The 111,119-nt window shown below is 67.7% G+C and carries 118 protein-coding genes, 1 tRNA gene and 3 pseudogenes (1 of these 122 running past the window's edge); 87 read left to right on the top strand and 35 right to left on the bottom strand.

Annotated elements, in window-relative coordinates:
* A protein-coding gene (locus EV651_RS34515) for an FAD-dependent oxidoreductase (RefSeq protein WP_133789453.1) crosses the window boundary here: on the top strand, positions 1-2,003 show its 3' portion. It extends 220 nt beyond the left edge of the window; the window shows 2,003 of its 2,223 coding nt (coding positions 221-2,223); the start codon falls outside the window, past its left edge; it ends in the stop codon at positions 2,001-2,003.
* Here EV651_RS34515 and EV651_RS34510 read toward each other — a convergent pair.
* The 3 genes from EV651_RS34510 to EV651_RS34500 are packed head-to-tail and all read right to left on the bottom strand — an operon-like array spanning position 1,997 to position 4,622.
* A complete protein-coding gene (locus tag EV651_RS34510; RefSeq protein ID WP_133789452.1) occupies positions 1,997-2,644 on the bottom strand; it encodes a helix-turn-helix domain-containing protein in 648 nt (215 codons plus the stop codon). The two genes, EV651_RS34515 and EV651_RS34510, sit on opposite strands and share 7 nt — an antisense overlap.
* Positions 2,641-3,279, bottom strand: coding sequence for a 2'-5' RNA ligase family protein (locus EV651_RS34505; RefSeq protein WP_133789451.1), 639 nt, complete (start codon positions 3,277-3,279; stop codon positions 2,641-2,643). The genes EV651_RS34510 and EV651_RS34505 overlap by 4 nt, the downstream gene beginning before the upstream one ends.
* A complete protein-coding gene (locus tag EV651_RS34500; RefSeq protein ID WP_133789450.1) occupies positions 3,276-4,622 on the bottom strand; it encodes a hypothetical protein in 1,347 nt (448 codons plus the stop codon). The genes EV651_RS34505 and EV651_RS34500 overlap by 4 nt, the downstream gene beginning before the upstream one ends.
* 267 nt (positions 4,623-4,889) lie before the next feature.
* On the opposite strand from EV651_RS34500, the gene EV651_RS34495 reads away from it, so the two are divergent.
* The gene (locus EV651_RS34495) at positions 4,890-5,393 is read left to right on the top strand and encodes a hypothetical protein (RefSeq protein WP_133789449.1); all 504 of its coding nucleotides are present in this window, start codon (positions 4,890-4,892) and stop codon (positions 5,391-5,393) included.
* 3 nt (positions 5,394-5,396) lie between these two features.
* Here EV651_RS34495 and EV651_RS34490 read toward each other — a convergent pair whose 3' ends face one another.
* The 4 genes from EV651_RS34490 to EV651_RS34475 all read right to left on the bottom strand — a co-directional run bounded on the left by EV651_RS34490 (position 5,397) and on the right by EV651_RS34475 (position 9,662).
* Positions 5,397-6,767 carry a TrpB-like pyridoxal phosphate-dependent enzyme gene (locus EV651_RS34490; RefSeq protein ID WP_133789448.1) on the bottom strand — a complete coding sequence of 457 codons (1,371 nt, stop codon included), beginning with the start codon at positions 6,765-6,767 and terminating at the stop codon, positions 5,397-5,399.
* Positions 6,768-6,830: 63 nt separating this feature from the next.
* The gene (locus EV651_RS34485; protein WP_133789447.1) at positions 6,831-7,430 is read right to left on the bottom strand and encodes a histidine phosphatase family protein; all 600 of its coding nucleotides are present in this window, start codon (positions 7,428-7,430) and stop codon (positions 6,831-6,833) included.
* Positions 7,397-8,431: an adenosine deaminase gene (locus EV651_RS34480; RefSeq protein WP_133789446.1), complete on the bottom strand. Its 1,035-nt coding sequence runs from the start codon at positions 8,429-8,431 to the stop codon at positions 7,397-7,399. The genes EV651_RS34485 and EV651_RS34480 overlap by 34 nt, the downstream gene beginning before the upstream one ends.
* A gap of 37 nt (positions 8,432-8,468) precedes the next feature.
* Complete coding sequence (locus tag EV651_RS34475) at positions 8,469-9,662, bottom strand: pyridoxal phosphate-dependent aminotransferase (RefSeq protein ID WP_133789445.1); 1,194 nt, start codon at positions 9,660-9,662, stop codon at positions 8,469-8,471.
* Between the two features lie 290 nt (positions 9,663-9,952).
* On the opposite strand from EV651_RS34475, the gene EV651_RS34470 reads away from it, so the two are divergent.
* From EV651_RS34470 to rplA, 5 genes are all read left to right on the top strand, one after another.
* Positions 9,953-10,025 (top strand) — tRNA-Trp (locus tag EV651_RS34470).
* A gap of 55 nt (positions 10,026-10,080) precedes the next feature.
* Positions 10,081-10,323 carry a preprotein translocase subunit SecE gene (gene secE / locus EV651_RS34465; RefSeq protein WP_133789444.1) on the top strand — a complete coding sequence of 81 codons (243 nt, stop codon included), beginning with the start codon at positions 10,081-10,083 and terminating at the stop codon, positions 10,321-10,323.
* 358 nt (positions 10,324-10,681) lie between these two features.
* Positions 10,682-11,602, top strand: coding sequence for a transcription termination/antitermination protein NusG (gene nusG, locus EV651_RS42695; protein ID WP_370353868.1), 921 nt, complete (start codon positions 10,682-10,684; stop codon positions 11,600-11,602).
* 12 nt (positions 11,603-11,614) lie between these two features.
* Positions 11,615-12,046, top strand: coding sequence for a 50S ribosomal protein L11 (gene rplK, locus EV651_RS34455; protein ID WP_132319511.1), 432 nt, complete (start codon positions 11,615-11,617; stop codon positions 12,044-12,046).
* A gap of 74 nt (positions 12,047-12,120) precedes the next feature.
* On the top strand, positions 12,121-12,843 hold the full coding sequence (gene rplA / locus EV651_RS34450; RefSeq protein WP_131286424.1) for a 50S ribosomal protein L1: 723 nt from the start codon (positions 12,121-12,123) through the stop codon (positions 12,841-12,843).
* An 87-nt stretch (positions 12,844-12,930) separates the two neighbouring features.
* On the opposite strand, the gene EV651_RS34445 is transcribed toward rplA, so the two are convergent.
* The 4 genes from EV651_RS34445 to EV651_RS34435 all read right to left on the bottom strand — a co-directional run bounded on the left by EV651_RS34445 (position 12,931) and on the right by EV651_RS34435 (position 16,451).
* Entirely contained in the window at positions 12,931-13,782 is an 852-nt protein-coding gene (locus EV651_RS34445) for an IS3 family transposase (protein WP_238157377.1), read from the bottom strand.
* Between the two features lie 11 nt (positions 13,783-13,793).
* Positions 13,794-14,291 (bottom strand): helix-turn-helix domain-containing protein, encoded by a 498-nt coding sequence (locus EV651_RS42690; RefSeq protein WP_238157376.1) that lies wholly within the window; start codon positions 14,289-14,291, stop codon positions 13,794-13,796.
* A gap of 274 nt (positions 14,292-14,565) precedes the next feature.
* Positions 14,566-15,405 (bottom strand): methionyl-tRNA formyltransferase, encoded by an 840-nt coding sequence (locus EV651_RS34440; RefSeq protein WP_133789443.1) that lies wholly within the window; start codon positions 15,403-15,405, stop codon positions 14,566-14,568.
* A gap of 14 nt (positions 15,406-15,419) precedes the next feature.
* Positions 15,420-16,451 (bottom strand): alpha-hydroxy acid oxidase, encoded by a 1,032-nt coding sequence (locus tag EV651_RS34435; RefSeq protein ID WP_133789442.1) that lies wholly within the window; start codon positions 16,449-16,451, stop codon positions 15,420-15,422.
* A gap of 226 nt (positions 16,452-16,677) precedes the next feature.
* On the opposite strand from EV651_RS34435, the gene EV651_RS34430 reads away from it, so the two are divergent.
* Positions 16,678-17,796, top strand: a complete 1,119-nt coding sequence (locus tag EV651_RS34430; RefSeq protein ID WP_133789441.1) for a hypothetical protein — start codon at positions 16,678-16,680, stop codon at positions 17,794-17,796.
* On the opposite strand, the gene EV651_RS34425 is transcribed toward EV651_RS34430, so the two are convergent.
* Positions 17,751-18,305 carry a hypothetical protein gene (locus tag EV651_RS34425; RefSeq protein ID WP_133789440.1) on the bottom strand — a complete coding sequence of 185 codons (555 nt, stop codon included), beginning with the start codon at positions 18,303-18,305 and terminating at the stop codon, positions 17,751-17,753. The two genes, EV651_RS34430 and EV651_RS34425, sit on opposite strands and share 46 nt — an antisense overlap.
* Positions 18,306-18,471: 166 nt before the next feature.
* Here EV651_RS34425 and EV651_RS34420 point away from each other — a divergent pair, with 166 nt between their 5' ends.
* Genes EV651_RS34420 through EV651_RS34410 form a run of 3 tightly spaced genes read left to right on the top strand, consistent with a single transcriptional unit; the run spans position 18,472 to position 21,144 of the window.
* Complete coding sequence (locus EV651_RS34420) at positions 18,472-19,749, top strand: sensor histidine kinase (protein ID WP_133789439.1); 1,278 nt, start codon at positions 18,472-18,474, stop codon at positions 19,747-19,749.
* A gap of 58 nt (positions 19,750-19,807) precedes the next feature.
* Positions 19,808-20,452 (top strand): response regulator transcription factor, encoded by a 645-nt coding sequence (locus EV651_RS34415; RefSeq protein ID WP_133789438.1) that lies wholly within the window; start codon positions 19,808-19,810, stop codon positions 20,450-20,452.
* Complete coding sequence (locus EV651_RS34410) at positions 20,452-21,144, top strand: DUF4097 family beta strand repeat-containing protein (protein ID WP_133789437.1); 693 nt, start codon at positions 20,452-20,454, stop codon at positions 21,142-21,144. The genes EV651_RS34415 and EV651_RS34410 overlap by 1 nt, the downstream gene beginning before the upstream one ends.
* Here EV651_RS34410 and EV651_RS34405 read toward each other — a convergent pair.
* From EV651_RS34405 to EV651_RS34395, 3 genes are read right to left on the bottom strand one after another with little or no spacing between them, the layout of a single operon-like run.
* Positions 21,131-21,769, bottom strand: a complete 639-nt coding sequence (locus EV651_RS34405) for a bifunctional 4-hydroxy-2-oxoglutarate aldolase/2-dehydro-3-deoxy-phosphogluconate aldolase (protein WP_133789436.1) — start codon at positions 21,767-21,769, stop codon at positions 21,131-21,133. The genes EV651_RS34410 and EV651_RS34405 overlap by 14 nt on opposite strands.
* Positions 21,766-23,370, bottom strand: a complete 1,605-nt coding sequence (locus EV651_RS34400) for an amidohydrolase family protein (RefSeq protein WP_133789435.1) — start codon at positions 23,368-23,370, stop codon at positions 21,766-21,768. Before EV651_RS34400 ends, EV651_RS34405 begins: the two co-directional genes overlap by 4 nt.
* A gap of 1 nt (position 23,371) precedes the next feature.
* Complete coding sequence (locus EV651_RS34395) at positions 23,372-24,676, bottom strand: amino acid deaminase (RefSeq protein ID WP_133789434.1); 1,305 nt, start codon at positions 24,674-24,676, stop codon at positions 23,372-23,374.
* A 145-nt stretch (positions 24,677-24,821) separates the two neighbouring features.
* On the opposite strand from EV651_RS34395, the gene EV651_RS34390 reads away from it, so the two are divergent.
* The 20 genes from EV651_RS34390 to EV651_RS34290 all read left to right on the top strand — a co-directional run bounded on the left by EV651_RS34390 (position 24,822) and on the right by EV651_RS34290 (position 49,259).
* On the top strand, positions 24,822-25,796 hold the full coding sequence (locus EV651_RS34390) for a sugar kinase (RefSeq protein WP_133789433.1): 975 nt from the start codon (positions 24,822-24,824) through the stop codon (positions 25,794-25,796).
* A complete protein-coding gene (locus tag EV651_RS34385; RefSeq protein ID WP_133789432.1) occupies positions 25,793-26,527 on the top strand; it encodes an IclR family transcriptional regulator in 735 nt (244 codons plus the stop codon). Before EV651_RS34390 ends, EV651_RS34385 begins: the two co-directional genes overlap by 4 nt.
* Positions 26,528-26,540: 13 nt before the next feature.
* The gene (locus EV651_RS34380) at positions 26,541-26,945 is read left to right on the top strand and encodes a RidA family protein (RefSeq protein WP_133789431.1); all 405 of its coding nucleotides are present in this window, start codon (positions 26,541-26,543) and stop codon (positions 26,943-26,945) included.
* Positions 26,946-27,101: 156 nt separating this feature from the next.
* Positions 27,102-27,911 (top strand): IclR family transcriptional regulator, encoded by an 810-nt coding sequence (locus tag EV651_RS34375; protein ID WP_133789430.1) that lies wholly within the window; start codon positions 27,102-27,104, stop codon positions 27,909-27,911.
* Positions 27,911-29,095, top strand: a complete 1,185-nt coding sequence (locus EV651_RS34370) for an MFS transporter (RefSeq protein WP_133789429.1) — start codon at positions 27,911-27,913, stop codon at positions 29,093-29,095. Before EV651_RS34375 ends, EV651_RS34370 begins: the two co-directional genes overlap by 1 nt.
* A 214-nt stretch (positions 29,096-29,309) precedes the next feature.
* Positions 29,310-29,930 (top strand): 50S ribosomal protein L10, encoded by a 621-nt coding sequence (gene rplJ, locus EV651_RS34365; protein ID WP_133789428.1) that lies wholly within the window; start codon positions 29,310-29,312, stop codon positions 29,928-29,930.
* Between the two features lie 64 nt (positions 29,931-29,994).
* Positions 29,995-30,381 carry a 50S ribosomal protein L7/L12 gene (gene rplL / locus EV651_RS34360; RefSeq protein WP_133789427.1) on the top strand — a complete coding sequence of 129 codons (387 nt, stop codon included), beginning with the start codon at positions 29,995-29,997 and terminating at the stop codon, positions 30,379-30,381.
* Positions 30,382-30,604: 223 nt separating this feature from the next.
* Positions 30,605-31,552 (top strand): ABC transporter ATP-binding protein, encoded by a 948-nt coding sequence (locus tag EV651_RS34355; RefSeq protein WP_133789426.1) that lies wholly within the window; start codon positions 30,605-30,607, stop codon positions 31,550-31,552.
* A 115-nt stretch (positions 31,553-31,667) separates the two neighbouring features.
* Entirely contained in the window at positions 31,668-32,441 is a 774-nt protein-coding gene (locus EV651_RS34350) for an ABC transporter permease (protein ID WP_133789425.1), read from the top strand.
* Positions 32,442-32,454: 13 nt separating this feature from the next.
* Complete coding sequence (locus EV651_RS34345; protein WP_133789521.1) at positions 32,455-33,273, top strand: ABC transporter permease; 819 nt, start codon at positions 32,455-32,457, stop codon at positions 33,271-33,273.
* Entirely contained in the window at positions 33,270-34,598 is a 1,329-nt protein-coding gene (locus EV651_RS34340; RefSeq protein WP_238157375.1) for an MCE family protein, read from the top strand. The genes EV651_RS34345 and EV651_RS34340 overlap by 4 nt, the downstream gene beginning before the upstream one ends.
* Positions 34,595-35,626 (top strand): MCE family protein, encoded by a 1,032-nt coding sequence (locus EV651_RS34335; RefSeq protein WP_133789424.1) that lies wholly within the window; start codon positions 34,595-34,597, stop codon positions 35,624-35,626. Before EV651_RS34340 ends, EV651_RS34335 begins: the two co-directional genes overlap by 4 nt.
* Positions 35,623-36,636 carry an MCE family protein gene (locus EV651_RS34330; protein ID WP_133789423.1) on the top strand — a complete coding sequence of 338 codons (1,014 nt, stop codon included), beginning with the start codon at positions 35,623-35,625 and terminating at the stop codon, positions 36,634-36,636. Before EV651_RS34335 ends, EV651_RS34330 begins: the two co-directional genes overlap by 4 nt.
* Positions 36,636-37,823 carry an MCE family protein gene (locus tag EV651_RS34325; RefSeq protein ID WP_133789422.1) on the top strand — a complete coding sequence of 396 codons (1,188 nt, stop codon included), beginning with the start codon at positions 36,636-36,638 and terminating at the stop codon, positions 37,821-37,823. Before EV651_RS34330 ends, EV651_RS34325 begins: the two co-directional genes overlap by 1 nt.
* The gene (locus tag EV651_RS34320) at positions 37,820-39,058 is read left to right on the top strand and encodes an MCE family protein (protein ID WP_133789421.1); all 1,239 of its coding nucleotides are present in this window, start codon (positions 37,820-37,822) and stop codon (positions 39,056-39,058) included. Before EV651_RS34325 ends, EV651_RS34320 begins: the two co-directional genes overlap by 4 nt.
* Positions 39,055-40,344 (top strand): MCE family protein, encoded by a 1,290-nt coding sequence (locus EV651_RS34315; RefSeq protein ID WP_133789420.1) that lies wholly within the window; start codon positions 39,055-39,057, stop codon positions 40,342-40,344. Before EV651_RS34320 ends, EV651_RS34315 begins: the two co-directional genes overlap by 4 nt.
* Entirely contained in the window at positions 40,341-40,832 is a 492-nt protein-coding gene (locus EV651_RS34310) for a hypothetical protein (RefSeq protein WP_133789419.1), read from the top strand. Before EV651_RS34315 ends, EV651_RS34310 begins: the two co-directional genes overlap by 4 nt.
* Positions 40,832-41,584, top strand: a complete 753-nt coding sequence (locus tag EV651_RS34300; protein ID WP_202870646.1) for a hypothetical protein — start codon at positions 40,832-40,834, stop codon at positions 41,582-41,584. Before EV651_RS34310 ends, EV651_RS34300 begins: the two co-directional genes overlap by 1 nt.
* A 263-nt stretch (positions 41,585-41,847) precedes the next feature.
* The gene (rpoB, locus tag EV651_RS34295; RefSeq protein ID WP_133789418.1) at positions 41,848-45,330 is read left to right on the top strand and encodes a DNA-directed RNA polymerase subunit beta; all 3,483 of its coding nucleotides are present in this window, start codon (positions 41,848-41,850) and stop codon (positions 45,328-45,330) included.
* Positions 45,331-45,398: 68 nt separating this feature from the next.
* Positions 45,399-49,259, top strand: coding sequence for a DNA-directed RNA polymerase subunit beta' (locus EV651_RS34290; RefSeq protein ID WP_133789417.1), 3,861 nt, complete (start codon positions 45,399-45,401; stop codon positions 49,257-49,259).
* A gap of 172 nt (positions 49,260-49,431) precedes the next feature.
* On the opposite strand, the gene EV651_RS34285 is transcribed toward EV651_RS34290, so the two are convergent.
* Positions 49,432-50,457, bottom strand: coding sequence for a hypothetical protein (locus EV651_RS34285; RefSeq protein WP_133789416.1), 1,026 nt, complete (start codon positions 50,455-50,457; stop codon positions 49,432-49,434).
* Between the two features lie 502 nt (positions 50,458-50,959).
* Between EV651_RS34285 and EV651_RS34280 the strand changes: the two genes are divergently transcribed.
* The 32 genes and pseudogenes from EV651_RS34280 (at position 50,960) to EV651_RS34125 (ending at position 72,325) form a co-directional block, all read left to right on the top strand.
* Positions 50,960-52,291, top strand: a complete 1,332-nt coding sequence (locus EV651_RS34280; protein ID WP_133789415.1) for a nuclear transport factor 2 family protein — start codon at positions 50,960-50,962, stop codon at positions 52,289-52,291.
* A complete protein-coding gene (locus tag EV651_RS34275) occupies positions 52,284-53,042 on the top strand; it encodes a maleylpyruvate isomerase N-terminal domain-containing protein (protein ID WP_133789414.1) in 759 nt (252 codons plus the stop codon). Before EV651_RS34280 ends, EV651_RS34275 begins: the two co-directional genes overlap by 8 nt.
* Before the next feature lie 278 nt (positions 53,043-53,320).
* Positions 53,321-53,695, top strand: coding sequence for a 30S ribosomal protein S12 (rpsL, locus tag EV651_RS34270; RefSeq protein WP_130384649.1), 375 nt, complete (start codon positions 53,321-53,323; stop codon positions 53,693-53,695).
* The gene (gene rpsG / locus EV651_RS34265; RefSeq protein WP_131286359.1) at positions 53,695-54,165 is read left to right on the top strand and encodes a 30S ribosomal protein S7; all 471 of its coding nucleotides are present in this window, start codon (positions 53,695-53,697) and stop codon (positions 54,163-54,165) included. The genes rpsL and rpsG overlap by 1 nt, the downstream gene beginning before the upstream one ends.
* A 122-nt stretch (positions 54,166-54,287) precedes the next feature.
* Positions 54,288-56,348, top strand: coding sequence for an elongation factor G (gene fusA / locus EV651_RS34260; RefSeq protein WP_238157386.1), 2,061 nt, complete (start codon positions 54,288-54,290; stop codon positions 56,346-56,348).
* Between the two features lie 74 nt (positions 56,349-56,422).
* Entirely contained in the window at positions 56,423-57,616 is a 1,194-nt protein-coding gene (tuf, locus tag EV651_RS34255) for an elongation factor Tu (protein ID WP_131465688.1), read from the top strand.
* Between the two features lie 361 nt (positions 57,617-57,977).
* Positions 57,978-58,286, top strand: coding sequence for a 30S ribosomal protein S10 (gene rpsJ, locus EV651_RS34250; protein ID WP_012923688.1), 309 nt, complete (start codon positions 57,978-57,980; stop codon positions 58,284-58,286).
* A 16-nt stretch (positions 58,287-58,302) separates the two neighbouring features.
* The gene (gene rplC, locus EV651_RS34245) at positions 58,303-58,959 is read left to right on the top strand and encodes a 50S ribosomal protein L3 (RefSeq protein ID WP_133789412.1); all 657 of its coding nucleotides are present in this window, start codon (positions 58,303-58,305) and stop codon (positions 58,957-58,959) included.
* On the top strand, positions 58,956-59,648 hold the full coding sequence (rplD, locus tag EV651_RS34240; RefSeq protein ID WP_133789411.1) for a 50S ribosomal protein L4: 693 nt from the start codon (positions 58,956-58,958) through the stop codon (positions 59,646-59,648). Before rplC ends, rplD begins: the two co-directional genes overlap by 4 nt.
* Positions 59,645-59,950, top strand: a complete 306-nt coding sequence (gene rplW / locus EV651_RS34235; RefSeq protein ID WP_130384643.1) for a 50S ribosomal protein L23 — start codon at positions 59,645-59,647, stop codon at positions 59,948-59,950. The genes rplD and rplW overlap by 4 nt, the downstream gene beginning before the upstream one ends.
* Entirely contained in the window at positions 59,950-60,783 is an 834-nt protein-coding gene (gene rplB, locus EV651_RS34230; protein ID WP_130384642.1) for a 50S ribosomal protein L2, read from the top strand. The genes rplW and rplB overlap by 1 nt, the downstream gene beginning before the upstream one ends.
* 15 nt (positions 60,784-60,798) lie before the next feature.
* Positions 60,799-61,080 carry a 30S ribosomal protein S19 gene (gene rpsS / locus EV651_RS34225; protein WP_130384641.1) on the top strand — a complete coding sequence of 94 codons (282 nt, stop codon included), beginning with the start codon at positions 60,799-60,801 and terminating at the stop codon, positions 61,078-61,080.
* Positions 61,081-61,132: 52 nt separating this feature from the next.
* Positions 61,133-61,564 (top strand): annotated as a pseudogene (gene rplV / locus EV651_RS34220) (50S ribosomal protein L22); the annotation flags it as partial.
* Positions 61,565-61,736: 172 nt separating this feature from the next.
* Positions 61,737-62,597, top strand: coding sequence for a 30S ribosomal protein S3 (gene rpsC / locus EV651_RS34215; RefSeq protein WP_133789409.1), 861 nt, complete (start codon positions 61,737-61,739; stop codon positions 62,595-62,597).
* 3 nt (positions 62,598-62,600) lie between these two features.
* Positions 62,601-63,020, top strand: coding sequence for a 50S ribosomal protein L16 (gene rplP, locus EV651_RS34210; protein WP_130384638.1), 420 nt, complete (start codon positions 62,601-62,603; stop codon positions 63,018-63,020).
* On the top strand, positions 63,020-63,298 hold the full coding sequence (rpmC, locus tag EV651_RS34205) for a 50S ribosomal protein L29 (RefSeq protein ID WP_133789408.1): 279 nt from the start codon (positions 63,020-63,022) through the stop codon (positions 63,296-63,298). Before rplP ends, rpmC begins: the two co-directional genes overlap by 1 nt.
* Entirely contained in the window at positions 63,295-63,591 is a 297-nt protein-coding gene (rpsQ, locus tag EV651_RS34200) for a 30S ribosomal protein S17 (protein ID WP_133789407.1), read from the top strand. Before rpmC ends, rpsQ begins: the two co-directional genes overlap by 4 nt.
* Positions 63,592-63,686: 95 nt before the next feature.
* Positions 63,687-64,055 (top strand): 50S ribosomal protein L14, encoded by a 369-nt coding sequence (gene rplN / locus EV651_RS34195; protein ID WP_012923677.1) that lies wholly within the window; start codon positions 63,687-63,689, stop codon positions 64,053-64,055.
* Position 64,056: 1 nt separating this feature from the next.
* Complete coding sequence (gene rplX / locus EV651_RS34190; RefSeq protein ID WP_131335175.1) at positions 64,057-64,446, top strand: 50S ribosomal protein L24; 390 nt, start codon at positions 64,057-64,059, stop codon at positions 64,444-64,446.
* The gene (rplE, locus tag EV651_RS34185) at positions 64,446-65,018 is read left to right on the top strand and encodes a 50S ribosomal protein L5 (protein ID WP_133789406.1); all 573 of its coding nucleotides are present in this window, start codon (positions 64,446-64,448) and stop codon (positions 65,016-65,018) included. Before rplX ends, rplE begins: the two co-directional genes overlap by 1 nt.
* Before the next feature lies 1 nt (position 65,019).
* Complete coding sequence (locus EV651_RS34180) at positions 65,020-65,205, top strand: type Z 30S ribosomal protein S14 (RefSeq protein WP_012923674.1); 186 nt, start codon at positions 65,020-65,022, stop codon at positions 65,203-65,205.
* A gap of 94 nt (positions 65,206-65,299) precedes the next feature.
* Positions 65,300-65,707: a 30S ribosomal protein S8 gene (gene rpsH / locus EV651_RS34175; protein ID WP_131335173.1), complete on the top strand. Its 408-nt coding sequence runs from the start codon at positions 65,300-65,302 to the stop codon at positions 65,705-65,707.
* 27 nt (positions 65,708-65,734) lie between these two features.
* Positions 65,735-66,277, top strand: coding sequence for a 50S ribosomal protein L6 (rplF, locus tag EV651_RS34170; RefSeq protein WP_133789405.1), 543 nt, complete (start codon positions 65,735-65,737; stop codon positions 66,275-66,277).
* 2 nt (positions 66,278-66,279) lie between these two features.
* Positions 66,280-66,663, top strand: coding sequence for a 50S ribosomal protein L18 (gene rplR / locus EV651_RS34165; protein WP_133789404.1), 384 nt, complete (start codon positions 66,280-66,282; stop codon positions 66,661-66,663).
* A 106-nt stretch (positions 66,664-66,769) separates the two neighbouring features.
* On the top strand, positions 66,770-67,369 hold the full coding sequence (rpsE, locus tag EV651_RS34160; RefSeq protein WP_133789403.1) for a 30S ribosomal protein S5: 600 nt from the start codon (positions 66,770-66,772) through the stop codon (positions 67,367-67,369).
* Positions 67,369-67,551: a 50S ribosomal protein L30 gene (gene rpmD / locus EV651_RS34155; protein ID WP_131286341.1), complete on the top strand. Its 183-nt coding sequence runs from the start codon at positions 67,369-67,371 to the stop codon at positions 67,549-67,551. Before rpsE ends, rpmD begins: the two co-directional genes overlap by 1 nt.
* Before the next feature lies 1 nt (position 67,552).
* On the top strand, positions 67,553-67,993 hold the full coding sequence (gene rplO, locus EV651_RS34150) for a 50S ribosomal protein L15 (RefSeq protein WP_133789402.1): 441 nt from the start codon (positions 67,553-67,555) through the stop codon (positions 67,991-67,993).
* 134 nt (positions 67,994-68,127) lie between these two features.
* On the top strand, positions 68,128-69,429 hold the full coding sequence (gene secY / locus EV651_RS34145; RefSeq protein WP_133789401.1) for a preprotein translocase subunit SecY: 1,302 nt from the start codon (positions 68,128-68,130) through the stop codon (positions 69,427-69,429).
* Positions 69,429-70,001: an adenylate kinase gene (locus EV651_RS34140; RefSeq protein ID WP_202870645.1), complete on the top strand. Its 573-nt coding sequence runs from the start codon at positions 69,429-69,431 to the stop codon at positions 69,999-70,001. The genes secY and EV651_RS34140 overlap by 1 nt, the downstream gene beginning before the upstream one ends.
* 17 nt (positions 70,002-70,018) lie before the next feature.
* Positions 70,019-70,840 (top strand): type I methionyl aminopeptidase, encoded by an 822-nt coding sequence (gene map, locus EV651_RS34135; protein ID WP_370353832.1) that lies wholly within the window; start codon positions 70,019-70,021, stop codon positions 70,838-70,840.
* Positions 70,841-71,066: 226 nt separating this feature from the next.
* Complete coding sequence (locus tag EV651_RS34130) at positions 71,067-71,513, top strand: DUF1707 domain-containing protein (RefSeq protein ID WP_133789399.1); 447 nt, start codon at positions 71,067-71,069, stop codon at positions 71,511-71,513.
* A gap of 23 nt (positions 71,514-71,536) precedes the next feature.
* Entirely contained in the window at positions 71,537-72,325 is a 789-nt protein-coding gene (locus EV651_RS34125) for a hypothetical protein (protein ID WP_133789398.1), read from the top strand.
* Here EV651_RS34125 and EV651_RS34120 read toward each other — a convergent pair.
* A complete protein-coding gene (locus tag EV651_RS34120; protein ID WP_133789397.1) occupies positions 72,306-73,163 on the bottom strand; it encodes an NAD(P)-dependent oxidoreductase in 858 nt (285 codons plus the stop codon). The genes EV651_RS34125 and EV651_RS34120 overlap by 20 nt on opposite strands.
* 76 nt (positions 73,164-73,239) lie before the next feature.
* Between EV651_RS34120 and EV651_RS34115 the strand changes: the two genes are divergently transcribed.
* The 15 genes and pseudogenes from EV651_RS34115 to EV651_RS34050 all read left to right on the top strand — a co-directional run bounded on the left by EV651_RS34115 (position 73,240) and on the right by EV651_RS34050 (position 82,079).
* Positions 73,240-73,569 (top strand): helix-turn-helix domain-containing protein, encoded by a 330-nt coding sequence (locus tag EV651_RS34115; RefSeq protein WP_133789396.1) that lies wholly within the window; start codon positions 73,240-73,242, stop codon positions 73,567-73,569.
* Positions 73,570-73,666: 97 nt separating this feature from the next.
* Positions 73,667-73,888 (top strand): translation initiation factor IF-1, encoded by a 222-nt coding sequence (gene infA / locus EV651_RS34110; RefSeq protein WP_012923661.1) that lies wholly within the window; start codon positions 73,667-73,669, stop codon positions 73,886-73,888.
* 33 nt (positions 73,889-73,921) lie between these two features.
* A complete protein-coding gene (gene rpmJ, locus EV651_RS34105; protein ID WP_008361054.1) occupies positions 73,922-74,035 on the top strand; it encodes a 50S ribosomal protein L36 in 114 nt (37 codons plus the stop codon).
* Between the two features lie 182 nt (positions 74,036-74,217).
* Positions 74,218-74,589, top strand: a complete 372-nt coding sequence (rpsM, locus tag EV651_RS34100; RefSeq protein ID WP_133789395.1) for a 30S ribosomal protein S13 — start codon at positions 74,218-74,220, stop codon at positions 74,587-74,589.
* 38 nt (positions 74,590-74,627) lie between these two features.
* Positions 74,628-75,035 (top strand): 30S ribosomal protein S11, encoded by a 408-nt coding sequence (gene rpsK / locus EV651_RS34095; protein ID WP_130384622.1) that lies wholly within the window; start codon positions 74,628-74,630, stop codon positions 75,033-75,035.
* Positions 75,036-75,061: 26 nt separating this feature from the next.
* Entirely contained in the window at positions 75,062-75,670 is a 609-nt protein-coding gene (gene rpsD, locus EV651_RS34090; protein WP_131335164.1) for a 30S ribosomal protein S4, read from the top strand.
* A gap of 100 nt (positions 75,671-75,770) precedes the next feature.
* A complete protein-coding gene (locus EV651_RS34085) occupies positions 75,771-76,796 on the top strand; it encodes a DNA-directed RNA polymerase subunit alpha (RefSeq protein WP_130384620.1) in 1,026 nt (341 codons plus the stop codon).
* A 68-nt stretch (positions 76,797-76,864) separates the two neighbouring features.
* Positions 76,865-77,203, top strand: a pseudogene (rplQ, locus tag EV651_RS43455) (50S ribosomal protein L17); the annotation flags it as partial.
* Between the two features lie 183 nt (positions 77,204-77,386).
* Positions 77,387-77,548, top strand: a pseudogene (locus EV651_RS43450) (50S ribosomal protein L17); the annotation flags it as partial.
* 63 nt (positions 77,549-77,611) lie between these two features.
* Positions 77,612-78,439 carry a tRNA pseudouridine(38-40) synthase TruA gene (gene truA / locus EV651_RS34075; protein ID WP_133789393.1) on the top strand — a complete coding sequence of 276 codons (828 nt, stop codon included), beginning with the start codon at positions 77,612-77,614 and terminating at the stop codon, positions 78,437-78,439.
* Positions 78,432-79,031 (top strand): class I SAM-dependent methyltransferase, encoded by a 600-nt coding sequence (locus EV651_RS34070; RefSeq protein WP_133789392.1) that lies wholly within the window; start codon positions 78,432-78,434, stop codon positions 79,029-79,031. The genes truA and EV651_RS34070 overlap by 8 nt, the downstream gene beginning before the upstream one ends.
* A gap of 39 nt (positions 79,032-79,070) precedes the next feature.
* On the top strand, positions 79,071-79,358 hold the full coding sequence (locus EV651_RS34065) for a hypothetical protein (protein WP_133789391.1): 288 nt from the start codon (positions 79,071-79,073) through the stop codon (positions 79,356-79,358).
* A gap of 5 nt (positions 79,359-79,363) precedes the next feature.
* Positions 79,364-80,728 (top strand): zeta toxin family protein, encoded by a 1,365-nt coding sequence (locus EV651_RS34060; protein ID WP_166658883.1) that lies wholly within the window; start codon positions 79,364-79,366, stop codon positions 80,726-80,728.
* Between the two features lie 57 nt (positions 80,729-80,785).
* Positions 80,786-81,319 carry a SigE family RNA polymerase sigma factor gene (locus EV651_RS34055; protein ID WP_133789389.1) on the top strand — a complete coding sequence of 178 codons (534 nt, stop codon included), beginning with the start codon at positions 80,786-80,788 and terminating at the stop codon, positions 81,317-81,319.
* The gene (locus EV651_RS34050) at positions 81,312-82,079 is read left to right on the top strand and encodes a hypothetical protein (RefSeq protein ID WP_133789388.1); all 768 of its coding nucleotides are present in this window, start codon (positions 81,312-81,314) and stop codon (positions 82,077-82,079) included. The genes EV651_RS34055 and EV651_RS34050 overlap by 8 nt, the downstream gene beginning before the upstream one ends.
* 1 nt (position 82,080) lies before the next feature.
* On the opposite strand, the gene EV651_RS34045 is transcribed toward EV651_RS34050, so the two are convergent.
* Positions 82,081-83,241 (bottom strand): hypothetical protein, encoded by a 1,161-nt coding sequence (locus EV651_RS34045; protein ID WP_133789387.1) that lies wholly within the window; start codon positions 83,239-83,241, stop codon positions 82,081-82,083.
* Positions 83,238-83,447: a hypothetical protein gene (locus EV651_RS34040; RefSeq protein ID WP_133789386.1), complete on the bottom strand. Its 210-nt coding sequence runs from the start codon at positions 83,445-83,447 to the stop codon at positions 83,238-83,240. Before EV651_RS34040 ends, EV651_RS34045 begins: the two co-directional genes overlap by 4 nt.
* Positions 83,448-83,534: 87 nt before the next feature.
* Here EV651_RS34040 and EV651_RS34035 point away from each other — a divergent pair, with 87 nt between their 5' ends.
* Both EV651_RS34035 and EV651_RS34030 read left to right on the top strand, forming a co-directional pair.
* Positions 83,535-85,217, top strand: a complete 1,683-nt coding sequence (locus EV651_RS34035; protein WP_133789385.1) for an ABC-F family ATP-binding cassette domain-containing protein — start codon at positions 83,535-83,537, stop codon at positions 85,215-85,217.
* Between the two features lie 15 nt (positions 85,218-85,232).
* The gene (locus EV651_RS34030) at positions 85,233-86,993 is read left to right on the top strand and encodes a hypothetical protein (protein ID WP_133789384.1); all 1,761 of its coding nucleotides are present in this window, start codon (positions 85,233-85,235) and stop codon (positions 86,991-86,993) included.
* On the opposite strand, the gene EV651_RS34025 is transcribed toward EV651_RS34030, so the two are convergent.
* Together EV651_RS34025 and EV651_RS34020 are read right to left on the bottom strand one after the other, a co-directional pair.
* Positions 86,990-87,958 (bottom strand): hypothetical protein, encoded by a 969-nt coding sequence (locus EV651_RS34025; RefSeq protein ID WP_133789383.1) that lies wholly within the window; start codon positions 87,956-87,958, stop codon positions 86,990-86,992. The two genes, EV651_RS34030 and EV651_RS34025, sit on opposite strands and share 4 nt — an antisense overlap.
* Entirely contained in the window at positions 87,955-88,503 is a 549-nt protein-coding gene (locus tag EV651_RS34020) for a TetR/AcrR family transcriptional regulator (RefSeq protein WP_238157374.1), read from the bottom strand. Before EV651_RS34020 ends, EV651_RS34025 begins: the two co-directional genes overlap by 4 nt.
* Positions 88,504-88,625: 122 nt before the next feature.
* Here EV651_RS34020 and EV651_RS34015 point away from each other — a divergent pair, with 122 nt between their 5' ends.
* Complete coding sequence (locus EV651_RS34015; protein ID WP_133789382.1) at positions 88,626-89,081, top strand: nuclear transport factor 2 family protein; 456 nt, start codon at positions 88,626-88,628, stop codon at positions 89,079-89,081.
* Between the two features lie 105 nt (positions 89,082-89,186).
* On the opposite strand, the gene EV651_RS34010 is transcribed toward EV651_RS34015, so the two are convergent.
* From EV651_RS34010 to EV651_RS33975, 8 genes are all read right to left on the bottom strand, one after another.
* Entirely contained in the window at positions 89,187-90,527 is a 1,341-nt protein-coding gene (locus EV651_RS34010) for a sulfatase-like hydrolase/transferase (protein ID WP_133789381.1), read from the bottom strand.
* A gap of 9 nt (positions 90,528-90,536) precedes the next feature.
* Positions 90,537-91,364, bottom strand: coding sequence for a carbohydrate ABC transporter permease (locus EV651_RS34005; RefSeq protein WP_133789380.1), 828 nt, complete (start codon positions 91,362-91,364; stop codon positions 90,537-90,539).
* A complete protein-coding gene (locus EV651_RS34000) occupies positions 91,357-92,208 on the bottom strand; it encodes a carbohydrate ABC transporter permease (protein ID WP_202870644.1) in 852 nt (283 codons plus the stop codon). The genes EV651_RS34005 and EV651_RS34000 overlap by 8 nt, the downstream gene beginning before the upstream one ends.
* A complete protein-coding gene (locus EV651_RS33995) occupies positions 92,205-93,482 on the bottom strand; it encodes an extracellular solute-binding protein (protein ID WP_166658882.1) in 1,278 nt (425 codons plus the stop codon). Before EV651_RS33995 ends, EV651_RS34000 begins: the two co-directional genes overlap by 4 nt.
* A gap of 69 nt (positions 93,483-93,551) precedes the next feature.
* On the bottom strand, positions 93,552-94,553 hold the full coding sequence (locus EV651_RS33990; RefSeq protein ID WP_133789378.1) for a LacI family DNA-binding transcriptional regulator: 1,002 nt from the start codon (positions 94,551-94,553) through the stop codon (positions 93,552-93,554).
* A 76-nt stretch (positions 94,554-94,629) separates the two neighbouring features.
* Positions 94,630-95,463, bottom strand: a complete 834-nt coding sequence (locus EV651_RS33985) for a hypothetical protein (protein WP_133789377.1) — start codon at positions 95,461-95,463, stop codon at positions 94,630-94,632.
* Positions 95,460-96,038 (bottom strand): RNA polymerase sigma factor, encoded by a 579-nt coding sequence (locus tag EV651_RS33980; protein ID WP_238157373.1) that lies wholly within the window; start codon positions 96,036-96,038, stop codon positions 95,460-95,462. Before EV651_RS33980 ends, EV651_RS33985 begins: the two co-directional genes overlap by 4 nt.
* A 985-nt stretch (positions 96,039-97,023) precedes the next feature.
* Positions 97,024-98,310 carry a citrate synthase gene (locus EV651_RS33975; protein ID WP_238157372.1) on the bottom strand — a complete coding sequence of 429 codons (1,287 nt, stop codon included), beginning with the start codon at positions 98,308-98,310 and terminating at the stop codon, positions 97,024-97,026.
* Between the two features lie 285 nt (positions 98,311-98,595).
* On the opposite strand from EV651_RS33975, the gene rplM reads away from it, so the two are divergent.
* The 3 genes from rplM to glmM are packed head-to-tail and all read left to right on the top strand — an operon-like array spanning position 98,596 to position 100,950.
* The gene (gene rplM / locus EV651_RS33970) at positions 98,596-99,039 is read left to right on the top strand and encodes a 50S ribosomal protein L13 (protein ID WP_131286311.1); all 444 of its coding nucleotides are present in this window, start codon (positions 98,596-98,598) and stop codon (positions 99,037-99,039) included.
* Between the two features lie 35 nt (positions 99,040-99,074).
* Positions 99,075-99,596, top strand: coding sequence for a 30S ribosomal protein S9 (gene rpsI, locus EV651_RS33965; RefSeq protein ID WP_131286310.1), 522 nt, complete (start codon positions 99,075-99,077; stop codon positions 99,594-99,596).
* A gap of 7 nt (positions 99,597-99,603) precedes the next feature.
* Entirely contained in the window at positions 99,604-100,950 is a 1,347-nt protein-coding gene (glmM, locus tag EV651_RS33960) for a phosphoglucosamine mutase (protein ID WP_133789375.1), read from the top strand.
* A 49-nt stretch (positions 100,951-100,999) separates the two neighbouring features.
* Here the strand turns inward: glmM and EV651_RS33955 are convergent, their stop codons facing one another.
* From EV651_RS33955 to EV651_RS33930, 6 genes are all read right to left on the bottom strand, one after another.
* Positions 101,000-101,800, bottom strand: a complete 801-nt coding sequence (locus tag EV651_RS33955; protein WP_133789374.1) for an ABC transporter ATP-binding protein — start codon at positions 101,798-101,800, stop codon at positions 101,000-101,002.
* A gap of 76 nt (positions 101,801-101,876) precedes the next feature.
* Positions 101,877-102,752 carry an ABC transporter ATP-binding protein gene (locus EV651_RS33950; RefSeq protein WP_166658881.1) on the bottom strand — a complete coding sequence of 292 codons (876 nt, stop codon included), beginning with the start codon at positions 102,750-102,752 and terminating at the stop codon, positions 101,877-101,879.
* Entirely contained in the window at positions 102,749-103,666 is a 918-nt protein-coding gene (locus EV651_RS33945) for an ABC transporter permease (protein ID WP_133789373.1), read from the bottom strand. The genes EV651_RS33950 and EV651_RS33945 overlap by 4 nt, the downstream gene beginning before the upstream one ends.
* A gap of 16 nt (positions 103,667-103,682) precedes the next feature.
* Positions 103,683-104,672 (bottom strand): ABC transporter permease, encoded by a 990-nt coding sequence (locus EV651_RS33940; RefSeq protein ID WP_133789372.1) that lies wholly within the window; start codon positions 104,670-104,672, stop codon positions 103,683-103,685.
* 13 nt (positions 104,673-104,685) lie between these two features.
* Positions 104,686-106,380, bottom strand: coding sequence for an ABC transporter substrate-binding protein (locus EV651_RS33935; protein WP_133789371.1), 1,695 nt, complete (start codon positions 106,378-106,380; stop codon positions 104,686-104,688).
* 148 nt (positions 106,381-106,528) lie between these two features.
* Positions 106,529-107,737 carry an ROK family transcriptional regulator gene (locus EV651_RS33930; RefSeq protein WP_133789370.1) on the bottom strand — a complete coding sequence of 403 codons (1,209 nt, stop codon included), beginning with the start codon at positions 107,735-107,737 and terminating at the stop codon, positions 106,529-106,531.
* Between the two features lie 73 nt (positions 107,738-107,810).
* Between EV651_RS33930 and EV651_RS33925 the strand changes: the two genes are divergently transcribed.
* The 3 genes from EV651_RS33925 to EV651_RS33915 all read left to right on the top strand — a co-directional run bounded on the left by EV651_RS33925 (position 107,811) and on the right by EV651_RS33915 (position 110,911).
* On the top strand, positions 107,811-108,680 hold the full coding sequence (locus tag EV651_RS33925; RefSeq protein ID WP_133789369.1) for a LacI family DNA-binding transcriptional regulator: 870 nt from the start codon (positions 107,811-107,813) through the stop codon (positions 108,678-108,680).
* A 315-nt stretch (positions 108,681-108,995) separates the two neighbouring features.
* Positions 108,996-110,309, top strand: a complete 1,314-nt coding sequence (locus EV651_RS33920; protein WP_133789368.1) for a hypothetical protein — start codon at positions 108,996-108,998, stop codon at positions 110,307-110,309.
* Positions 110,306-110,911, top strand: coding sequence for a hypothetical protein (locus EV651_RS33915; protein ID WP_133789367.1), 606 nt, complete (start codon positions 110,306-110,308; stop codon positions 110,909-110,911). The genes EV651_RS33920 and EV651_RS33915 overlap by 4 nt, the downstream gene beginning before the upstream one ends.
* Positions 110,912-111,119: the final 208 nt, after the last annotated feature.

Below are 111,119 nucleotides of genomic sequence, written 5' to 3'. Positions count from 1 at the left end.
AGCTGTTCGTCGAGAACCAGTTCCGGAATCCGCTCGGAAACCCGTACTACTGGGATCTCGTGCTGCTGGAGGCGGTCCGCGCCGAGCCACGGATAACGCTGTACCTGAACACCGACGTCCGGACCGTGGAGGCCGCGGACGGCGAGATCCGGTCGGTGACCGGGTGGCAGATGGGGTCCGAGAAGGAGATCCGGTTCGTCAGCCCGGCGTTCGTGGACTGCTCGGGCGACGGCCTGGTCGGGATGCTCGCGGGAGCGGAGTACCGGACCGGTCGGGAGCCGCGCTCGGAGTACGACGAGTCGTGGGCGCCCGACGTACCGGACTCGAACACACTCGGCAGCACGATCCTCTTCTACAGCAAGGACGCCGGGGAACCGGTGCGGTTCGTGCCGCCGTCGTTCGCCCGGGACGTCACGGAAACCGCGATTCCGGAACGTCGCGTGATCCGGACCGACATGAACGGGTGCGCGTTCTGGTGGATCGAGTGGGGCGGGGAGCTGGACGTCGTCGACGACAACGAGGCGATCCGCGACGAACTGCAGGCGGTGGTGTACGGGATCTGGGACCACATCAAGAACTCGGGGCAGTTCGACGCGGACAACCTGACCCTGGAGTGGATCGGGTCGGTACCCGGAAAACGTGAGTACCGCCGTTTCCTCGGCGACCACGTGCTGACCCAGCACGACGTGCTCGACCAGACGGAATTCGACGACCGCGTGGCCTTCGGCGGCTGGTCGATCGACCTGCATCCGCCCGGCGGCGTGTACGCGGCCGAGCGCGGATCGAAGCACTGGCATCCGGACGGCAACTACCACATTCCGCTGCGTTCCCTGTACTCACGGAACGTCCGGAATCTGTGGATGGCGGGACGGAACATCAGTGCCAGCCACGTCGCGTTCGGAACGACGCGAGTGATGGCGACCTGTGCCTTGCTGGGTGAAGCGGCCGGCATCGGCGCAGCTGTTGCCCTGCGCAACAGGTTGACGCCACGCGAGCTGGCGCACGACCGGTTCGGCCTGATGAAGCACGCGCTGACCCGCGCCGACTCGTCGGTTCTCGGCGTCATCGACGACGATCCGGAAAACGTCGCATTGTCGGCGACCGTCACGGCGTCCTCCACTCTGACCCGCCCGGCGCTCGAGGTCTCGTCCGGAACGCTGCCGCTGACCACCGACCTCGGAATGGTCATCCCGATCGACCCCGCTCTCGACGGTTTCGAGCTACTCGTCGACTCGACCGGAGGTTCCCTGACCGTCGAGCTCCACGACCCGGTCAAGGCACAGAACTACCTCCCGGCCAAGCTCGTCGACTCCTGCACCGTCGAGGTGCCGCCCGGCGAGAAGCGCTGGATCCACGTCCCGTTGGCCTGGCGTCCGTCCGCTCCGTCCAACGCGTTCGTCGTACTGCGGAGCACACCGGACATCTCCGTACACACTGCTGCGACGGGACTCCCCGGCACGGTTCACTTCGCCCATCGCGATCCCGCGCCCGACGAGCAGTGGACGGAGCAGTTCCGTGCCTGGAAACACATCCTGCCCCGCGGCGGCCTGTGCATCCGCCTCGGCGAGACAGCGGCGTACGCACCCGAGAAGGTGATCGGTGGCTACTCCCGCCCGTACGGCGGCCCGAACCTCTGGTCGTCCGAAGACCTCGCCTGGGACTCCGAGCCCTGGCTCGAGCTCACCTGGCCCGAGCCGGTCGATCTGTCCGAGATCGTCGTCATCCTGGACGCGGACGTTCAAGAGGACCTCATCAACCTCCACCATCACCGCACGCCGTTCGAGTCGCTCCCCACGCTCGTGGCGGACTACAGCGTGGAGGTCCGCGACGGCGACGGCCCGTGGCAGGAGATCGCCCACGTCACCGACAACCACCACCGCACCCAGCACCACCGTTTGGAGACCCCCACCCGAGCTATCCACCTCCGCCTCACGACCCGACGCACCAACGGTGCCCCACGAGCGCACGTGGTCTCCATTCGCGCCTACTCGTCGGCTCAGTAACGCCACTCGAGCTCGTGCTGCAGCATCCAGTGCGTCAGAGGTTCAGCCGCACCGGCCGACGCTGCACCCGTCAGTAGGTCTGCGAGGACCTGTGCGGGTGCGGCGAGCCGGATGCCGCTATCGGTCTTTCGAGAGCGGGTGTACACCACATCCCCGGAAGGCTCGGCCAGGATGATGGCCCTGCCCCTGGCCGGCACGAGCTCCCACACCGTAGCCGCGGCCCGCGCGTCCGGGGTGTAGATCACGGTCGGGCCGGCCGGTGTCTCCGGCGCCCACACCCGAGCCGCATGCGCGCCGCTGACCGCATGACGAACTGGTGTGGCCGCGACGCGGTCCAGGAGCGGCTGTGCGCCGTGCTTGCTGCGCCAGTACGTAACACGGACGTCGCGGCTGAAGCGGACCTCCTCGTTCCAGCGGCGAAGCAGACTGAGCCAGCTCGGTACGGCGATGACTCCAGGCGCCTGACGCTCTACGAGCTCTTCACGTTCGAGCCGGTTGACCACTCGCCGGATGGTCTGTGCGGGAACGCCAGTGGTCGTCACGAGGTCATGGGTGGTCCAGAGGCTGCGGAAGTCCAGGAGCGCGCGGATGATCAGCGAGGCAGCGTCACCGGCCAACGGGCTGGTTGTGGTCGCGCTCATGGGTTCGCTCCGCTCGGCCGGGCTCCGAGCTGGAGGGTTGCGTAGGTGGTCCACTCGTACTGGTGGTGATCGCGGTTGAGGTTGATGAGGCTTACGCGGCTGATCTCGGTTCTGGCGACGCCACCGGCGAGGGCGTTGACACGTTGGCGGAGCGGCTCGGCAGGGGCAGGCTGGTTCCAGTAGCCGAGTGAGACGTGTGGGTCGAGCTCGGGCAGTGCGGGCACGGAGTCACTGCCCCAGACGTCGGTGATCGCGGCACGGAGCTGTGCGCGCAGACGGCGCAGCCGGTCGACGGGGGAGACCGGGAGTTGCAGACTCTCGACGTCGACGACGGCAGGGCCGAGCTTGATCTCGAACGGCCGGAAGTACTCGAGCCGGCGTTGCGCCGCATCGATGATCGGGTCGAGGTCCGACTGCGGGACCTTGTCGGCGAAACCGATGCCCTGCAGCGTGAGGTGCAGCCACTGGACCGGCACCGGCGTGATCCCGGGCAGCGAACCGATCAGCCGTTGGTACGTCGCGTGCATGTCGGTCAGCACGGCGTCGTTCGGGAAGACGACGTGCCACGTGTAGAACGATCGCCCGGGCCGCCAGTTCGGGCGCCAGTACCAGTGATCGCGGACTTCCTTGATCATGTGTGCTCCTCGATCACGCGTCGTCGGTTCGGGGTGGTCAGGCGCGTCGGCAGTCCCGGCTGCTGGGTGAACTCGGCGATCCGGTCCCGCAGCATCCGGCCTTTGGGGCTGCGCGCGTACGGCGCTGTCAGGGCGGCGACCTCCGCGACGCGCTGGATCAACGGGCGCACGCGGTACTCCGGCTGGAGCTCCAGCACCGGGTCGACCGCCTCGATCGCGCCGTCGAGGTGTCCGAGGAGCAGCCGCGCCTTCGCCTGCTGGAGGCGGGCCATCCGTTCGGAGCCGGCGTTCCGGAGTGCGTACGGGACGGCCTCGAACAGGGCGATGCTGTGGTCGGCGTGATCCGCGGTGCGCTGGGCGTCACCGAAGGCCAGGTGCGTGTCCGCCCACAGTCCTTCGGCGCGTTCCGGCGTACAGAGCAGGACGCCGCCTGGTTCGGAATCGGCGGGGCGGACGGCGAGGGTTCGGGCAACGTCGAGGAGGTCACGGGCCTTGTCCGTGCGTCCGGCGCGGGCGTGGTCGACGGAGGCGGCGCTGGCGAGGAAGAGTCTGGCTGTGCCGGCGTTGTATCGCAGGCCGTCCTCGGCGTACGACGCTGCGCGGGCGAAGTCCTCCTGCCAGAACGCGGCGGTGTGCTGGGTGGCGCGGATCCAGCCCCGCAGTACGTCGTGATCCGCGGCCTCGGCGCAGGCCCACGCCGTGCGGGTATGGCTCTCGGCGATGTCCGGCCGGCCGAGGTCGACCGACATCCAGGCGAGCAGGGTGATCGCCCAGCCGGCGGACGCGTACAGATCACGGGACTGGCGCGGCGACTGATTGCCAGCCAGCAACCCGAAGGCGCGGTCGCGGATCGCGCGGCTCTTCGCGAACAGCGGCCGGATCGGCGTCCGCAGGTAGGACTGCGCGATCCGCTCGATGTCGGCCTGCAACTGTTCGACGGTGAGCTCGCCGACGTTCGACTCCTCGGCGAACGACAGCAAGCCGATCGACTCGTCGCCCGCGTTGACCAGGTCGTCCTCGTGGCCGGCCATCGACGCCGGCGGCGCCAGCTCCGGCTCGGTCAGGGAGACGCCGGAGGGCGGGAAGAAGCCGAGGTCGTTGTCGGAGGCAACGCCGAGCACGTGGCGCAGACCGGAGCGGTACGCCGCGCCGGGCCAGCGGACCGCGCCGCGTTCCAGCTTGGCGATGTAGTGGCCGTCGAGCTCGTACTTGATCTCGGTCGTGTCCCAGAGCCACGCGCAGATGGTGTCGGCCAGCTCGCTCCGGGACATGTGTTCACCCGGCGCGCGCCGTGAGGGGGTGCGTTCCCGCGCCTCGCGGAGAAACTCGTTCGGCCCTGACATGGCGGTAACTGTAAGACGCTGAACACCCTCTGCGACGGCAAAATCGGGTCCTGTGGACGATCTGCCCCAGGCTGCCCCGATCTGCCCCGAATCCCTGTGGAAAAAGGGGTTCTCGCCCGCCGTGGATAGTCTGCGGCAACGAATCGACGGCGATTCCGGCGCGCGTTGACGGTTGCTGAGCGTGAGGATGGCGGGGCATCCCGGGGCAGATAGGGGCAGCCCCTCGACCTTGGCCCTCTAAGAGGTCCCGCGATCTAAAGTTGTGGGATGCCTGAGGAAGCCGTGACGACGTTGCACGCCGAGTTGGAGCGGTTCGGGCGCGCGGAGGAAGGGTTCGCGCTGCTCGAGGTGTTCCTGGAGGTGGCGCGGCCGCGGTTGGGTGCCGTGGTGCTGGATCCGGTGGGACTACAGCTGCCGACGGAGCTCACCGACGATCGCCTTCTTGTGCAGAAACTGATCGACGAGATCGAGCAGGAGCCACAGGGCAAGGCGCGTGTGGTCGAGCGCGCCTTCGACATGGACGACGAGCAGGCGCGCTGGGATTACGTACGCCTCGCCTACAGCTCGAACCAGGCGACGGTGTGGAGCCGTCGCCAACGTACGACGTACTTCGAGGCGTCCGGCCGCCACAAGGCGACGTACTGGCTGCCGGACAGTGTGAAGGTGCAGTACTTCGACGCGCTGACCTCCCGCGGGTGGGCCATCCCGGAGGAATGGCTCACCGCGGTGGCGAAGCGGCCCAAGCCGTGGTGGAAGCGCGGCGGCCGCTGACTGTCAGCCGAGCGCCGGCAGATGGGTCAGGGCTTCGGCGACTGCTGACTGGATCTCGGAGTCCTCCCAGGTGCGGTCGGTGATGGCGTTGGACAGGTAGGCGTCGTACGCGGCGAGATCGAGGTGACCGTGGCCGCAGAGGGCGGTGAGGATGACCTTCTCCTCGCCGGACTCCTTGCAGCGTTGGGCTTCCTCGACGGTTGCCGCCAGGGCGTGGGTGGGCTCGGGCGCGGGGACGATGCCCTCGGTCCGGGCGAACTGGACGCCGGCGGCGAAGCACTCGGACTGTGGTTTGGCGACGGCCTCGATCTCGCCGGTCTCGTAGAGATGGCTGATCAGCGGGCTCATCCCGTGGTACCGCAGGCCGCCCGCGTGGATCGGGTCGGGGATGAAGTCGTGGCCCAGCGTGTGCATCTTCATCAAGGGCGTCATCCCGATGGTGTCGCCGAAGTCGTACGCATACGTCCCCTGGGTGAGTGATGGGCACGCCGCCGGCTCGACCGCACGCAGGACCGGTGACATCCGGCCGGCCCATTTCTCCCGCAGGAACGGGAACGCCAGGCCGCCGAAGTTCGACCCGCCGCCGGTGCAGCCGACGATGAGGTCGGGCGTCTCGCCCACCATCGCGAGCTGCATCAGCGCCTCCTCGCCGATGATGGTCTGGTGCATCAGCACGTGGTTGAGCACCGAGCCGAGCGCGTAGTGCACCTCGGGATCCCGCACGGCGGCCTCGACCGCCTCGCTGATCGCGATGCCGAGCGAGCCGGTGGAATCGGGGTCACCGGCGAGGATCTTCCGCCCGGCCTCGGTCAGGTCGGACGGACTCGGGTGCACGGTCGCCCCGAACACCTGCATCATCGTCCGCCGGTACGGCTTCTGGTCGTACGACGCCCGCACCTGCCAGACCTCGCACTCCAGGCCGTACTGCGCGCAGGCGAAGGCGAGCGCCGTCCCCCACTGGCCGGCGCCGGTCTCGGTGGTGAGCTTCCGGACGCCGGACTTCGCGTTGTAGTACGCCTGGGGGACTGCCGTGTTCGGCTTGTGTGATCCCGCCGGGGAGACGCCTTCGTACTTGTAGTAGATCCGGGCCGGCGTATCGAGCGCCTTCTCGAGCCGGTGCGCGCGATACAACGGGCTGGGCCGCCACAGCCGGTAGACGTCGAGCACCTCACCCGGAATGTCGACGTACTGCTCCTGTGAGACCTCCTGCAGGATCAGGTCCATCGGGAACAGCGGCGTGAGATCGTCCGGCCCGATCGGTTGCCCTGTGCCCGGATGCAGCACCGGCGGCGGAGGCGTCGGCAGGTCGTGGAGCACGTTGTACCAACGGGTCGGCAGCTCTTCCTCTGGCAGCAGGATCTTCGTCGGCGTCATGCACGCAAAGTTAGGCCCGCACCGACCGCCGGACAATGACCTGAACCGGAACGCAACCAGCACTTATCCGGAACTCGACAACCCCTCCAACACCCCGTCGGCGCGCACGCGGTAGACCACATCGGACGGCTGCCGCGTACCGAGCGCATCCGGTACTCCGAGCTGCCGCAGCAGCATCCGCCCGATCATCTCGTGCGACACCAGCAAAGGCCGCCGTACGCCGGTCCGGCCGACCTCCTCCAACACCCGTCCGGCGCGTACCTCGGCGTCCGCGTAGCTCTCACCCTCCGGGAACCGATAGGTGTACTTCTCCCGCTCCCGCGCATCCCGCTGCCCCGGCCACCGCGCGTCGATCTGTCCCGACTCGAGGCCCGACCACAACCCGTGGTCGATCTCGGCCAGGTCGTCGACGACTTCGACGATCAGACCGAGGTCTGAAGCGATGATCGAGGCCGTACGCCGTGCTCGCTCGAGTGGGCTGGCGAAGATCGCGTCGATGCCTTCGCCGGCCAGCAACTGGGCGTTCCGGTGGGCCTGTTCGAGGCCGAGCGGAGTGAGCGGTGAGTCGAGACGCCCTTGCCGGCGGCCTGCGACGTTCCACTCGGTTTGGCCGTGGCGGGCCAGGTAGGTCAGGCCGGGACTGTGGCGGGGGTTCCTAGCCATTCGTCGATTTCGGTGAGAAGGGTCTTTTGGATCTCGGGTGGGGCGGTGGAGGCTAGGACTGAGCTGCGGGCGAGGTCGGCGAGTTCGGGGTCGGTGAAGCCGTGGACCGAGCGGGCGGTTTCGTACTGTTCGGCGAGGCGGGAGCCGAAGAGCAGCGGGTCGTCGGCGCCGAGCGCGATCCGGGCGCCTGCCTCGTAGAGCTTGCGGAGCGGGACGTCCTCAGCGCGCCGGTAGACGCCGAGCGACACGTTGGACGCGGGGCAGACCTCCAACGCGATCTGCGCGTCGACGACGCGCTTCAGGAGGTCAGGGTCCTCGACGGAGCGGACGCCGTGGCCGATGCGGCCCGCGCCCAGCTCGTCCAGACAGGTCCGGACAGTCGCCGGACCACACAGCTCGCCACCGTGCGGCGCCGCGAGCAGCCCGGCGTGGCGGGCGATCCGGAAGGCTGGTTCGAACTCGGACGTCGTACCACGCCGTTCGTCGTTCGACAGGCCGAACCCGACCACGCCACGTCCGACGTACTGCGAGGCCAGCCGTGCCAAGGTGCGGGCGTCGAGCGGATGCCGGGTCCGGTTGGCGGCGATGATGACCTGGACGGCGATCCCCGTCGATGCCGACGCGTCGCGGGCGGCGTCCAGCACCAGGTCGGTGAACTCGGTGATCCCGTGGAAGCGGTTCGCATACCCGGACGGGTCCACCTGGATCTCCAGCCAGCGCGAGCCGTCCGCCCGGTCGTCCTCGGCCGCCTCGCGGACCAGACGCCGTACGTCGTCCTCTGTCCGCAGCACCGAGCGGGCGATGTCGTACAGCCGCTGGAACCGGAACCAGCCGCGCTCGTCGGCCGCCGACAGTTCCGGAGGCCAATCGGTCCGCAGCGCGTCCGGCAGCCGTACGCCGTGCGTGTCCGCCAGCTCGACCAGCGTCAGGTGCCGCATCGACCCGGAGAAGTGCAGATGCAGGTGTGTTTTCGGCAGCACCCGCAGATCCCGCTGCGTCATTACCGAAGGTTACTGATCCCGTACCCGCCCCGCGAAATCAGCTCAGCAACTTGGCAATCCGGCCGAGGCCCTCGGCCAGGTCGTCGTCTCCCAGCGCGTACGACAGCCGCAGGTACCCGGGCGCGCCGAACGCCTCACCCGGCACGACCGCCACCTCGACCTCGTCCAGGATCAGATCGGCCAGCTCGGCGGACGTGGTCGCCGTACGCCCGTTGATCTGCTTGCCGAAGACGCCCTTGACCGACGGGTACGCGTAGAACGCGCCGGTCGGCTCCGGGCACTCGACGCCGGGGATCTCGTTGAGCATCCGGACCATGGTCCGCCGGCGCCGGTCGAACGCGACCTTCATCTCGTCGACCGCGCTCAGGTCGCCGGACACCGCGGCGAGCGCGGCCCGCTGGGCGATGTTGCAGACGTTCGAGGTCTGGTGCGACTGCAGGTTCGTCGCGGCCTTGATGACGTCCTTCGGCCCGATCATCCAGCCGACCCGCCAGCCGGTCATCGCATACGTCTTGGCGACACCGTTCAGTACGACGGTCTTGTCGGCCAGCTCCGGTACGGCGACCGGGATCGAGGTCGCCCGTACGTCGCCGTACGTCAGGTGCTCGTAGATCTCGTCCGTGATCACCCACAGGTCGTGCTCGAGTGCCCACCGGCCGATCGCCTCGATTGCCTCCGGGCTGTCGACCGCACCGGTCGGGTTCGACGGTGAACAGAACAGAAGAGCCTTGGTCTTCGAGGTCCGGGCCGCCTCCAGCTGCTCGACGGTGACGCAGTAGTTCTGCGACTCGTCGGCCAGCACCTCGACCGGTACACCGCCGGCCAGCCGGATCGTCTCCGGGTACGTCGTCCAGTACGGCGCGGGCAACAGCACCTCGTCACCCGGGTCGAGCAGCGTCGCGAACGCGTTGTACACCGCGTGCTTGCCGCCGTTCGTGACCAGCACCTGCGAGGCCTCGATCTCGTACCCGGAGTCCCGCTTGGTCTTGTCCGCGATCGCCTGCTTGAGCTCCGGCAGGCCGCCCGCGGGGCTGTACCGGTGATTCTTCGGATCCCGCGCGGCCGCGACCGCCGCCTCGACGATGTAGTCCGGCGTCGGGAAGTCCGGCTCGCCGGCGCCGAATCCGATCACCGGGCGCCCGGCTGCCTTGAGTGCTTTCGCCTTGGCGTCGACCGCCAACGTCGCCGATTCACTGATGGCGCCGATCCGCGCCGAGATCCTGGAACCCATGCGGCCCATCCTGGCACCACGCCGTACGGCGGTGCTCCCGGGTTTCACGGGGTGGGCGGGGAACGCGCCGGGGGCACTGTCCGTTCAGACCTACTGGAGGCTGTATGGTTCTGTCCGCGGTGCGGCGCCCAACCAGGGGTCGTGCGGGCAGGGTCAGGCCGAACTGTTGCCGAGAGGCTGAGTTCGACCAGGTGGCTCGAACCCCGTACACTTCTCTAGGTCCGGGCGTTGGTGGCCCTGATCCGGCATGCCCGAGATCAGGTCCGACGCGGCGTCCGGATGGATTGCAGAGGGCACTAGCTCAACTGGCAGAGCATCGGTCTCCAAAACCGAAGGTTGGGGGTTCAAGTCCCTCGTGCCCTGCAAATCCTGACCGGCGCAGGGCCGGTCAGGCCGCCGCTAGCGAAAGAGGTAGGTCGTGACGGAGACGCGCACCCCGGCACCGTCCGGCGCCGGCAAGCCTGCGGAAGGCAAGCAGCGCCGCAGCCTGCTGCGCTTCTACCGCGAGGTGGTCGCCGAGCTCCGCAAGGTCGTCTGGCCGACTCGCAAGCAGCTCTCCACCTACTTCGCGGTCGTTCTGACCTTCGTGGTGTTCGTCATCGCGATCGTCTCGGTCCTCGACCTCGCCTTCGGCTGGGCGATGTTCAAGATCTTCGGCTGAGGCTGCCCACCACGATCCGACCGTAGGTCCCGGGCTCCTGACCCGACCCGAAGCAGAACAAGACCCCGATCCACAGATGACGGAGTACGACGTGTCCGAGCGCGACGACGAGGTCCTCGACCACGAGGACGAGTTCGACGTATCCGACGCCGACCTCGATCTCGACTTCGACGAGACCGCCACCGATGACGATCTGTTCGCTGACGACGACGATGACGACGACCCGTTCGCGGGCCTCGACGACGACGACGCCGCGGGCGAGGACGAGGACGATGTGGACGACGACGAGTACTCCGCCGACGACGAGGCGGAGACGCCGCGGGCGGACACCGACACGTCCGACGACGAGCCGGTGGTAGTGGTCCCGGCGGCCGACGATTCCGAGGCCGCCGAGTTCGTGACCGAGGACGACGTCGAGGACGCCGTCGAGGAGCTGGCCGACGAGACCGCCGAGACCGCGCCGCCGACCACCGCCGAGGTGCCTGCCGCGGCCGACGAGGTGGTCTTCTCCAGCGGTGACGACGAGTCCGACGACGAGTTCGACGATGCCGAGTCCGGCGACGCCGACGTGGACGCGCCGGCCGCGGCCGCCGCCGCGACGGGCGACGGCGAGGACGAGGACGACGCGGAGGCCGAGGAGGCGGAGCCCGAAGAGCCGGGCGACCCGCTCGAGGAGCTGCGCAGCCGGCTGCGTTCGCAGATCGGCGACTGGTACGTCGTGCACACGTACTCAGGGATGGAGAACCGGGTCAAGGGCAACCTGGAGAACCGGATCAACTCCCTGAACATGGAGGACTACATCTTCGAGATCATCGTGCCGACCGAAGAGGTCGCCGAGATCAAGAACGGTCAGCGCCGGATGGTGAAGCGCACCGTCCTCCCCGGCTACGTGCTGGTCCGGATGGACCTGACCGACGAGTCCTGGTCGACCGTGCGGCACACGCCGTCGGTGACCGGCTTCGTCGGGAACAGCCAGAAGCCGGTCCCGCTCAGCCTCGAAGAGGTCGAGAAGATGCTCGCTCCGGCTGTCGTGGCGGCAGCCGAGGCGGCGGCAGCCGAAGCCGGCGCCGCACCCGCCAAGACCGCGGCGAAGAAGAAGGTCGAGGTTGCCGACTTCGGTGTGGGCGACTCGGTCATGGTGGTCGACGGGCCGTTCGCGACCCTGCACGCCACAGTCACGGAGATCAATGCCGAGGCCCAGCGGATCAAGGCCCTGGTGGAGATCTTCGGCCGGGAGACCCCGGTGGAACTCAGCTTCAACCAGATCCAGAAAGTCTAAGGACCCGACAGAATGCCTCCCAAGAAGAAGATCGCTGCCCTGGTCAAGGTGCAGCTCCAGGCCGGTGCAGCGACGCCGGCCCCGCCGGTCGGTACCGCGCTCGGTCCGCACGGCGTCAACATCATGGAGTTCTGCAAGGCGTACAACGCCCAGACGGAATCCATGCGTGGCAACGTGGTGCCGGTCGAGATCACCATCTACGAGGACCGTTCCTTCACCTTCATCACCAAGACGCCGCCGGCGCCGGAGATGATCAAGAAGGCCGCCGGTCTGCAGAAGGGCTCGGCCGTCCCGCAGCGCGACAAGGTCGGCAAGATCACCAAGGACCAGGTCCGCGAGATCGCCACCACCAAGATGCCGGATCTGAACGCGCGTGACATCGACGCGGCGATGAAGATCATCGAGGGTACGGCGCGCTCCATGGGCGTCACCGTCGACGGCTGATCAGTACCACTTCACACGTAGTAGTGGCAGGGCGAAGCGCCGCCCGGAGACCACACCCCAGAGAGGAACCAGTCATGGCACAGCGCAGCAAGGCTTACCGCGCCGCCGCAGAGAAGATCGACTTCGATCACCTGTACACGCCGCTCGAGGCGATCAAGCTCGCCAAGGAAGCGGCCGGCAGCAAGAAGTTCAACTCCACCGTGGACGTCGCGATGCGTCTCGGGGTCGACCCTCGTAAGGCCGACCAGATGGTGCGTGGCACCGTCAACCTTCCGCACGGTACCGGCAAGACGGCACGGGTCCTCGTCTTCGCCACCGGTGAGAAGGCCGAGGCCGCGAAGGCCGCCGGCGCCGACTTCGTGGGCGACGACGACCTGATCAAGAAGGTGACCGACGGCTGGCTCGACTTCGACGCGGTCGTCGCCACCCCTGACCTGATGGGCAAGGTCGGCCGCCTCGGCCGGGTTCTCGGCCCGCGTGGTCTGATGCCGAACCCGAAGACCGGCACGGTGACCCCGGACGTGGTCAAGGCCGTGAACGACATCAAGGGCGGCAAGATCGAGTTCCGGGTCGACCGGCACGCGAACCTGCACTTCATCATCGGCAAGGCGTCGTTCGACGAGACCCAGCTGGTGGAGAACTACAGCGCCGCGCTCGAGGAGATCCTCCGGTTGAAGCCGGCCAGCTCGAAGGGCCGCTACATCAAGAAGACGGTCTTCTCGACCACGATGGGGCCGGGCGTCCAGGTTGACCCCAACCTGAGCCGCAACCTCACCGAGGAGCCGGCCGAGGCCTGATCCGCACCTCTTCAGTCAGCAAGCCCCCGGGCACCTGAACTGGTCCCGGAAAGTTGGACTGGTTAAGTAAGAGGTTATAGAGGGTTTCTAGGCTGCGAGGGTCTGGGTCCGGTAGTGCACCGGGCTCAGGCCCTCGAGTTGTGTGGAGATGCGGTGGTTGTTGTACCAGCCGACGTACTCGTGCAGTGCTTCGGCCAGCGCGTCGACGGAGGCGTATCGGGTGTGGTTGAAGAGTTCTTCTTTGAGGTGCCCGAACCAGTTCTCGATGACGGCGTTGTCGTAGCAGTTGGCTTTGCGGGACATGGACTGGGTCGCGCCGGCGGAGGCGAGCAGACGCTGCCAGGAGGGGTGCTGGTACTGGAATCCTTGGTCGGAGTGCACCAGCGGCGCCTGGCCGGGCTCGAGGCTGGGGTCGAGGGTGGCCAGGGCGTCGCGCAACGAGTTGTTGGTCAGGTCCAGGTTCGGTGAGTTGCCGATCGTGTAGGCGATGATCTGGTGGTCGAACAGGTCCATCACCGGCGACAGGTAGAGCTTGTGGTCCCCGACGCGGAACTCGGTGACGTCGGTGACCCATTTCTGATTCGGGGCGGTGGCAGTGAAGTCCCGGTTGAGCAGGTTCGGCGCGGTCCGGCCGGCCTCGCCGCGGTAGGAGTTGTAGCGCTTCTTGCGCCGTACTGGGCAGTCGAGTCCGAGCCGGCGCATGAGCTTCAGGACGGTCTTCTTCGCCACCTGCCAGCCCTGCCCGGTCAGTACGGCGTGGACGCGCCGGTGCCCGTAACGGCGATGGTTGTTCTCGAATACGTCGCGGATCGCGGCCTTCAACTCCGCTCGCGGATCCGGTTGAGCCAGGCGGTTCTGGTGGTAGAAGAACGTGGAGCGGGCCAGCCCGGAGACCTCCAGCAACACGTCCAGACGATGTTCAGCCTTGAGGGCGATCACAGCGGCCACCTTCACCGCCGTTCTTGATCCCTCAAGGCCCGTACTTTTCCCAGGTACGCGTTCTCCGCCCGCAACCGCTCAACCTCGCGGCGAAGCAGTTCCAGCTCCGACTCCGGCCGGACCGGCGCGTCCGGATCCCTCGGAGCCTTCCGCGGCCGGCCCTTCGGTTTCGGCCGCAACCCGTCAGCGCCCTCGCGCCGATATACCCGCACCCACGCCTTCACCAGCTGCGGCGACGACAACTCGTACTCGGCCGCCAGCGCTGTGATCGGCTCACCCGCCAGGAACCGCTCCACCACAGCCAGCTTGAACTCGAACGAGTACGACCGCTTCGTCAGCCTGGTCAACAACGCTCCTCTGCCCCAGATCCGCCACCGCTGATACAGCATCTTCACCGGGTCACGAGCCACCACCAACCGCCGCGCAACAGCCCCCGGACCCAGCCCCCGCTCGAACAAACCTACCGCCAGCCCCCGCTGCGCCTCGCTCAGCGAACTACGTCCATCCATACAAAACACTCCCCAGAAGTCAGAACTGAATTTCTCAGTCCAACTTCTGGGGAGCGGTTCAACCTCCCGGGGGCTTGCTGCTTCTTGGGAACTGATGTCTGCGGCGGGGCGTGGCACCTGAAGCAGTGGCGTTGAACAGGAAATAGCAGGTCTCCACCCACCGCGTCCTGTCTCCACCCACCGCGTCCTGTCTCCACCCACCGCGTCCTGTCTCCACCCACCACGGACGTCGGCTCAGTTTCACGAGCTCGCTTGGGCGCGCTCAGTCGGCCGATCAGCTGTGGGTCAGGCGGAGGGGGTGGTCTGCGGTTTGGACGGTCCAGCCGTTGGGGTGGTTTTCGAGGATGGTGCCTGGGGCGGCGGTGCTGTGGTGGGTGGCCGGGTCGGATCGGGTGATGAGGTGGGTGGTGCCGTCCAGTTCGACCTGGGCGGTGGGTGCGGTGACGTTGAGGGCGGCGGCCTTGCGGCGGATCACCCGGGACGGTTCGGTGAGGTCGAGGAGTCGTTCGTCCTCGGTGAAGAGCGGCGCGTCGGAGGCGTACGCCGGGTCCTGCGGCTGACCGGGATCGCCGGCGACGAGCTTGGGAACCGCCTCGTCCAGGCATTCGCTCAGCAGCGTCCGCCAGCACTGCATGAGCCCGGAGCCGTTCAGGTCCTCAGGCAGTGGCGCGATCCGCTGGGCGAGGATCGCGCCGGTGTCGAACTCCGCCGCGGTCCGGTGCACGGTCGCTCCGACGCGCTCGTCACCTTCGTAGATCAGCCGCTGCGGTGTCGGCCCGCGCCCGGCCGGCAGCGGTGACGGGTGGCAGTTGATCGCGCCGTACGTCGGGATCTCGAGGATCTCCTCCGGGATCAGGCGGGGGAACGCGGCCGAGATGATCACGTCCGGCCGGAGCGCGGCGATCACGGGCGCGGCGACAGTCCGGAGCTTGCGGGTGATCAGCACGTTCAGGTCGTCCGGCAGACCCGCGACCATCGGGTCGGAGGCGCCGTACCTGCTGGTTTCCGGCAGCGTCGCGACCAGCACCAGTTCGTGACCGTTCCGTGCGGCGAACTCGTGCACGAGCCGGAATCCCGGCAGGAACGCGTTCAGGCCGACGATCCGCAAGCTCATGTTTCCCCAGGTGGTCAGTTCGCGACGAGGTCCGGTGTCAGCGACGACGGCGTGGAGACGCCGACCAGCCGCAGGGTGTGGTCGAGTTCGGTGCCGAGATCGGTCAGCAGCCGGGTGACGCCCTCGGACGAGCCGACGGTCAGAGCCCACAGGGCGGGACGGCCGACGAAGACCGCCCGGGCGCCGAGGGCCAGAGCGGCGAGGACATGCTCGCCACGGCGGATGCCGCCGTCGACGTACACCTCGAGGTTGCTTCCGGCGACGGCTTCGGCAACCTCGGGCAGCGCCTGCGCCGTAGCGATCGAGCCGTCGAGCTGACGGCCGCCGTGGTTCGAGACGATGATGGCGGCGGCGCCCGCGTCCGCGCAGCGCTTGGCGTCGTCGCCGCGGAGGACGCCCTTCACCACCACGGGCAGACCGGTGCGTTCGGCGAGCCAGCCGATCACGTCGGGGGTCAGGTCGTCGGCCTTCGCGAGGTCGTCGTCGGTCCACTCGCCGACGGGCAGGTTGGTCAGGAACTGTCCGGGTTGCGCCACGTCCCAGACCGTCTCGCCATCGTCTTCCTTCCGGCCGACCACGGGCGTGTCGACGGTGAGCACGACCGCCCGCGCCCCGGCCTCGACGGCAGCGTCGAGCATTCGGACGGTGATCTCGCGGTTCCGGACGATGTAGATCTGCAGCCACCACGGAACGCCGGTCGCCCCGAGGTCGGCGAACGCCGTACCGGCGTTGCTGGAGACACCGACGACGGACTTCGCCGCGCCGACGCCGCGCGCCATCGCGAGCTCGCCGTCCGGGTCGGCCATTCGTTGCATCGTCGACGGCGCGACCAGGATGGGCGCGCCGACGGGTGTGCCGAGCACCGTCGTACTGAGGTCGACGGTGGACACGTCGTTCAGCACGTGCGGACGGAACCGGTACGCCGACCACGCCGAGGTCGCCTCGGTGACGCTGACCCCACCGGCCGAGCCCTGCCGGAAGTAGCGATGCACGGCCTCCGGCAGCTTCTCGGCGGCCGCGCCTTCCAGGGTGTCGATCCATCGCATGCGGCCCATCGTCGCACCCGGTGGTTCCGCAGCGGACCGAATTTCGCGGCGGAGGGTGGCGGCCGGACGGTACAGTGGACGACATGACGCAGTACGGGCAGCGATTTCTGCGCCCCGGCCGGCACGACGGTGCCGACGGGGTGAGCTGCTGCTGCGCTCTCTCCTGAGGTGACCGCGGCCGACCGGGGTGGACCCCTGTCGAGACCGTCATCCTGGAGAGAAACTCATGTCTGTCCTCACTGCTGAAGAACTGCACTCTGCCCTCGCGCTGCGCGATCTCACCGACCCGGCCCAGGGCCCGCATGCCGTCCAGCTCGTCGTCGATTCGATCCGTACGGCGCTCGCCGCCGCGTGGCCGTACACCGAGATCTGGACCCGTCGCGACCATCCCGTCGTGCCGATGGCCGACAACTACGACAACCTCGGGTACGCCGCCGACGCGGTGACCCGGGAGGCCCGCTACACGCGCTACGTCTCCGAGACCGAGGTGTTGCGAAGTCACACGTCGGCGATGATTCCGCCCGCGCTCCGTGAGCTCGCGGAGTCGGAGTCGTCCGATGTGCTGATGATCTGCGCCGGCATCTGTTATCGCCGGGACTCGGTCGACTGGCAGCACACCGGTACGCCGCATCAGCTCGACCTGTGGCGGGTCAGCCGCAACGTGCCCCTGGGCGAGCCGGAGCTGGAGGACATGATCGCCCGTCTGGTCGACACCGTCCTGCCCGGCCAGACCTATCGCACCGTGCCGGCCGTTCACCCGTACACGATCCACGGCCGGCAGATCGATGTCCTGCTGGACGATCAGTGGATCGAGATCGGGGAATGCGGGGTCGCAGCGCCGCATGTGCTCCGCATGGCCGGCCTGGACGACGGCTGGACCGGTCTCGCGATGGGTCCCGGCCTTGATCGGCTGATGATGCTCCGCAAGGGGATCCGTGACATCCGCCTGCTCCGCTCGACGGATCCGCGGGTGGCGGGTCAGATGCTGGATCTCGCGCCGTACAAGGCGGTCTCGTCGATGCCGCCGGTCCGTCGTGACCTGTCGGTCGTGGTCGACGAGTCGGCGGACGTGTCGGCGGAGGTTCTCGGTGACAAGGTGCGCGCCGCGCTCGGCCCGGACGGCGATGCCGCGGAGTCGCTGGAGGTGCTGGGCGAGACGTCGTACGACGACTTGCCGACGAGGGCCCGTGAGCGTCTCCAGATGACTCCCGGTCAACGGAACCTCCTGGTCAGGCTGGTCCTGCGGCCGGTGGACCGCACGCTCACCGACGCGGAGGCGAATGCCTTGCGTGACAAGGTCTACCGCGCGCTGCATGAGGGTCCTGTGCTCGAGCTCATCGGATAGACCCGTCGGAGCTCGCGGGCGGCGACCACGAAGGCGCACACCGCGAGCGGCAGCTCCAGCAGGAGCGCCTCCGTCATCGAGAGGGTGCGGTCGAACCCGGCCGTCGCCGTACTCACGTCGAACCAGGCGTCGGCCGCGAGCAGCGTCCCGGCGGCCATCGCGGTCAGAGTGGCGTATCTGTTGCGTGTGTGCAGCAGGTACGCCGTGAGACCGGCGGCGATCGCGGTGCCGCAGTCGAGGCCGACCCAGGTGAGCTTCCAGTGACCCGCCTGATAGGTGCTCGGCAGCGTGGCCGCGAGGATCAGGCACCAAGGAAGCAGCACGGCCGCGACCCCGGCGGCGACCAGCGCGGCCAGACCTCCGGGCGAGCGGCGGGCGCGGATCCTGCCGTCCAGCCGGTCCTCGGCTATGTAGTCGTCGAGCGCGTCCGCCACGCGGTCGTCGATCGCGTCGCCGAGTTTCCCGTCGATTGCCCGGCTGAGATCGCCGTTGATCGCTGTCGTCGTCATGCCTTCGAGGATTCCGGCGGCGGGCGCTCGGCGCAGTCCGGCAAGCCCACGAACAGGGGTGGGGATAACCCCCGGCCGGGTCCGTGGGTTGTCCTCATGCCGCCAGCTCGGGGCGAGGACGTAAGTTGTGACGGCAAGCAGGCGCCGACACAGGGAGGTGGTCCGGATGACGGTTGCTGCGAATCCGGTTCCCCGGATGCCCTGGCGGCTCTGGCGCTCGCCGTACTTGTGGTTGGCAACCATCCACATCCTGGGCGACACGGTCGTGGTGCTCACCTCCGGGCTGCTGGTGCTGGCCGCGGTCCTGGTCGCCTTGCTGGCTTGGCCCCTCGGGCACGTCGGGATTCCGCTGAGCGCCGGCGCGAACCGGTTCGTGTACCGGGTGGCGGGATGGGAACGAGCGCGGGCACGGATCACTCGCGGGCAGGTCATCCCGCCGTTGATCCCACCACCGCCCGGCGGATCACGGGTCGCCGACGCGCGCCTCGCGGTGACCGACCGCGGGATGTGGCAGCAGTTCCTGTACTACCTGCTGCTGTTGCCGCTGGCAATCGTTTGGCTGGGGCTCATCCTGGCTGCGTGCTCGGTGCCGCCGGTGCTGATCGCGTTACCGCTGTACTTCGACCGGTTCGCCGCCGCGCAAGCCCAGGTCGGGCCGTTCGTGATCGACTCGGGCAAGACCGCTTCGATGGTGGCGATCGTCGCGGCCGTGTTCCTGCTCGTGGTGTCGCCATGGCTGATGCGGTTGGCGTCGGCGCTGGACGCGGAACTCGCGCGGAGGTTGCTCGGCCGGTCCGAGAGCGGTGCCCTGGCGGAGCGCGTCACGCAGCTGGTGACGAGCCGGCAGCAGGTGGTGGACTCCGTCGAGGCCGAGCGGCGGCGGATGGAGCGCGACCTGCACGACGGCGCCCAGCAGCGGCTCGTCTCGCTGGCGATGACGCTGGGCCGGGCCAAGAACCGGCTGGGGAGCAAGGAGCCCGCGGTGCGCGCGTTGATCGAGGAGGCGCATTCGGAGGCGATGCAGGCGATCGCCGAGCTCCGTGACCTGACTCGAGGACTGCACCCCCCGGTGCTGACCGATCGGGGTCTGGACGCGGCGCTGTCGGCGGTGGCGGTCCGATCACCGGTGCCGGTCCACCTGAGGCTCGGCATACATTCCCGCCCGTCGCTGACGATCGAGTCGATCGCGTACTTCGTGGTGACGGAGGCGCTGACCAACGTGGCCAAACATGCTGAGGCGGCGCACGTGAGGGTCTCGGTGCTGCGGAGAGGCGATGTACTGCGGATCGAGGTCCGGGATGACGGGCAAGGCGGCGCCGATCCGTCCAAGGGCACCGGGCTGCGAGGGCTGACCGACCGGGTGGCCGGGGTAGACGGATGGCTCACGGTGGACAGTCCACCGGGTGGCGGGACCACGCTGATCGCGGAGGTGCCCTGTGGTTGAAAACACGGTGCCCGAAAACACCCTGCCCGAAAACACGGCGGCTGAGGAGACTGAGCGGATGCGGGTGGTGATCGCCGAGGACTCGGTGCTGCTGCGTGAGGGCATCGTGCGATTGCTGGAGGAGCAGGACTGCGCGGTGGTCGCGGCAGTCGCGGACGGGGACGCGCTGCTCAAGGCCGTCGCGGCGCATCGTCCGGACGTGTGCGTGGTCGACGTACGGATGCCGCCGACGTTCACCGATGAGGGACTGCGGGCGGCGTTGGTCATCCGCGAGCAGTACGCCGAGGTCGGCGTACTGGTGCTGTCGCAGTACGTCGAGGAGCGCTACGCGAGTGAACTGATCGGTGGGAACCCGGGCGGTGTCGGGTACCTGCTCAAGGACCGTGTGGCGGACGTGGATCAGTTCATCGAGGGGTTGCGCCGGGTCGCGGGCGGTGGCGCGGCGCTGGATCCGGAGGTGATCTCGCAACTCCTGGTGCGATCGCGGAAGGAGGATCCGCTCGCGGTGCTCAGCCCGCGGGAACAGGACGTTCTCCGGGCGATGGCGGAAGGAAAGTCGAACGCCGGGATCGCCCAGGCGCTCGTCGTCGGTGAAGGCGCCGTGGAGAAGCACATCAGCAACATCTTCCTGAAGCTCCGGTTGTCCCCGACCGACGGCGAGCACCGGCGGGTGCTCGCCGTGCTCAAGTACCTGGACACGTGATGACGACCGCGCAGCGGAGGATGCTGATCATCGGTCTGGTGCCGGTGCTGGTGCTCGTGATCACGGGCGCCGCGCTGACCGTGTCGTTGATCCGGGGCAAGCTGCCGTACGACTACTCGGCCTCGTTCACGCCCGGACCGCAAGGGGTGAAGGTGGTGTCGGGCGTCCAGATGCAGTTGCTGGCGAGCACCGACGGACAGGTGCATGTGACGGTCGACGGGACGTACGCCGCCGCGCAGCCCGCCGTGAACGTGTCGACGGCCAGCGGGGTGGTGGATATCGAGACGACCTGTCCGGACGTGCATTGCGACGTCGAGCTGACAGTGGAGGTGCCGAGTTCGGCTGCCGTGCACGCCAAGGCCGAGGGGTCGTCAATGGCTGCGGTCGGCGTTGCGTCGCCGCTGACGGTGGAAGCTACCGATGCTTCGGTCGCCCTGACCCGGGTGCGGAGCCGGCGGGTCTCGGTGGACGCAGTGCACGGCTCGATCGACATGCTCTTCGACAGTGCGCCGGATCAGGTCAACGCCACGACCAGCGACGGTTCCCTCACGGTGCAGCTTCCACGTACGGCGACGTACGCGATCGATGCGCTCGCGGCCCAAGGATCGACCCAGGTCGACGTACCGAACGACTCCAGTTCCTCGAACCGTCTCTATCTCCGTACCAGCTACGGCAGCATCACCGTTCAATAGCTGCGCAGAAGTTCTTGGCCTTCGCGGTGATGGACTCCCAGTTGGAGGCGGCGACGTCGGCGGGGGAGACGACGTCGGTGCCGGCGCTGACGGCCAGGGCGCCGGCGGCCAGGAAGTCGGGAGCGTTGGTGGCGTTGACGCCGCCGGACGGGATCAGCGGTACGCCGGGGAACGGGCCGTTGAGGTCCTTGAAGTACTTCGGGCCCAGTTGATGTGCCGGGAAGATCTTCACCGCGGCCGAGCCGAGGGCGAGCGCGGTCATCACCTCGGACGGCGTGAAGGCGCCGAGTACGAGGGGGATGCCGGCGGTCCGCGCGGCCTCCGCGATCGCGGCCGCCTCGGGGCCTTGGCCGGGGGTGACGAGGAACTGGGCGCCGGCGTTGATCGCCTGGGCGGCCTGGTCGCCGGTCTGAACGGTGCCGGCGCCGACGACCGCGCCGGTCTCGGCAGCGGTGGAGGCCGCGCGTTCCAGGTGCCGGGGGAGATCCGGGGTGGTGTAGGTGAGCTCGACGACGTGGATGCCGCCGGCAACCAACGCGGTACAGAGATCGCGGGCGTCCGAGATCTCCGGGGCGCGGACGACAGTCAGAACCCGATCGGCTCGGAGCAGCTCCAGGGTGTTCACGACAAGTTCCTTTCAACTGAGGTACGGCGAATGGCGCGGCCGGGGCGGGTGGGCGTTCGCTGCGAGTCGTCGATGACGGGGATGCCGTTGACGAAGACGTACGGGATGCCGGTGGCTTGCCGGCGAGGTTCGGGGAACGTAGCGGTGTCCTGGACCTTCGCGGGGTCGAAGAGGACCAGGTCGGCGGCGTACCCCTCGCGGATCAGCCCGCGGTCCGGGAGCCGGAGACGACGGGCAGGGCGGCCGGTGAGGTGGTGGATGCAATCGGCGAGATCCAGTACGCCGAGCTCGCGGACGTAGCGGGCGAGGTACCGCGGGAACGTGCCCCACGACCGCGGGTGCGGTTTGCCGCCGACCAGGATCCCGTCCGAGCCGCCCGTGTGCGACGGGTGCTGCATGATCGCGCGCACGTTCTCCTCGTGGCCGACGTGCTGCAGGATCGAGGTCGCGAGGTCATCGGCGAGCAGGATCTCGAAGAAGACCTCCGAGGCCGGCTTTCCGGTGCCTGCCGCGAGGGACGCAACGGTGTTGCCGACCGCGTCGGACAGGGCAGGGTTGCGCACGCCGCCGATCTCGATCGTGTCCCACTCCACCACGCAACCGTGGCAGCCGTCGGACCCGACCTGCTCCAGCTCGTAGGTGATGCGCTCCCGCGCGGACGGATCGCGCAGCCGCGCGAGCAGCGCGTCCGGCCCGCCTTCGGCGGTCCAGCTCGGCAGGATCGCCGCCAGGGTCGTGGCGCCCGGCAGGTACGGATAAGTGTCGGTGGTGACGTCGACACCAGACGCGAGCGCCTTGTCGATCATGTCGACCAGCTCGGAGCCTCGGCCTGCGTTCGGGGCGAAGTTCATCACCGCATGGGTCAGGTGCAGCGCGCACCCGGAGCGGCGGGCCACGTCGACCATCTCGGCGTACGCCTCGAGGGCGCCCTTGCCGTACGAGCGCTGATGCGGGGCGTAGTACCCGCCGTACGATGCGACGACCTGGCACAGCTCGACCAGCTCGTCGGTGTCGGCGAACATGCCGGGCGTGTACGTGAGCCCGCTGCTCATCCCGACCGCGCCGTCGCGCAGTCCGTCGGCGAGCAGCTGCTTCATCCGGGCGAGCTCGTCGACGGTCGCGGGACGGTTGGAGGTGCCAACGACCATCAGCCGGAGCGTGCCCTGCGGGACCAGATACGCCGCGTTGCAGGCGATCCCTTGGTCGAGGCGGTCGAGGTACCCGGCGACCGTCGACCAGGAGAAGTCGAAGTCGTCCGGTTCGCCGTTCCAGCCGGCGATCTGACGGCGTACGACGGCCCGCGTCGGATCGTCGATCGGGGTGAACGACAGGCCGTCCTGACCGAGCACCTCGAGCGTGACGCCCTGGCTGACCTTGGCGGTGTGGTCGGGATTGACCAGGATCTGCAGGTCCGAGTGCGAGTGCATGTCGATGAACCCGGGCGACAGCACCAGCCCGTCCGCGTCGATCCTCCGGTGCGCGGCCGGAAGGTCGTTGCCGATAGCCACGATCCGCCCGGCGTCGACCGCGACGTCGGCGTGGTAGCCCGGCGCGCCGGACCCGTCGACGACCAGCGCCCCGGTGATCAGGACATCTCTCATGTCAGAAGAACGTCCGGATCAGGTCGACGATCACGGGATCCGCGGCGTCTGGATCGTCGACGACGGGGATCAGGCCCCATTTGTCGAAGGCCGTGCAGGGGTGCGACAGGCCGACGCGCAGCTCGTCCCCGATCACCACGTCCTGGTCGTCGCCGAACTGCAGGTAGCCGTGCTGGTCGTTGAGGTTCGTCACCTTCATCCCGGCGGCCGGCAGGATCGGCGAACCGTCCGACCGCGGCCGGATCAGCTGCGGCTCGGGATAGTCCTGGTCGAACGGGAAGTCGCGGCGCCCGCCGTCGAAGATTGCCAGTCCCGGCTCGGGCTGCGACGTGATCCGCATCCACCCGTGCATCGCCGGCACGAGCTGTTCGCCGTCCGTCCGCGGGTGCTCGCCGAGCGGCGACACCCGCCGGTAGAGGCCGTCGTCGTGGGTGATGTACGCGCCGGACCGCAGTACCACCCGAGCGCCTTCGCCTGCCTCGGAGGCGAGCACCTTCGCGACCTGCTCGAAGTACTGGCTCCCGCCCGCGCTGACCACCGGTACGACGTCTTCGTCGCACAAAGACCGCAGCCGGTGATGAACGGTCGCCAGCTCCCGCAGGTACGCGCGGACCTCCTCGAGGTTGGCCTCGTCGACGCCGTGCCCGATCGCGCCCTCGTACCCGGCCACGCCGACGAGGCGCAGGGTCGACGCTTCGGCAATGGCGTTCCCTACGGCGAGGGCGGTCTCGAGATCCCGGGCGCCGGTCCGGCCGCCGATGCCGCCGACCTCGACCATCACGTCGAGCGGTCGCGCGTCCGCGCCGACGTACGCCGAACGCGCCGCCTCCATCAGCTCGACCGTGCGGATCGAATCGGCCCACACCATCACCTCGAACGTCCGGTCGGCCGCGAGCTCGTCGGCGATCCAGCGCAACTGCAGGGGTGAGATCACCGCGTTGGCGACGAGGACGCGCTGTACGCCGTACGCCCGAGCGACTCCGAGCTGGAACACGTTGGCCAGCGTGATCGCCCAGGCGCCGGCATCCAACTGCATCGCCCAAAGGGCCGGCGCCATCGTGGTCTTGCCGTGCGGTGCGAGCTCCACGCCGTGCCGGGTGCACCAGGTGGCGAGGGTGTCGACGTTGTGTCGCAGTCCGGGGGCCGACAGCGTCATCAGCGGAGTCGGAAGCTGGGACAGCCGAGGCCGGTCGGCCAGCACCTCCGCGACGGTGCGGCCCCAGAAGGCGGGTGGCAACGCCTTGTCCTGCCAGCTCACCTGCTGATCGGCGAGCGCGGCGACGGTGTCGGCATCGTAAGCAGGCATCTGACCCCCTGGGGTTGGGATTGCAAAATACGCAACGCTCATTGCGCATTCTGACTCGTCGGTTGTAGCATCGCGCCCGAAGTCGCGTCAACGCACGCCGGTCCGACGCACGCCTATCCCATCACCCCGCCGCCAAGGAGTGCCGATGCCCGAACCGCTCCCTGAGACGGACGCGATCTGCCTGGGTGAGGCGATGATCATGCTGGCGGGCGGGCCGGGACCCCTCAAAGACGTGGAGACGTTCCGTCGGTCGGTCGGCGGGGCGGAGTGCAACGTGGCCGGTGGGCTGGCGGCGCTCGGCGTGCCCACCGGATGGATCTCGCGGCTCGGTGACGATGGCTTCGGCCAGCACGTACTGCGGGATCTGCAGGCGCGTGGTGTCGACATCGGGGGTGTCGAGCTGGACCCGGTCCGGCCGACCGCGCTCTATGTGAAGGAGTCGGAGGACGGGCGCTCCCGGATGTACTACTACCGGACCGGCTCCGCGGCTGCTGCCATGGACCCGGAGTTCCTGGACCGGCCGGAGGTCAGCAAGCGACTCAAGCAGGCCAAGCTCGTGCACACCACCGGGATCACTGCGGCGATCTCCACGACCAGTGCGGAGATGCTGGAGCGGCTGGCGACCGAGCCGCGTGAGTTCCTGCTCAGCGTCGACCTGAACTGGCGGCCGGCGTTGTGGCGGGACAGGGATCCCGAGGCGTTGTGGCGGTTGCTGAAGGCGGCCGACATCGTGTTGATCGGTGCTGACGAGGCGGAGGTCTTTGCCGGCACTGGGGACCCGGACGAGCTGTACGAGCGACTCCAAACGCCTGTCCTGGTTGTGAAGGATGACGCGCACCGGGCGATGGTGTTGGAGCCAGGCGGTCGCACTGAGGTTCCGGCGCTCACCGTGGACGTAGTGGAGACAGTCGGAGCGGGTGATGCGTTTGCCGCGGGCTTCTTGGCTGCGACGCTGCAGGACCTTCCGATGACGCAGCGACTCCGGTTGGGGCACCTGAACGCCGCAGCAGTCCTGACCGCTCCGGAAGACCACGCCCCGCCGCCGGCGCGAGAGGTGCGCGAGCGACTTCTCAAGGCATCAGATGAGGAGTGGGCGGCGACGAAGATCGGCGTCGCATGAGTCAGAGCCTCGGTAGGGCGTTGCAGATCCTCAAGAGCCTCGGCGAGGGGGAGCGGTCGCTGGACCAGCTGGCGACCGAGCTGGACGTGCACAAGACGACAGTGCTGCGTCTCCTGCGCACCATGGAGGCAGAGCGGTTCGTACGGCGTGACTCGGCGCACCGCTACCGCCTGGGCTCGCGGCTGTTCGCGCTCGCGGACGTGGCGCGCGAGCAACACGTCGTACGGCAGGTTGCCGCACCGCATCTGCGTGAGCTGAACCAGAAGACCGGCCAGACGGTTCACCTGGCGGCCTGGGAGAACGGTGAGGTCATCTACGTCGACAAGCTCGACAGTGTGCGCTCGGTGCGGATGTACTCGCAGGTCGGCGTACCGGCGGCTCTGCACTGCACAGCGGTCGGCAAGGTGCTGCTGGCTGCGCAGCCGAAGCGGCAGCGGGAGGCGGTGCTGGCGACGCTGGACTACAAGGTCTACACGCCGAACACCATCACTGACGCGGACCGGTTGCGGGACGAGCTGCAGCTGACCAAAGAGCGTGGCTGGGCTCAGGACAAGGCAGAGCATGAGTCGTTCATCAACTGCATCGGTGCGCCGCTGAGCGACAGCACTGGGCGCGTTGTCGGGGCCGTGTCGTTGTCGGTGCCCGACGTACTGCTGAACTATGACCAGGTGCTCGAGCTGCTGCCTGAGTTGCTCGCCACCGCGAATGCGATCAGTGCCGACTACAACTGAGAGGTCAGACCTGATGTCCGACAAGACCGCAGTCTCCACCACCGACGCGCCGCCGCCGATGCCGGTGTTCTCGCAGGGCGTCCGCAAGGGCAACATCCTGCAGGTGTCCGGCCAGGGCTCGGTCGACCCGGCCAGCGGCGACTTCGTGTTCAAGGGTGACGTGAAGGGCCAGACCACCCGGGTGCTGCAGAACATCGAGGCGATCCTCAAGGCCGGCGGTGCGAGCATCGACGACGTTGTGATGCTGCGCGTCTACCTCACCCAGCGCGAGGACTTCGCCGCGATGAACGAGGCGTACGCCGAGTTCGTGTCGACCCGTACGCCGAGCGGCGTCCTGCCCTCGCGGACCACCGTCTTCACCGGCCTGCCGCTGCCGGACATGCTCGTCGAGATCGACGCGCTCGCTGTCCTGAGCTGATTCCTGGGCTGGTACAGCTGGTTCTGAACCCGGCACCCGGATCAGTGGCTCGTCGTTGACGGCCTGCTGACCCGGGCCGCGGTCGGTCCAGCGGTGATGCTCACCGGCTGGACGCCGCCTCGACAGCTTTCCCGTATCGCGGGATATGGTTTCACCATGCAGGAAGCGCGTGGTTCGGTGCAGTCGATCGACCGCGCGGTGGCGATCCTCCGGTGCTTCGACGCGCGGACGCCGGACCTCGGCATCAGTGACCTGGCGCGGGCGACCGGCCTGTCCACGAGCACCGTGCACCGGCTGCTGCTCGCCATGCAGGAGAACGGGCTCGTCCGGCAGACCGCCCACCGGCGGTACGCGATCGGCCCGCTGGTCGTGCAGTTGGCGCACAGCGGCGGGATTCCGGCCGGTTTGCGCGACGCTGCCCTGCCGGTGCTGCGTGCACTCCGCGATGCCACAGGGGAGACCGCGGCCGTGCACGAGCTGCTCCCGTCGGGGCAGCGCGTCGTCCTCGACCAGGTCGAGAGCCATCACCAGTTGCGCCGTACCTACACGGAGTTCGGTCTGCCGGTCGCGCTGCCACTGGGTGCGCCGGGGAAGGCGCTGCTGGCTTTCCTGCCGTTCGAGCGGCAGCAGGAGGTCCTGAAAGGCCCGCTCGAACAGGTGCAGCCCGCGACCATCACCGACCCGGAGGTGCTCGCCGAGCAGTTCGCGGCGATCCGCCGGCGCGGGTACGCGATGTCGCGGACCGAGCGGACGGCCGGGATCTGCAGCGTCGCGGCGCCGGTATTCGGCTATTCCGGCGAGGTCGCCGGTTGTCTGAGTGTCTCCGGCCCCGAGATGCGGATGCCGGTCGAGCGGATGGAGGAGTTCGGGATGAGGGTCGCCCAAGGTGCCTGGTCGGTGTCCGAGCTGCTGGGCGCCACCCCGGCCGCCCGAGACCGCAGTACGGCGCTGGCCGGCGGCCGGTGATGTCCCAGGCCCGGACCCTCTGGAAAATCGCACCTGCGGTCTATCTGCCCGCTCTGCTCTACGGAATCGGCCAAGGCGCGATCGCACCCGTCGTAGCGCTGTCGGCCACGCACCTGGGCGCTTCGGTCGCTGTAGCCGGGCTGGTCGTTGGTGCAGCCGGCCTGGGCCAGGTGATCGGTGACATCCCAGCTGGTGCCCTCACAAACCGCATTGGCGAGCGCAGCGCGATGCTGTCCGCCACCGTCCTGGTAGCGCTTGCACTGGCGGCCTGTCTGGTGGTTCCAACGGTCTGGGGTCTGGCCATCGCTATCGGCTGTACCGGACTCGCCGGAGCGGTCTGGGGCCTCGCCCGACAGGCCTACCTGAGTGAAGCCGTACCGATCGAGCTACGGGCCCGCGCGCTGTCCACACTGGGCGGCGTACAACGGATCGGCTCGTTCATCGGCCCGTTCCTCGGTGCGGGCGCGATGAGGTTCCTCGGCACGGACGGCGCGTACTGGGTGCACCTGGTGGCCGCCGTACTCGCCTGTGCAGTCCTGGTGAGCCTGCCGGACGTTGCCAACCGGCGCGGGAGGGGGCCGATCGCGGCACAGTCGACCTGGGGTGTCATCCGCGACCACTTCCCCGTACTGCGGACTCTCGGTGTCGGAGCGTTGCTCGTCGGGGCGGTGCGGGCCTCGCGGCAGGTGGTGATCCCGCTCTGGGCGCTGCACATCGGACTGGACCCGCAGACGATCAGCATCATCTTCGGACTGTCCGGTGCGGTGGACATGTTGCTGTTCTATCCGGCCGGTTCGGTGATGGACCGGCTCGGTCGCAAGTGGGTCGCCGTACCGTCGATGATCGTGCTGGGGCTGGCGCATCTGCTGCTGCCGCTGACGCACACCATGGCGACACTGACCGCGGTCGCACTACTGATGGGGATCGGGAACGGACTGGGGGCCGGGGTCATCATGACCCTCGGCGCGGACGCCTCACCGCCCGTCGGACGGGCCCAGTTCCTCGGCGCCTTCCGCCTCTTCGCGGACACCGGCAACGGCGCCGGACCGCTCCTGCTCGCGGGCGCGACCGCGACCCTCGGACTGGCTCCGGCGATCATGATCATGGCCGGAACCGGCTGGGCGGCGGCCACGGCGATGCACCGCTGGATCCCACCGCATCCGAGAGCAGAACAACCTGCTTGAACAACCGATTTGGTCGCCAAGCTAGACGTTGATACTGTTATCGAGCCGAAGACCGCTGGTTGCTGCCCTAGGTAGCTGAAGGTCCCACTCAGGTGGGCGGCCCGCGCAGGTGACTTGGACAGTGACATCAGTATGTTCACGCCCTTGCGCCTGCGCAGGGGCGATTTCCTTTTTCAGGGGTCTCAGGCAAGGAAGCCGAAAGAAGGAGACCCCCATGGCGAGGCCGGACAAGGCAGCCGCTGTCGCGGAGCTGACGGACGAGTTCCGTAGCTCCAACGGCGCCGTGCTGACCGAGTACCGCGGTCTCACCGTTGCGCAGCTCAAGCAATTGCGAGTTTCGCTCGGTGACGACGTGAACTACGCCGTGGTGAAGAACACGCTGACCAAGATCGCGGCCAAGGATGCGGGAGTCGACTCGTTCGACTCGCTGCTCGAAGGCCCCTCGGCAATCGCCTTCATCAAGGGCGACCCGGTGGTTGCGGCCAAGGGTCTGCGTGACTTCGCCAAGGCGAACCCCCTGCTCGTCATCAAGGGTGGAGTGCTGGACGGTAAGGCACTCGGCTCTGACGAGATCAACAAGCTCGCTGACCTGGAGTCGCGTGAGGTCCTCCTCGCGAAGCTCGCAGGTGCGATGAAGGCGGCCCCGCAGCAAGCGGTGTCGCTGTTCGCTGCTCCGCTGTCGCAGGCCGCGCGCCTGTTCGCGGCGCTGCAGGACAAGTTGCCGGCCGAGGCCCCTGCGCAGGACGCAGCGGCCGACGTCCAGGACACCGTCCAGGACACGGTCGAGGCACCTGCCGAGGCGAGCACCGAGGAGACCGCCGCAGCTGACAGCTGAGGCATCTCACCGCAACACCCCATCAGTGATCACCAAGCACCATTTGTCAGGAAGGACCGCCACCATGGCGAAGCTCAGCACCGAAGAGCTCCTCGGCCAGTTCAAGGAACTGACCCTGCTGGAGCTGTCGGAGTTCGTTAAGGCTTTCGAGGAGGAGTTCGGCGTCACCGCCGCCGCCCCGGTTGCCGTTGCCGCTGCTCCGGGCGCCCCGGCTGCCGCTGCCGAAGAGGCCGCGGAGCAGGACGAGTTCGACGTCGTCCTCGAGTCGGCCGGCGACAAGAAGATCCAGGTCATCAAGGAGGTGCGCGGTCTCACGAGCCTCGGCCTGAAGGAGGCCAAGGACCTCGTCGAGTCGGCCCCCAAGGCGATCCTGGAGAAGGTCGACAAGGCTGCCGCGGAGAAGGCCAAGGAGGCCCTCGAGGGCGCCGGCGCCACCGTCACGCTCAAGTGACCTCAGTTACGTTCCGCTTGCGGGACGTAACGAATGTGTAGAGAAGGGCGGTCCTCGCAAGGGGGCCGCCCTTCTGGCATGTCGGATCGCTAGGATCTCATCCGCTTGACTTTCAGGGGTTACGCAAAACCGTACTCGTGCGTAACCTAGGCCACTGCCCCGTCGTTGGGACGGCAGAACGTCGTCGGTCGGGGACCAGCAGACATTCCCGTGAGGAGGGCCGGTGGGCGTAGAAGTCCGCGTCGAAGGTCTCACCAAGTCGTTCGGCAGCCAGCTCATCTGGGGCGACGTGTCCCTGACGCTGCCCGCCGGTGAGATCTGCGTGATGCTCGGCCCGTCCGGTACCGGCAAGTCCGTGTTCCTGAAGACGCTGATCGGCCTGCTCAAGCCCGACCGGGGCCACGTGTACATCGAGGGCACCGACATCGCCACCTGCAGCGAGCGCGAGCTCTACGAGGTACGGCGGCTGTTCGGCGTGCTGTTCCAGGACGGCGCGATGTTCGGCTCGATGAACCTGTACGACAACGTCGCGTTCCCGCTCCGCGAGCACACCAAGAAGTCCGAGTCCGACATCCGCTCCATCGTGATGGAGAAGATGGAGATGGTCGGCCTGGTGGGCGCGGAGAAGAAGCTGCCAGGGGAGATCTCCGGCGGTATGCGCAAACGAGCCGGCCTGGCCCGCGCGCTGGTGCTGGACCCGCAGATCCTCCTGGTCGACGAGCCCGACTCCGGCCTGGACCCGGTCCGTACGTCGTTCCTGAACCAGGTGATGATCGACCTGAACGAGGCGTTCAGCCCGACGTTCCTGATCGTCACCCACGACGTCAACACCGCGCGCACCGTGCCGGACAACATCGGCATGCTCTACCACCGGCACCTGGCCATGTTCGGGCCGCGGGAGATGCTGCTGTCCAGTGAGGAACCGGTGGTCCGCCAGTTCCTGAACGCCCAGATGGTCGGTCCGATCGGCATGTCCGAGGAGAAGGACGCCGACGAGCTGGCCGCCGAGGCCGGCCAGGAGCTGCCGCCGCTGCCGCCGATCCCGATCCAGCAGCTGCCCAGCAGCGGCATGCTCCGGCCGACCCAGCGCGAGCCAGGCGCCTGGTGCCGCGAACACGGCGTCACCCCACCCCCGGGTTCGTTCGCCACTTCAACAGTGGGGGCAAGGTGACCGTGCTGAATGCCGCGCTGCCGCGCGGCGGGTCACGGGGCTTTGCCTCCCGCCCTTCCCTCGTCGCTCCGGTCGCTTCGCTCCCTCCGCTCCTCAGTCCAGGGCGGGAGGCCCCGTGACAGTTTCTGCCACCGCCCCGCTGAAGCAGGCCGGTTCGCTGTTTGCTTTTGCTCTCGACACCGGGCGGGCGACGTTTCGCCGGCCGTTCCAGGTGAAGGAGTTCCTTCAGCAGGCCTGGTTCGTGGCGAGTGTGACGATCATCCCGACCGCGCTGGTCGCGATCCCGTTCGGTGCGGTGATCGCGCTGCAGGTCGGCGGTCTGATCAAGCAGTTCGGCGCACAGGCCTTCACCGGTTCCGCCGCGGTGCTGGCCGTCGTCCGGGAGGCGTCGCCGATCGCGACCGCGCTGCTGATCGCCGGGGCCGGCGGCTCGGCGATCTGCGCCGACCTCGGCTCGCGGAAGATCCGCGAAGAGCTGGACGCGATGATGGTGCTCGGCATCGACCCGATCCAGCGTCTCGTCGTACCGCGGGTGCTCGCGACGATGCTGGTCGCGTTCTTCCTGAACGGGTTCGTCAGCGTGGTCGGCGTGATGGGCGGTTACGTCTTCAACGTCGTCCTCCAGGACGGCACCCCCGGTAGCTACATCGCGAGCTTCACCGCGCTCGCGCATCTTCCCGACCTGTGGCAGGGGCAGGCGAAGGCCCTGGTCTTCGGGTGCATCGCCGCGGTGGTCGCGTCGTACAAGGGCTGTAACGCGGGCGGCGGCCCGAAGGGCGTCGGCGACGCGGTGAACCAGTCGGTCGTCATCACGTTCATGCTGCTGTTCGTCGCGAACTTCTCGATGACCGCGATCTACTTCCAGCTCGTTCCGCCGAAGGGGGCCTGACGTGTCGGCCCTCATGGACGTGCTGGTCAAGAAGCCCCTGAACTCGCTCGACCACCTCGGTGAGCAGCTCGCCTTCTACATCAAGGCGCTCGCCTGGTCCGGCAAGTCCGTCACGCGGTACCGCAAGGAGATCCTGCGGCTGCTCGCCGAGGTGACGCTCGGCTCCGGCGCGCTGGCCGTGATCGGCGGCACCGTCGGCGTGATCACGTTCCTGGCGTTCTTCACCGGCACCGAGGTCGGCCTGCAGGGCTACTCGGCGCTGAACCAGATCGGTACGTCGGCGTTCGCCGGCTTCGTGTCGGCCTACATCAACACCCGCGAGATCGGCCCGCTGATCGCCGGCATCGCGCTCGCCGCGACCGTCGGCTGCGGTTTCACCGCGCAGCTCGGCGCGATGCGGATCAGCGAGGAGATCGACGCCCTCGAGGTGATGGCGATCCCGTCGCTGCCGTTCCTGGTCACCACCCGGATCATCGCCGGCCTGATCGCGGTGATCCCGCTGTACGTCGTCGGCCTGCTCTCGTCGTACTTCGCGACCAGACTCACCGTCACCACGTTCTACGGGCAGAGTACGGGCACGTACGACCACTACTTCCACCTGTTCCTGCCACCCGGAGACGTGCTCTGGTCGTTCGGCAAGGTGCTGGTGTTCTCGGTCCTGGTGATCCTGGTGCACTGCTACCACGGCTACCACGCGAGTGGCGGTCCGGCCGGTGTGGGCGTCGCCGTCGGTCGCGCCGTACGGACGTCCATCGTCGTGATCAACGTCGTCGACCTGCTGCTGTCGATGGCCATCTGGGGTACGACGACCACCGTGAGGTTGGCCGGATGACCAGATTGATCTCGCACAAGGTGCTGGGCGTCGCGTTCATCGGCGTACTGGTGTTCCTGCTCTGGCTGACCTACGCGTTCTACGCCAAGGTCTTCACCAAGACCGTGAACGTCGAGCTCAAGACCAGCCACATCGGCCTGCAGCTCAACGACCACGCGGACGTGAAGCTGCGTGGCATCATCGTTGGCGAGGTCCGCGGGGTCTCCACGGACGGTGACGAGGCGACGGTCAATCTCGCGCTCAAGCCGGACCAGGTCGCCGAGATCTCCAGCGCGGTCAGCGCCCGGATCCTGCCGAAGACCCTGTTCGGTGAGAAGTACGTCGCGCTGGTCCCGCCGCAGGGTCCGGAGGGACGGCCCATCAAGGCCGGTGACGTGATCAGCCGGGACAAGACCGCGGTCGGCATCGAGATCGAGAAGGTGCTGAACGACGCGCTGCCGCTGCTCCAGGCGGTCGACCCGGCCGACCTGAACGCCACGCTGAACACCCTCGCGACCGCTCTCGAGGGTCGCGGCGCCGAGATCGCCGGAACTCTGACGCAGCTCGACGGATACCTGAAGAAGCTGAATCCGCACGTCCCGAAGCTGATGGACGCGCTCGCCAAGCTGACCCAGGTCTCGGACATCTACGGCGACGCGACGCCGGACCTGGTCCGCGCGCTACGGAACCTGACCATCACCGGCAACACGGTCGTGGAGAAGCAGAAGCAACTGCAGCAGTTCTTCGTCGACGTGCAGAATCTGTCCACGACCGGCGACACGTTCCTGAAGGCCAACGAGGACCGGGTGATCCGGCTCGGCCAGGTCACCCGTCCCGTCCTCGACCTGCTCGAGCGGTACTCGCCCGAGGTGCCGTGCTTCCTCCAGGTGATGACCGAAACCGCCCCGATCCTGAACGACACGTTCCGCGACGGCCGGCTCAACATCAACCTCGAGCTGATCACCAACCAGCCGACGCCGTACGAGCCGAACGAGCTGCCGGCGTACAAGGACCACCGTGGACCGACCTGCGTGGGGCGGAACTACACGCATCCCGGCTCCCACCCCGGGCCGTACACGCAGGAGAACCCCGCGCCGTACGTCACCGGTGACGACGGCGTGATCGGCGACCACAACAAGAACCAGCGCTTCCCGCTCGACCTCAAGCTGAACCGCGCGATGCCCGGGTTCGCGATGGACACCCAGGGCGTCGGATCGCCGGCCGAGCAGAAGGTGATCGACTCCGTCGTCGGCCCGGAGATGGGCGTCGCCGCGAACGACGTACCGGACCTGACCACCCTGATGGTCGGCCCCCTCCTCCGCGGAGGTCAGGTGAACCTCAAATGAGCTTCTTCGACAAGAAGACCACGTTCGACACCGTGCGGCTCGGGATCTTCGTGGTGGTCACGACCATCGCGACCGCGCTGCTGGCGGTGACGATCGGGAACATCAGCTTCAACCCGACCACCAAGTACCGCGCGGTCTTCACCGACGCGGTGGGGCTGAACCAGGGCGACGACGTCCGGATCGCCGGCGTGAAGGTCGGGCAGGTCGACAAGATCGCCCTGTACCAGAACACACTGGCGATGGTGACGTTTAGCATCGACTCCGACCAGGTGATCGACACCTCGACGCATGCGACGCTGCGCTACCGCAACCTGGTCGGCAACCGGTACGTCGCGCTCACCGACGGCATCGGCGGCGGCGACCGGCTGAAGAAGAACGGCGTCATCCCGAAGGAACGCACGACGCCGGCGCTCGACCTGTCGGTACTGTTCAACGGCTTCAAGCCGCTGTTCACCGCGCTCACCCCGGCGGACGTGAACCAGTTCGCGTTCGAGGTGATCAAGGTGCTGCAGGGTGAGGGCGGCACGATCGAGTCGCTGCTGGCCAAGACCGCGTCGCTGACCACCACACTGGCCGACGCCGACCAGGTGATCGGCGACCTGATCACGAACCTGACCTCGACGCTGCAGATCGTCTCCCAGCGGCAGGCGAACTTCTCCCAGTTGCTGGTCAACCTGCAGCAGTTCATCACCGGCCTGAGCCAGGACATCAACCCGATCCTCAGCTCGCTGACCTCGATCAACTCGCTGAACACCAAGACCGCCGGCCTGCTGCAGCAGACCCGGGTGCCGATCAAGGCTGACCTGGACAAGCTTCGCGCGGTCGCGACGACGCTCGACGACACCCAGTCGATCTGGGTGAAGACCCTGCAGTTCATGCCGGAGAAGCTGAACACGATGACCCGCACCGCGTCGTACGGCTCCTGGTTCAACTTCTACCTGTGCAACTTCGACGGCAACGTCACCTTGCCCACCGGCACCCGCATCCCGGTCGCCTACGACCTCAACTCGGCGAGGTGTAAGAAGTGAAGCCTTTCCGGGAACAGAACCAGGTCACCATCGGCGTGGTCGGGCTGACGGTGATCGGGCTGATCATGCTGGCCGCGTTCAAGGCGCAGGACCTCCCCCTGATCGGCGGCGGGACGAAGTATTCCGCGCAGTTCTCCGAGGCCGGCGGCCTGAAGGCGAACGACGAGATCCGGGTGGCCGGCGTCCGCGTCGGCAAGGTCCGCAACGTCGAACTCGAAGGCACCCACGTCCGGGTCGACTTCGTGGTCGACAAGGGCGTGAAGCTCGGCGACCAGACCGGCGCCGAGATGAAGATCAAGACGCTGCTCGGCCAGAAGTACCTGAAACTCAACCCGGCCGGTCCCGGCGAGCTCAAGCCCGGCTCCGAGATCCCGCTGGCCCGGACGATCTCGGCGTACGACGTCGTGGACGCCTTCACCGACCTGGCCAACACCACCGAGCGGATCAACACCGCCCAGCTGGCGAAGGCCCTGGACACGTTGTCGGCAACGTTCAAGAACACGCCCGAAGAGGTGCAGGCGTCGCTGACCGGCCTGTCCCGGCTGTCCCGGAACGTGGCCAAGCGCGACGAGCAGCTCAAACTGCTGCTGCAGCACTCGAACGTGGTCACCAAGGTGCTTGCCGACCGCAACCAGCAGCTGATCAAGCTGATGAAGGACGGCAACAAGGTCTTCCAGGCCGTGCAGGCCCGGCGGGCGCTGATCCACCAGCTGCTGGTGTCGACGCAGAAGCTGTCCGCGCAGATCACCGCGCTGGTCCGGGAAAACCGCAAGGACCTCGGGCCGACGCTGCAGAAGGTCAACGCGGTGCTCGCCGTCCTGCTGCAGAACCAGAACTCCCTGGACGCGAGCATCAAGGGCCTGGCGCCGTTCGTCCGGGTCTTCACGAACACGCTCGGCACCGGGCCGTGGTTCGACACGTACCTGCAGAACCTGGTGCCGGTGCCTGAGATCCCGCTGCCCAAGGTGCTGCCCACCGGGCTGCCCCCGATCCTGGGAGGTGGCGGCTGATGCGGGTGAACGCTGTTTCCCGGCTGATCGCGATGGCGGTGGTCCTGGTGATCATCGTGGTCGGCGCCGTGAGTCTGTGGCCGAAGCCCGAGCGGGTGACGGCGACGGCGTACTTCCCGCGGGCGGTCTCGGTGTACCCGGGATCGGACGTCCGGATCCTCGGCATCAAGGTCGGCGAGGTGGAGAGCGTCACGCCGGCCGGCCGCAGCGTGCGGGTGAAGTTCTGGTGGGAGGCCAAGCACAAGGTGCCGGCCGAGGCGAAGGCGGTGATCGCCTCGCCGTCCATCGTCGCGGACCGTTACCTTCAGCTCACCCCGGCGTACTCCAAAGGCGCTGTGATGGCCGACGGCGCGCAGATCCCGCTCGAGCGGACCGCCGTACCGCTGGAGCTCGACCAGATCTACCAGAGTCTCAACGACCTGTCCGTGGCGCTCGGGCCGAAGGGCGCGAACGACCAGGGCGCGCTGGCCCGGCTGCTGGACGTCTCGGCGAAGAACCTGAACGGTCAGGGCGCCAAGCTGAACCAGACCATCACCGACGTCTCGAAGCTGACCAGCACGCTGTCGGGCAACTCGTCGGCGCTGTTCAACACGATCCGGCAGCTGCAGACGTTCGTGTCCGCGCTCGCCGCGAACGACCAGCTGGTGCGGCAGTTCAACACGAACTTCGCCACCACCTCGACCACCCTGGCGGGCGAGCGCAAGGACCTGGGCGCGGCGCTGTCGCTGCTCGCCACCGCGCTCGGCGAGGTCGCGACGTTCGTCCAGGAGAACCGGACGCTGGTGAAGAACACGGTCACCGGCGCCACCAAGTTGTCGCAGATCCTGGTGAACGAGAAGGCTGCGCTGGCCGAGGTGCTCGACACCGCGCCGCTCGGCCTCGGCAACCTGGCCAGGATCTACAACCCGCAGTTCGGCACGCTGGACCAGCGCATCAATCCGGGACAGCTCGACGACCCGGCGACGTTCGTCTGCTCGCTGCTGCTGCAGGCGAACCAGCCGATGTCGATGTGCTCCACGCTGAAGCCCGTCCTCGACGCCCTGGCCAAGCTGCCGCTGATCGAGCAGTTGACCGGCACCGCGCCGGCCAGCGGCGGTCCTGCCGGTACGCCGTGGGCACCGGCGCCGAAGGCCCCGCTGAACAGCCCCGACCCCGTGGACCCGACGCTCGGGGGGTTGGTCCGATGAGACTCCCCAGAATCCAACGCCGTACGTCGATCGTCGCCGGAGTCATCGCGCTCGCGACCCTGCTGAGTGGCTGTGACTTCTCCGTCTACTCGCTCCCGCTGCCGGGCGGCGCGAAGATCAAGGGGCCGTCGTACACGGTCACCGTCGAGTTCGCCGACGTCCTGGACCTGGTGCCGAAGTCGTCGGTGAAGGTCGACGACGTCACCGTCGGCACGGTCGAGAAGGTCTGGCTGGACGGGTACGTCGCGAAGGTGCGGATCAAGCTGCCGAAGAGCCTCGCGCTGCCGGACAACACGCACGCCACGATCCGCCAGACCAGCCTGCTCGGCGAGAAATTCGTGTCACTGGCCCGGCCCACCGGGTCCGAGAAGGCCCGCGGCAAGCTCGACAACGGCGAGCTCATCCCGCTGTCCAGGACAACAAGCAACGTCGAGGTCGAGGAAGTCCTGTCCGCGCTCTCGCTGCTGCTGAACGGCGGCGGCGTCGCCCAGCTGCAGATCATCACCCAGGAGCTGAACAAGGCGCTGACCGGCAACGAGCCGGCCATCCGCAGCGTGCTGACCCAGCTGAACACGTTCGTCGGCACCCTGGACCAGAACAAGGCGACGATCATCACCGCGATCAAGTCGGTGGACGTGCTCGCCAAGAAGCTGAACGCGCAGAAGGCCACGCTGGCGACCGCGATCGACTCGCTGCCGGCGTCGATCGCGACCCTGGACAAGCAGCGCGCCGCACTGGTCAAGACGCTGCAGGCGCTGGCCACGCTGGGCAACACCGCGACCCGGGTGATCACCTCCGCGCAGAAGGACCTGGTGGCCAACCTGCAGTCGCTGTACCCGATCCTCACCAAGCTGGCCGAGGCGGGGGAGAACCTGCCCAAGTCGCTCGAGCTGCTGTTCACCTATCCGTTCCCCGACAACGCCGCCAAGGCCGCGAAGGGTGACTACACCAACCTCGGGATCACGGTGGACGTGAACACCAAGAAGGCACTCGACACCCTGCTCGGGATCCAGCTGCCGACAGTCGGCCCGACCGCGCTGCCGACCGGCCGGATCAGCCTCCCGGTACACCTGCCGACGGGGCAGGGCAGTGCGCTGCCGTCGCTTCCGGTCCCGACCGGGACCGCGACGACCTGCATCACGGTGCTCGGCGTGCCGGTCTGCTCTCCGAAGCTGAACCGGTCCGGGTTCGATCCCGACCTGGCCAGGGCCCTGATGCCGGGGGTGGTCGGATGATCACCAGAGCGGTCCGGATCCAGCTGATGGTGTTCCTGCTGATCACCGTCGTCGGCGTCGCGTTCGTCGGGGCGAAGTACGCCCAGATCGACAAGCTGGTCGTCGACACCGACTACACAGTCAGCGCCAGCTTCGTCGAGTCCGGCGGCATCTTCGCGGGCGCCGAGGTGACGTATCGCGGTCAGCCGGTCGGCCGGGTCGGGCAGTTGAAGCTGCTCGACGACGGCGTCCAGGTGGACATGGACATCGAGAAGAAGTTCAAGATCCCGAACGACCTGCTCGCGGTGGTCGCGAACCGGTCCGCGATCGGCGAGCAGTACGTCGATCTGCAGCCGCGCCGCGACGGAGCGCCGTACCTGCAGGACAACTCGAAGATCGACCGCAAGGACACCGCGATCCCGATCGACACCACCGAGCTCCTGCTGAACCTGGACCAGCTGGTGAACTCGGTCGACAAGGAGAGTCTGCGGACCACCGTGCGCGAGCTCGGGGCGGCGCTGAAGGGCAAGGGCATCGATCTGCAGAAGATCATCGACAGCTCCGGCAAGCTGATCGACGACGCGGACGCGAACGTGCTGCAGACCATCAAGTTGATCAACGACGGCGACACCGTGCTCGCCACCCAGGTGGCCAGCGGCGACGCGATCAAGACCTGGGCGAAGAACCTGGCGCTGCTGTCGGACACCCTGGTCAGCTCGGACAGCAACCTGCGCAAGGTGATCGACCAGGGTTCGCTCGCCTCCACCCAGATCACCGGCCTGATCCAGGACAACAGCGCGTCCATCGCGGTGCTCCTCGGTAACCTGCTGACGGTGAGCGAACTGACCGCGGTCCGGCTGGACGCCGTCGAGCAGCTGTTCGTGGTGTACCCGGCGGTGTCGATGGGCGGGTACGTCGTACCGGCCAAGAACGCCGAGGGGCACTACGACGCGCACTTCGGGCTGGTCGTCGGGCTCCAGCCGCCGGCCTGCCGGCCCGGGTACGGCGGGACGAACAAGCGGGTCCCGCAGGACGTCAAGGACACCCCCGCGAATGCCAAGGCCGGTTGTACGGCGGACCCGTCGAGCGGGATCAACGTGCGCGGCTCGCAGAACAAGCCGACGCCGTCGTCGCGGGAGGACCTGAACCGGTCCGGGTACGGGCTCGGGTACGACCCGGCGACGGGCGCGGCGGGCGGAGCCGATGGGATGCCGGGTATGACGCTCGGCTCCACCGGCGGACAGCAGGACCTGCTCGGCAGCGACTCCTGGAAGGCACTCATCCTTGGACCGGTGACCGGCAAGTGATCGCACGGAACGGCCGGCTCGTGCTGGCCTGGGCTCTCAGCGTGCTGCTCCTGGTGGCGATCGCCGGCCTCACGCTGTCGGTGGTCGCCCTGCGCAAGCAGCGGGCCGACGACTCGCAACGCGACGGCGCGATGAAGGCGGCGCGGCAGTTGGCGCTGGACTTCACGACGTACGACTACCAGACCTCGGACGCGGACTTCCAGCGGGTCATCGACGACTCCACCGGGCAGTTCAAGGAGGAGTACCAGCAGGGGATCAACGCGGTGAAGACCGACGTGGTGACGAACAAGGCGACCTCCAAGGGCGACGTCAAGGAAGCCGCCGTGGTCTCCAACGACAAGGACTCCGCCCAGGTGCTGGTGATCGTGAACGCGGTGGTGACGAACACGGCCTCGGCCGAGGGCGTCCAGCGCCGGTACCGGATCAAGCTGGACATGGTCCGCGAGAAGGACCGCTGGCTGACCGCCGACCTGCAGGTGGTGGGCTGATGCCGACGTCCCGCAACCGCCCCCGCATCGCCGGCCAGCGCCGTACGGCGAAACCTGGCCGGCCGGACGCACCGACCACGGACCAGCCGGACGCGCCGGTCGTTGCCGAGGACGAACTGGTCGAGGCCGAACTGGTCGAGGCCGAACCCGTCGAGGATGGGGTCGAGGAGCCCCGTCCGCAGGATGTGACCCCGGCCACAGACGACGCCGCCGAGGGTGCTCTCGAGAAGTCACCGGCTGCCGAAATCTCTACGGAGAGTGAGCCGAAACGGGGTCTGGGGACCGCGTTGACCGCCGCGCTCGGCATCGTCGTCGTACTCACCCTGACCGTCGCCGCGGTGCTCGGGATCAAGGCCTGGCACGGCAAGCAGGCCGAGGACGCCCGCAACCAGGCCGCCGCCGCGGGCCGGAAGGCGGCCGAGACGGCGCTCAGCTACGACTACCGTGACCTGGACAAAAGCTTCGCCGCCGCGCGCGCGACGATGACCCCGGAGTTCGCCGCGAAGTTCGACGAGACCGCGAAGGTGGCCGGCGAACTCGCCACCAAGACCAAGGCCACGGTGAAGGCCGACGTCCGCGAGGTCGGGGTCCGCGACGGCGACGCCGACCGGGTCACGCTGATCATCTTTGTCAACCAGACGACGACCAGCACGATCACGAAGGGTAGTCCCCGGATGGACCTGAACCGGACCCGGTTCACGATGGTCCGAAACGGCGACCGATGGCTGGTCCAGGAGATCGCCGGACTGTAATCTCTAGGTAACTCCGCACCAGAGGGGCGCCGGTTGGCTCGTGGGTGATCTACCCACTGGAGACTCCGGGTCGGTCCTTGACGGAGAGGGTGGTCCGACGGCAAACTGTTGGACCCCGTTGGACAGGCTTGCCTGGATCATGTAGCCTATTGCTTTGCGCTGCCTTTTCTCTCGCCCTCGCTCGAGTTCTCAACTTGACTGGGGCGGCTTGGCGTGCGCTCCCAGCACCGATGTGATTTTGCGAGCCCGTGGAAGGACGCCCCTTGGTCGCCTCGCGCAACCCCCAGTCCGACAGCATTTCCAACGTCACCGGCCCCCGCCGCATCTCCTTCGCGAAGATCTCCGAACCTCTCCAGGTTCCGGATCTGCTTGCGCTGCAGGTGGACAGTTTCGACTGGCTGGTCGGTAACGAAACGTGGCAGGCCCGCGTGGCCGCCGCCGAGGCCGAGGGGCGGTCGGACCTGTCCGGCCCCAGCGGCCTGGAAGAGATTTTCGAGGAGATCTCCCCGATCGAGGACTTCAGCGGCACCATGTCGCTGTCGTTCCGCGACCACCGCTTCGAGCCTCCGAAGAACACGGTCGACGAGTGCAAGGAGCGGGATGTCACCTACTCCGCGCCGCTGTTCGTCACCGCCGAGTTCATGAACAACGAAACCGGTGAGATCAAGAGCCAGACCGTCTTCATGGGCGACTTCCCGCTGATGACGCGCAAGGGCACGTTCGTCATCAACGGCACCGAGCGGGTCGTCGTGTCCCAGCTCGTCCGCTCGCCCGGTGTGTACTTCGAGCGCACCCCGGACAAGACGTCCGACAAGGACATCTTCACCGCCAAGATCATCCCGTCGCGCGGCGCGTGGCTGGAGTTCGAGGTGGACAAGCGCGACATGGTCGGCGTCCGCCTCGACCGCAAGCGCAAGCAGAACGTCACCGTCCTGCTCAAGGCGCTCGGCTGGACCGACGCGCAGATCCTGGAAGAGTTCGGCGACTACGAGTCGATCCGGCTGACCCTGGAGAAGGACCACACCTCCGGGCAGGACGACGCGCTGCTGGACATCTACCGCAAGCTGCGTCCGGGTGAGCCGCCGACCCGCGAGGCCGCGCAGGCGCTGCTGGAGAACTACTACTTCAACGGCAAGCGCTACGACCTGGCCAAGGTCGGCCGCTACAAGATCAACAAGAAGCTCGGCCGTGACGAGGCGCACGACATGGCGGTGCTGACCGTCGACGACATCGTCGCCACGATCAAGTACCTGGTCGCGCTGCACGAAGGCAAGACCGAGCTGCCCGCCCCGACCGGCGAGATCGTGGTCGAGGAAGACGACATCGACCACTTCGGCAACCGCCGGTTGCGGACCGTCGGCGAGCTGATCCAGAACCAGCTGCGCACCGGCCTGGCCCGGATGGAGCGCGTGGTCCGGGAACGGATGACGACCCAGGACGTCGAGGCGATCACGCCGCAGACCCTGATCAACATCCGTCCGGTGGTGGCGGCGCTGAAGGAGTTCTTCGGCACCTCCCAGCTGTCGCAGTTCATGGACCAGACCAACCCGGTCGCGGGCCTGACCCACAAGCGCCGGCTGAACGCGCTCGGCCCGGGTGGTCTGAGCCGTGAGCGGGCCGGCTTCGAGGTCCGTGACGTGCACCCGTCGCACTACGGCCGGATGTGCCCGATCGAGACCCCGGAAGGCCCGAACATCGGTCTGATCGGCTCGCTCGCGTCGTACGGCCGGGTGAACGCGTTCGGCTTCGTCGAGACGCCGTACCGCAAGGTCGTCGACGGCCAGGTCACCGACCAGGTGGACTACCTGACCGCCGACGAGGAGGACCGGTTCGTCATCGCGCAGGCGAACGCCGCGCTGAACGACGACAACCGGTTCGCCGAGGAGCGCGTGCTGGTCCGTCGCCGGCACGGCGAGGTCGAGCTCGTGCCGGTCGACGACGTGGACTACATGGACGTCTCGCCGCGCCAGATGGTGTCGGTGGCGACCGCGCTGATCCCGTTCCTCGAGCACGACGACGCCAACCGCGCGCTGATGGGTTCGAACATGCAGCGCCAGGCGGTGCCGCTGATCACCTCGGACGCCCCGCTGGTCGGTACCGGCATGGAGTTCCGCGGTGCGGTCGACGCCGGAGACGTGGTCGTCTCCGAGAAGGCCGGTGTGGTCAAGGAGGTCTCGGCCGACCTGATCGAGATCGCCGCCGACGACGGCACGTACCAGACCTACCGGATGGCGAAGTTCCGCCGCTCGAACCAGGGCACCTGCATCAACCAGCGCCCGCTGGTGGACGCCGGTCAGCGGGTCGAGATCGGTACGCCGCTGGCCGACGGTCCGTGCACCGACGAGGGCGAGATGGCCCTCGGCCGCAACATGCTGGTCGCGTTCATGACGTGGGAGGGCTACAACTACGAGGACGCGATCATCCTCAGCCAGCGCGTCGTACAGCAGGACCTGCTGACCTCGATCCACATCGAGGAGCACGAGGTCGACGCCCGCGACACCAAGCTGGGTCCGGAGGAGATCACCCGGGACATCCCGAACGTCTCCGACGAGATGCTGTCCGACCTGGACGAGCGCGGCATCATCCGGATCGGCGCCGAGGTCACCACCGGTGACATCCTGGTCGGCAAGGTGACGCCGAAGGGCGAGACCGAGCTGACCCCGGAGGAGCGGCTGCTGCGTGCGATCTTCGGTGAGAAGGCGCGCGAGGTCCGCGACACGTCGCTGAAGGTCCCGCACGGCGAGGAGGGCACCGTCATCGGCGTCCGGGTCTTCGACCGGGACAACGGCGACGAGCTGCCGCCGGGTGTCAACCAGCTGGTCCGGGTGTACGTCGCCCAGAAGCGGAAGATCTCGGTCGGCGACAAGCTGGCCGGCCGGCACGGCAACAAGGGCGTCATCTCCAAGATCCTTCCGGTCGAGGACATGCCGTTCCTCGAGGACGGCACCCACGTCGACGTCATCCTGAACCCGCTGGGCGTGCCCGGCCGGATGAACGTCGGTCAGGTGCTGGAGACCCACCTCGGGTGGATCGCCAGCCGCGGCTGGGAGGTCGACCCGGAGAACGAGGAGGAGTGGGCGCAGCGGCTGATCAAGATCGGCGCCGGTGCGGCCGAGCCGATGACGAACGTCGCCACTCCGGTGTTCGACGGCGCCACGGAGGAGGAGGTCACCGGCCTGCTCAGCTCCACGCTGCCGAACCGGGACGGCGTCCGGATGGTCAACGGGCAGGGCAAGGCGAAGCTGTTCGACGGTCGTTCGGGTGAGCCGTTCCCGGACCCGATCGGCGTCGGCTACATGTACATGCTGAAGCTGCACCACCTGGTCGACGACAAGATCCACGCGCGTTCGACCGGTCCGTACTCGATGATCACGCAGCAGCCGCTGGGCGGTAAGGCCCAGTTCGGCGGCCAGCGGTTCGGCGAGATGGAGGTGTGGGCCCTGGAGGCCTACGGTGCCGCCTTCGCGCTGCAGGAGCTGCTGACCATCAAGTCCGACGATGTCGTCGGGCGGGTCAAGGTGTACGAGGCGATCGTCAAGGGCGAGAACATTCCGGAGCCGGGTATCCCGGAGTCCTTCAAGGTTCTGGTCAAGGAAATGCAGTCCCTGTGTCTGAACGTGGAAGTGCTCTCGTCCGACGGAAGCCGCGTCGAGATGCGCGACAGCGAGGAGGACGTCTTCCGTGCAGCGGAGGAACTGGGCATCGACCTGTCCCGGCGCGAGCCGAACAGCGTCGAGGAGGTCTGAGCGGGTTGCCGCTTGAGATCAACAACCAACTCACTCAGACCATTTTTAGCAACGGGAGATAACACATCGTGCTCGACGTGAACTTCTTCGACGAGCTTCGGATCGGCCTTGCGACCGCGGATGAGATCCGCCAGTGGTCGCACGGCGAGGTCAAGAAGCCCGAGACGATCAACTACCGGACGCTCAAGCCCGAGCGTGACGGTCTGTTCTGCGAGAAGATCTTCGGTCCCACCCGGGACTGGGAGTGCTACTGCGGCAAGTACAAGCGCGTTCGCTTCAAGGGCATCATCTGCGAGCGGTGTGGCGTTGAGGTCACCCGCTCCAAGGTGCGCCGCGAGCGGATGGGTCACATCGAGCTGGCCGCGCCGGTCACCCACATCTGGTACTTCAAGGGTGTCCCGTCGCGGCTCGGCTACCTGCTCGACCTCGCCCCGAAGGACCTGGAGAAGGTCATCTACTTCGCGGCGTACATGATCACCGACGTCGACGAGGAGTCGCGGCACCGCGACCTGTCCTCGCTCGAGGGTCGCGTGGACGTGGAGCGCAAGCAGCTCGAGAACCGTCGTGACAACGACATCGAGCAGCGGATGAAGAAGCTCGAGGAGGACCTGGCGCAGCTCGAGGCCGAGGGCGCCAAGGCCGACGTACGCCGCAAGGTCAAGGAAGGCGCCGAGCGGGAGGTCAAGCAGCTGCGCGACCGCTCGCAGCGCGAGATCGACCGCCTCGACGAGGTCTGGACCCGGTTCAAGAACCTGAAGGTCCAAGACCTCGAGGGCGACGAGATCCTCTACCGCGCCATGAAGGAGCGGTTCGGCAAGTATTTCGAGGGCGCCATGGGCGCCGCCGCGATCCAGCGCCGGCTGGAGACCTTCGACCTGAAGGCCGAGGCGGACAACCTGCGCGAGACGATCAAGACCGGTAAGGGCCAGCGCAAGACCCGCGCCCTGAAGCGGCTCAAGGTCGTCACCGCGTTCCTGGCGACGAACAACAGCCCGATGGGCATGGTGCTCGACTGCGTTCCGGTGATCCCGCCGGACCTGCGGCCGATGGTCCAGCTCGACGGTGGCCGGTTCGCCACCTCGGACCTGAACGACCTGTACCGCCGGGTGATCAACCGGAACAACCGGCTCAAGCGACTGCTCGACCTGGGCGCGCCGGAGATCATCGTCAACAACGAGAAGCGGATGCTGCAGGAGGCCGTCGACGCGCTGTTCGACAACGGCCGTCGTGGCCGTCCGGTCACCGGCCCGGGCAACCGGCCGCTGAAGTCGCTGTCCGACATGCTCAAGGGCAAGCAGGGCCGCTTCCGTCAGAACCTGCTCGGCAAGCGCGTCGACTACTCCGGCCGTTCGGTCATCGTGGTCGGCCCGCAGCTGAAGCTGCACCAGTGCGGTCTGCCGAAGGCGATGGCGCTGGAGCTGTTCAAGCCGTTCGTGATGAAGCGGCTGGTCGACCTCAACCACGCGCAGAACATCAAGTCCGCCAAGCGGATGGTCGAGCGTCAGCGCGCCCAGGTCTGGGACGTGCTGGAAGAGGTCATCACCGAGCACCCGGTCCTGCTCAACCGGGCACCGACCCTGCACCGGCTGGGTATCCAGGCGTTCGAGCCGCAGCTGATCGAGGGCAAGGCGATCCAGATCCACCCGCTCGTCTGCTCCGCGTTCAACGCGGACTTCGACGGTGACCAGATGGCGGTGCACCTGCCGCTGTCGGCCGAGGCGCAGGCCGAGGCCCGGATCCTGATGCTGTCGACGAACAACATCCTGAAGCCGGCCGACGGTCGTCCCGTCACCATGCCGACCCAGGACATGATCATCGGCATCTACTTCCTGACCATGCTGAAGGAAGGCGCCCTCGGCGAGGGCCGGGCGTTCAGTTCGGTCGCCGAGGCGATGATGGCCTTCGACCGCAACGAGCTGTCGCTGCAGGCCAAGATCACCATCCGGCTCAACGGTTCGGCCGCACCGCAGGACGCGGCCGAGACGGCGAACGGCGGCTTCGCGCTGGAGACCACGCTGGGCCGGGCGCTGTTCAACGAGGCGCTGCCGACGGACTACCCGTTCGTCGACACCGAGGTGGGCAAGAAGCAGCTCGGCGGGATCGTCAACGACCTGGCCGAGCGGTACACCAAGGTCGAGGTCGCGCACGCCCTGGACGCGCTGAAGGACCTCGGTTACTACTGGTCCACGCGTTCCGGCGTGACGGTGTCGATCGACGACTTCAGCACGCCGCCGTCCAAGCCGGAGATCATGGCGCGGTACGAGTCCCAGGCCGAGAAGGTCCAGAAGCAGTTCGAGCGGGGTCTGATCACCTCGTCCGAGCGGCGTCAGGAGCTGATCGAGATCTGGACCGGCGCCAACGCCGAGGTCGGTAAGGCGATGGAGGAGAACTTCGCCAAGGACAACCCGATCTGGATGATGGTGCACTCGGGAGCCCGAGGCAACATGATGCAGATCCGGCAGATCTCCGGTATGCGTGGCCTGGTGGCCAACCCGAAGGGCGAGATCATCGCCCGGCCGATCAAGTCCAACTTCCGTGAGGGCCTGTCGGTGGTCGAGTACTTCATCGCCACCCACGGTGCGCGGAAGGGTCTGGCCGACACCGCGCTGCGGACCGCCGACTCGGGGTACCTGACCCGTCGTCTGGTGGACGTGTCGCAGGACGTGATCATCCGCGAGGAGGACTGCGGCACCGAGCGGGGCCTGCCGAAGCAGATCGGCGAGAAGGACCCGTCCGGCAAGGTCGTGCACGCCGAGAACGTGGAGACCAGCGCGTACGCGCGGACCCTGGCCACCGACGCCCTGGACGCCGACGGCAACGTCGTGCTCGCCGGCGGCGCCGACCTGGGCGACGTGTCGATCGCGAAGCTGGTCGCGGCCGGGATCGAGGAGGTCAAGGTCCGGTCGGTGCTCACCTGTGACGCCAAGACCGGTACCTGTGCGAAGTGCTACGGCCGTTCGCTGGCGACCGGCAAGCCGGTCGACATCGGCGAGGCGGTCGGCATCATCGCGGCCCAGTCCATCGGTGAGCCGGGTACGCAGCTGACGATGCGGACCTTCCACACCGGTGGTGTCGCGGGTGATGACATCACCCACGGTCTGCCGCGTGTGGTCGAGCTGTTCGAGGCGCGTCAGCCCAAGGGCAAGGCGCCGATCTCGGAGGCCGCGGGCCGGATCGCGATCGAGGACACCGACAAGACCCGGAAGCTGGTGCTCACCCCGGACGACGGTTCCGAGGAGGTCGCTTACCCGGTGTCGAAGCGTGGCCGCCTGCTGATCGAGGACGGTCAGCACGTCGAGGTCGGTCAGCAGCTGACGCAGGGTACGCCGGACCCGCAGGAGGTTCTGCGGATCCTGGGTGTCCGCAAGGCGCAGGAGCACCTGGTGGACGAGGTCCAGGAGGTGTACCGGTCGCAGGGTGTGGCCATCCACGACAAGCACATCGAGATCATCGTCCGGCAGATGCTGCGCCGGGTCACGGTGATCGAGTCCGGCGAGGCGAACCTGCTGCCGGGCGAGCTGGCGGACCGGATCATGTTCGAGGCGGAGAACCGTCGCGTCGTGGCCGAGGGCGGTACGCCGGCCTCGGGTCGTCCGGTGCTGATGGGTATCACCAAGGCCTCGCTGGCAACCGAGTCGTGGCTGTCGGCCGCCTCCTTCCAGGAGACGACCCGCGTCCTCACCGAGGCCGCGATCCACGGCAAGTCCGACTCGCTGGTCGGTCTGAAGGAGAACGTCATCATCGGCAAGCTGATCCCGGCCGGTACGGGCATGGACCGGTACCGCAACATCCGGGTGGAGCCCACCGAGGAGGCGAAGGCCGCGATGTACTCGATGGTCGGCTACGAGTCGTACGACTACGACTTCGGCCCGTCCAGCGGACAGTCGGTCCCGCTCGACGACTTCGACCTCGGTTCCTACCAGAACTGAGCGGAGTCACCCCGCCCCGCGCGGGGCGATGAACTGGTCGCGAGGGCGGCGCTTCCCGAACCGGGAGGCGCCGCCCTCGCGCCGTCTCCGAACCCCCGGACCCAGTCACCGCCCCAAACCGGTTTGGGGAGGGCCGCCGCCCGTTTTGGGGAGGGGAATCTCCCCAAACTGCCTAAGCGGCGTTGCGGGCCGCGGCACAACCGGCAGAGCAGGCGCGAGTGGTGCCGGTCCAGCCTCGCAGGCGCAGGGCAGTAGCCACCTGCGCGGCCGCCAGGCATGGCGCGTCGACCAGTTGGTAGCCGAATCGCAGGGTCAGCTGGCCGGTCATCGCCGTGGAATTGTCCCGGTGCATGTCGCGCCACCGCGACTCGGAGTCCGAGTGACCGGCATGTCCGTCGAGCTCGATGACGAGTCCGTAGGGCGAGTACAGGACGTCGCGATAACGGACTCTTCGGCCAGACCCGTCCGTCGACTCGACTCGGACCTGCCGGTCAGCGGTCGGCAGGGCATGCGCCCGCTCGACCCGGCGCAGGTAGACCTGCTCCAGAAACGACTGCACACCGTCCGCTGCGTCCAGCACGATCCGGCGGAGCATCTGGCGAGCGGGCAGTCTTGTGAGCGAGTCGAGTTCGGCGAGCAGACGCTGGGGAGTGGTGGCGCGCTGGCGGCAGACATCGAGGAGCAGAGCCGCCTGCCGAGACGTGTCGGGTTCTGCACTCGCCGTCATCAGAGCTGCGACTTCGAGCCGCACAATCGGGGGTGTCCGGAAGCCATGCAAGAGCGCTGCGAAACCGCGATGACGGCTGACGAGAATCCCGGCGCGCTGGTCAACCCTGCGTGGATGCGGTACCGCGAGGTGAATGCGATCGTCTCCTCGAACTCCCTCGACGCCGTACCAGCGCAGCGCTGTGGCCCCGGCGAGGGCGGCGTCCGGGCCATACGCGAGCCAAGCGGCCCAGACCCTGGTCTCCCACGGCAGCGGCCCGGTGAAGTCGACGTACACACCGCCGTGGACCTGCTGGATCTGCCGCCCACGGCGCCGCCGCGAAAGAACCTTGTCCGTGATCCCGTGCGCGACCGCCTGCTGTCTGCTGAAGGCGCCCGCTTGCCGGTGACGAAGCTCCTTGAACAATCGGGTCAGCCTCTCGGCCGACTCGTCAGGTGGGTCGTCGTTCCGCACCGCCTCGACGTGTCGCATGCCAACTCCTCTCGACGGATCGCCTGCGGATCCGTTGCCAGAGAAGATGCACCGCCGGCCACCCGTTCCGCCCGACCATTCGCCTCCTGTGCAAATCCGACGCAAGCCACCACCCTTCCGCCGCCAAGCCCACATAACCTCTTGTCCCCCAAACCAGTTCGGGGAGGCGAGCTGCCCGATCCGGGGGGATGATCCTCCCCGGTCCGGATGAATCTCGCCCCCGAACCGGTTTGGGGAGTTCACCCTCCGGGGTTGGGTGGGGTGGGGAGGCTTTTCGGGCCGGCTGGGGAGGGGGAGAGGACGGGGTGATCGTGTGCCACAAGGGGGTTGGGGTGGGAAGGGGGATCGTGGGGCGTGGGGTTGGTTTGGTGGGGATGGTGGTGCTTGTTCGGGGGTTGGTGGTGGTGCGATTCACTGATGCTTGCGGACCTCGTGGAGCGGTTTGGGGAAGACACTCGGGGTGGCGGCTGTAAAGGGGCGCGGTATGCGCCAAGATTGGTGCATGACGGATCTGCCGGCCTACCTGCGGCCTTTCGTCTTGGGGGTTCTGGAAGGTCCTGACGTACGCGTCGATCGCCTGGGGGAGATCGACCTGTACCGTCCGCCCGGTACCGCCCGAGGCGGAGCAATTCTCTTTGTGCACGGGGGACCTGGGCCTGCCGGCCTCGAGGTGATGCCTCGGGACTGGCCGGTCTACAAGGGCTACGCGACGGCTGCCGCCAGGCGGGGCCTGGTGGCAGCCGTCGTCGACCACAGCCTGATCCACGGCCTCGACCGACTGGTCGCGGCGGCGGACGAGGTGGAGGCAGCGGTCGGCGTACTGCGTTCCGACCCACGGGTCGACCCCGATCGGGTCGGACTGTGGTTCTTCTCCGGCGCCGGCCTGCTGGCCGGGGAGTGGCTGGACAGCCGCCCCGACTGGCTGCGCTTCGTCGCCTTGACCTACCCCCTGCTCGCCACCCCGCCCGGTGTCGACGATTTGGTAACCGCCGCCGAAGTGATCGGCAAACACAAGGACCTGCCGGTGCTGCTGACAAGAGCTGGACTCGAGCGTGAGGAGCTCGCCGGTCCGGTAGCGGAGTTCGTCTCCGCGGGCGGCGCCGCGCTGGACATCATCGACGTACCGAAAGGGCACCACGGGTTCGACATGCTCGACCACACCGAAGAATCACGCGCCGCCGTGACCAAGGCTCTCGACTGGGCGATCGCCCACCTCGGCGAAGAGCCTGGCGCGGACGGCAAGCTCCTCGTCCCACCGCCTCCCGCCAAGAAGAAGGCCACCTCGACCCGCCGTACGACGCCTGCCGCCAAAGCACCCGTCGCGGTGCGGCAAGCCCCAGCCCCGGCTGTCCCCGCCACTCAGCCGGCCCCTGCCGCCCCTGCCGCCCCTGCCGTCCCTGCAGCCGCCCCCGCGGCGGTCCCGGCACCTGTCCCCGCACCCGTCGTCCCGGCCGCCGCTCAGCCCCCGCTGGCGGGCCTGGGAGCCGCAACGGTCGCGGCCGTCACCTCCGACACCCCGGCCGCGCGGGTGATCGGCCGTGAGCATGCGGCGTACGACGCTCACGACCTCGAGGCCTTCCTGGCCATGTACTCGCCGACCGCCCGGATCCGGCTCGCGGACGGCACCGAACTGAAGGGCCGCCGGTTCCTGCGCGAGTTCTATCGCCCACGCTTCGCCGCCGGCCGCTGCAAGACCGAGGTCGTCCAGCGGCTGATGCTGGGGGAGTGGGTGGTCGAGCACGTGATCAGCTACGACGACGGCGAATCCACCCCGCAACTTGCCCTGTACCGGGTCGCCGACGGCCTGATCACGGACGTCGAATTCCGTGCCTGACCCGATCGACCACCTGACCGAGTTCGAGCGCGCGGCCGAGGACTTCGCGGCCGCCCTCGAGCGGGTCGATCCCGGCGCGGCCGTGCCGGCCTGTCCCGGCTGGACCGTCGCCGACCTGGCCCTGCACCTGGGGTCAGGCCAGCGCTGGGCCGCGTCGATCCTGCTCTCCGGCACCGCCCAGAAGGTGCCGGAGGTGCTGCGGACGACGATCTCCTGGCCGGACTGGTACGCCGGAACGACCGCCGCGTTGCTGGCCGCGATCCGTGCGGTCGACCCGGACGAACCGTGCTGGAACTTCGCCCCAGTGGATCAGCGCGCCGGATTCTGGGCCCGACGGCGTCTGCATGAGACGGTCATCCACCTTGTGGACCTCATCCAGGCCGGGGCCGCGGCGGGAGAACAGGTCGAGACTGGTCTGGCCGTCGTACCTCCGGCGGTCGCGGCCGACGGTGTGGACGAGGTGTTCGAGGTGTTCCTGCCCCGGATGCTCGCCCGCGGGTTCGCGCCGGCGGTGACCCGGCAGGTCGGCGTACGGGCCACCGACACCGGGCACGAGTGGACGCTGACGCCTGTGTCACAAGGCGATCGGCCGCTCGTCGAGCGGGGCAAGGCGGCCGGGGAAGCCGTCCTGTCGGGCGCTGCGTCCGATCTCGACCTGTGCCTGTGGAAGCGCTTGCCGGGAACGGTTCTGACGGTCGAGGGAGACGCCGCGGTCGCGGCCGATTTCCTGGCCGGGAGGGCCACGGCGTAGACCCTGTAGACTGAAAGCGCGGAAGCCTCTTTACCGCGGCCAGTTACTCATTTTGACCGTGCTTGAGGCACCCGCTAGTCTTAACGATCGTGCCCGGGGTCTTTCCTGGGCCGTCATGCGTGCCCCTCGTCCAACGGATCGGGCCGCGTGGCACGGGACTCCTGCCGACAGTCTGAAAGATTACGGCTTCGGTCTGCTCGTGCGCACGCGACACACCCGACCGCGGGGGTCAGGCAAAAGCTACAAACCCAGCCGGACGACAGAAAGAGACCCACGCGGTGCCCACCATTAACCAGCTGGTCCGCAAGGGCCGCCAGGACAAGGTGTCCAAGAACAAGACGCCCGCCCTGAAGGGTTCCCCTCAGCGTCGTGGTGTGTGCACGCGCGTCTACACGACCACGCCGAAGAAGCCGAACTCCGCGCTTCGCAAGGTTGCGCGTGTCCGCCTGACCAGCGGTATCGAGGTCACCGCCTACATTCCCGGCGTCGGCCACAACCTGCAGGAGCACTCGATCGTGCTCGTGCGTGGCGGTCGTGTGAAGGACCTCCCGGGTGTCCGGTACAAGATCATCCGCGGTTCGCTCGACACCCAGGGTGTGAAGAACCGGAAGCAGGCCCGCAGCCTCTACGGCGCGAAGAAGGAGAAGAGCTAATGCCGCGCAAGGGCCCCGCCCCGAAGCGCCCGGTCATCATCGACCCGGTCTACAGTTCGCCGCTCGTCACCCAGTTGATCTCCAAGATCCTGGTCGACGGCAAGAAGCAGATCGCGCAGAGCATCGTCTACAGCGCGCTCGAGGGCACTCGCACCAAGACCGGCACCGACCCGGTGATCACGCTGAAGCGTGCGCTGGACAACGTGAAGCCGAGCATCGAGGTCAAGAGCCGTCGAGTCGGTGGCGCCACGTACCAGGTGCCGATCGAGGTCAAGCCCGGCCGGTCCACCACGCTGGCGCTGCGCTGGCTGACGACGTACTCGCGGGCCCGTCGCGAGAAGACCATGTCCGAGCGCCTGATGAACGAGATCCTGGACGCGTCCAACGGTCTCGGTGCGTCGGTGAAGCGCCGCGAGGACACCCACAAGATGGCCGAAGCCAACAAGGCTTTCGCCCACTACCGCTGGTGACCCGGAGTCCGATCCGGACTCCAGCACTCACCCCTTTGACGCAGTACAGAATCGAGAGGTAGACCACCGAGGTGGCCGTACAAATCACCACCGACCTGGCCAAGGTCCGCAACATCGGGATCATGGCCCACATCGACGCCGGCAAGACGACGACGACCGAGCGGATCCTCTTCTACACCGGTATCACCTACAAGATCGGTGAGGTCCACGAGGGCGCCGCCACGATGGACTGGATGGAGCAGGAGCAGGAGCGCGGCATCACGATCACGTCCGCCGCGACGACCTGCACCTGGAAAGACCACACCATCAACATCATCGACACCCCGGGCCACGTCGACTTCACCGTCGAGGTGGAGCGTTCGCTGCGCGTGCTCGACGGCGCGGTCGCGGTGTTCGACGGTGTTGCCGGCGTGGAGCCGCAGTCCGAGACCGTGTGGCGTCAGGCGGACCGGTACGGCGTACCCCGCATCTGCTTCGTGAACAAGCTGGACCGGACCGGCGCGGAGTTCATGCGCTGCGTCGACATGATCAAGGACCGCCTGGCCGCGGTGCCCCTGGTCATGCAGCTGCCGATCGGGTCCGAGGCCGACTTCATCGGTGTCGTCGACCTGGTGGGTATGCGCGCGCTGACCTGGCGCGGCGAGACCAAGATCGGTGAGGACTACACGGTCGAGGAGATCCCGGCGACCCACACCGAGCTCGCCGCCGAGTGGCGCGACAAGCTGATCGAGACGCTGGCCGAGGCCGACGACGAGATCATGGAGCAGTACCTCGAGGGCGAGGAGCCGACCCAGGAGCAGCTCGTGGCGGGCATCCGCCGGGCCACCCTGGCCAGCAAGCTCACCCCGGTGCTGACCGGTACGGCGTTCAAGAACAAGGGCGTCCAGCCGCTGCTGGACGCGGTCAACGCCTACCTGCCGAGCCCGATCGACGTCCCGGCCATCGAGGGCCACGACGTCAAGGACGCCGAGCAGGTCGTGCTGCGCAAGCCGGACGACAGCGAGCCGTTCTCGGCGCTGGCGTTCAAGATCGCGGCCGACCCGCACCTGGGCAAGCTGACCTTCATCCGGGTGTACTCGGGCAAGCTCGAGACCGGCACCCAGGTGCTGAACCCGACGAAGGGCCGCAAGGAGCGGATCGGCAAGATCTACCGGATGCACGCGAACAAGCGTGAGGAGATCGCGTCGATCGGCGCCGGCCACATCGTCGCCGTGATGGGCCTGAAGGACACCACCACCGGTGAGACCCTGTGCGACCCGGCCAAGCCGGTCGTGCTGGAGTCGATGCAGTTCCCGGCTCCGGTCATTTCGGTCGCCATCGAGCCCAAGTCGAAGGCCGACCAGGAGAAGCTGGGCGTCGCGATCCAGCGGCTCGCCGAGGAGGACCCGACCTTCCAGGTCCGGACCGACGAGGACACCGGCCAGACGATCATCGCCGGTATGGGCGAGCTGCACCTGGAGGTGCTGGTCGACCGGATGAAGCGCGAGTTCCGCGTCGAGGCCAACGTCGGCAAGCCGCAGGTCGCCTACCGCGAGACCATCAAGAAGAAGGTCGAGAAGGTCGACTACACGCACAAGAAGCAGACCGGTGGTTCGGGTCAGTTCGCGCGTGTGATCATCAACATCGAGCCGACCTCGGTCGAGGCCGGCGGCGAAGGCGGCTACGAGTTCGTCAACTCCGTCACCGGTGGCCGGATCCCCCGGGAGTACATCCCGTCGGTGGACGAGGGCGCCCAGGAGGCGATGGAGTTCGGCGTACTGGCCGGCTACCCGATGGTGGACGTCAAGGTCACGCTGACCGATGGCGCCTACCACGATGTCGACTCGTCCGAGCTCGCCTTCAAGATCGCCGGTTCGATGGCCTTCAAGGATGCCGCCCGCCGGGCGAACCCGGTCATCCTGGAGCCGATGTTCGCGGTCGAGGTCACCACGCCCGAGGACTACATGGGTGAAGTGATCGGCGACCTCAACTCCCGCCGTGGCCAGATCCAGTCGATGGACGAAGGTCCTGGTGGCAGCCGGGTCGTCAAGGCCCTGGTGCCGCTGTCGGAGATGTTCGGGTATGTCGGTGACCTGCGGTCGAAGACCCAGGGCCGCGCGTCCTACTCGATGCAGTTCGATTCCTACGCCGAGGTTCCGAAGAACGTGGCGGAAGAGATCATCAAGAAGGCCCGGGGCGAGTAGTCTCTCGCTCCTGACCACCACACCCCAAGCGCGTCGGCGTACGGCGTAGTCAACATTTATCTAGGAGGGCCCCAGTGGCGAAGGCGAAGTTCGAGCGGACTAAGCCGCACGTCAACATCGGCACCATCGGTCACATCGACCACGGTAAGACCACTCTTACCGCGGCGATCACCAAGGTGCTGCACGACAAGTACCCGACGCTCAACGAGGCATCGGCCTTCGATCAGATCGACAAGGCGCCGGAAGAGCGTCAGCGCGGTATCACCATTTCGATCGCGCACGTCGAGTACCAGACCGAGGCCCGGCACTACGCCCACGTTGACTGCCCGGGTCACGCGGACTACATCAAGAACATGATCACCGGTGCGGCTCAGATGGACGGCGCGATCCTGGTCGTCGCCGCCACCGACGGCCCGATGCCGCAGACGCGTGAGCACGTGCTGCTCGCCCGTCAGGTCGGCGTGCCGGCGATGGTCGTCGCCCTGAACAAGTGCGACATGGTCGACGACGAGGAGATCCTGGAGCTCGTCGAGCTCGAGGTCCGTGAGCTGCTCTCGGAGCAGGAGTTCGACGGCGACAACGCGCCGATCGTCCGCGTCGCCGCGCACCCGGCGCTGCAGGGCGACGCCAAGTGGGGCGAGTCGATCCTCGAGCTGATGAACGCGGTCGACGAGTACATCCCGCAGCCGGAGCGCGAGATCGACAAGCCGTTCCTGATGCCGGTGGAGGACGTCTTCACCATCACGGGTCGCGGCACGGTCATCACCGGCCGGATCGAGCGCGGTGTCATCAAGGTCAACGAGACCGTCGACATCGTCGGTATCCGTCCGGAGAAGCAGACCACCACGGTCACCGGTATCGAGATGTTCCGCAAGCTGCTCGACGAGGGCCAGGCCGGTGAGAACGTCGGTCTGCTGCTTCGTGGCACCAAGCGCGAGGACGTCGAGCGCGGCATGGTCGTCATCAAGCCGGGCACCACGACCCCGCACACGAACTTCGAGGCGTCGGTCTACATCCTTTCCAAGGAGGAGGGCGGCCGTCACACGCCGTTCTTCCAGAACTACCGCCCGCAGTTCTACTTCCGCACCACCGACGTCACCGGTGTCGTCACGCTGCCCGAGGGCACCGAGATGGTCATGCCGGGCGACAACACCGACATGTCGGTCGAGCTGATCCAGCCGATCGCCATGGAGGACGGTCTGAAGTTCGCGATCCGTGAAGGTGGCCGCACCGTCGGCGCCGGCCGGGTCACCAAGATCATCAAGTGATCTCATGAGGTCCGCGAGGGCTCGAGAACTGAGCCCTCGCGGACCTCTGCTTTGCGCCCGATCCGGCGCTCAGGTGGTACCGGATCGGGCGTGAAAGCTACCGATTGGCGTTTCGATGCCGATCGATGGCACAATATTCAGGTTGCTCAGGCGAGGCCGCCGGGGTGCGCCCCAGATCTTCTTGATCTGGCTGGTGCGCTGGACCGGAGACGTTGCCGAGGTTCCGGTCCGAGACCGGGCCCCGATCTCCAATCCAGGTCGACGAAGCGGTGGGTCACGCGCGTTCCGCGCACGCGACACACCCGACCGCGGGGGTCGGAGCGACGAAGGCGAAGACGATAGAGAAGGACAAAGCGAAGCGATGGCGGGACAGAAGATCCGCATCCGGCTGAAGGCCTACGACCACGAGGTCATCGACAGCTCGGCACGCAAGATTGTCGACACGGTGACGCGTACTGGTGCGAAGGTTGCTGGCCCGGTGCCGTTGCCGACGGAAAAGAACGTGTTCTGCGTCATCCGCTCGCCGCACAAGTACAAGGACAGCCGCGAGCACTTCGAGATGCGCACCCACAAGCGGCTCATCGACATCATCGACCCCACGCCGAAGACCGTCGACTCGCTGATGCGTCTCGACCTGCCGGCCGGCGTCGACATCGAGATCAAGCTCTGAGGGACGCGAACAGCCAATGAGCAAGCTAAAGAACACGCGCGGTCTGCTGGGCACCAAGCTCGGCATGACCCAGACCTGGGACGAGAACAACCGCGTCGTCCCCGTGACCGTGGTCCAGGCCGGCCCGTGCGTGGTGACCGAGGTCCGTACCTCGGCCAGCCACGGATACGACGGCGTCCAGATCGCCTTCGGCGACATCGACCCCCGCAAGGTGAACTCGCCGATGCGCGGCCACTTCGAGAAGGCCGGCGTGACCCCGCGCCGTCACCTGCTCGAGCTGCGGACCGCTGACGCCAGCGAGTACACCCTGGGCCAGGAGATCAAGGCCGAGGCCTTCGAGGCCGGCGAGCGGGTCGACGTTTCCGCGACCAGCAAGGGCAAGGGTTTCGCCGGTGTCATGAAGCGGCACGGCTTCCACGGTCTGCGCGCCACCCACGGTGTGCACAAGAAGCACCGCTCGCCGGGTTCCATCGGCGGCTGCGCCACCCCGGGCCGGGTCTTCAAGGGCCTGCGGATGGCGGGCCGGATGGGCGCCGAGCAGGTCACCACCCAGAACGTCTCCGTGCACGCGGTGGACACCGAGCGCGGCCTCATCCTGCTGAAGGGCGCCGTACCGGGCCCCAAGGGTGGTCTGGTGCTGATCCGCAACGCCGCGAAGGGAGCTGCGAAGTGAGCACCGTCGACGTCGTCGTCGTGAAGGGCGACAAGGTCAGCAAGAAGGGTTCCGCCGAGCTTCCGGCCGAGCTGTTCGACGTCCAGGTCAACGTGCCGCTGATCCACCAGGTCGTGGTGGCCCAGCTGGCTGCGGCCCGCCAGGGCACGCACAAGGCGAAGACCCGGGGCGAGGTGTCCGGCGGTGGCGCCAAGCCGTACCGCCAGAAGGGCACCGGTCGCGCCCGTCAGGGCTCGACCCGCGCGCCGCAGTTCACCGGCGGTGGCGTCGTCCACGGCCCGGTGCCGCGCGACTACAGCCAGCGGACCCCGAAGAAGATGATCGCCGCCGCGCTCCGCGGTGCGCTGTCCGACCGGGCCCGTGACGGCCAGGTGTTCGTGGTCGAGAGCTTCGTGGACGGCGACAAGCCCTCCACCAAGTCGGCCCTGAAGGTGCTGAGCGAGGTGACCGAGCCGGGCAAGGCGCTGGTCGTCGTCGACCGCGCCGACGAGCTCACCTGGCTGAGCCTGCGCAACGTGCAGCACGTGCACCTGATCGCCGCCGACCAGCTGAACGCGTACGACGTTCTGGTCAGCGACGCGGTCGTGTTCACCAAGAGCGCGCTCGACTCCTTCGTCGCCGGCGCGCCCAAGGGTAAGTCCGTCAAGGCCGTCGCAACGTCGACTGAGGCCGAGGAGGTAGAGGCATGAGCCACGGAGTCAACAAGGACCCGCGTGACGTGCTGCTCCGGCCGGTCGTGAGCGAGAAGAGCTACGGCCTGCTGGACGAGCAGAAGTACACGTTCGAGGTCGCACCGGACGCCAACAAGACCGAGATCAAGCTCGCGGTCGAGAAGGTCTTCAAGGTCAAGGTCAGCGACGTCAACACCCTCAACCGCAAGGGCAAGCGGCGCCGGACCCGGTCCGGCTTCGGCAAGCGCCCGGACACCAAGCGGGCGATCGTCACCCTCAAGGGCGACGACCGCATCGACATCTTCGGAGGCCAGTCGTAATGGGAATCCGCAAGTACAAGCCGACAACGCCGGGCCGTCGTGGCTCGAGCGTGGCCGACTTCGTCGAGCTCACCCGTTCGACCCCCGAGAAGTCGCTGCTGCGCCCGCTGCCGAAGAAGGGCGGCCGGAACAACTCCGGCAAGATCACCACCCGGCACCACGGTGGCGGTCACAAGCGGGCGTACCGGCTGATCGACTTCAAGCGGTACGACAAGGACGGCGTGCCGGCCAAGGTCGCGCACATCGAGTACGACCCGAACCGGACCGCGCGGATCGCGCTGCTGCACTACGTCGACGGCGAGAAGCGCTACATCCTCGCCCCGACCAACCTGAAGCAGGGCACGGTCGTCGAGAACGGCCCGGCCGCGGACATCAAGATCGGCAACAACCTGCCGCTGCGCAACATCCCGGTCGGCTCCACGATCCACGCTGTCGAGCTGCGTCCGGGCGGTGGCGCCAAGATGGGCCGCTCCGCCGGTACCAGCATTCAGCTGGTCGCGAAGGAAGGCCGGATGGCCACCCTGCGGATGCCCTCCGGCGAGGTCCGGATGGTCGACGTGCGCTGCCGCGCCACCCTCGGTGAGGTCGGCAACGGCGAGCAGTCGAACATCAACTGGGGCAAGGCGGGCCGGATGCGCTGGAAGGGCAAGCGCCCGACCGTCCGCGGTGTCGCGATGAACCCGGTCGACCACCCGCACGGTGGTGGTGAGGGTAAGACCTCGGGTGGTCGCCACCCGGTGTCCCCGTGGGGCCAGCCGGAAGGCCGGACCCGCACCCGCAAGGAAAGCGACCGAATGATCGTCCGGCGCCGCAAGGCCGGCAAGAAGCGCTGATAGGGAGCCGGCCACATGCCACGCAGCTTGAAGAAGGGCCCGTTCGTCGACCACCACCTGGCAAAGAAGGTGGAGGTGCAGAACGAGAAGGGCACCAAGAACGTCATCAAGACCTGGTCCCGCCGATCGATGATCGTGCCGGACATGATCGGCCACACGATTGCGGTGCACGACGGCCGCAAGCACGTGCCGGTGTTCGTGACGGACTCGATGGTCGGGCACAAGCTCGGCGAGTTCGCCCCGACCCGGACGTTCAAGGGTCACGAGAAGGACGACCGGAAGTCACGGCGTCGCTGATCCGCGAGGACAGTGACGAAGCGAAAGCAATCTACGGAGAGATTCGAACATCATGAGCGTTCAAGAGCGTAGGGCGATCAGCGCCCGTCGCGAGAGCCTGCTGGGCGAGCAGCCCGGGGCCTTCGCGGTCGCGCGCTTCGTCCGCGTGACGCCGATGAAGGCGCGCCGCGTGGTCGATCTGGTGCGCGGTCTGGGCGTCGACGACGCACTCGCCACTCTGAAGTTCGCCCCGCAGGCCGCTGCCGCGACCGTGTACAAGGTCGTCGACAGCGCCGCGGCGAACGCCGAGGGCACCGAGCACCTGAACCGCGCCGACCTGGTCGTGGCGAAGGCCTACGTGGACGAGGGTCCGACGCTGAAGCGTCACCGCCCGCGTGCACAGGGCCGGGCCACCCGGATCGACAAGCGGACGAGCCACATCACCGTGGTCGTCGCGCCGCGCGTCGAGGCCGAGGCAGCCGAGAAGGCCCCGGTCAAGAAGGCCGCCGCGAAGAAGTCCGCGGACACCGCTGACACGGCGAAGAAGGCACCGGCGAAGAAGGCGGCCAAGAAGGCTGCCGACAAGCCGGCCGAGGCCGCCGAGAAGCCGGCCAAGAAGGCGTCCGCCAAGAAGGCGGCCACCAAGAAGGCCACCGCTGAGAAGAAGGAGTCCTGACGTGGGACAGAAGGTTAACCCGCACGGGTTCCGTCTCGGCATCAGCACGGACCACAAGAGCCGTTGGTACGCCGACAAGCTGTACAAGGACTACGTGGGCGAGGACGTCAAGATCCGCCGTCTGCTGAGCAAGGGCATGGAGCGCGCCGGCATCTCCCGCGTGGAGATCGAGCGCACCCGTGACCGGGTCCGGGTCGACATCCACACCGCTCGTCCGGGCATCGTCATCGGTCGCCGTGGCGCCGAGGCGGACCGGATCCGGGGCAGCCTGGAGGAGCTCACCGGCAAGCAGGTGCAGCTGAACATCCTCGAGGTGAAGAACGCCGAGGTCGACGCCCAGCTGGTCGCGCAGGGCGTGGCCGAGCAGCTGTCCGGCCGCGTGGCGTTCCGCCGCGCGATGCGCAAGGCGATGCAGACCACCATGCGTGGCGGCGCCCTGGGCATCCGGATCCAGTGCTCCGGCCGGCTCGGTGGCGCGGAAATGTCGCGGTCGGAGTTCTACCGCGAGGGCCGCGTCCCGCTGCACACGCTGCGGGCCGACATCGACTACGGCTTCTACGAGGCCCGGACGACCTTCGGCCGGATCGGCGTGAAGGTCTGGATCTACAAGGGCGACGTCGCCGGTACCCGCGCCGAGCGTGAGGCGCAGGCCGCTGCTCGCGCCGCCACCCAGCAGCGTGGCCGTCCGGCCCGTCGTGACGGTGGCGACCGCGGTGACCGTGGCGGTCGCGGTGGTGACCGTGGCGGCCGTCGCGACGACCGCCGTGACAACCGTCGTGACAACAACGCGGCGGCTCCGGTTGCCGAGGCGTCCGCGCCGGCTGCCGAGAAGACCGCCGAGACGACCGGAACGGAGAGCTGAACAATGCTCATCCCCCGCAAGGTCAAGCACCGCAAGCAGCACCACCCGACGCGCTCCGGCGCGGCCAAGGGCGGTACGACGCTCGCCTTCGGTGACTTCGGCATCCAGGCGCTGGAGAGCCACTACGTCACCAACCGGCAGATCGAGGCCGCGCGTATCGCGATGACCCGGCACATCAAGCGTGGCGGCAAGGTGTGGATCAACATCTACCCGGACCGCCCGCTGACCAAGAAGCCGGCCGAGACCCGGATGGGTTCCGGTAAGGGTTCGCCGGAATGGTGGATCGCCAACGTGAAGGCCGGTCGCGTGATGTTCGAGCTCTCCGGGGTGCCGGAGGACATCGCTCGCGAGGCCATGCGCCGCGCGATCCACAAGTTGCCGATGAAGTGCCGCTTCATCACCCGAGAGGCAGGTGAGAACTGATGGCTACCCTGACCGCCGCCGAGCTGCGGAACCTGGGTCGTGACGAGCTGATGTCGAAGCTCGGCGAAGCCAAGGAGGAGCTGTTCAACCTCCGGTTCCAGGCTGCCACGGGCCAGCTGGAGTCCCACGGACGGCTGCGCGCCGTCCGCAAGGACATCGCCCGCATCTACACGGTGCTGTCCGAGCGTGCGCTCGGGATCACCGAGGAGGTCGACGCCCCGGTTGCCGAGGCGGACGCCGACGAAGCTGCGGACGACAGTGAGAAGGCCAACGCATGACCGAGAACGCGAAGGACGAGACAGTGAGCACGACCACCGAGGCGCGAGGCCGCCGGAAGACCCGTGAGGGCCTGGTGCTGAGCGACAAGATGGACAAGACCGTCACCGTCGAGGTCGAGGACCGGGTCAAGCACAAGCTGTACGGCAAGGTCATCCGGCGTACCAGCAAGCTCAAGGCGCACGACGAGCAGAACGCCGCCGGCATCGGCGACCGCGTCCTCCTGATGGAGACCCGGCCGCTGTCGGCGACCAAGCGCTGGCGCGTCGTCGAGATCCTCGAGAAGGCCAAGTAGCTGTTCGGTCGCATGCGATCGGCAACCATTCGAAATTATTCGTTCCGCAAGGCTCACGTGAGTGAGAACCAGCGAGACAACCAGGAGATCAACAGATGATCCAGCAGGAGTCGCGACTGAAGGTCGCCGACAACACGGGCGCGAAGGAGATCCTTTGCATCCGCGTTCTCGGTGGCTCCGGTCGGCGCTACGCCGGTGTCGGTGACACGATCGTCGCCACCGTCAAGGACGCGATCCCCGGCGGCGGTGTGAAGAAGGGTGACGTCGTCAAGGCGGTCGTCGTGCGGACCGTGAAGGAGCGCCGGCGTCCGGACGGCTCCTACATCCGCTTCGACGAGAACGCCGCGGTGATCCTGAAGGCCGACGGCGAGCCGCGCGGCACCCGTATCTTCGGGCCGGTCGGCCGGGAGCTGCGCGAGAAGCGGTTCATGAAGATCATCTCGCTTGCGCCGGAGGTGCTCTGAGATGGCCCAGCAGAAGAAGCTGAACGTGAAGAAGGGCGATCAGGTTCGTGTGATCGCCGGTAGGTCCAAGGGCCTCGAGGGCAAGATCATCCAGGTCTTCCCGGACGACGAGAAGGTCATCGTCGAGGGCGTCAACCGGGTGAAGAAGCACACCAAGGTGCAGCAGGCCCAGCGCGGCGGCACCACCGGTGGCATCGTCACCCAGGAAGCCCCGATCCACGTCTCGAACGTGGCGCTTCTTGTCGAGGTCGAGAAGGACGGCAAGAAGGAGAAGGTGACCACGCGCGTCGGCTACAACCGTGTCGAGGTGCAGAAGCGCCGTCCCGACGGTTCGACGTACACGGGTTACCGGAGCGTCCGGATCGCCCGGCGTACCGGCGAGGAGATCTGATGACCACCGCTGTTAGCGAGACCAAGGTCCAGCCGCGGCTGAAGACGAAGTACCGCGAGGAGATCGTCGGCCAGCTGCAGGAGCAGTTCCAGTACGCGAACGTCATGCAGGTGCCCGGGCTCACCAAGATCGTGGTGAACATGGGCGTCGGCGAGGCCGCGCGCGACTCGAAGCTGATCGAGGGCGCCGTGAAGGATCTGGCCGCGATCACCGGCCAGAAGGCGCAGGTCACCAAGGCCCGCAAGTCGATCGCGCAGTTCAAGCTGCGTGAGGGGATGCCGATCGGCGCCCACGTGACGCTGCGCGGCGACCGGATGTGGGAGTTCCTGGACCGGCTGCTGGCGCTCGCGCTGCCCCGGATCCGCGACTTCCGCGGCCTGTCCCCGAAGCAGTTCGACGGCACCGGGAACTACACCTTCGGTCTGACCGAGCAGGTGATGTTCCACGAGATCAACCAGGACCGGATCGATCGGGTCCGGGGCATGGACATCACCGTGGTGACCACCGCGAAGAACGACGACGAGGGTCGGGCCCTGCTGCGGGCGCTCGGCTTCCCGTTCAAGGAGAACTGACGTGGCGAAGACAGCACTCAAGGTCAAGCAGGCCCGGAAGCCGAAGTTCGCGGTGCGTGGCTACACGCGCTGCCAGCGCTGCGGCCGGCCGAAGGCGGTCTTCCGCAAGTTCGGCCTGTGCCGGATCTGCCTGCGGGAGATGGCGCACCGGGGCGAGCTGCCCGGCGTGACCAAGTCCAGCTGGTGACCGTCTCCACCCCCGAACTTCTCCCTATTCACCACCATCTAGTCACCGTAGGTCGCCGAACGGCGAAACCACGGCGGGAAAGAGGCCCCAGGCCATGACGATGACCGACCCGATCGCAGACATGTTGACGCGTCTGCGGAACGCCAACCAGGCGTACCACGAGTCGACCACGATGCCGTACAGCAAGATCAAGCAGGGCATCGCCGACATCCTCCAGCAGGAGGGCTACATCGCCTCCTACCAGGTGGAGGACCCCAAGGAAGGGGCCGTCGGCAAGACTCTGACCGTCGACCTGAAGTTCGGCCCGAGCCGGGAGCGCTCCATCGCGGGCGTCCGCCGGATCAGCAAGCCGGGCCTGCGGGTCTACGCGAAGTCGACCAACCTGCCCAAGGTCCTCGGTGGCCTGGGCGTCGCGATCATCTCGACGTCCCAGGGACTGCTGACCGACCGTCAGGCCAAGAACAAGGGCGTCGGCGGGGAAGTCCTCGCCTACGTCTGGTGACGAAGAACCGGAAGGAGGACCACAGAAATGTCTCGCATCGGTAAGCTCCCGGTCACGGTCCCGTCCGGCGTCGACGTCACGATCGACGGCCAGACGGTCACTGTCAAGGGTCCCAAGGGTCAGCTGTCGCACGTCGTCGCTGAGCCCATCGTGGTCAACCGGGACGAGGACGGCGCGATCGCCGTCACCCGCCCCGACGACCAGCGCAAGAGCAAGGAACTGCACGGCCTGTCCCGCACCCTGATCGCCAACCTGGTGACCGGCGTGACGGAGGGCTACGAGAAGAAGCTCGAGATCGTCGGCGTCGGGTACCGCGTCCTGGCCAAGGGACCGACCCAGCTGGAGTTCTCGCTCGGGTACAGCCACACGATCACGGTGGACGCCCCGGAGGGCATCACCTTCAACGTGGAGGCGCCGACCCGCTTCTCGGTCATCGGCATCGACAAGCAGTCCGTCGGTGAGGTCGCCGCCAACATCCGCAAGCTGCGCAAGCCCGAGCCGTACAAGGGCAAGGGTGTGCGGTACGCGGGCGAGCAGGTGCGCCGCAAGGTCGGAAAGGCTGGTAAGTAACCATGGCGATCGGACTGCGTCCGCACAAGCACTCCGCCAAGAAGACGTCTTCCCGGCTGCGTCGGCAGATCCGGGTCCGGAAGAAGATCAACGGCACGGCCGAGCGGCCGCGCCTGGTGGTCTCGAAGTCGTCGAAGCACCTGTTCGCGCAGGTCATCGACGACGTCGCCGGCAAGACGCTGGTCTCGGCTTCCACCATGGAGGCCGACCTGCGTGGCGCGGAGGCGAACAAGACCGACAAGGCCAAGACCGTCGGCGGCCTGATCGCCGACCGGGCCAAGGCCGCCGGCATCGACTCGGTCGTCTTCGACCGGGCCGGGAACAAGTACCACGGCCGCATCGCGGCCCTGGCCGACGCCGCCCGCGAGGGCGGGCTGGGCTTCTGATGGTGGCAAGGGAAGAAGGTAGTTCTGTGAGCGAGCGCAAGCGAGCGAACCAGACAGCACAGCAGCGCTCCGCGAATGGAATCTGCGAGCGAAGCGAGGAGATGAAATGAGCGGAGGCCAGCAGCGTCGCGGAGGCGGCGCCGGTGGTGAGCGCCGTGGCCGCGACGGTGGTCGCGGTCAGCAGGCGGACAAGACCGCCTACATCGAGCGCGTGGTAGCCATCAACCGTGTCGCCAAGGTCGTGAAGGGTGGTCGTCGCTTCAGCTTCACCGCCCTCGTGGTCGTCGGCGACGGCGATGGCACCGTCGGTGTGGGTTACGGCAAGGCCAAGGAGGTGCCCGCGGCGATCGCCAAGGGTGTCGAGGAGGCCAAGAAGGCATTCTTCAAGGTGCCGCGGATCCAGGGCACCATCCCGCACCCGGTCCAGGGCGAGAAGGCCGCAGGCGTTGTCATGCTGCGTCCGGCCGCTCCCGGTACCGGTGTGATCGCGGGTGGCTCGGCGCGCGCCGTACTGGAGTGCGCCGGGATCCACGACATCCTCAGCAAGTCGCTGGGTTCGTCCAACTCCATCAACGTGGTGCACGCCACCGTTGAGGCGTTGCGCAGCCTGGAGACCCCGGAAGCCGTGGCCGCGCGCCGTGGCCTGCCGGTCGAGGACGTCGCTCCGGCGGCCCTGCTGAAGGCGCGGGCGGAGGCGGCTTCCTGATGGCACGCTTGAAGGTGACCCAGATCCGTTCGGGCATCGGTGGTAAGCAGAACCAGCGCGACACGTTGCGCACCCTGGGCGTCAAGCGGATCGGCGACAGCGCCGTCCACGAGGACAAGCCCGAGGTTCGCGGCATGGTGCGTGCGGTTCGCCACCTCATCACCGTCGAGGAGGTCGACTGACATGGCGCTCAAGGTTCATCACCTGCGTCCGGCGCCCGGTGCCAAGACCGCCAAGACCCGCGTGGGTCGTGGTGAGGGCAGCAAGGGCAAGACCGCCGGCCGCGGTACCAAGGGCAGCAAGGCGCGTAACAACATCCCCGAGTGGTTCGAGGGTGGCCAGATGCCGCTGCACATGCGGCTCCCGAAGCTGAAGGGCTTCAAGAGCAGGAACCGGGTGGAGTTCCAGGTCGTTAACCTGGACAAGCTCGGACAACTGTTCCCCGACGGCGGCGAGATCGGCATTGCCGACCTGGTCGCCAAGGGCGCGGTTCGTAGCGGTCAGCCGGTCAAGGTACTGGGTGACGGTGAACTGACCGTGGCACTGCAGGTCTCGGCCAACAAGTTCTCCAAGTCCGCCACGGACAAGATCCAGGCGGCTGGGGGGACCACGACCGAGGTGTGACACGAGGTCCAGGGCTCGTAACGCCCGGTGCTTGATATCCTGCGCCGGTCGGACGAGCCCTGGTTCGTCTCTTGCCCGGCGGCTTAGCTAGGCCCCTGCCGTGCCCGCGGCAGGGAAACTTGTGGGAGGACAGGGTGTTAGGCGCCTTTGCCAACGCGTTCAAGACTCCGGACCTGCGCCGGAAGATCTTGTTCGTGCTCTTCATTGTCGTGATCTTCCGGATCGGCTCCGTCGTTCCGGCTCCCGGTGTGAACGTTCAGTCGCTGCACACGTGTATCAAGATCTCCCAGGGCGGCCAGAACGCCAACCTGTACAACTTGATCAACCTGTTCTCCGGCGGCGCACTGCTGCAGCTCGCGATCTTCGCGCTCGGCATCATGCCGTACATCACCGCCAGCATCATCCTGCAGCTGCTCACCGTGGTGATCCCGCGGCTGGAGTCGCTGAAGAAGGAAGGCCAGGCGGGCCAGGGCAAGATCACGCAGTACACCCGGTTCCTGACCGTCGGTCTGGCGATCCTGCAGTCCACGGCGTTCGTCGCGCTGGCCCGGACGCCGGGACGGTTGTTCCAGGGCTGCAGCGAGCCGCTGCTCTACAAGGACGACTGGTTCACCATCATGGTGATGGTGCTGACCATGACCGCCGGCACCGGCGTGATCATGTGGCTCGGCGAGCTGATCACCGACCGTGGCGTCGGTAACGGTATGTCGATCCTGATCTTCACCCAGATCGTCGCCACCTTCCCGACCCAGCTGTGGAGCATCCGCAAGCAGAAGGGCGTCACCACGTTCGTCGTGGTGATCGCGATCGGTCTGGTCATCATGGCTGCGGTCATCTTCATCGAGCAGGCCCAGCGCCGGATCCCGGTGCAGTACGCCAAGCGCATGGTGGGCCGCAAGATGTTCGGCGGCACCTCGACGTACATCCCGCTGAAGGTCAACCAGGCCGGCGTCATCCCGGTCATCTTCGCCTCCAGCCTGCTGTATCTCCCCGTCCTGGTCAGTCAGTTCCAGCAGGGCAAGAGCTGGTCCAACTGGATCCAGGGCAACTTGGTCAAGGGCGACCACCCGATCTACATGGCGACGTACGTCGCTCTGATCATCTTCTTCACGTACTTCTACGTCTCGATCACCTTCAACCCGAAGGAGGTCGCCGACAACATGAAGAAGTACGGCGGCTTCATCCCGGGCATCCGGGCGGGACGGCCGACCGAGGAATACCTGAAGTACGTGTTGGACCGCATCACGCTGCCCGGCGCGATCTATCTCGCGGCGATCTCGATGATCCCGCTGGTCGCTCTCGTCCTGCTGAACGCGAGCCAGAACTTCCCGTTCGGCGGTACGTCGATCCTGATCATGGTCGGCGTCGGACTCGACACGGTGAAGCAGATCGAGAGTCAGCTGCAGCAGCGTAACTACGAAGGGTTCCTGCGCTGATGAGAATGTTGCTGATGGGTCCGCCCGGGGCGGGCAAGGGCACGCAGGCAAAGGTGCTTGCGGAACGCCTGAAGATCCCGGCCGTGTCCACCGGCGACATCTTCCGTGCGAACGTGAAGGACGAGACGCCGCTGGGTGTCGAGGCCAAGCGGTACATGGACGCCGGCGACTACGTCCCGGACGAGGTCACGAACGCGATGGTGCGCGACCGGCTGTCCGAGGCCGACGCGGGCGAGGGCTTCCTGCTCGACGGGTACCCGCGGACGCTGGCCCAGGTCGGCACGCTGGACGAGATCCTGGCCGACCACGGCCACAAGCTGGACGCCGTGGTCGCGCTGGTCGCCGACATCGACGTACTCGTCGAGCGGATGACGAAGCGGGCGCACATCGAGGGCCGGACGGACGATTCCGAAGAGGTCGTCCGGCACCGGCAGGACGTCTACACCGCCGAGACCAAGCCGCTGCTGCAGGTGTACGCCGAGCGCGGCCTGCTGGTCGAGGTCGACGGCGTCGGCGAGATCGACGAAGTGAGCGAGCGGGTGCTCGCCGCGCTCAAGACGGTGACCGAGTAACGCAATGATGTGCTGTGATGTTTAGGGACCGCGGTATCGAGATCAAGACCCGCGAGCAGATCCTCGCCATGCGCAAGGCCGGCCTGGTGGTCGGCCGCACGCTGGAGCTGCTCCGCGGGGCGGTCCGGGCCGGCATCACCACCGGCGAGCTGGACGCGATCGCGGAGGACAACATCCGGTCCTCCGGCGCGACGCCGTCGTTCAAGGGATATCACGGGTTCACCGGCTCGATCTGTGCGTCGGTGAACGACGAGATCGTGCACGGCATCCCCGGCGATCGGGTGCTGGCCGACGGCGACCTGATCTCGATCGACTGCGGTGCGATCGTGGACGGGTGGCACGGCGACGCCGCGATCACCGTGCCGGTCGGCGAGGTGGACGCGGAGCTGCTGGAGCTCGCCCGGATCTGCGAGGAGTCGATGTGGCGCGGGTTCGCCGCGGCGCGGCTCGGCGGGCGGCTGTCGGACATCTCGGCCGCGGTCGAGGCGCATGTCCGCGCGAACTCGTCGTACGGGATCGTCGAGGACTTCGTCGGGCACGGGATCGGCTCGGCGATGCACCAGCCGCCGAACGTGCCGAACTTCGGCCGGCCCGGTCGCGGCCCGAAGCTGGTCGAGGGCATGGCACTGGCCGTCGAGCCGATGCTCACGCTCGGCAAGCAGGACAACCACACGCTCGAGGACGACTGGACGGTCGTCACCGACGACGGCCGGTACGCCGCCCACACCGAGCACACCTTCACGCTGACCCCGGCCGGCCCGTGGGTGCTGACCGCGCTCGACGGCGGCGAAGCGAAACTCGCCGAGCTCGGCATCAAGTCCGGCGCCCTCGCCGACTGACGGACGTAGGGCGTGGTTCCCGATCCCACGCCTACTGCGCGGCACTCGGCGGGCACCTCGCCGACCGGGAGCGAAGGGAACGATGAAACCACATCGACCCCTCCGCTCCCGCTCACCGAGGCACTCCGCCGAGCACCTGCTCGCTACGGCGTGGGATCGGGAACCACGCCCTGGGGTCCACCCGTTGGGGGACGCGGAGGGCCCGGCGCTGAGGCACACTTGAGACATGCCTCAGTACCAGCCGCACCAGCGTTTCACCGAAGCCGACCGGGACAAGATCGCCGGGCGGTTGCGGGACGCGTTCGCGGACGGCCGGCTGGACCAGCCCGAGTTCTCGTCCCGGCTCGACCAGCTCTACACCGTGCAGACGTACGGCGAGCTCGAGCCGCTGGTGCGTGACCTGCCGGCGGTTCGCACGTACGAGACGCCCAGGGTGGTGCAGGACAGCAAGCCGGCGCCGGAGCCGGGCAACTTCCCGGAGCGGAAGAAGGACAACCACCCGGACCGCGGACGCAGGTCCGTGGGTGGATTCACCGGTGTCGTGCTGATCAACGTCGTGATCTGGTTCATCATCGGCCTCGGCAACGGCGGGCACTGGCCGCACTTCTGGCCGGTCTGGCTGCTGATCCCGTGGGCGATCATCGCCCTCGGCGGCCTGGGCCGGCGCCGTTGACGTCGGCCCAGGTCAGCCGACGTGTGACCGGTCCGCGGCTGCGGCCGGATCTGGCATGGCAGCTGCACCAAGGGGCCGCGATCGTCTACGTGATCTGGTTCGCCGTCGCCGTACCACTGGCGATCGCCGGGTTACTGCTGGAGCCGCGCTGGGTGGGCTGGGTGGTGATGGCCTGGTTCCTGGTGCTGATCGGGTTCACGGTGCTGCTACGGATCCGTGACGACCGCCGGCGACGCGCGTGGGCCGATGCCGCCGGGCAGCTCGGCTGGCGGATCAGCGCATCCGGGAGGGAACTACTGGATCGTTGGCCGTTCCCACCGTTCGACGCGGATCCGGGGGCCGAGGTCGTGGACGTGACGTCCGGCAGCCATCGCGGCCGGGAGTTCTGGACCGGGCGGTTCCGGCACAAGGTACGGCGACGGGAACTCGGCTTCGACTTCCTCGATCTGCACGTGGATCGGCCGCTGCCGCCGTTGCAGGTGCTGCCTTCGGGGCTCGCACCGGTCGCGGCGGCGAGCTACCTGCCGTTGCCGTTGACGATCGACGGGCTGCCGGCGCAGTACCGCTTGTTCAACGGGCGCGAGGACCACGCGCTGGCGGTCCTGCATCCGCGGGCGGTCGAGACGCTGGCCGACGTACCGGCGTTCGGTTTCAGCTGCGAGGGCCGGCGGTTCGTCGCGATCCTCCCGGCGTACCGCGACGCAACCACCGCCCTCGCACAACTGGACGCGGCCTGCGACCTGCTGGACCTGATGCCCGAACAGGTGTGGCGCGCCGGCGAACAGTGGGCCGCTACCCAGCAGGAGTCCTGAGCAAGCCGACGAGGGCTGCGAGGTCCGCATCGCCGTGCCCAGCGGCAACGGCCTTGCGCAGCAACGCGCCCATCGGCTCCAGGAGCATCGGGTCAACGCCTTGCGCGACGGATGTGCCGGTCAGGTTGTCGTAGGCGGCTGCCTGCATCGCGAGGTTCGAGCCGGCTGTGCCGGACGGGCCGTTGTCGAGCTCGTCGGCGATGCGAGGCAGGGAGCCGAGCATCGCCGTCAGCCACGGAAGCAGGAAGCGTTCCGTGAACGGCTCGGCGGGGACGTTCTCGGTGCCGATCAGCGCCAGCGCGTGCTGGGCGCCGCCGAACATCCCGTACATCGCGCTCAGCAAGGCGATGTCGTGGAGCGCGGCGAGCCCCGGGTCGGCTCCGACGTACTCGGGACGTGCCAGCACGGACAGGTCGGCGCGATGCCTCTCGAAGGCGTCCGGTACGCCGCTGTAGAAGATGAAGGCCGCGGGTCCGCCGATCATCGCGGGGACGGCCATGATCCCGCCGTCGACGTACTGCGCCCCTGCGGTTGTGACTCGCTCCGCGGTGGCCCGCGCCTGGTCGGGCGTGCTGTTGGTGAGGTTGACGATCGTCTTGCCGGTGAGGTCGATGCCCTCGAGCGTGCTGCGGACGGTGTCGTCGACGAGCAGGCAGACCACAACGAGCGGACTGGCCGCGATCGCCTCGGCGGCGGTGGCTGCGCGCGCCGCGTCGAGTTCGGGGGAGCGGCCGGGCGTGCGGTTCCAGACGGTGGTCGGATGGCCGGCGGCCAGGAAGGCCCGGGCGAGAGCGGTCCCCATCGCCCCGAGCCCCAGGACGGTGACAGGTGTCTTCATGCCGTCCACCCTGGGGTCGAAGCTTTAGGATGGACAAGTACCTACTAAATAGTCAGGTACTGACGGAAAGGTAAGTATGCGCGCCTACACCTGTGGTCTGGATGCGGCCGCCGATGTGATCGGCGGGAAGTGGAAGCCACGGATCCTGTGGGCGCTGCACCACGGGCCGATGCGGTTCGGGGAGCTGCGGCGGGAGATCACCGGCGTCACCGAGAAGATGCTGATCCAGCAGTTGCGGGAGCTGGAGTCGCGGGACATCGTGCACCGTGAGGTGTTCCACCAGGTGCCGCCGAAGGTGGAGTATTCACTGACCGAACTCGGGCGGTCACTCAACGAGGCGCTGATACCCTTGGACACCTGGGGATCGGACCATCTGGCCGAGCTCGAGGCCTCCCGCGTGCGCTGATCCGGTCTCGATTGGGTTTCACCTGGGTGAGTGGCGTACACTCGGTCCTTGGCTACTTTGTGGCCATAGCCAGTCACGTCTACAGAAGTGCGAGGACATGCCCAAAAAAGAGGGAGTTATCGAACTCGAGGGCACCATCGTCGAGGCCCTGCCGAACGCGATGTTCCGTGTTGAGCTGTCCAACGGGCACAAGGTGCTCGCGCACATCAGCGGCAAGATGAGGCAGCACTACATCCGGATCCTCCCCGAGGACCGGGTCGTCGTGGAGCTGTCGCCGTACGACCTCACCCGGGGTCGCATCGTCTATCGGTACAAGTAAGACCCACCAACACCTGTCGAAGAAAGTAGCTCGATGAAGGTCAATCCGAGCGTCAAGAAGATCTGCGACAAGTGCAAGGTGATCCGCCGTCACGGCCGGGTCATGGTGATCTGCGAGAACCCGCGGCACAAGCAGCGGCAGGGCTGACAAAGCCTTCACGCAGTAGCACAGCACTTTCGCACCACAGCGCGCATGCTCGCCCGGGATCCGTCCCGGGCGTTGCCCCTGGAACAGAGGCCAGGGCCTTGCCGGTGAAGCACACAAGTCACCGAGGCGGGCGAGGACGCAGCGCGCCACCACACCTCTGCTGACGAAAGGAACACCGCCACATGGCACGCCTCGTAGGAGTCGACCTGCCGCGCGACAAGCGCATCGAGGTCGCTCTGACCTACATCTTCGGTGTGGGCCGCACACGCGCCCTGGAGACACTGAAGAACACCGGGGTCTCCCCGGACAAGCGCGTCCACGAGCTGGGCGACGACGAGCTGGTCAAGCTCCGGGACTGGATCGAAGGCAACTACAAGATCGAAGGTGACCTCCGTCGCGAGGTGACCGCGGACATCCGCCGCAAGATCGAGATCGGGTCGTACCAGGGTCGCCGGCACCGCAGCGGGCTTCCGGTGCGCGGTCAGCGCACGCGGACCAACGCCCGTAGCCGCAAGGGCCGCCGTAAGGCGATCGCCGGCAAGAAGAAGAAGTGACCCGGATGACTTTCGACCACCCCAGGAGCAACTGACCTATGCCTCCCAAGAGCCGCAGCGCGGCCGGCGCGAAGAAGGTGCGCCGCAAGGAGAAGAAGAACGTGGCCGCCGGCCACGCTCACATCAAGAGCACGTTCAACAACACGATCGTGACGATCACCGACCCGACCGGCGCGGTCATCTCGTGGGCCTCCGCGGGAACCGTCGGCTTCAAGGGTTCGCGCAAGTCGACCCCGTTCGCCGCGCAGATGGCCGCCGAGGCCGCCGGGCGCCGGGCGATGGAGCACGGCATGCGCAAGATCGACGTGTTCGTCAAGGGTCCCGGCTCCGGCCGTGAGACCGCGATTCGTTCGCTGGGTGCGGTCGGCCTCGAGGTCGGCACCATCCAGGACGTCACCCCAGTCGCCCACAACGGATGCCGCCCGCCGAAGCGGCGCCGGGTCTGATCCCAGAGAGAGGAAGGTAGCGAACCATGGCCCGTTACACCGGACCTATGACCAAGAAGTCGCGCCGTCTCGGGGTCGACCTCGTCGGTGGCGACAAGGCGTTCGAGCGTCGTCCGTACCCGCCGGGTATGCACGGCCGCGGCCGCCCGAAGGAGAGCGAGTACCTGCTCCAGCTGCGCGAGAAGCAGAAGGCGCGTTACTCGTACGGCGTTCTCGAGAAGCAGTTCCGCCGGTACTACGAGGAGGCCTCGCGGCGCTCCGGCAAGACCGGTGACAACCTGCTGCAGATCCTCGAGTCCCGCCTGGACAACGTGGTCTACCGCTCCGGCCTGGCCCGGACCCGCCGGCAGGCCCGTCAGCTCGTCGTTCACGGTCACTTCACCGTGAACGGCCGCAAGGTGAACATCCCGTCGTACCGGGTGGCCGCGCACGACATCATCGATGTCAAGCAGAAGTCGGTCGAGACGACGCCGTTCATCATCGCCCGGGAGACGCACAGCGAGCGCGTCGTACCGGCATGGCTCGAGGTGATGCCCGAAAGGCTGCGGATCCTCGTCCACCAGCTGCCCACCCGGCAGCAGATCGACACCCAGGTCGCCGAGCACCTGATCGTCGAGCTCTACTCGAAGAACTGACCCGGTACCGGCCGGTGGCCTACGGGCCGCCGGCCGGATCGGTGCGTTCTTCCTTCGCGACCTCAAATAGTGGTCGTCGCGGAACAGAAAGAAGACAGAAGTGCTTATCGCACAGCGCCCCACCCTGACCGAAGAGGTCGTCGACGAGTACCGCTCGCGGTTCGTGATCGAGCCGCTGGAGCCGGGCTTCGGTTACACCCTCGGCAACTCGATCCGCCGGACCCTGCTGTCCTCCATCCCGGGGGCCGCGGTCACCAGCATCAAGATCGACGGAGTTCTGCACGAGTTCTCCACCGTTGCCGGGGTCAAGGAAGACGCCACCCAGCTGATCCTGAACCTGAAGGACCTGGTCGTCTCCTCCGAGCACGACGAGCCCGTCACCATGTACCTGCGCAAGCAGGGCCCCGGTGACGTCACCGCCGCCGACATCGCGCCGCCGGCCGGTGTCGAGGTGCACAACCCGGACCTGAAGATCGCCACCCTGAACGAGAAGGGCCGGCTCGAGATGGAGCTGGTCGTCGAGCGGGGCCGCGGCTACGTGTCCGCCGTACAGAACAAGTCCGCCGACGCCGAGATCGGCCGGATGCCGGTCGACTCGATCTACTCGCCGGTCCTCAAGGTCACCTACAAGGTCGAGGCGACCCGTGTCGAGCAGCGCACCGACTTCGACCGCCTCGTGGTCGACGTCGAGACCAAGCCGTCGATGCTGCCGCGGGACGCCGTCGCGTCGGCCGGTAAGACCCTGGTCGAGCTGTTCGGCCTGGCCCGTGAGCTGAACGTCGAGGCCGAGGGCATCGACATCGGCCCGTCGCCGGTCGACGAGCAGATGGCCGCCGACCTGGCCCTGCCGGTCGAGGACCTGCAGCTGACCGTCCGGTCGTACAACTGCCTCAAGCGCGAGGGCATCCACACCGTGGGTGAGCTGATCTCGCGCAGCGAGCAGGACCTGCTGGATATCCGGAACTTCGGCTCCAAGTCGATCGACGAGGTCAAGCTGAAGCTGGCCGAGATGGGCCTGTCGCTGAAGGACTCCCCGCCCGGGTTCGACCTGCGCGCCGCGTCCGGTGCCTACGGCAACGAGGCGGACGACGAGGACGAGAGCTTCGCCGAGACCGAGCAGTACTGAGCTGACCGAGGCCCGTCGGGCCCTACAACCCTTCGGCCCGACGGGCCTTAGATTCCTGGAGTTATGAGATGCCAACCCCCACCAAGGGTGCCCGGCTGGGCGGCAGCCCGGCGCACGAGAAGCTGATCCTCAGCAACCTCGCGACGTCGCTGTTCGAGCACGGCGCCATCACCACCACCGCGGCCAAGGCCAAGCGCCTGCAGCCGCTGGCGGAGCAGATGATCACCAAGGCGAAGCGTGGTGACCTGAACTCGCGCCGCCAGGTGATGAAGCGGATCAGGGACAAGAGCGTCGTGCACGTGCTCTTCACCGAGATCGGCGAGCGGTACGCCGACCGTCCGGGTGGCTACACCCGGATCACCAAGCTCGGCCCGCGCAAGGGCGACAACGCCCCGATGGTGAAGATCGAGCTGGTCGAGGCGCTGGCGGACTCGCCGAAGGCCAAGAAGACCGCTGCCAAGAAGGCGCCGGCGAAGAAGGCCGCCGCAGCCGAGACCAAGGTCGAGGACAAGGTCGAGGACGCGCCGGTTCAGGACGTCGTGGCGGGCAAGTTCGACAACTCCGCCGCCCCGCTCGAGGACGGCTCTGCGCCCGAGGGCTTCACGGTCAAGGGCAACGAGAACTCGATGAAGTACCACACCACCGAGTCCCCGTGGTACGACCAGACCGTCGCCGAGGTCTGGTTCAAGACCGCGGAAGACGCCGAGGCGGCCGGTTTCGCCAAGGCCGGCGAGTCGGACGACGACAAGTAAGTAAGACGCCGACGAGGCCCCCTCACCGCACGGTGAGGGGGTCTTGTTGCGTTAGATTGGCGTGTGCGTTGGCGGATTGACCTGAGGTACGACGGAGCGGCCTTTCATGGGTGGGCCCGTCAGGAGGGTCTCCGTACGGTGCAGGGGGAGCTCGAAGAGGCGGTCCGCGTCGTACTGCGACTGCCGGAGCCGGTGTCCGTGACCTGCGCCGGCCGGACCGACACGGGCGTCCACGCCCGGGGACAAGTCACCCACGTCGACCTCGAAGGCGCTGTGGACCCGCTGAGGCTCTTGAGAGCGCTGAACGGCGTCCTACCCGCAGATGTAGCTGTCACGGCCGTCTCGGCGGCTCCTGAGGGCTTTGATGCCAGGTTCTCCGCCCTGGCCCGGCGGTACGTGTACCGGCTGTGCGACGACCCGTCCGGCTGGGACCCGCTGACCCGGGGACATGTCCTGCGGGTGGGACGTCCGATGGATGTGGATCGTATGAACGCTGCCGCGACCGGTCTGCTCGGAGAGCACGACTTCGCGGCGTTCTGCAAGAAGCGGGAAGGCGCCAGCACAGTACGGGCGCTACTGGAGTTCTCGTGGCAGCGGACGGGTGTAGGGCAGTTGGAGGGCACTGTGATCGCAGATGCCTTCTGCCACTCGATGGTGCGGGCGCTGGTGGGGTCAATGATCCCTGTGGGCGACGGACGCCGGGACGTCGAGTGGCCGGCCGCAGTACTGGCTGGGAAGGTGCGGGACTCGGCTGTGTCGGTCCTGCCGGCGCACGGGCTGACCTTGGAGGAAGTGCGCTACCCGGCGGACGACGAGCTGGCCGCGCAGGCATTGCAGGCCCGTCAGGTCAGGGGAGAGGTACACGTCCCACAGGGAGGGCGCAGTGGCTGATCACTATTTCTCGGCGGAGCCTGGCTCTGCGGACGTACGACGTACTGTCGAGGCCCGGATCTGGGGGCGGGAGTACACGTTCACTACCGCGACCGGCGTGTTCTCGCGGGATCGGCTGGACATCGGTACGGCAGCGTTGCTGCGCGAGGTCGAACCGCCGCGGCAGGCCGGGACGTTCCTCGACCTGGGGACCGGCTACGGGCCGATCGCGTGCGCGCTGGCGACCGAGGTGCCGGAGGCAACCGTGTGGGCGGTCGACGTGAACACGCGCGCGCTCGAACTGACAGCGGAGAACGCCAAGGCCGCAGGGGTCGCGGAGCGGGTGCGTGCGGTGCTGCCGGACGACGTACCCGAGGAGGTGCGGTTCGACGAGATCTGGTCGAACCCGGCGATCCATATCGGCAAACCCGAGCTCCACAAGATGCTGCTGCGCTGGCTGGAACGGCTCGCGCCGGGTGGGACCGCCCGGTTCGTCGTCGGAAAGAACCTGGGCGGTGACTCCCTGCAGCGGTGGATGACCGAGCAGGGCTATCCCTGTGAGCGGACCGGAAGCGCCAAGGGTTTCCGGGTCCTGCGGGCCCGCCGGGATTAACTTGCCTCGGGCATCCTTGCCCGGGATATCGTCGCCTGGATGACGGAAACGGGGAGCACCGAGCCGAACCCGCGCTGGTCGTTCGACGACGAGCGGGCGTACGAGTCCGCGCGGAATCGCATCGGTGCGGTGATCGCGGCGTACAGCGCCCGGATCGGCGCCGCCGACGACGCCGGTGACCATGTCGAGGCGGATCGGCTGGCGGAGGTCTCGGCCGGGTACGAAGAGCTGCGGCGCGGACTGTCGCCCGACGACAAGGCCGAGATCGCGCGGATCAACGCGGAGTTCCCGGAACTGCTTGCCCGGGTCCGCGCCGGCCGGCAATGAGCCGGTTGTCGAAGGAGAAGCTGGACGAGTTCTACGTCCGGCGGATCCAGCCTGGGCTTGCCAAGCACGGCCGCGGGCGTCCGCCGTGGCGCAAGCCCACCGTGCTGTTCATCCTCGGGCAGCCCGGTGCGGGCAAGACGACCATGCAGGCGGCGGCGATGGACCGCCTCGGCATGAAGAAGGCCTACGTCCTCGATCACGACGAGCTGCTGGAGAAGCACCCCGAGTATGCGCGGGCGGCGCTCGAAGACGACTACACCGCGACGGTGGGTCATGCGGAGGACGCGGCGGTGTGGCGTGGGCGGGCGCTCGGCGACGTGCAGGCACGGCGGATGGACGTCGTCGTGCCGTACCCGTTCGGCGATCTCGCGCTGATGCGGTCGTTCCAGGAGCAGGGGTACCGGGTCGAGGTCGCGGTTGCGGCCGTCCACGAGTCGCAGAGTCAGCTCGGGATCATGGAGCGGTTCAACGACAGCCGTCAGGAGGTCGGGTACGGGCGGTGGATCGACGCGGGTCAGCACGATCAGATCTACCAGGACATGCTGAACACCGCTGATGCGATCGAGGCGCAGGGTGTGGCCGACGCCGTGCATGTGTACCGGCGGGGCGAGGCCGAGCCGGTGTTCACGAACGAGCAGAAGAACGGCGTCTGGCGGCACCAGATCGGCTCGAGTCGCTGGGCCATCGAGACCGAGCGCAACCGCCCGTGGACCGACCGGGAGGTCAACCACTTCGTCCGCGGCTACAACAAACTCGCGGCTCTGGCGCGCCGGCCGCTCAAGGACCACTTCAAGGCCATGCCCCTGATGGCAACGCGCGAGGGTCATCGCCTGCTCGCCAAACTCCACCAAACAGCCGCCCCCAAACTGGCCGAACACCACCGCCTAACGACGCTGAAAGCCCAAGCGGAGATAACCCGAGCCGCCCAACAACCCCAGCAACCGGCCCAACAACCGCAACAACCCCAACAACCTCAGCAGGTGCCTCCGCGTCCGCGGTATGCGCCGCATCAGCAGCATGTGGCGCAGTCGTGGCAGGAGCAGGCTGCGCTGCAGCTGCCTCCGCAACCGCAGCAGCCGTCGGGGTCGCAGCAGGCGGTGGTTGGTGCGCAGGACCCGCGGTGGGCGGCGGGGATGCAAGGTGGGGCGCAAGCGGTGGGTGGACAGGAGGTGCCTGCGCCCCCGCAGCAGGGGCATGACTGGGAGCGGTTTGCGGTGCGGTTGCAGACTGAGCAGAGCCCTGCGTCTGGTATCTCTGTGCCTGGGGCCGACACGCACTCGCAACCTGAGGGTGAGCAGCGGCCGCAGTGGGGACAGAGTGCGGCTCGGGACGAGCGCGGTGGCGGAGACAACGGTCGGTTGACTCGGTGACCTCGGCCGGATGGTGTCGTACTGCAACGGACAGCGGCACACCGGCGTCCTGAGGGTATGGAGGCAGTCTTGGCGGCAGCTGAGGTTCGGACAGGGCCGCTCGACTTCGAGGCGTGGGTCACCGAGAAGGCGGATGCCCTACTGCGGTTCGCCTATGTCCTCACGGGTGACGCGACCCTGGCCGAGGACGCCGTACAGGACGCTCTGACTACGGCGTGCGCGCGGTGGGGCCGGGTGAGCCGTGCCGACGACCCCGAGGCGTACGTGAAGCGGATGGTGGTGAACGCGCACATCTCCTGGTGGCGGCGATTCCGCCGGCGAGAGACGCCCGTCGACGACCCGGTGCGCACGGCGCGTGCCGTCTCGGACGGTACGGCGACCCGCGCCGAGGCGGACGCCATCTGGGACCTGTGCGCGACCCTCCCGGACAAGCAGCGAGCTGCCGTCGTACTGCGGTTCTACGAGGAGCTGTCGTACGCCGAGATCGCCCAGCTGCTGCACTGCGCGGAGGCGACGGCGCGGTCGCACGTACACCGAGCACTGGCAGCGTTGAAGACCACACTGAGCACGGAAGGAGCCGAGGATGCCTGAGCAGCACGACCCAGAGCAGGAGCTCGGCCCCAAGATCACCTCTGCGTTCCAGGACCACGCGGATGCTCAGGGGATGCAGAAGACCGGCCTGGCGCGTGAAGCACGTCGCCGGGTGCACCGGCGCCGTACGGCGTTGTCGATGGCCGCTGGTTCAGTCCTGGTGGTTGCGGCCATCGGTGGCGTGTGGGGTCTGATGGGTGGTGAGTCACCAGTCGCCACCAGCCACAGTGACTCTGCCTCCGAGGGCAAGGCCGCCGCGCCGGAACAGCCCTCACAGGGCGTAGCGCCGAACTCCAAGGCCGAGAAGACAAGCTGTCCGATCCCGCATCCGATCCAGCAGGTGGCGTCGCCGAACGACGTACCGACGGGGACCGGACTCGACCTGAACACCCCAGTGACTGGTCTGCGGGCCTGCCGTTACAGCACGGGTCAGGGCGGTCTGCTCGGAGAGCAGGAGTTCGACGCTGCCGTTGCACAGCAGGTGGTCGACGCGATCAAGGTGCTCCCGGAGCGGAACCCGGACCTGCCGGTGTTCAAATGCGCTCCGCAGGTCGCCAAGCCCTCCGAGGCGATCGCGCTCCGCTTCAGCACCGCGGCCGGTACCAAGGAGATCTGGGTCGTGTACGACGGCTGTACGTCGGCCGGCTTCTTCACCGGAAGTCACGTCTATGGGCTGTACTCCGCACCGCTGAAGCTCTTCATGACGGGCACGGTCCGCCCGTCCGGCGGCACCTACCTGAGCGCCCTCAAGGACTGGTAGCTCACTCGACCCCACGGTCGGGCTTGCGGCCCGAGCCGATGTGCCGGACGTTGTCCGGGCGTCCGCCGGTGTCGACAGCCGAATCGTTGCGCTTGCTCGGTGCCGTGTGCGACCACAGGAACTGCTGCAGCCTGGCGATCTCCTGCTCGCGCGCGTTCGGGTACACCTGTTCGGGCAGCCGCTCGTAGTACTCCTGTTCGCGCCCTGCGACCGGCTGCTGCGCCGGCCAGCCCTTACTGGCCCAGACCTGCTGGATCTCCTCCTCCCGGTCGAGGAACCTCTCACGCAGCGAGTCCGGCAGTTCCGGCGGCTCCTCGCCCGGGTGCTCCGCGTCCCAGGACTCGTAGTGCTTCTTGATGTCGTCGAGGTTGGTGGTGAACTCCACCTCGGTCCACTCTGCCGAGTCCCAGCCCCACTTGTGCTTTGATCCGGGGTGCGTGAGTTCGCTCATCTCCGTCATCGTGAGGCCGCCGAGTCCGCGGCGGAGCGGCCCGGTCAGGGCCTCGCGCAGTTGGGCGCGGTGCGACTCGGGGATCAGCTCGCCGACCTGATGGTCGAGCGCCTGGTCGGCGATCGCGTTGAACCGCTGCGTGCGCGCGGTGCTGTCGATGAGGTCGCCGAGCTGGTCGTGGCCCATCCCGGTGGCGCCGCCCAGCGTGTAAAGCAGCCGATCCGTGGCCGCCGAGTACGCCGGGAACACCGGAGCGTCAGCGCCCAGGGACAGCGACTGCTTGGTCATGCTCTCGGCGATCCGGCCGCTGTACTCCTGGCTGAACTGGTCAGCCCGTGCGTTCTCGAGGGCGATGTCCTCGAGCGAGCCGATCGGTGTCGCGCCGGGCACGCTGTCGTCGCCGACCTCGGACATCGAGAGTCGTGCGTTGAACACCGCCATCGTGGTCGCGCGGCCCGCCGCGCTCCGTTCGTCGCTGGTCAGCGTTCGGCCCGGGGTGTAGGCGGGACGGGCGGGGTCGAGCACGTGCTCCCGGCTGATCGTCATGCTGCCGTCGGGAAGGCACACGCCTGCGACCGGTCCTGGCTGTTCGTACAGCTTCCCGTTCCAGCGGGAGGGTCGGCCGGCGTACTCCGCGGCCTTGGCGACGACCGACGAGACCCAGTCGTGCTCCCAGGTGCCAGGGGGGATCTCCGGACCGCGCTCGGTCATCGGCTCTCCTCCGCCAGCCCGGCGAGCCGTTCCGCGATCGAGCTGTTCATCAGCAGTACGGCGGAACGCTGGTCCGGTGCCGCTTGTGGCAGCAGTTCCCCGATCCGCTGGAGCGCCCGCTCGAGCTCGGCGATCAGTTCCCGCCCGGAGGCACGCGACAACATGACCTCGGCGTACAGCCGCTGTGCTTCACGATATGCGTCCATCCGTCCCGATCATTCCCTTTCAAAGGGTCGCCGCCGGCACACGATAACCGGTCGCGTGGGGGTTGCCGGGGCCGTCAGACTGGGGGGATGGGTCACGTGGATGTCGCCGGTGTGGGGTTCGAGCTGCCGGACGGGCGGGTGTTGCTGGACGACGTCACGTTCCGGGTCGGGGACGGCGCGAAGGTCGCGCTGGTCGGGGCGAACGGTTCGGGCAAGACCACCCTCACCAGGATCATCGCCGGCGACCTGAAGCCGCACAGTGGCAGCATCTCCCGGTCCGGCGGGCTGGGCGTGATGCGGCAGTTCGTCGGCTCGGTACGCGACTCGTCGACCGTGCGCGATCTGCTGCTCGGTGTGGCGCCCGAAGCGATCCAGCAGGCCGCGGCCAAGCTGGACAAGGCCGAGCAGAAAATGATGGACGCGGACGACGAGAAGACCCAGCTCCGGTATGCGCAGGCGGTGGCGGACTGGGGCGAGGTCGGTGGGTACGACGCGGAGGTCCTCTGGGACGTCTGTACGACGTCCGCACTCGGCATATCGTTCGACCGCTGTCGCTGGCGTGAGGTGAAGACGCTGTCCGGCGGTGAGCAGAAGCGCCTGGTGCTGGAGGCGTTGCTGCGTGGGCCGGACGAAGTACTGATGCTGGACGAGCCGGACAACTACCTCGACGTACCGGGGAAGCGGTGGCTGGAAGAGCAGCTGCGTAGCTCCGACAAGACCGTGCTGTACATCAGCCACGACCGAGAGCTCCTGGCCAACACCGCTACCCGGATCGTCACCGTGGAGCTCGGTGCGGCGGGCAATACGGCGTGGACGCACGGCGGCGGGTTCGCGACGTACCACGAGGCCCGGCGGCACCGGTTCGAGCGTTTCGAGGAGCTGCGCAAGCGCTGGGACGAGGAGCACGCCAAGCTGCGGGCACAGATGCTCATGTACAAGCAGAAAGCGGCGTACAACTCCGACATGGCCTCGCGCTACCGGGCGTCGCAGACGCGACTGCGCAAGTTCGAGGAGGCTGGGCCGCCGCAGGCCTTGCCGCGCGAGCAGAAGGTCAGCATGCGCCTCACCGGCGGCCGCACCGGCAAGCGGGCCGTGGTGTGCACCGCACTCGAGCTGACCGGCCTGATGAAGCCCTTCGACCTCGAGGTCTGGTACGGCGAACGTGTCGCCGTACTGGGCTCCAACGGGTCCGGGAAGTCGCACTTCCTGAGGCTGCTCGCCAACGGTGGTTCGGATCCGGATGTGGAGCACGAGCCCGTTGGCGACGTACAGATCCCGTCCGTGGCGCACACCGGCAACGCCAAGCTCGGTGCGCGCGTGCGGCCCGGCTGGTTCGCCCAGACCCACGAGCACCCGGAGCTGGTCGGTAGGACGTTGCTGGAGATCCTGCACCGCGGTGACGACCACCGAGATGGCATGGGACGCGAGCTGGCGTCGCGGAAGCTGGACCGGTACGAGCTGGCGCACGCGGCCGAGCAGACCTTCGACAGCCTGTCAGGAGGTCAGCAGGCCCGTTTCCAGATCCTCCTCCTGGAGCTGTCCGGTGCGACCCTGCTGCTCCTCGACGAGCCCACCGACAACCTGGACGTCGAGTCGGCCGAGGCGCTGGAGGAGGGCCTCGACTCGTTCGACGGCACGGTCCTCGCAGTGACCCACGACCGCTGGTTCGCCCGGGGCTTCGACCGCTACCTGGTCTTCGGCGCCGACGGCTCGGTGTACGAACCCGACGAGCCGGTCTGGGACGAAGGTCGCGTGGAAAGGGCCCGCTGACCTTACAGTTCTCGAATGACAGGCGCTCTGGCGGCCCGCTGGGCTCGCACCGTCGTCCCGAGCTGGACCTACCGCTGGCTGCTGCCGGTGCTCTGGCTCGGAGCGATCCTGGCGTCGACCATCGGTGACACCAGCAATTGCTCGGTCGAGGTCCCGACGACCTGCGGTCCCGACCGGACGTTCTCACTGGCGATGATCGCCTGCTTCGCGTCGCTCGCCCTGCTGTGGTGGCAACCGATCGTCGCAGCGCTGGCCGGCGTGGTGTTCATGGCTCTCGACCTCCGCTACGACAACGTCGCCTCAGCACGGGTCGCCTGGACCGTGTACGGCGTCCTGTGTGCCGTACTGCTGATCTGGATCGTCACGAGCCGCCTTCGCCAACGGTCACTGGCTGGGCGGCTGCAGCGAGAGCAGGTGCACGTACCCGCGGCCGCACGGATCGGTGTGACGAGCAGACTGCTCGTGGCGGTCGCCCTGGTGCTGGTGGGCGCTGCCGCGTTCGGCCTGATGAACTGGCAGGACTCACGCGAGGAAGCTCATTTACGACGTGCCGTCGAGCAGACGGCCATTGCGAAGGGCATGAACGACGACGGCGACCTCACTCTCCAGTTGCCCGACGGGAGCAGCCGCACAGTGTCCGTGGCGGGCGACTACGACACCGGTGAGCAGATCGCTGTCCTCGTCGACCCTGCCGACTCGCACTGGATCCGGCTGCGCGCAGAGCTGGCCGACTACACGTTCTGGTACACGGTGGCCGGCGGTGCGTGGCTCTTAGCCCTCCTGTTCCTCCTGCGCGATCTCCGGCTGCGTAGAGCCCGTCCGCGGAGGTCGTGGAGCGGACCGGCCATGCCCGTCCGGATCGATCCGCACATTTCCGGTGCCTTCGCGGTCCGGTCCGCGGACGGCACGGTCCTGCTGGGCCTGCTCGACGCCGACCTGGACGACGAAGAGAGCGACCTGCGGTTGCTCGAGGCCTTCAGCGTGCTCGACGAGGAAGAGCAGGCCGGTGCGCCGGCCAAGCTCAGGCGCGAGTGGGCGCAAACGCTCATGAGGTACCGCGGTGACGCACTACTCGTCGGCGACCTCGCTGAGGGCAGCTGGCCGACGCTGCTGCTCGGTAGTCAGGCGCTCCGTCCGGTCAGCCCGTTCCGCGCGTTCAGGAAGCTGCCGTGGCACGACGAGACAGCCAGCAGCCTGCCGACGGACTTCGAGCCGGCCGAGGACGCACCCAGTGCGCCGCCCGTCGAACCGGCGCGGGAGGTGCCGACGCTGCCGTGGGAGGTTCCCCTGCGGGCGCGATCGTGGTGGAGCCTGCCGGCGCTGATCGGCGTACTGGTGGTCGGGCCGGTTGCCGTCGGGACCTTTGCGAGCTGGGGAGATTGGTACGCCGCTGTGTTGGCGACCGGCATCGGCGCACAGTTGGTGCATTCACTAGGCTCACGTGCGCTCTTCCGGGTGACTGCCACCGCGACCGACCTGTGGATTCGCACCGGCTGGTTGGAGCGGCGCCTGTCGTGGCGGGCCGTGGATTCGGTCGAGGTCGAGGAGGACGGGCTCAGCCTGGACGCAGGTGACGAATGGCACGTTGTCGGCGGTATCGCGGACAAGGAGCTGGCCAACGTCGCTGCCGTGTTCGAGACGCTCCGGCTGCGTTCGCACACCGGCCTGCCGGAGGAGCCGATCGCCCGGCGCCCCTCGCCGGTCCTCCTGATCAACGCGGTCTACGTGGCCGTCTGCGTCCTCATCCTCGTCCTGGCCCGTTGGAATCCCTTCTAGGGCGCCACGCACCAGCCGTCGCGGTACGCCGTCCAGTGCTCGTCGGTGGCCGCGAAGTCGACGTACAAGGCCAGACCGAAGTTCTGACGCGGCGAGTCGCCAAGACCGAGACGTGCGCCGCGAACTGCCGCGCTGACGGTCTCCGCGTTGCCCCAATGGGACGGGTTGTTCTCCCAGTACGCCGGGAGTCCCATGAGGAGGTCCGTGGCTGGTGGGATGACCTCCAACGCCAGCTTGGTCTGCTTGGCGACGTACCCGCCGTACAACGACTCCAGCGGCAGTGCGGTGTCGTAGGACATGACGGCGACCTGGTTGACCCGTTCCGCGACCTGGCGGAAGTAGTCCTGCGACCACCACTTGTCGACCGGGATCACGTGCAAGTACCAGAGCGGGTCGATCTGCGCCGCCGCGACCGACAACGTCGTACCCAGAGCACGCGTCTCGTCCAGCACGGAAAGGTAGCCCTTCGACCCGGATCGCACCGGCTCGAAGTCGTAGTGGATGCCCTGGAATCCCTGCTGCAGAACGGCGGACGCCGACTCGACGACCCGGCGGCGAACGGCCGAGTCATCGAGATTCATACCGGGATCCTTGCCCGGCTGTACGACGTCTCCGAGCCAGGCCTGCACGCGCACGGCGGGAGCCGCGGCATGCATCGCGTCGACGAACCAGCGCGCCTTCGGCGAAACCTTTGCCAACGGCAACGAGCCGTCGTGCTCCAACGGACCGGCGTGCACGTAAAGGTCGCGGATGCCGGTGCCCTGCAGCCGTTGCGCCAGCGCGGTCACGTCCGCGGCGGACTTCCGGCCGTCGACCCAGGCGTGACCGAGCCAGAGCGCGTCCTGGCCGCGGGTCCGGGCCGTCGGGTCGCCGGTGTACTGCACGCGTAGTGAGATCGCGTAGGCCCCGAGCGGAACAATCACAAGCAGCAACAGGACGACGACGACTTTGAGAACGCGCCTCACCGGGGAGGCTTCAGGCCGTCGTAGATCAGTGCGAGCATCCGGTCGCGGGTCTCCGGGTCGAGCTTGGCCGCGGTGGCGCCGCGGGACGCGCCGATCAGCAGCGCGTACACCTCGGGCATCTCCGCGTCGGCCCGGACCGCGCCGGCCTTCTGGGCCGCGGTCAGCAACCCGCTGAACGCCTCCCGCATCCCGCGACCGGCCTCGCGCGCCTCCTCGCCGGCCGCCGCCCCCGCCGCAGTCAGCGCTTCGGCGATCGCGAGCTTCGACGCGGACTCCGACACGACCTGCGTGAAGAACTCGAAGAACGCCGTACCCGGGTCGTCGCCGGCGGCCAACTCCAGGGCCCGGTCGCGGATCCGCTCCAGCCGCAGCGTCAGCACCGCCTCGAGCAGTTCGGTCTTGGTCGCGAAATGCCGGAACACGGTCGCGATCCCGACCCCGGCCAGCTTCGCCACATCGTCGGTCGACGCCCCCGGCGACCGCCCGAAGACGTCGTCCGCGGCCGTCATGATCCTGGCCCGATTGTCCCGTGCGTCTGCTCGCACCCCAGCTCCCCTCCGTCGCACCTCAGCCTAGAAGACGCTCTGAACGACGCCGAGGTTGTAAACGAAGTCACGACTCCATATATTCGAAGTCATCACTCCGTTTATACCCTGTGAGGAATCCGATGACTCCTGAAGAGGTCTTCCTGAAACTCGTGCACGGCGTCGCCGATCGCGACTTCGCCGTGCTGCCGCAGCTGTACGCCGAGCAGACCGCCGTCCGGCACCCTATGAACCCCTACGGCGACCACCCGCTGCTCAGCCGGGACGCGCTCCGCGAGCACTTCGGCGGCGTCGGCCCGCAGGTCGCCGAGGTGGTGCGCTTCCAGCCCGACAACATCCGGGTGCACCGAACGACCGACCCGGAGGTGATCGTGGCCGAGTTCGAGTACGCCGGGACGATCGTGGCCACCGGCGAGCCGTTCCGGGTGCCCGCGATCTTCGTACTGCGGGTGCGGGACGCGCTGATCGTGGAGTCCCGGGACTACATCGACCACCTGGCGATGATCCGCGCCCGCGGCCAGGTGGACCAACTCGTCGCGCACCTCCGGGAACCGGCGAAGGCGCCGGCCGCGTCCTAGTCCGCAGAGGCGCCGAACGGCCCCGGACCGAGACCCATCGTCCGCCCGGGGCCGTTTCCAATGCCGCTACGCCAGGCGCCTACTCGGGACGTCAACTTCACCCGCCTACTCCAGGCGACGCCCGTCCAGCTTCAGCCGACGGACCGTGGTCTCCGGGAAGCGCCCGCGGTCCCGGGGCGTCGGGTACGGCGTCACCGAAACGGACTGCCCTTCGATCGCGGCGATCTCGTCGACCAGCCGCGCACGGAGTTCTGCCGCGACGTCCTGGTGGCCGACGCTGTCGATCAGGTTGTCCAGCTCGTACGGATCGGCGTCGAGGTCGTACAACGCCCGCTCGGCATAGGTCGGGGTGCCCGGCACGTCGCCGGCGTCCGGAGCGTGCACGTAGTACTTCCACCGACCGGTCCGCAGCGCGCGGCCGACCTCGGACTCGCTGACCTGGATCAGCACCGCATCGCGCCGGGACTCTCGCAGCGGCACCCCGTCCAGATGGTCGGGCAGGTCGATCCCGGCTGCGTCCAGCAGCGTCGGTACGACGTCGACCGTGCTGACCGGTGCGGTCACGCGCGAGCCACCGCGGTACCCGGGCCCTTCGACCACCAAGGGCACGCGGACGGATCCGTCGTGCGGTGAGCGCTTGTATTCGCTGTTCCGCGTCTTGAAGTGCGAGCCGTGGTCGGACGTGTAGAGCAGGAGCGTGTCGTCGGCGAGGTCGAGGCTCACCAGGGCGTCCCGCAGTCGGCCGAGACACTCGTCGACGCGTTTGATCTGGCCGTAGTACCCGGCCGCGTGCTGGTGCGCCGTACCGGGCAGTGTCGCCAGGTCCGGTGGCAGCCACGCACCGGTGTAGGTGTCCCGGTAGACCTCCGGTGCCGGGTAGTTGTCGTGCTCGTTCTGGTGGTGAGGCTCGATCAGTGAGAGGAACAGCATGAAGGGACGGTCGTCGGCCGATACCCGAGTGACGTAGCGGATGGCCGCGTCGGTCAGCGCGTCTGGGCGGTACCCGGGAAGGAAAACGGGTTCCTCGTGTCCGTCGTACACCACCGTCCGGTAGGCGTCGGAGGTGAACTCGAGCAGGTTGGAGGCCAGCCAGTACTCGTATCCCGCCTGCTCTTCGGCCGGAACCGGATCCTGCGTGCCCAGGTGCCACTTGCCGATGTAGGCGGTCCGGTAGCCGGCATCACCGAACAGCCGGCCGAGTGTGGGCGCGTCGGTCGGCAGCGGAACGCTGTTGCGGAAAACGCCGGCGTTTGTCGGAAACATTCCGGTCTGCATCGCCGCCCGGGCCGGAGCGCACACCGGGTTGGTGGTGCAGGCGGTCTCGAAGAAGGTGCCGCGGCGGGCCATCAGGTCGAGGTTGGGGGTCAGCCCGAGCGGGCATCCGGCCGCGCCGACGGTGTCCCAGCGCTGCTGGTCGGTGAAGAAGACGATCACATTGGGGCGCATCAAGAGGTCTCATTTCAGTCCGGAGAGGGCGATGCCTTCCACCAGGAACTTCTGGGTGATGACGAAGAAGATCGCGGTCGGCACGAACAGGATCAGCGCGCCGGCCGCCGTCAGGTTCCACTGCGTGAAGTACTCCTGGTTGAACAGGGTCAGGCCGATCGGCAGCGTGCGCATCTCGGTGCGGCTGGTGGCGATCAGCGGCCAGAGGAACTCGTTCCACTGGAAGACGAACGTGAACAGGCCGAGCACCGCCAGGGCGGGCCTGCACTGCGGCAGGATCACCCGCAGGTAGATCCGGAACTCGCCGGCGCCGTCCACCCGGGCCGCCTCGATCAGCTCGTCCGGCAGCGGCCGGATGAACTGCCGCATCAGGAAGATGCCGTAGGCATCCATCAGGAACGGCACGATCAGGCCCTGGTAGCTGTCGATCCACCCCAGGCCCGCGAAGATCGAGTAGATCGGCAGCATCCGGACGAAGAACGGCACCATCAGCGTCGACAGCACCGCGACGAAGGCGATCCGCTTGCCGGGGAAGTCCAGCTTCGCGAACACGTACCCGACCAGCGGGTCGAAGATCAGGTGCGAGACGGTGATCGCGCCGGCCATCACGAAGCTGTTCACGAAGAACCGCCCGAACGGCGCCGCCTCGAACAACCGGCTGAAGTTCTGCCACTGCAGGTGATCCGGCCAGAGCACCGGGTCGCCGGACTGCACCTCGCCGTCGCTCTGCAGCGCGAGCACGATCATGTACAGCAGCGGCAGCACCGTGACCAGGCCGAGCACGACGAGGACGCCGTACGCCGCAACGCGGTCGCCGGGGAACAGTCGTTCACGCATCGGCCCGGTCCCCGATCCGCAGCTGCACCAGGGACAGGATCAGTACGACGATCAGCAGCAAGAGCGACAGCGCCGACGCGTATCCGAAGTCGTTGTCGTTGAACGCGACCAGGAACAGCCGGTGCGCGTACAGCGAGGTCGCGTTGCCGGGACCGCCGCCGGTGACGATGTACGGCAGCGCGAACTGCTGCAGCGTACTGATCAGCCCGATGATCGAGACGAAGACCGTGGTCGGGGTGAGCAGCGGCAGTGTGATCGCGAAGAACCGGCGCCACGGCCCGGCGCCGTCGATCCGCGCCGCCTCGTAGTACAGGCCCGGGATGCCCTGCAGCCCGGCGAGGAACAGGACCATCGTGTAGCCGGCGCCGGACCAGACCGTGATCCCGACGATCGTGGCCAGCGGGTGCGTGCTGAGCCAGGTCTGCCCGGGCAGGCCGGCCGCCTCGAGCAACCGGTTGAGGATGCCGACCTGCGGGTCCAGGATGTTGCGCCAGAGCAGGCCGATGATCGACACCGACGTCAGGTACGGGATCAGCAGCACCGAGCGGAACACCGTGCGGCCGCGCAGGGACTGGTTGAGGATCACGGCCAGCCCGAGGCCCACCGCCGTACCGACGACCAGAGTGCCGGCCGCGTAGGCGAGCGTGATCAGGAACGAGTGCAGGACCTCCGGATCGCGGAACGCCTGGCTGAAGTTGCCCAGCCCGGCGAAGGATGCGCCGTCGGAGTCGTACAGCCCGGTCAGCAGCTGGTTGCCGATCGGGAGGAAGAACAGCAGGACGAAGAACAGCACCGCCGGGGTGAGGAACAGCCATGCGGTCAGCGCCTGCCGGCGACGGATCACAGCGCGGCCCCGGCCTGCTTGCGGAAGTCGTCCAGCGTGGGCCCGACCGGCGCGTGCTGGATGATCATCTGCTGGTAGGCCTTCTTCCACAGCTCGTTGATCTGCGCGGCCTTCCCGCTCGCGGACAGCGCGACGTCCTGTTTCGCCACCACGGCAAGGGCTTTGGCGATGACTGCCAGGTTCGGATCGGCGGCGACCGACGGGTCGGCGGCCCAGCTCTTGCGCGGCATCGACATCCCGGCCTCCTTGGTCGCGGCGAGCTCGACCTTCACGGCGGCGAGCTTCGTGATCAGCTCCCAGGACAGCTTCGGGTCCTTGGCCTTCGCCGGGATCATCAGACCCGACCCGGCCATCGCGGCGGACTGCACGGCGCCGGTCAGCGGTACGGCGAGACCGAGCTCGATGTCCGGACTGCCCTGCCGGATCGGCCCGATGTCCCACGGTCCGGAGACGAACATCGCCGCCCGCTTGGCGGAGAACAACTTCTGCGGGCCGGAGTAGTCGGTGGTCGCGACCGGCGCGGGGGAGACCTTGTGGGTATAGACCAGGTCCTGCATCCACTGCATGGCCTGGCGTGCCGCGTCGGCGGGCTGCAGGAACTCCTTCGCGCCGACGTCGCTGAAGTCGACCTTCTGCTGGTTGTAGTACGGCGCGGCATAACTGGCGTCCGAGTTCAGCGCGCAGCCGGACACCTTGTCCTTGGTGGTGGACTTCGCGACCTCGAGAAACTCGTCCCAGGTCGCCGGCGGGGTCTCGACCATCGCCTTGTTGTAGAACAGCAGCCCGTTCGCTGTCAGGTGCAGCGGGATCGAGTAGGTCTTGCCCTCGTACTGGCGGGCGACGACCGCCTGGTCCAGGAAATCACCCGGAAAACCGAATTCCTTGTCCGCGGCGGCGAACTCGTCCAGGGCCAGCACGTTGCCGGCCAGCCCGTACTGCGTTCCGGTGCCCGCGGAAACTTCTTCGACAAGGTCCGGAACGTTTCCGGAACGGAAATCCGCGGTGAGTTTCGTGGTCAGGTCCGGCCACTGGAACTTCTGCCAGTTCACCTGCAGGTCGTGGTCCTTGCCGAACTGGTCGATCACCTCCTTGTAGGCCTGGTACCCGTGGCCGGCGTTCCAGTAGATCGTGAACGTCCGGCTGTCCGCCTTCTTGGAGGCGGGCTTGGCCGGTGCACATCCCGCGCCGACCGCCCCGACCGCGCCGAGCACGGTGACGCCGAGGCCGAGCCGGAGGAACGAGCGGCGGTTGTACGCGGGTGTGCCAGAGGGCATGGCTGGGTGCATGACAGGGGGCATGACAAACCTTTCGAACGGCGGACACGGCGCAGGCTCGGGGGCGAGCTACGCGGATGCGCGGTGGTTCAGCACCCAGGACATGTTCAGTTCCCGGGCGGGCAGCGTGGGATCGTCGATGCGCGCGAACAGCGCCTCGACCATCTCGGTGAAGTCGAGCTGATGCATGCCGACGCTGGTCAGCGGCGGCTGGGAGTACGACGCCTCCCGGGTGTTGCCGGTACCGATCACGGCCAGGTCGTCCGGCACCTTGACGCCCCGGTCGACGGCGGCCTGCAGCGCGGCGAATCCACCGCGGTCGGACTCCGAGACGATCGCGTCCGGGGGATTCGGCGCGTCGAGCAGTTCGCGCACCACGAGAACCGCGTCCTCACGGGCGGCGGCACCGATCCGCACGAGGCCCGGATCGACCTCACGGCCGGCGCGTCGGAGAGCGTCGACGTACCCGAGGTAGCGGTCCTCGTGGGCGCCGGTGTGGGAGAGGAACGCGATGCGCGTCCGCCCGGCGTCGATGAGGTAGGTGGTGGCCTCCGCCAGTGCTCTGCGGGCGTTGTTCCGCACGACGTCGACACCCGGCATCTCGAGGGTGTCGCTGAAGGCCATCAAGGCCCGGGTGGACCGGCGGGCCGCGGTGAGGTCGAGCTCGTCGCTCAGTCCGCCGACGAAGATCGCGCCGTCGACGTGGCCGCGGGTGATGACCCGGAGCGACTGGGCGGCGCGGTCCAGGCGGCGTACCGGGACTCCGATCACCGAGTAGCCGTGGGCGGCGGCGATGTCCTCGGACTGCGCGGTCAAGTGGTCCAGCCACGGTCCGACGGGTGGGGCGTAGACGATCGCAACCAGCTCCGAGCGCTGCCGGCGCAGACTCCGGGCGGCGGTGTTGCCCTTGTAGCCGAGCCGCCCCGCCGCCTCCTCCACCCGCCGCCGCGTCGGCTCGGGCAGCGGGGTGGTCCGGTCCGCCCGCCCGCTCAGCACGTACGAACAGGTCGCGACGGAGACCCCCGCGGCCTCAGCCACGTCCCGAAGCGTCGTACGTCCTTCCCTGCTCATGGTGAAAGCATTAACCTGGTCCCACAGCCGGTCAACACCCCATAGTTGGTTAATTTGCTAGACATTAACCATCAGGTCAGGGGAGCCAGGTCCAGGGAAGGTTGGGACGACAGTCCTTGGCGGCGGGGAGGGGCCTTTCCGTGCCGATCCAGGAGTACGTGTGGCCTGTCGGGTCGGCGCGGCAGGCGATCTGCTCGGCCTTGCGGTCCGCCTCGGTTTCGGCGCTGGTGTAGACGAGCTTCCCGCTGGCGTCGTACCCGCGAACGACGTACGGGCGGGGGGTGCTGCCGGCAGGCGCCTTGCTCGCCGGCACTGTCCTGACCGGGGCGTAGTAGAACCCGTTGCGGAGCGCGGCCTCGACCGGACGGCCGCCGATCGGCGTGACGGTGATCCGCGCGATCGAGTGCACGTAGGCGCCGCTGCCCTGCCCTCCGGGCTGCACCTCGTTGAACAACCCCAGCCTTGGTGCGGCCGCTGTGCCCGAGACCACGACTCCGGCCTGGTCGAACCCGCAGTTCACCCACAGGCCGTCGCCGTAGCCGACGACCCACGTGCGGACAGCGGCGTCGCCGGGCGGGTTCACGAACCGGAAGCCGTCGAGGACCGCGTGGCCCGTGGATGTCGCGAGGTTGTACCTGACCAGGCAGCGCTGACCGAGATGCGCCTTGTCTGCCGCGCTCAACGGCTCGACCGCCGGCGCCGACGCAACCTCCTCGAGGCGCGGCTTGCCGTTCCTCACAGCGAAGCCAAGAGCGACGATCAGGACGACCGCCGCGACCGCTGCCAGCGGAACGAGCAGCCGGCGGCGGGACGGCGCACCGGACTCGCTCTCGAGGATCGAGATCAGTTCGTCGCGCTGACGGGCGCGGGTCGACGGACGCAGGTCGCCGTCGGGCAGCAGGATGTTCATGCCTGGGTCTCCAGATCGAGTTCGCGCAGGTGCTTGCGGGCGCGGGACAGCCGCGACTTGACCGTGCCGATCGGTACGTCGAGCGCTACCGCCGCCGCGGCCTGGTCGAGTCCGGCCCAGACGCACAGCTCGACGATCTCGCGTTCCTGTCTGGGCAGTCGTTTCAGTGACGCCTGGACCGCCCGGATCCGGCTGTCGTCGTCGAGGCGCCGCGCCACGTCGTCCGCCGGGTCCTCGACCTCGCTGTGGATGAGATGCGCGGCGGCCAGCGCGCGGCGATAGCGGAGCTTGCTCCGCCACTCGTTGCGGACGGTGTAGTCGGCCGTCCGCAGCAGCCAGGGCAGGGCCGAGTCACGATCGAGTACGACGTCGGCCCGTCGCCGCCAGGCCTGCAGGAACACCGCGGACGTCAGGTCCTCCGCGTCACTCCAGGACCCCGTCCGGCGGTGCAGGAAGTTGTAGATCGCCCGCGCATGCCTGTCGTACAGCTGCGCGAACGCCTCGGAGTCGCCGGCCGCGGCTTGATCCCACAGAACCCGGTCCGAGACAACAGGCAAAGCCCGTATGCCGCTCACTCCGCACTCCCCTCACGATGGCCCTTGCGATCGTTAGGTGTCGGTGCGAGCGTGCGAGTTCCCGATCAGACGACGATTTCTCCGCAGGCGGCAAACGGGTCTCCTGTCCGATGTGTCGGCGGTGATCAGCCCGATCGGGCGTCGTGCAACAGGCAATGGTGGGTCGGCACTTGGCATTACCTGTCCCCAGTCACCAGCGCCCGTCCCCAGTCCCCGCCGCAGCCCCCCGTCGCCCGCCGATCGCCCATCGGTCGTCCGGCCGATCGGCGACCGTCCGTCGGCAAGACGATCGGTTATCCCCTCGCCGTGGGGTTCTCTGCTGGTACGCAAGGGGAGAACCCTGCATGCCAGCGGATAACCCGTCCTCTTGTGATGCAGGGGTAGGTGAACTGAGCCGATCCATCCAGCGGTCCTCGAGCGGAGGTGGCGCAGGTGCCGGTGTCCGTCGAGTCGTGGGTTTCGGCAGTGTCCGGAGGGGGTGAGCTGCCGCGTCGGCCTGCGTGAGCTGTCAAGGCGGGAAAGAATTCGTCGCTGTGTGCAACTTTGTTTCCCCGCTGTTGGTGCTTGGCCCGAATCGGACACGAGAGCCGGAATCGCCCGTCTTCGCCCACCACTGCCTGCGGGCAGGGCTCCCCAGTCCCGGACGAAACGGTCCCCAAACCAGTTTGGGGAGGATCACCTGCCGTTTACGGGGTGCAGGGCTCCCCAGTCCCGGACGAAACGGTCCCCAAACCAGTTTGGGGAGGTACGGCGGTCAGGGGTTGCGGCGGGTGGTCGTCAGCTCGACAGGTAGAGCACTGTCGAGACACCGTACGCGCGACGACGATGACGCTCAGGTGCACTACCCAGCCGCCCGACACCTCCTGTCCACAATGTTCGGTGCGCCACCTGGACCACCCTCACATCAGTCGCATGAGCCGAAAAAGACAGCCGCCGCGAAGCAGGTGCGCTTCGCGGCGGCTGTTGCGGTCGAGGCAGTTCCGGGTCAGCGGTCGCCCATGGGGACGTACTGGACGCCTCGGGCGCCGGTGTAGATCTGCTTCGGGCGGGCGATCTTCTGGTCGCCGTCGCCGAGCATCTCCAGCCACTGGGCCAGCCAGCCGGAGGTCCGCGGGATCGCGAACAGCACGGTGAACATGTCCGGCGGGAACTGCAGCGCCTCGTAGATCAGGCCGGAGTAGAAGTCGACGTTCGGGTAGAGCTTGCGGGAGACGAAGTACTCGTCCTCCAGCGCGATCTTCTCCAGCTCCACGGCGATCTTCAGCAGCGGGTTGATACCGGTGACCTCGAAGACGTCGTCGGCCGCCTTCTTGATGATCTTGGCCCGCGGGTCGTAGTTCTTGTAGACCCGGTGGCCGAAGCCCATCAGCCGCTCCTCGCCGGCCTTCACGCCCTCGATGAACGACGGCACGTTGTCGATCGAGCCGATCCGGCGGAGCATCTTCAGCACCGCCTCGTTGGCGCCGCCGTGCAGCGGGCCGTAGAGCGCGCCGATCCCGCCGGCCACCGCGGTGTACGGGTCCACCTGGGTCGAGCCGATCGCGCGGACCGCGTTCGTGGAGGCGTTCTGCTCGTGGTCGGCGTGCAGGATGAACAGGATCTCCAGCGCCCGCACCAGGCGGTCGTCGGCGGCGTACTTCGGCTCGCTCATCTTGAACAGCATCGACAAGAAGTTCGCCGTGTAGCTGAGCTCGTTGTCCGGGTACACGTACGGCTTGCCCTGGGCGTGCCGGAACGCGAACGCGCCGAGCGTCGGCATCTTCGCGATCAGCCGCCGGATCTGCAGCGCCCGGGACTCCTCGTCGAAGATGTTGCGCGACTCGGGGTAGAACGTGGACAGCGCGCCGACCGAGGCCAGCAGCATGCCCATCGGGTGCGCGTCGTACCGGAAGCCCTGCATGAAGGTCTTCAGGTTCTCGTGCACGAACGTGTGATACGTCACGTCGTGCGCCCAGGCCTCGTACTCCGCCTTGTTCGGCAGCTTGCCGTTCACCAGCAGGTAGGCCACCTCGAGGTAGTTCGACTGCTCGGCGAGCTGCTCGATCGGGTACCCGCGGTACTCCAGGATGCCCTTGTCGCCGTCGATGAAGGTGACGGAGGAACGGCAGGACGCGGTGTTGACGAAGCCGGGGTCGTAGGTGGCCAGGCCACCGTCGCCGTCGGATGCGCTGATCTGCTTGAGGTCTGCGGCACGGATGGTGCCATCGGTGATGGCAAGGTCGAAGTCCTTGCCGGTCCGGTTGTCCCGGACGGTGAGCGACTGTTCGGTCACAATGCCCTCTTCGGAAGCTGGCGTCATCGCCTGGATGAATGAGGGTAGATCAGCCGGCGGGACGCGATTCGGACTGCAATCTTCACCGCTAAACTAGTGCTGTCCTCAGCTGCTTCCAAGCCGGGGGCCCCTCGGCGTGTGGGCTCGCTTTGACCCGAACGTGGCCGCGCCGGTATTCTGGGCTGCTGTTGTGCGTTCCAGGTCCGGTACAGACACTGTCTTGTCGGCTGACCGCTCGCCGACGTCCAGTTTTGTTCAACCTCTGAGAAACGAAGGTCAACGACCGTGCGCACGTACAGCCCGAAGCCTGCTGACGTCACTCGCGAGTGGCACGTGATCGACGCCACCGACGTCACGCTCGGTCGGCTCGCCGTCCAGATCGCCACCCTGCTGCGCGGCAAGCACAAGCCGACGTTCGCTCCGCACGTTGACGGCGGCGACTTCGTCGTCGTGGTCAACGCCTCCAAGGTGGCCCTGTCCGGCACCAAGCGGACCGACAAGCTGGCGTACCGCCACTCGGGACACCCGGGTGGTCTGACGGCGACGCCGATCGGCGAGATCCTCGACAAGGACCCGCGCAAGGCCGTCGAGAAAGCCGTCTGGGGCATGCTCCCGAAGAACCGCCTGAGCCGGAAGCTGCTGACCAAGCTGAAGGTGTACGCCGGTCCGGAGCACCCGCACACGGCGCAGCAGCCGAAGCCGTTCGAGATCACCCAGATCGCCCAGTAAGCGATCGACGAACCAGGTAAACGAGGATTCACAGCGTGAGCGACATCACCACCGAGACCGAAGAGTTCGACACCGAGGTCCCCATCGACACCGAGGGCCCGGTCGCCTACACCTCCGAGACGAACCCGGCTCCGGAGCAGCGCGCCGAGACGGGTCGGGTCGCGGTCATCAACCCGGCCGGCGCCACCGGCCGTCGCAAGGAAGCCGTCGCTCGCGTTCGGATCGTCCCGGGCACCGGCAAGTGGAAGATCAACGGGAAGGACCTCGACGTCTACTTCCCGAACAAGGTCCACCAGCAGCACGTGAACGAGCCGTTCGTCGTCGCGGGCCTCGAGGGCTCGTACGACGTGATCGCCCGGATCAACGGCGGCGGCATCACCGGCCAGGCCGGCGCGCTGCAGCTCGGTGTGGCCCGTTGCCTGAACGACGCCGACCGTGAGGCGAACCGCAAGGGCCTGAAGTCGGCCGGTCTGCTCAGCCGCGACGCGCGGATCAAGGAGCGCAAGAAGGCCGGTCTCAAGAAGGCCCGTAAGGCGCCTCAGTACAGCAAGCGCTGATCACCTGATGGGGCGTTTGTTCGGCACGGACGGAGTCCGTGGCCTGGCGAACGTGGACCTGACCGCGGAGCTGGCGCTCGACCTCTCGGTCGCGGCAGCTCACGTACTCGGCGAGGCCGGTGCCTTCGAAGGGCACCGGCCACGCGCCGTTGTGGGCCGGGATCCGCGTGCCAGTGGTGAGTTCCTGGAAGCCGCCGTGGTGGCCGGTCTGGCCAGCGCCGGCGTCGACGTGGTCCGGCTCGGCGTGCTGCCGACCCCGGCCGTGGCGCACCTGACCGGTTCGACCGGCGCCGACCTCGGCGTGATGCTGTCCGCCAGCCACAACCCGATGCCGGACAACGGCATCAAGTTCCTGGCCCGCGGCGGGATCAAGCTCGACGACGTGATCGAGGACGCCATCGAGGCCCGGATGGGCGAGGAGTGGCAGCGCCCGACCGGCGCGTCCGTCGGCCGGGTGACCGACGACGGGCAGGGTTTCGAGACGTACGTCTCGCACCTGGTCCGCTCGGCACCGAACCGGTTCGACGGTCTCAAGGTCGTGATCGACTGCGCGAACGGCGCCGCCTCGCAGACCGCGCCGGAGGCACTGCGCCGGCTCGGCGCCGAGGTGATCACGGTCGCCGCCGCCCCGGACGGGCTGAACATCAACCTGAACTGCGGGTCCACGCATATCGAGGGCCTGCAGCGTGAGGTCGTCGGGCACCGCGCCGATGTCGGGATCGCGCTCGACGGTGACGCGGACCGCTGCCTGGCGGTGGACGCGAACGGCGAGCTCGTCGACGGCGACCAGATCCTCGCGATCCTGGCGCTGGCGATGCGCGACAGCGGCCGGCTGTCGAACGACACCGTGGTCGCGACCGTGATGAGCAACCTGGGCTTCGTGCAGGCGATGGTCCGGGAGCGGATCGCGGTCGAGCAGACCAAGGTCGGCGACCGGTACGTGCTCGAGGCGATGAAGGCCGGCGGCCACAAGCTCGGCGGCGAACAGTCCGGGCACGTGATCCTGTCCGACCACGCGACCACCGGCGACGGCACGCTGACCGCGGTCATGCTGCTCGCCCGGGTGGCCCAGACGGGCAAAACCCTGGCCGATCTGGCCGGTGCGATGACCCGCCTCCCGCAGGTCCTGGTCAACGTGAAGAACGTGGACAAGTCCCGCGCGGGCACCGACCCCGCGGTGCAGTCCGCCGTCGCCGAGGCCACCACGCGCCTGGGCGACACCGGCCGGGTCCTGCTGCGCCCGTCGGGCACCGAGCCTCTCGTCCGGGTGATGGTCGAGGCCGAGTCCTCGGACACGGCCGACGAGATCGCCCACTCGCTCGCGGACGTTGTCGCTTCTTCGCTGAAGCTCTAAGCACAGCAAAGTACGCCGGAGAGGTCGTCCTCTCCGGCGTACTTGTCGTTCACGGGTGTAGTTCGGCCAGGCGGCGTTCGGGGGCCGGGGCGGCTTCGGCGAGGAGCTTGGTGTATTCGTGCTGCGGGTTCAGGATCACGTCGTCCGCCGGACCGTGTTCGACCACGACACCGCCGTACAGCACCATGATCTCGTCGCTGAAGTGCCGTGCGGTCGCGAGGTCGTGGGTGATGTAGAGGACGCCGAGGTTCTCCTCGCGTTGCAGGGTCCCGAGCAGGTTGAGTACGCCGAGGCGGATCGACACGTCGAGCATCGACACCGGCTCGTCCGCGACGAGGATCGCCGGTTCGGGGGCGAGCGCCCGGGCGATCGCGACGCGCTGCCGCTGACCGCCGGACAACTCGTGCGGCTTGCGGTGTGCGAAGTCCTCGTCCAGCCGGACCCGGCGGAGCAGTTCGAGCACCCGCTCGCCGACCTGCTCGCGGGTGAAGTCCGGGTGATGGAGCTTCACCGGCCGTTCCAGGTGATGGCTGATCGTGTGGTACGGATTCAGCGACGCGAACGGGTCCTGGAACACCATTTGCACGGCCTTCCGGTACGCCGCGGCAGGCGCACCGTGGTACCGCATCGGCTCGCCGTCCACCAGGATCGCCCCGGACGTCGGCCGTTCGAGCTGCATCAGCAACTTGGCGATCGTGGACTTGCCCGACCCGGACTGTCCGACCAGGGCGATCGTCCGGCCCGGCGTCAGCTCGAAGCTCACCTTGTCGACGGCGCGCAGCCGCGTGGTCCGCAGACCGTTGCGCAGCCGGTACTCCTTCACCACATCGCGCATCTCGAGCACGCTCACACCTCCACCTCGCTTCGCTCGGTTCCGGTGCGAGCGAGCGCTGCTCTACCTATTGATCTCTCGCTTCGCTCGCTCACTATGCCTCCACCGTCTGATCGGTCTCGTCCAAGGCGACGTCGAGTGCGATCTCGCCGGTCCGTACGAAGCCGCCGCGCTCACCGGTCAGGCTGGGGAAGGACGACAGCAATCGCTTCGTGTACGGGTGTTTCGGCTTCGTGTAGAGCGTCAGCGCGTCGTCCAGTTCGACGATCAGCCCGGCCCGCATCACCGCGATCCGGTCGCTGATCTCGAGCAGCAGCGGCAGGTCGTGGGTGATGAAGATGACCGCGAACCCCAGCTCCGATCGCAGGCGCGTGATCTCCCGGAGGATCTCGCGCTGGACGACGACGTCGAGCGCCGTGGTCGGTTCGTCCATGATCAGCACCTGCGGATCGAGGGCCAGTGCCATCGCGATCATCACGCGCTGCCGCATCCCGCCCGACAGCTCGTGCGGATAGGCGCGAAGCCGGTTCCGGTCGACGCCGACGAGTTCGAGCAGCTCACCGCAGCGTATGCGGCGCTCTGCCTTGCTCAGCTCGGGCCGATGCGTGATGAACACGTCCTCGAGCTGTTCGGAGATCCGCAGTACCGGGTTGAGCGAGTTCATCGCGCCCTGGAAGACCATGGCGATCTTGTCCCAACGGAACGCGCGCAGGTCGTCGCCGGCCAGCGTTGACAGGTCGATGTCGTACCCCTCACGGGAGGAGAACACGACCCGTCCGCCGGTGATCGCCGCCGGCGGCTTGAGCAGACGAGTGATCCCGTACGCCAGCGTCGACTTCCCGCAGCCGCTCTCACCCGCGAGCCCGAGGATCTCGCCGCGTTCCAGGCTGAGTGAGACCTCGCGTACGGCGTGCACGGTCGTCTCGGCGCGGTAATCGATGCTCAGGTTCTCGATACTCAACACACTCACGCTTGCACGCTCCACTCTTTGCGTTCGGCACGGGTCTGCGCGCGCAGCTTCGGGTTGATGATCTCGTCGATCGAGAAGTTGATCAGCGACAGCGCCGCGCCGAAGAGCGCGATCGCCAGGCCGGGCGGCGCGAACCACCACCACGCGCCGAGCCGGAGCGCGAGCCCGTTCTGTGCGTAGAAGAGCATCGTGCCCCAGGTGAACGATCCGGACGCGCCGAGCCCGAGGAACGACAGGCCGGCCTCGCCGAGGATCGCGAAGATCACCGCGAACACCACCTGCGACGCGAGCAGCGGGATCAGGTTCGGCAGGATCTCGACGAGCAGGATCCGCCAGCGTTTCTCGCCGCCGATCCGGGCCGCGAGCACGTAGTCGCGGCTGCGCACGCTGAGCGTGAAACCGCGCAGGACGCGCGCGGACCCGGCCCAGCTGGTGATCGCGAGGACCGCGGCCACCAGCCAGATCGACTTGTTCGGCACGTAGCTGGAGATCACGATCACCAGCGGCAGACCGGGAATCACCAGCATGATGTTGGTGAACAGCGAGAACGCCTCGTCGGTCGAGCCGCCGATGAACGCGCCGACCACGCCGAAGAACGACGACAGCAGCAGCGTGATCGCGCCGACCACGACGCCGATGATCAGCGAGCCGCGGGTCGCGTACGCGAGCTGGGCGAACACGTCCTGACCGCTCTGCGTGGTGCCGAGGAGGAAACCGTTCCCCGGCCCGGTCAGGCCGACGTCCCGCACCGTCGACGGGTTGCCGACCAGCAGCGGACCGATCACCCCGAACAGGATGATCAGGCCGGCGATGCCCAGACCGACGGCCAGCTTGAGCGTCATCGGCGGTAAGGACCGGCGGCGGACCGGCGCCGAGGTTTCCACGGCGGCGGCCCCTTCAGTGGTGATGGCCATACAGGTTCACCCCTCTCTAGGACCGCGCACGAGTGCGTGGGTCGATGACGCCGTACAGGAGGTCGACGAGCAGGTTCGCGCCGAGGACCGCGAGCGTGATGATCAGGAAGACGCCCTGCATCAGCGCGTAGTCGTTGTTGCCGACGGCAAGCAGTAGTGCCGAGCCGATGCCCGGGTACGAGAACACCGCCTCGGTGACGATCGAGCCGGCCACCACGAAACCGAGCGAGATCGCGAACCCGGAGATGGACGGCAGCACCGCGTTCCGGGCGACGTACCGGGATCGGATCCGGCGTGGGGTCAGACCCTTCGCCTCGGCGGTCACGACGAAGTCCTCGGACATCGTCGAGACCATCATGTTGCGCATGCCGAGCATCCAGCCGCCGACCGACGAGATGACGATCGTCAGCGCCGGCAGGGCTCCGTGGTACAGCACGGACTGCGCGAACGGCAGGCTCCAGCCCGGCGTCACGGAGTACACGTCGTACCCGCCGCTCAGTGGGAAGACCGGCCAGGTGCTGCCGAGCAGGAAGAGCAGCAGCAGAGCGAGCCAGAAGTACGGCACCGACTGCAGCATCGTGGTGACCGGGATCAGGTTGTCGACCCAGGAACCGCGCCGCCAGCCGGCGGCGCGTCCCAGCAGGATTCCGATCGCGAACGAGATCACCGTCGCGAGACCGATCAGACCCACGGTCCAGGGCAGTGTCTGGCCGATGACCTGGGACACCGGCGCCGGGAAGTACGCGATCGACGTACCGAGGTCGCCGGTGACCAGGTGGTGCAGGTAGGTCCAGTACTGGTTCCACAGCGACGAATGAGTGTCCGTGCCGAGCAGGGCCTCGATCGCGTTCCGGGTGGTCGGCGTGACCGGGCCCTTGGTCGCGAGCTTGGACAGCATCAGGTCGACCGGGTTCCCCGGCATCAGCCGGGGAACCAGGAAGTTCAGCGTCAGGGCCGCCCAGAGGGCGACCACGTAGAAGGCGAGTTTCCGCAGCAGATAGCGCACAGACGCCCCGCGCTCAGCTGGCGGGCTTGATCGTCTTGAGGACGATGCCGGCGTCCCACGCCTTCCAGGCCGCGGGCAGGACGTACATGTTGTCCTTGGTCGGCCAGCCGGTCGCGCGCGAGGTGTTGAACTCGGTGAGCATCGAGTTCACGTAGACCGGGATGTAGGGCAGCTGGTCGGCGATGATCGACTGGATCTTCGCGTACTCCGCCTTCTGCGCGGCCTGGTCCGTCGTACCGGCGGCCGTCTTGAGCGCGGCATCCACGGCCGGGTTCGAGAACCGGGACTGGTTGCCGGCCGATGCGGACTTGCCGACCGGGGCGGTGTTCGTCGTGGCGAGCTTGCTGTCGTAGGTGAAGTACGGGTTCGTGGACGCGCCGAGGCCGACGGAGTCGAGCGACAGCTGGAACTTGCCGTTGGTCTGGGCGGCGTTCCACTCGTTCCAGGACACCTGGCTCGGCTTGAGCTCGATGCCGACCGCGGCCAGCTGCTGCTTGAGGGTGTCGTTGATCAGGATGTAGTCGCTCCAGCCGGTGACGGTCTGGACCGTCAGCGACAGCCGCTTGCCGTCCTTCGCCCGTACGCCGTCGCTGCCCTTCGTCCACCCGGCAGCGTCGAGGAGCTTGCCGGCCTCGTCCGCGCTGGCGCTCTGCGGGAGCTTCGCCGTACCGGCGTCCGCGATCCAGTTGTCGTCGCGGCCCGGGAGCAGCATGGTCGGCGAGCCGACGCCCGCGACGCCACCGCCGGCCAGCTTCGCGAGCTGCTCGCGGTTCATCGCCAGGTAGATCGCCTTGCGGACGGCCGGATCGGTCTGCGGCCCGGTGCAGCCGAGGGCCGCGTTGGAACAGGTCACGACGACGGTCGTCATCACCGGCGTGTTCACGTAGGTGAGGTTCTTGCCGGACTTCATGATGTTGTCGATGCCGGGCAGGTAGGCGCTGGCCCAGTCGACCTTGCCCGCGACGAGGGCGGCGCTCGCGGCGTCCGCAGACGTCACCGGGAGGTAGCGCACCTCCTTGATGGTGGGCTTGCCCGTATCCCAGTACTGCTCGTTCTTGGTCAGCACGAAGCTCTGCGGCGTGTACGACTTCACCTTGAACGGACCGGTACCGACCGGGTTCTTGTTGAGGTCCGTCGTCGGGTCCTTGATGTCCTTCCAGATGTGCTCGGGCACGATCGCCTGGTTGGCGAGCACCGCCGGCTCCTGCATCAGGGACTTCGTCTTGAAGGTCAGTACGGCGGTGTCGTCCGACGTGGCCTTCGCGGTCGCGGCGAGGCCGGACGGGTTCAGCGCCGGCGTCTTCGCGACCAGGTTGAACGTGAAAGCGACATCCTTCGCGGTGAACGGCTGGCCGTCGTTCCACTTCACGTCGTGCCGGAGCTTGATGGTGAGCTCGGTCCCGGCGGGGTTCCACGAGAAGCCGGAGGCCAGCACCGGCGTCGGGTCCGACTGCTTCGCGAAGTTGTACCAGTACAGCGGCTCGTAGATGACGCCCAGCGTCGGCTGCAGCGCGGTGCTGCTGAACGGGTTGAAGTTCTCAGTGGTGATGTCGCCGGCCGCGACGGTGATCGAGGCGTCCTTGTTGGCGGTCTGGTTGCCGGCCGCGGCGCCGTCACAGGCGGCGAGCAGGAGAGCGGTGGCGGTCGCGGCGGCTGCGGCGCTCACCAGGCGCCGCACCCGTGGGCGGTTCGTCGGGTTCCGGAGCATTGATCGATTCCTTTCCAACGCGGTCGTCGAACGCGTCACCCGGCACCCGCCAGGGAAGCTGGGCCGTAACTTAGTTCGCCTAATAAACAAGGCGCAAGGGTTGGACCAGTAACGGTTCGACAGCGAAGGGTGCCCAGCCGGACCCGACCTAGGCGGAGATCGCGCGCTCCGAGCGGAGCATCATCAGCGCAGCGCCGATCGCGGCGGCGTCGTGTCCGCGCTCGTCGAGCACCACTTCGGTGTTCACGGCACGCCCGAACGCGGAGCTCAGGATCCGCTCCTGGATGATCGGCAGGTAGATCGTCCCGGCGACGGCGAACGCAGGCCCGGTCAGCACCAGCAGTTGGACGTCGTACATGTTGGTGATCGTCTGCGCGCCGAGCGCGAGCCAGGACGCGGAGTCCCGCAGGATCGCCTCGGCCCGGGAGTCGCCGGTCAGCGCCAGCCGGGCGATGGCGGCGAAGGCCGCGACCCCGGTACGCCGTGGTGAGCCGAGATCGAGCCCCGCCGCGCGCGCCTTGGCGACGACCGTGGCCGGACCGGCGATCGCCTCCAGACAGCCGGTGCTCCCGCACCAGCACTGCGGACCGCCGATCTGGACGCAGGTGTGCCCGACCTCGCCGGCGTTGCCGTGGGCGCCCTGGTAGACGTTGCCGTTCAGCCGCAGGCCGGACCCGATGCCCTCACTCATGAACAGCGCCGCCATCACCGAGACGTCGTGGCTGGTGGTGAGCCGGGTGCCCGCGGCGGCCGCGGTCGCGTCGTTCTCGAGCAGCGCGGGCAGGCCGAGCCGTTCCTCCAGCCGGCGATGGATCGGGAAGCCGACCCACTGCGTCATCGACGGCGGCGCGGACGTGACGCCGCGGTTGCGGATCAGCGGCCCGGGACACACGAAGCCGAGTCCGAGCACGAGCGAGGGGTCGATCCCCGAGCGCTCGATCAGCTCGGTGGTCTCGGTCGCGATCCGCTCCACGACCTGCTCCGGGTCGCTGTCGTCGCCCGGCCCGGCGCGCCGCCAGCGGGCCACGACCGCGCCGGCGTAGTCGACCAGCACGTACGTCAGGCTGTCGGCGCTCAGATGGACGCCGACGACGTACCGGGCTGCTGCCCTGATCCGCAGCATCGTGCGAGGCTTACCACCGGTGGACGAGCCGCGACCGGCCTCGTCGACCAGGCCGTCGTCGATCAGCCGCCGCACCAGCGTGGTGACCGAGGGGGCGGTGAGGCCGGTGATCTGGGTGAGTTCCACCCGGCTGACCGTGCCCGCGGAGCGGATGCTGTCCACAATGAGGGCACGGCTGTTCGTCGGCGCCGGGTCGTAACCCGGTGACCGCGACGCGTCGCTGACCTGCTGCATCGGGACATCTGCTCTCTGCCGAGTTTGTTAGGTCTGTGAATATAGTGGCTTCGGTGGCCTTGAAGGGGAGTCTATGCAGCAGGTGACGGGGGAGCGGATCGCCGGGCTGGTGCTGGCGCGTCCCGGGCGGTTGCTCGGGATGGAGCCGTTCATGGCCGACGTCGTCCAGGGGATCGAGGAGGTCTTCGACGGGCGGCGGGTGAGTCTGCTGATCGAGTTCGCGGCCGATATCGCCGACGAGATCGCGACCTGGCAGCGCTGGGTGGCCAACGACCACGTCGACGGCGTCGTCATGGTCGACCTCCGGGCGAACGACGCGCGGCTCGCCGAGCTCGAGCGGCTCGGGGTGCCGGCGGTGCTGCTCGGCGGGCCGGAACTGCAGGCGCCGATCACGAACGTGCTCGTCGACAACGCCGAGGGCGCCCGGGCGGCCGTTCGCGCGCTCGCGGATCTCGGGCATCGCGACATCGCCCGGGTGAGCGGTCCGCGGGACATGCTGCACTGCCAGGCGCGGGACGACGCGTTCATGGAGACTTGTGTGGAGCGGGACGTGCAGGGCCGGGTCATTGAAGGCGACTACTCCGAGGACGCGGGCCGGGAGGCGACCAGACGGTTGCTGACCGGCAGCCAGGTCCCGACAGCCGTTGTGTACGACAACGACCTGATGGCGATCGGTGGTCTCGCCGCGGCCAAGGACCTGGGCGTACGCATCCCCGATCAGTTGTCCGTGATCGCGTGGGACGACACGGCGGTCGCCCGGTTGGCGCACCCGCCGTTGAGCGTCGTCACGGTCGACGTCCACGGCCTCGGCACGATCGTCGGCGAAGCGATCCTCGCAGTCATGCAGGGCGGCGAGGTCACGACGTACCAGGTCCCGAAACCAACAATCCGCCTCGCCCAGTCAACGGCCGAACCGGGGACACGGCATCCAGCAGAACCGTGATCAGCCTGCCAGTAGCTCCGCTCGGAGTTCACTCAGGAAGTCCCGTGAAAGCCTGCTGACTTCGCGCACGCCTCTGCAGCCAACCATCCACGCCTCACCGAACCGGCCGAGCGGTGGTCTGTCATCGTTGAGACAGCTCTCGCCGATAGCCGATGTAGTTCCACAAGGAGGCCGGGCGGAAGCGTTCGCTCGGTTGACCGCGCGTCCGCTGCGCCTCAACTGAGCTGGAAGCAGGTCATGGACAGACGACGACACCGCGGTGCGGACGACGCCGAGGCTCAGGCGGATCCTGCTGATGCTGGGCCGAGGGATGAGATGGCGGACGATCCCGCACCGGTTCGTCGGGACGACATCTCTGTACGCCCGGAGGAGACACACGAGCCCGATCGCCGCAAGCTGCCTGAGCGTGACCGGTCCACGTCGGCAGCGCGCGAGGTAAACACTCGCTCGGAGCAGGAGCACACGTTCGCTACCTACCCTCCTGAGGTCCGGGCCCATATGCATCACGACGACACCCTGGCCCGCCTCCAATACCTAGGCAAAGTGCGGCCCGGAGCTGACGCCGCGGAGACCGCACAGTCCGCCGGGGACAACGATCCTGCCATTCGGCCGGCGGCCGCTCACCAGCCTGAGCAGAACACACCGTCGACCGCTCCGGCCACGAACGACGACGTCGAATCTCGGTCTGCGAAGGACGACGACCACTCGAATCCGGCGGAGGAGCCATCCACGCAGGACAGCGGCTCACCCGTATCGGGAACCGCCTCGACCGAGCGCGAAATCGAACGTCCCATTGCTGAACCACAAAGGTCGGTCGAAAGCCCTCGCGTGGATATCCCGAGTGGCCGTAGCGATGTCCAGACAACGTCCCTGGATGCCAACTCAGCGCGACAGGATCCGTTCGCGTCCTATTCTCCTGATCTTCGAGCCCACATGGTGCACGACGACACTTTGGCCCGCCTCCAATATCTGAGTGCGCCTCGTCGGCAACCTGATGTGCCGGCCGATACAGAGAATGAGTCGGCCACGACTCGCGTGGTCGGCAGCGATGACCGAGGGGGACGCGTTCATGAGTTCGTCGAAGAGGCCGAGCCCGACGAGATGGCGCAGTACCGGCGGATCCGTGCGGCCGACGATGTAGACGCGGTCGCGGATCACAGCGGATACCCAAGAGAGGTGGTAGACGAGGTCAAGCAGCACCTCTTTGTACGCCGGCACGACGTAGCCGTGGGGCCAGATCGGGTCGAACATGGCTATTTCACCCCAGATCGGCGCTACGGCGAACTGTGGGAGAAGGTTGCCTCGGGCGCCGATCTGGACAGCGTGCAGCAGATGCAGTTCTGGTCGTTCCTGGCACACGAGTACGTAGAAGCGAAGCTGATGGAGGCAGGGCTGCCCTACCGCTCTAGTGATCCACAAGCCTTCGATGACGACGGCTCTCCAGATGTGTCGCCCCGATTTCCGTCGGCACACAATACGGCGCCGCTGTCGATGCGGTCGGCGACGACGGACTTGCTGAAGCTTTGGGACACTAGATTGGGAATACCACGAGGTGATCTTCGAGTGGCGGCGGACCTGTCGAATCTTGACGAGGTGGTTCGCTTGGCGAAGGAAGGGCTGGGACTGTGACGGACAACGTGGCGATGGAGCGGCTGCTTGAGCGCTTGCTCGCAGCGAACTGGGATGACGACGAAGCCGAGGAGCGGCATGCCAAGTCACGCGCACGCCTGGCGAATGAGTTCCTGCGGCGTATGGCTGTGTGGGGTGATGCGTTGGGCGTCGAGCGCGGGTGGCCGTTCCTCAAGCTGGCGCTGACGTTTGATCCATCGATCGAGGTCGAGCCGCTATGGCTCGAGCGGTTGGAAGCCGCGGTCGGTCATGGGCTCGGCGTGGCAACAAAGGAAGTCGTCACGGACATGTTCCGTTGGGTGGCCTTGGACGATCGACCCGAACAGCGGTTCCCCACATTGGACGACCCGTACGAGCCGATGGTCCAGCTCCTCGAGCGTGGCGGCGAATTCGTAACAGACAAAGGCACGATCGAGCTGACGTACACCGCGGTCTTCCTCCGCACCAGAGCCGAGCGGAGTGTCCAGCCGCCATTCGCAATCGATCCGGCATCGCTGACCGCGGTCGACGAGGCTGAACGCGCCAGAGTGGCGGACTCCCGCGCGAAGACGCCGGTCAAGCACGCCGGCGCGAAAGCAGAGCACGATGTCGAGGAGCGGTGATCAGGCAGTTGAGGTCGAGGATCTTCACCGCGCGCTGAACGAACCGGGGTCCTGATGACTGAAGATGTGCGCCGAGCCCAGCCAAGCACCTACCACTCTAAATCTCTCTTTTCTCTAGTGTCGCGTTAGCGAAGTAACTTTACTCCGGGTTGGTTCTTCGGAATCATTGGTTCGTGGCGTTGACTGTGGTGGTGGATGTGTCGCCGGG

The organism is Kribbella sp. VKM Ac-2571 (assembly GCF_004362255.1).
GTDB lineage: Bacteria > Actinomycetota > Actinomycetes > Propionibacteriales > Kribbellaceae > Kribbella > Kribbella pratensis.
Note: the sequence above shows the minus strand (reverse complement) of the source record. Positions and strands in the feature narration are given on the sequence as shown.

Bases quoted from the DNA above. Each gene is read 5' to 3' on its own strand.
- EV651_RS34510 (WP_133789452.1), bottom strand. From the start codon at position 2,644: ATGAGCGCGACCACAACCAGCCCGTTGGCCGGTGACGCTGCCTCGCTG.
- EV651_RS34505 (WP_133789451.1), bottom strand. From the start codon at position 3,279: ATGATCAAGGAAGTCCGCGATCACTGGTACTGGCGCCCGAACTGGCGG.
- EV651_RS34500 (WP_133789450.1), bottom strand. From the start codon at position 4,622: ATGTCAGGGCCGAACGAGTTTCTCCGCGAGGCGCGGGAACGCACCCCC.
- EV651_RS34495 (WP_133789449.1), top strand. From the start codon at position 4,890: ATGCCTGAGGAAGCCGTGACGACGTTGCACGCCGAGTTGGAGCGGTTC.
- EV651_RS34490 (WP_133789448.1), bottom strand. From the start codon at position 6,767: ATGACGCCGACGAAGATCCTGCTGCCAGAGGAAGAGCTGCCGACCCGT.
- EV651_RS34485 (WP_133789447.1), bottom strand. From the start codon at position 7,430: ATGGCTAGGAACCCCCGCCACAGTCCCGGCCTGACCTACCTGGCCCGC.
- EV651_RS34480 (WP_133789446.1), bottom strand. From the start codon at position 8,431: ATGACGCAGCGGGATCTGCGGGTGCTGCCGAAAACACACCTGCATCTG.
- EV651_RS34475 (WP_133789445.1), bottom strand. From the start codon at position 9,662: ATGGGTTCCAGGATCTCGGCGCGGATCGGCGCCATCAGTGAATCGGCG.
- rplK (WP_132319511.1), top strand. From the start codon at position 11,615: ATGCCTCCCAAGAAGAAGATCGCTGCCCTGGTCAAGGTGCAGCTCCAG.
- rplA (WP_131286424.1), top strand. From the start codon at position 12,121: ATGGCACAGCGCAGCAAGGCTTACCGCGCCGCCGCAGAGAAGATCGAC.
- EV651_RS42690 (WP_238157376.1), bottom strand. From the start codon at position 14,291: ATGGATGGACGTAGTTCGCTGAGCGAGGCGCAGCGGGGGCTGGCGGTA.
- EV651_RS34440 (WP_133789443.1), bottom strand. From the start codon at position 15,405: ATGAGCTTGCGGATCGTCGGCCTGAACGCGTTCCTGCCGGGATTCCGG.
- EV651_RS34435 (WP_133789442.1), bottom strand. From the start codon at position 16,451: ATGCGATGGATCGACACCCTGGAAGGCGCGGCCGCCGAGAAGCTGCCG.
- EV651_RS34430 (WP_133789441.1), top strand. From the start codon at position 16,678: ATGTCTGTCCTCACTGCTGAAGAACTGCACTCTGCCCTCGCGCTGCGC.
- EV651_RS34425 (WP_133789440.1), bottom strand. From the start codon at position 18,305: ATGACGACGACAGCGATCAACGGCGATCTCAGCCGGGCAATCGACGGG.
- EV651_RS34420 (WP_133789439.1), top strand. From the start codon at position 18,472: ATGACGGTTGCTGCGAATCCGGTTCCCCGGATGCCCTGGCGGCTCTGG.
- EV651_RS34415 (WP_133789438.1), top strand. From the start codon at position 19,808: ATGCGGGTGGTGATCGCCGAGGACTCGGTGCTGCTGCGTGAGGGCATC.
- EV651_RS34410 (WP_133789437.1), top strand. From the start codon at position 20,452: ATGACGACCGCGCAGCGGAGGATGCTGATCATCGGTCTGGTGCCGGTG.
- EV651_RS34400 (WP_133789435.1), bottom strand. From the start codon at position 23,370: ATGAGAGATGTCCTGATCACCGGGGCGCTGGTCGTCGACGGGTCCGGC.
- EV651_RS34395 (WP_133789434.1), bottom strand. From the start codon at position 24,676: ATGCCTGCTTACGATGCCGACACCGTCGCCGCGCTCGCCGATCAGCAG.
- EV651_RS34390 (WP_133789433.1), top strand. From the start codon at position 24,822: ATGCCCGAACCGCTCCCTGAGACGGACGCGATCTGCCTGGGTGAGGCG.
- EV651_RS34385 (WP_133789432.1), top strand. From the start codon at position 25,793: ATGAGTCAGAGCCTCGGTAGGGCGTTGCAGATCCTCAAGAGCCTCGGC.
- EV651_RS34380 (WP_133789431.1), top strand. From the start codon at position 26,541: ATGTCCGACAAGACCGCAGTCTCCACCACCGACGCGCCGCCGCCGATG.
- EV651_RS34375 (WP_133789430.1), top strand. From the start codon at position 27,102: ATGCAGGAAGCGCGTGGTTCGGTGCAGTCGATCGACCGCGCGGTGGCG.
- EV651_RS34370 (WP_133789429.1), top strand. From the start codon at position 27,911: ATGTCCCAGGCCCGGACCCTCTGGAAAATCGCACCTGCGGTCTATCTG.
- rplJ (WP_133789428.1), top strand. From the start codon at position 29,310: ATGGCGAGGCCGGACAAGGCAGCCGCTGTCGCGGAGCTGACGGACGAG.
- rplL (WP_133789427.1), top strand. From the start codon at position 29,995: ATGGCGAAGCTCAGCACCGAAGAGCTCCTCGGCCAGTTCAAGGAACTG.
- EV651_RS34345 (WP_133789521.1), top strand. From the start codon at position 32,455: ATGGACGTGCTGGTCAAGAAGCCCCTGAACTCGCTCGACCACCTCGGT.
- EV651_RS34340 (WP_238157375.1), top strand. From the start codon at position 33,270: ATGACCAGATTGATCTCGCACAAGGTGCTGGGCGTCGCGTTCATCGGC.
- EV651_RS34335 (WP_133789424.1), top strand. From the start codon at position 34,595: ATGAGCTTCTTCGACAAGAAGACCACGTTCGACACCGTGCGGCTCGGG.
- EV651_RS34325 (WP_133789422.1), top strand. From the start codon at position 36,636: ATGCGGGTGAACGCTGTTTCCCGGCTGATCGCGATGGCGGTGGTCCTG.
- EV651_RS34320 (WP_133789421.1), top strand. From the start codon at position 37,820: ATGAGACTCCCCAGAATCCAACGCCGTACGTCGATCGTCGCCGGAGTC.
- EV651_RS34315 (WP_133789420.1), top strand. From the start codon at position 39,055: ATGATCACCAGAGCGGTCCGGATCCAGCTGATGGTGTTCCTGCTGATC.
- EV651_RS34300 (WP_202870646.1), top strand. From the start codon at position 40,832: ATGCCGACGTCCCGCAACCGCCCCCGCATCGCCGGCCAGCGCCGTACG.
- EV651_RS34285 (WP_133789416.1), bottom strand. From the start codon at position 50,457: ATGCGACACGTCGAGGCGGTGCGGAACGACGACCCACCTGACGAGTCG.
- EV651_RS34280 (WP_133789415.1), top strand. From the start codon at position 50,960: ATGACGGATCTGCCGGCCTACCTGCGGCCTTTCGTCTTGGGGGTTCTG.
- rpsG (WP_131286359.1), top strand. From the start codon at position 53,695: ATGCCGCGCAAGGGCCCCGCCCCGAAGCGCCCGGTCATCATCGACCCG.
- fusA (WP_238157386.1), top strand. From the start codon at position 54,288: ATGGCCCACATCGACGCCGGCAAGACGACGACGACCGAGCGGATCCTC.
- rpsJ (WP_012923688.1), top strand. From the start codon at position 57,978: ATGGCGGGACAGAAGATCCGCATCCGGCTGAAGGCCTACGACCACGAG.
- rplC (WP_133789412.1), top strand. From the start codon at position 58,303: ATGAGCAAGCTAAAGAACACGCGCGGTCTGCTGGGCACCAAGCTCGGC.
- rplW (WP_130384643.1), top strand. From the start codon at position 59,645: ATGAGCCACGGAGTCAACAAGGACCCGCGTGACGTGCTGCTCCGGCCG.
- rplB (WP_130384642.1), top strand. From the start codon at position 59,950: ATGGGAATCCGCAAGTACAAGCCGACAACGCCGGGCCGTCGTGGCTCG.
- rpsS (WP_130384641.1), top strand. From the start codon at position 60,799: ATGCCACGCAGCTTGAAGAAGGGCCCGTTCGTCGACCACCACCTGGCA.
- rplP (WP_130384638.1), top strand. From the start codon at position 62,601: ATGCTCATCCCCCGCAAGGTCAAGCACCGCAAGCAGCACCACCCGACG.
- rpmC (WP_133789408.1), top strand. From the start codon at position 63,020: ATGGCTACCCTGACCGCCGCCGAGCTGCGGAACCTGGGTCGTGACGAG.
- rpsQ (WP_133789407.1), top strand. From the start codon at position 63,295: ATGACCGAGAACGCGAAGGACGAGACAGTGAGCACGACCACCGAGGCG.
- rplN (WP_012923677.1), top strand. From the start codon at position 63,687: ATGATCCAGCAGGAGTCGCGACTGAAGGTCGCCGACAACACGGGCGCG.
- rplX (WP_131335175.1), top strand. From the start codon at position 64,057: ATGGCCCAGCAGAAGAAGCTGAACGTGAAGAAGGGCGATCAGGTTCGT.
- rplE (WP_133789406.1), top strand. From the start codon at position 64,446: ATGACCACCGCTGTTAGCGAGACCAAGGTCCAGCCGCGGCTGAAGACG.
- rpsH (WP_131335173.1), top strand. From the start codon at position 65,300: ATGACGATGACCGACCCGATCGCAGACATGTTGACGCGTCTGCGGAAC.
- rplF (WP_133789405.1), top strand. From the start codon at position 65,735: ATGTCTCGCATCGGTAAGCTCCCGGTCACGGTCCCGTCCGGCGTCGAC.
- rplR (WP_133789404.1), top strand. From the start codon at position 66,280: ATGGCGATCGGACTGCGTCCGCACAAGCACTCCGCCAAGAAGACGTCT.
- rpsE (WP_133789403.1), top strand. From the start codon at position 66,770: ATGAGCGGAGGCCAGCAGCGTCGCGGAGGCGGCGCCGGTGGTGAGCGC.
- rpmD (WP_131286341.1), top strand. From the start codon at position 67,369: ATGGCACGCTTGAAGGTGACCCAGATCCGTTCGGGCATCGGTGGTAAG.
- rplO (WP_133789402.1), top strand. From the start codon at position 67,553: ATGGCGCTCAAGGTTCATCACCTGCGTCCGGCGCCCGGTGCCAAGACC.
- EV651_RS34140 (WP_202870645.1), top strand. From the start codon at position 69,429: ATGAGAATGTTGCTGATGGGTCCGCCCGGGGCGGGCAAGGGCACGCAG.
- map (WP_370353832.1), top strand. From the start codon at position 70,019: ATGTTTAGGGACCGCGGTATCGAGATCAAGACCCGCGAGCAGATCCTC.
- EV651_RS34130 (WP_133789399.1), top strand. From the start codon at position 71,067: ATGCCTCAGTACCAGCCGCACCAGCGTTTCACCGAAGCCGACCGGGAC.
- EV651_RS34120 (WP_133789397.1), bottom strand. From the start codon at position 73,163: ATGAAGACACCTGTCACCGTCCTGGGGCTCGGGGCGATGGGGACCGCT.
- EV651_RS34115 (WP_133789396.1), top strand. From the start codon at position 73,240: ATGCGCGCCTACACCTGTGGTCTGGATGCGGCCGCCGATGTGATCGGC.
- infA (WP_012923661.1), top strand. From the start codon at position 73,667: ATGCCCAAAAAAGAGGGAGTTATCGAACTCGAGGGCACCATCGTCGAG.
- rpmJ (WP_008361054.1), top strand. From the start codon at position 73,922: ATGAAGGTCAATCCGAGCGTCAAGAAGATCTGCGACAAGTGCAAGGTG.
- rpsM (WP_133789395.1), top strand. From the start codon at position 74,218: ATGGCACGCCTCGTAGGAGTCGACCTGCCGCGCGACAAGCGCATCGAG.
- rpsK (WP_130384622.1), top strand. From the start codon at position 74,628: ATGCCTCCCAAGAGCCGCAGCGCGGCCGGCGCGAAGAAGGTGCGCCGC.
- rpsD (WP_131335164.1), top strand. From the start codon at position 75,062: ATGGCCCGTTACACCGGACCTATGACCAAGAAGTCGCGCCGTCTCGGG.
- EV651_RS34065 (WP_133789391.1), top strand. From the start codon at position 79,071: ATGACGGAAACGGGGAGCACCGAGCCGAACCCGCGCTGGTCGTTCGAC.
- EV651_RS34055 (WP_133789389.1), top strand. From the start codon at position 80,786: ATGGAGGCAGTCTTGGCGGCAGCTGAGGTTCGGACAGGGCCGCTCGAC.
- EV651_RS34050 (WP_133789388.1), top strand. From the start codon at position 81,312: ATGCCTGAGCAGCACGACCCAGAGCAGGAGCTCGGCCCCAAGATCACC.
- EV651_RS34045 (WP_133789387.1), bottom strand. From the start codon at position 83,241: ATGACCGAGCGCGGTCCGGAGATCCCCCCTGGCACCTGGGAGCACGAC.
- EV651_RS34040 (WP_133789386.1), bottom strand. From the start codon at position 83,447: ATGGACGCATATCGTGAAGCACAGCGGCTGTACGCCGAGGTCATGTTG.
- EV651_RS34035 (WP_133789385.1), top strand. From the start codon at position 83,535: ATGGGTCACGTGGATGTCGCCGGTGTGGGGTTCGAGCTGCCGGACGGG.
- EV651_RS34030 (WP_133789384.1), top strand. From the start codon at position 85,233: ATGACAGGCGCTCTGGCGGCCCGCTGGGCTCGCACCGTCGTCCCGAGC.
- EV651_RS34015 (WP_133789382.1), top strand. From the start codon at position 88,626: ATGACTCCTGAAGAGGTCTTCCTGAAACTCGTGCACGGCGTCGCCGAT.
- EV651_RS34010 (WP_133789381.1), bottom strand. From the start codon at position 90,527: ATGCGCCCCAATGTGATCGTCTTCTTCACCGACCAGCAGCGCTGGGAC.
- EV651_RS34005 (WP_133789380.1), bottom strand. From the start codon at position 91,364: ATGCGTGAACGACTGTTCCCCGGCGACCGCGTTGCGGCGTACGGCGTC.
- EV651_RS33995 (WP_166658882.1), bottom strand. From the start codon at position 93,482: ATGCCCTCTGGCACACCCGCGTACAACCGCCGCTCGTTCCTCCGGCTC.
- EV651_RS33990 (WP_133789378.1), bottom strand. From the start codon at position 94,553: ATGAGCAGGGAAGGACGTACGACGCTTCGGGACGTGGCTGAGGCCGCG.
- EV651_RS33985 (WP_133789377.1), bottom strand. From the start codon at position 95,463: ATGAACATCCTGCTGCCCGACGGCGACCTGCGTCCGTCGACCCGCGCC.
- glmM (WP_133789375.1), top strand. From the start codon at position 99,604: ATGGGGCGTTTGTTCGGCACGGACGGAGTCCGTGGCCTGGCGAACGTG.
- EV651_RS33945 (WP_133789373.1), bottom strand. From the start codon at position 103,666: ATGGCCATCACCACTGAAGGGGCCGCCGCCGTGGAAACCTCGGCGCCG.
- EV651_RS33935 (WP_133789371.1), bottom strand. From the start codon at position 106,380: ATGCTCCGGAACCCGACGAACCGCCCACGGGTGCGGCGCCTGGTGAGC.
- EV651_RS33930 (WP_133789370.1), bottom strand. From the start codon at position 107,737: ATGCAGCAGGTCAGCGACGCGTCGCGGTCACCGGGTTACGACCCGGCG.
- EV651_RS33925 (WP_133789369.1), top strand. From the start codon at position 107,811: ATGCAGCAGGTGACGGGGGAGCGGATCGCCGGGCTGGTGCTGGCGCGT.
- EV651_RS33920 (WP_133789368.1), top strand. From the start codon at position 108,996: ATGGCGGACGATCCCGCACCGGTTCGTCGGGACGACATCTCTGTACGC.